The 115,343-nt window shown below is 58.3% G+C and carries 92 protein-coding genes, 1 tRNA gene and 7 pseudogenes (2 of these 100 only partly in view); 44 read left to right on the plus strand and 56 right to left on the minus strand.

Annotated elements, in window-relative coordinates; translation table 11 throughout:
- The 10 genes from ABIA48_RS00660 to ABIA48_RS00705 all read left to right on the plus strand — a co-directional run.
- Nucleotides 1-1,351: the 3' portion of an amino acid permease gene (locus ABIA48_RS00660; protein ID WP_204931466.1), read on the plus strand. The gene continues 86 nt to the left of window position 1, outside the view; only the last 1,351 of its 1,437 coding nucleotides appear in the window; the start codon falls outside the window, past its left edge; the stop codon is at nucleotides 1,349-1,351.
- 51 nt (nucleotides 1,352-1,402) lie between these two features.
- Nucleotides 1,403-2,293 carry a LysR substrate-binding domain-containing protein gene (locus ABIA48_RS00665; RefSeq protein ID WP_429486482.1) on the plus strand — a complete coding sequence of 297 codons (891 nt, stop codon included), beginning with the start codon at nucleotides 1,403-1,405 and terminating at the stop codon, nucleotides 2,291-2,293.
- A gap of 18 nt (nucleotides 2,294-2,311) precedes the next feature.
- Nucleotides 2,312-3,700 carry a threonine synthase gene (gene thrC, locus ABIA48_RS00670; RefSeq protein ID WP_429486483.1) on the plus strand — a complete coding sequence of 463 codons (1,389 nt, stop codon included), beginning with the start codon at nucleotides 2,312-2,314 and terminating at the stop codon, nucleotides 3,698-3,700.
- Nucleotides 3,697-4,134: an Lrp/AsnC family transcriptional regulator gene (locus ABIA48_RS00675; RefSeq protein WP_104448105.1), complete on the plus strand. Its 438-nt coding sequence runs from the start codon at nucleotides 3,697-3,699 to the stop codon at nucleotides 4,132-4,134. The genes thrC and ABIA48_RS00675 overlap by 4 nt, the downstream gene beginning before the upstream one ends.
- Nucleotides 4,135-4,249: 115 nt before the next feature.
- Nucleotides 4,250-5,290, plus strand: a complete 1,041-nt coding sequence (locus tag ABIA48_RS00680) for a homoserine dehydrogenase (protein WP_429486485.1) — start codon at nucleotides 4,250-4,252, stop codon at nucleotides 5,288-5,290.
- Between the two features lie 12 nt (nucleotides 5,291-5,302).
- A complete protein-coding gene (locus tag ABIA48_RS00685; RefSeq protein WP_429486487.1) occupies nucleotides 5,303-6,721 on the plus strand; it encodes an aldehyde dehydrogenase family protein in 1,419 nt (472 codons plus the stop codon).
- 354 nt (nucleotides 6,722-7,075) lie between these two features.
- Entirely contained in the window at nucleotides 7,076-7,897 is an 822-nt protein-coding gene (locus tag ABIA48_RS00690; RefSeq protein WP_429486489.1) for an ABC transporter substrate-binding protein, read from the plus strand.
- Nucleotides 7,894-8,739 carry an amino acid ABC transporter permease gene (locus tag ABIA48_RS00695; protein ID WP_429486491.1) on the plus strand — a complete coding sequence of 282 codons (846 nt, stop codon included), beginning with the start codon at nucleotides 7,894-7,896 and terminating at the stop codon, nucleotides 8,737-8,739. Before ABIA48_RS00690 ends, ABIA48_RS00695 begins: the two co-directional genes overlap by 4 nt.
- Nucleotides 8,740-8,776: 37 nt before the next feature.
- A complete protein-coding gene (locus tag ABIA48_RS00700) occupies nucleotides 8,777-10,159 on the plus strand; it encodes an LLM class flavin-dependent oxidoreductase (protein ID WP_429486493.1) in 1,383 nt (460 codons plus the stop codon).
- 248 nt (nucleotides 10,160-10,407) lie between these two features.
- Entirely contained in the window at nucleotides 10,408-11,058 is a 651-nt protein-coding gene (locus ABIA48_RS00705) for a dTMP kinase (RefSeq protein WP_429486495.1), read from the plus strand.
- Nucleotides 11,059-11,227: 169 nt separating this feature from the next.
- On the opposite strand, the gene ABIA48_RS00710 is transcribed toward ABIA48_RS00705, so the two are convergent.
- From ABIA48_RS00710 to ABIA48_RS00735, 6 genes are all read right to left on the minus strand, one after another.
- Nucleotides 11,228-12,220 carry a LacI family DNA-binding transcriptional regulator gene (locus tag ABIA48_RS00710; RefSeq protein ID WP_429486496.1) on the minus strand — a complete coding sequence of 331 codons (993 nt, stop codon included), beginning with the start codon at nucleotides 12,218-12,220 and terminating at the stop codon, nucleotides 11,228-11,230.
- A 92-nt stretch (nucleotides 12,221-12,312) separates the two neighbouring features.
- The gene (locus ABIA48_RS00715) at nucleotides 12,313-13,815 is read right to left on the minus strand and encodes a glycoside hydrolase family 32 protein (protein ID WP_429486498.1); all 1,503 of its coding nucleotides are present in this window, start codon (nucleotides 13,813-13,815) and stop codon (nucleotides 12,313-12,315) included.
- Nucleotides 13,812-14,957 (minus strand): ABC transporter ATP-binding protein, encoded by a 1,146-nt coding sequence (locus tag ABIA48_RS00720; RefSeq protein ID WP_429486500.1) that lies wholly within the window; start codon nucleotides 14,955-14,957, stop codon nucleotides 13,812-13,814. Before ABIA48_RS00720 ends, ABIA48_RS00715 begins: the two co-directional genes overlap by 4 nt.
- 27 nt (nucleotides 14,958-14,984) lie before the next feature.
- Nucleotides 14,985-15,827 (minus strand): carbohydrate ABC transporter permease, encoded by an 843-nt coding sequence (locus tag ABIA48_RS00725; RefSeq protein ID WP_108228924.1) that lies wholly within the window; start codon nucleotides 15,825-15,827, stop codon nucleotides 14,985-14,987.
- Complete coding sequence (locus ABIA48_RS00730) at nucleotides 15,824-16,786, minus strand: carbohydrate ABC transporter permease (RefSeq protein ID WP_429486503.1); 963 nt, start codon at nucleotides 16,784-16,786, stop codon at nucleotides 15,824-15,826. Before ABIA48_RS00730 ends, ABIA48_RS00725 begins: the two co-directional genes overlap by 4 nt.
- 21 nt (nucleotides 16,787-16,807) lie before the next feature.
- Nucleotides 16,808-18,082 (minus strand): ABC transporter substrate-binding protein, encoded by a 1,275-nt coding sequence (locus tag ABIA48_RS00735; RefSeq protein WP_429486505.1) that lies wholly within the window; start codon nucleotides 18,080-18,082, stop codon nucleotides 16,808-16,810.
- Nucleotides 18,083-18,249: 167 nt separating this feature from the next.
- Between ABIA48_RS00735 and ABIA48_RS00740 the strand changes: the two genes are divergently transcribed.
- Both ABIA48_RS00740 and ABIA48_RS00745 read left to right on the plus strand, forming a co-directional pair.
- A complete protein-coding gene (locus ABIA48_RS00740) occupies nucleotides 18,250-19,815 on the plus strand; it encodes a carbohydrate porin (protein WP_429486506.1) in 1,566 nt (521 codons plus the stop codon).
- Between the two features lie 160 nt (nucleotides 19,816-19,975).
- Nucleotides 19,976-20,884 (plus strand): carbohydrate kinase family protein, encoded by a 909-nt coding sequence (locus tag ABIA48_RS00745; RefSeq protein WP_429486508.1) that lies wholly within the window; start codon nucleotides 19,976-19,978, stop codon nucleotides 20,882-20,884.
- 275 nt (nucleotides 20,885-21,159) lie between these two features.
- Here the strand turns inward: ABIA48_RS00745 and ABIA48_RS00750 are convergent, their stop codons facing one another.
- Together ABIA48_RS00750 and ABIA48_RS00755 are read right to left on the minus strand one after the other, a co-directional pair.
- Nucleotides 21,160-21,339 (minus strand): hypothetical protein, encoded by a 180-nt coding sequence (locus tag ABIA48_RS00750; RefSeq protein ID WP_429486510.1) that lies wholly within the window; start codon nucleotides 21,337-21,339, stop codon nucleotides 21,160-21,162.
- A gap of 197 nt (nucleotides 21,340-21,536) precedes the next feature.
- Nucleotides 21,537-21,707 (minus strand): annotated as a pseudogene (locus tag ABIA48_RS00755) (LysE family translocator); the annotation flags it as partial.
- Between the two features lie 133 nt (nucleotides 21,708-21,840).
- Here ABIA48_RS00755 and ABIA48_RS00760 point away from each other — a divergent pair.
- The 3 genes and pseudogenes from ABIA48_RS00760 to ABIA48_RS00770 form a co-directional block, all read left to right on the plus strand.
- Nucleotides 21,841-22,266 (plus strand): annotated as a pseudogene (locus tag ABIA48_RS00760) (IS66 family transposase); the annotation flags it as partial.
- Between the two features lie 69 nt (nucleotides 22,267-22,335).
- Nucleotides 22,336-22,743, plus strand: a complete 408-nt coding sequence (locus ABIA48_RS00765) for a DUF3224 domain-containing protein (RefSeq protein ID WP_030131260.1) — start codon at nucleotides 22,336-22,338, stop codon at nucleotides 22,741-22,743.
- A 132-nt stretch (nucleotides 22,744-22,875) separates the two neighbouring features.
- The gene (locus ABIA48_RS00770) at nucleotides 22,876-23,280 is read left to right on the plus strand and encodes an acyl-CoA thioesterase (RefSeq protein ID WP_429486512.1); all 405 of its coding nucleotides are present in this window, start codon (nucleotides 22,876-22,878) and stop codon (nucleotides 23,278-23,280) included.
- Nucleotides 23,281-23,441: 161 nt separating this feature from the next.
- On the opposite strand, the gene ABIA48_RS00775 is transcribed toward ABIA48_RS00770, so the two are convergent.
- On the minus strand, nucleotides 23,442-24,269 hold the full coding sequence (locus ABIA48_RS00775) for a helix-turn-helix domain-containing protein (RefSeq protein WP_429486514.1): 828 nt from the start codon (nucleotides 24,267-24,269) through the stop codon (nucleotides 23,442-23,444).
- Nucleotides 24,270-24,385: 116 nt separating this feature from the next.
- On the opposite strand from ABIA48_RS00775, the gene ABIA48_RS00780 reads away from it, so the two are divergent.
- Nucleotides 24,386-25,267: an EamA family transporter gene (locus ABIA48_RS00780; protein WP_429486516.1), complete on the plus strand. Its 882-nt coding sequence runs from the start codon at nucleotides 24,386-24,388 to the stop codon at nucleotides 25,265-25,267.
- A gap of 622 nt (nucleotides 25,268-25,889) precedes the next feature.
- Here the strand turns inward: ABIA48_RS00780 and ABIA48_RS00785 are convergent.
- The 6 genes and pseudogenes from ABIA48_RS00785 to ABIA48_RS00810 all read right to left on the minus strand — a co-directional run bounded on the left by ABIA48_RS00785 (nucleotide 25,890) and on the right by ABIA48_RS00810 (nucleotide 30,136).
- Nucleotides 25,890-26,378 carry a GNAT family N-acetyltransferase gene (locus ABIA48_RS00785; protein ID WP_429486518.1) on the minus strand — a complete coding sequence of 163 codons (489 nt, stop codon included), beginning with the start codon at nucleotides 26,376-26,378 and terminating at the stop codon, nucleotides 25,890-25,892.
- 37 nt (nucleotides 26,379-26,415) lie between these two features.
- Nucleotides 26,416-26,657: pseudogene (locus ABIA48_RS00790) on the minus strand (transposase domain-containing protein); the annotation flags it as partial.
- 13 nt (nucleotides 26,658-26,670) lie between these two features.
- Complete coding sequence (locus tag ABIA48_RS00795; RefSeq protein WP_429486520.1) at nucleotides 26,671-27,504, minus strand: glutamate racemase; 834 nt, start codon at nucleotides 27,502-27,504, stop codon at nucleotides 26,671-26,673.
- 751 nt (nucleotides 27,505-28,255) lie between these two features.
- The gene (locus ABIA48_RS00800) at nucleotides 28,256-28,561 is read right to left on the minus strand and encodes a DUF7693 family protein (protein WP_429486522.1); all 306 of its coding nucleotides are present in this window, start codon (nucleotides 28,559-28,561) and stop codon (nucleotides 28,256-28,258) included.
- Between the two features lie 119 nt (nucleotides 28,562-28,680).
- A pseudogene (locus ABIA48_RS00805) lies at nucleotides 28,681-28,903 on the minus strand (hypothetical protein).
- A 261-nt stretch (nucleotides 28,904-29,164) separates the two neighbouring features.
- On the minus strand, nucleotides 29,165-30,136 hold the full coding sequence (locus ABIA48_RS00810) for a LysR family transcriptional regulator (protein WP_429492761.1): 972 nt from the start codon (nucleotides 30,134-30,136) through the stop codon (nucleotides 29,165-29,167).
- A gap of 124 nt (nucleotides 30,137-30,260) precedes the next feature.
- Between ABIA48_RS00810 and ABIA48_RS00815 the strand changes: the two genes are divergently transcribed.
- Nucleotides 30,261-30,536 carry a DUF2798 domain-containing protein gene (locus ABIA48_RS00815; protein ID WP_429486524.1) on the plus strand — a complete coding sequence of 92 codons (276 nt, stop codon included), beginning with the start codon at nucleotides 30,261-30,263 and terminating at the stop codon, nucleotides 30,534-30,536.
- A gap of 198 nt (nucleotides 30,537-30,734) precedes the next feature.
- On the opposite strand, the gene ABIA48_RS00820 is transcribed toward ABIA48_RS00815, so the two are convergent.
- The 9 genes from ABIA48_RS00820 to ABIA48_RS00860 form a co-directional block, all read right to left on the minus strand.
- Complete coding sequence (locus tag ABIA48_RS00820; RefSeq protein ID WP_429486526.1) at nucleotides 30,735-31,349, minus strand: trimeric intracellular cation channel family protein; 615 nt, start codon at nucleotides 31,347-31,349, stop codon at nucleotides 30,735-30,737.
- Between the two features lie 432 nt (nucleotides 31,350-31,781).
- Nucleotides 31,782-32,381, minus strand: coding sequence for a histidine phosphatase family protein (locus ABIA48_RS00825; protein ID WP_429492763.1), 600 nt, complete (start codon nucleotides 32,379-32,381; stop codon nucleotides 31,782-31,784).
- Nucleotides 32,382-32,403: 22 nt separating this feature from the next.
- The gene (locus tag ABIA48_RS00830; RefSeq protein ID WP_429486527.1) at nucleotides 32,404-33,003 is read right to left on the minus strand and encodes a hypothetical protein; all 600 of its coding nucleotides are present in this window, start codon (nucleotides 33,001-33,003) and stop codon (nucleotides 32,404-32,406) included.
- Nucleotides 33,004-33,340: 337 nt separating this feature from the next.
- Entirely contained in the window at nucleotides 33,341-34,279 is a 939-nt protein-coding gene (gene ctlX, locus ABIA48_RS00835) for a citrulline utilization hydrolase CtlX (protein WP_429486529.1), read from the minus strand.
- A gap of 237 nt (nucleotides 34,280-34,516) precedes the next feature.
- Nucleotides 34,517-34,996, minus strand: a complete 480-nt coding sequence (locus tag ABIA48_RS00840) for an Lrp/AsnC family transcriptional regulator (RefSeq protein ID WP_007974731.1) — start codon at nucleotides 34,994-34,996, stop codon at nucleotides 34,517-34,519.
- Between the two features lie 12 nt (nucleotides 34,997-35,008).
- Nucleotides 35,009-35,770 carry an ABC transporter ATP-binding protein gene (locus tag ABIA48_RS00845; protein ID WP_429486531.1) on the minus strand — a complete coding sequence of 254 codons (762 nt, stop codon included), beginning with the start codon at nucleotides 35,768-35,770 and terminating at the stop codon, nucleotides 35,009-35,011.
- A 57-nt stretch (nucleotides 35,771-35,827) separates the two neighbouring features.
- Entirely contained in the window at nucleotides 35,828-36,538 is a 711-nt protein-coding gene (locus ABIA48_RS00850) for an ABC transporter permease (protein ID WP_429486532.1), read from the minus strand.
- Nucleotides 36,535-37,302: an ABC transporter permease gene (locus ABIA48_RS00855; protein WP_429486534.1), complete on the minus strand. Its 768-nt coding sequence runs from the start codon at nucleotides 37,300-37,302 to the stop codon at nucleotides 36,535-36,537. Before ABIA48_RS00855 ends, ABIA48_RS00850 begins: the two co-directional genes overlap by 4 nt.
- 17 nt (nucleotides 37,303-37,319) lie before the next feature.
- Nucleotides 37,320-38,099 carry a transporter substrate-binding domain-containing protein gene (locus tag ABIA48_RS00860; protein WP_007997301.1) on the minus strand — a complete coding sequence of 260 codons (780 nt, stop codon included), beginning with the start codon at nucleotides 38,097-38,099 and terminating at the stop codon, nucleotides 37,320-37,322.
- Nucleotides 38,100-38,730: 631 nt separating this feature from the next.
- Between ABIA48_RS00860 and ABIA48_RS00865 the strand changes: the two genes are divergently transcribed.
- The gene (locus ABIA48_RS00865; RefSeq protein ID WP_429486536.1) at nucleotides 38,731-39,777 is read left to right on the plus strand and encodes an ornithine cyclodeaminase; all 1,047 of its coding nucleotides are present in this window, start codon (nucleotides 38,731-38,733) and stop codon (nucleotides 39,775-39,777) included.
- Nucleotides 39,778-39,907: 130 nt separating this feature from the next.
- On the opposite strand, the gene ABIA48_RS00870 is transcribed toward ABIA48_RS00865, so the two are convergent.
- Both ABIA48_RS00870 and ABIA48_RS00875 read right to left on the minus strand, forming a co-directional pair.
- Entirely contained in the window at nucleotides 39,908-41,020 is a 1,113-nt protein-coding gene (locus ABIA48_RS00870; protein WP_429486537.1) for a CapA family protein, read from the minus strand.
- An 89-nt stretch (nucleotides 41,021-41,109) separates the two neighbouring features.
- Nucleotides 41,110-41,211, minus strand: a pseudogene (locus ABIA48_RS00875) (ornithine cyclodeaminase family protein); the annotation flags it as partial.
- Between the two features lie 211 nt (nucleotides 41,212-41,422).
- On the opposite strand from ABIA48_RS00875, the gene ABIA48_RS00880 reads away from it, so the two are divergent.
- Nucleotides 41,423-42,244: a DeoR/GlpR family DNA-binding transcription regulator gene (locus tag ABIA48_RS00880; RefSeq protein WP_429486539.1), complete on the plus strand. Its 822-nt coding sequence runs from the start codon at nucleotides 41,423-41,425 to the stop codon at nucleotides 42,242-42,244.
- A gap of 281 nt (nucleotides 42,245-42,525) precedes the next feature.
- On the opposite strand, the gene otnI is transcribed toward ABIA48_RS00880, so the two are convergent.
- The 6 genes from otnI to ABIA48_RS00910 form a co-directional block, all read right to left on the minus strand.
- Nucleotides 42,526-43,308 carry a 2-oxo-tetronate isomerase gene (gene otnI, locus ABIA48_RS00885; RefSeq protein ID WP_429486541.1) on the minus strand — a complete coding sequence of 261 codons (783 nt, stop codon included), beginning with the start codon at nucleotides 43,306-43,308 and terminating at the stop codon, nucleotides 42,526-42,528.
- 21 nt (nucleotides 43,309-43,329) lie between these two features.
- On the minus strand, nucleotides 43,330-44,790 hold the full coding sequence (locus ABIA48_RS00890) for an SLC13 family permease (RefSeq protein ID WP_429486543.1): 1,461 nt from the start codon (nucleotides 44,788-44,790) through the stop codon (nucleotides 43,330-43,332).
- 189 nt (nucleotides 44,791-44,979) lie between these two features.
- Nucleotides 44,980-45,618, minus strand: a complete 639-nt coding sequence (locus ABIA48_RS00895) for an aldolase (protein ID WP_007983819.1) — start codon at nucleotides 45,616-45,618, stop codon at nucleotides 44,980-44,982.
- Complete coding sequence (gene otnK, locus ABIA48_RS00900) at nucleotides 45,615-46,913, minus strand: 3-oxo-tetronate kinase (protein WP_429486545.1); 1,299 nt, start codon at nucleotides 46,911-46,913, stop codon at nucleotides 45,615-45,617. Before otnK ends, ABIA48_RS00895 begins: the two co-directional genes overlap by 4 nt.
- Nucleotides 46,914-46,923: 10 nt before the next feature.
- A complete protein-coding gene (gene ltnD, locus ABIA48_RS00905; RefSeq protein ID WP_429486547.1) occupies nucleotides 46,924-47,829 on the minus strand; it encodes an L-threonate dehydrogenase in 906 nt (301 codons plus the stop codon).
- Entirely contained in the window at nucleotides 47,822-47,989 is a 168-nt protein-coding gene (locus ABIA48_RS00910) for a hypothetical protein (RefSeq protein WP_007983813.1), read from the minus strand. Before ABIA48_RS00910 ends, ltnD begins: the two co-directional genes overlap by 8 nt.
- A gap of 371 nt (nucleotides 47,990-48,360) precedes the next feature.
- On the opposite strand from ABIA48_RS00910, the gene ABIA48_RS00915 reads away from it, so the two are divergent.
- From ABIA48_RS00915 to ABIA48_RS00935, 5 genes and pseudogenes are all read left to right on the plus strand, one after another.
- Nucleotides 48,361-49,428, plus strand: a complete 1,068-nt coding sequence (locus ABIA48_RS00915; RefSeq protein WP_429486548.1) for an alpha/beta fold hydrolase — start codon at nucleotides 48,361-48,363, stop codon at nucleotides 49,426-49,428.
- 238 nt (nucleotides 49,429-49,666) lie between these two features.
- Complete coding sequence (locus ABIA48_RS00920; RefSeq protein WP_310058426.1) at nucleotides 49,667-50,320, plus strand: hydrolase; 654 nt, start codon at nucleotides 49,667-49,669, stop codon at nucleotides 50,318-50,320.
- Between the two features lie 171 nt (nucleotides 50,321-50,491).
- Nucleotides 50,492-51,811: an OprD family porin gene (locus ABIA48_RS00925; RefSeq protein ID WP_429486551.1), complete on the plus strand. Its 1,320-nt coding sequence runs from the start codon at nucleotides 50,492-50,494 to the stop codon at nucleotides 51,809-51,811.
- Between the two features lie 170 nt (nucleotides 51,812-51,981).
- Nucleotides 51,982-52,227 carry a type II toxin-antitoxin system ParD family antitoxin gene (locus ABIA48_RS00930; protein WP_007983798.1) on the plus strand — a complete coding sequence of 82 codons (246 nt, stop codon included), beginning with the start codon at nucleotides 51,982-51,984 and terminating at the stop codon, nucleotides 52,225-52,227.
- A pseudogene (locus ABIA48_RS00935) lies at nucleotides 52,220-52,396 on the plus strand (type II toxin-antitoxin system RelE/ParE family toxin); the annotation flags it as partial. The gene ABIA48_RS00930 and the pseudogene ABIA48_RS00935, both read left to right, overlap by 8 nt.
- Before the next feature lie 119 nt (nucleotides 52,397-52,515).
- Here the strand turns inward: ABIA48_RS00935 and ABIA48_RS00940 are convergent.
- The 7 genes from ABIA48_RS00940 to fdnG form a co-directional block, all read right to left on the minus strand.
- Nucleotides 52,516-52,611, minus strand: a tRNA-Sec gene (locus ABIA48_RS00940).
- Nucleotides 52,612-52,668: 57 nt separating this feature from the next.
- Nucleotides 52,669-54,576 carry a selenocysteine-specific translation elongation factor gene (selB, locus tag ABIA48_RS00945; protein WP_429486553.1) on the minus strand — a complete coding sequence of 636 codons (1,908 nt, stop codon included), beginning with the start codon at nucleotides 54,574-54,576 and terminating at the stop codon, nucleotides 52,669-52,671.
- A complete protein-coding gene (gene selA / locus ABIA48_RS00950) occupies nucleotides 54,573-56,003 on the minus strand; it encodes an L-seryl-tRNA(Sec) selenium transferase (RefSeq protein ID WP_429486555.1) in 1,431 nt (476 codons plus the stop codon). Before selA ends, selB begins: the two co-directional genes overlap by 4 nt.
- A 51-nt stretch (nucleotides 56,004-56,054) precedes the next feature.
- On the minus strand, nucleotides 56,055-56,981 hold the full coding sequence (gene fdhE, locus ABIA48_RS00955) for a formate dehydrogenase accessory protein FdhE (RefSeq protein WP_429486557.1): 927 nt from the start codon (nucleotides 56,979-56,981) through the stop codon (nucleotides 56,055-56,057).
- 3 nt (nucleotides 56,982-56,984) lie between these two features.
- Nucleotides 56,985-57,650 (minus strand): formate dehydrogenase subunit gamma, encoded by a 666-nt coding sequence (locus tag ABIA48_RS00960; protein ID WP_310058441.1) that lies wholly within the window; start codon nucleotides 57,648-57,650, stop codon nucleotides 56,985-56,987.
- Complete coding sequence (gene fdxH, locus ABIA48_RS00965; RefSeq protein WP_429486559.1) at nucleotides 57,647-58,582, minus strand: formate dehydrogenase subunit beta; 936 nt, start codon at nucleotides 58,580-58,582, stop codon at nucleotides 57,647-57,649. Before fdxH ends, ABIA48_RS00960 begins: the two co-directional genes overlap by 4 nt.
- Entirely contained in the window at nucleotides 58,583-61,648 is a 3,066-nt protein-coding gene (fdnG, locus tag ABIA48_RS00970) for a formate dehydrogenase-N subunit alpha (RefSeq protein WP_429486561.1), read from the minus strand.
- Nucleotides 61,649-61,990: 342 nt separating this feature from the next.
- Between fdnG and ABIA48_RS00975 the strand changes: the two genes are divergently transcribed.
- A complete protein-coding gene (locus tag ABIA48_RS00975) occupies nucleotides 61,991-63,145 on the plus strand; it encodes a MalY/PatB family protein (protein WP_429486562.1) in 1,155 nt (384 codons plus the stop codon).
- 173 nt (nucleotides 63,146-63,318) lie between these two features.
- On the opposite strand, the gene ABIA48_RS00980 is transcribed toward ABIA48_RS00975, so the two are convergent.
- The 3 genes from ABIA48_RS00980 to ABIA48_RS00990 all read right to left on the minus strand — a co-directional run bounded on the left by ABIA48_RS00980 (nucleotide 63,319) and on the right by ABIA48_RS00990 (nucleotide 68,292).
- Nucleotides 63,319-64,218 (minus strand): zeta toxin family protein, encoded by a 900-nt coding sequence (locus ABIA48_RS00980; protein WP_429486563.1) that lies wholly within the window; start codon nucleotides 64,216-64,218, stop codon nucleotides 63,319-63,321.
- A 127-nt stretch (nucleotides 64,219-64,345) separates the two neighbouring features.
- Nucleotides 64,346-66,625 (minus strand): ATP-dependent DNA helicase, encoded by a 2,280-nt coding sequence (locus tag ABIA48_RS00985; protein ID WP_429486564.1) that lies wholly within the window; start codon nucleotides 66,623-66,625, stop codon nucleotides 64,346-64,348.
- Nucleotides 66,622-68,292 carry a VRR-NUC domain-containing protein gene (locus tag ABIA48_RS00990; RefSeq protein ID WP_429486565.1) on the minus strand — a complete coding sequence of 557 codons (1,671 nt, stop codon included), beginning with the start codon at nucleotides 68,290-68,292 and terminating at the stop codon, nucleotides 66,622-66,624. The genes ABIA48_RS00985 and ABIA48_RS00990 overlap by 4 nt, the downstream gene beginning before the upstream one ends.
- Before the next feature lie 195 nt (nucleotides 68,293-68,487).
- Between ABIA48_RS00990 and ABIA48_RS00995 the strand changes: the two genes are divergently transcribed.
- Nucleotides 68,488-68,712, plus strand: coding sequence for a YgdI/YgdR family lipoprotein (locus tag ABIA48_RS00995; protein WP_429486567.1), 225 nt, complete (start codon nucleotides 68,488-68,490; stop codon nucleotides 68,710-68,712).
- Nucleotides 68,713-68,850: 138 nt separating this feature from the next.
- The gene (locus ABIA48_RS01000; RefSeq protein ID WP_429486569.1) at nucleotides 68,851-69,528 is read left to right on the plus strand and encodes an MliC family protein; all 678 of its coding nucleotides are present in this window, start codon (nucleotides 68,851-68,853) and stop codon (nucleotides 69,526-69,528) included.
- Nucleotides 69,529-69,589: 61 nt separating this feature from the next.
- Here ABIA48_RS01000 and ABIA48_RS01005 read toward each other — a convergent pair whose 3' ends face one another.
- From ABIA48_RS01005 to ABIA48_RS01020, 4 genes are all read right to left on the minus strand, one after another.
- The gene (locus ABIA48_RS01005) at nucleotides 69,590-70,675 is read right to left on the minus strand and encodes a polyamine ABC transporter substrate-binding protein (RefSeq protein ID WP_429486571.1); all 1,086 of its coding nucleotides are present in this window, start codon (nucleotides 70,673-70,675) and stop codon (nucleotides 69,590-69,592) included.
- A 72-nt stretch (nucleotides 70,676-70,747) separates the two neighbouring features.
- Entirely contained in the window at nucleotides 70,748-71,089 is a 342-nt protein-coding gene (locus ABIA48_RS01010; protein ID WP_007983773.1) for a cupin domain-containing protein, read from the minus strand.
- Nucleotides 71,090-71,132: 43 nt separating this feature from the next.
- Nucleotides 71,133-72,539: an NAD(P)/FAD-dependent oxidoreductase gene (locus tag ABIA48_RS01015; protein ID WP_429486573.1), complete on the minus strand. Its 1,407-nt coding sequence runs from the start codon at nucleotides 72,537-72,539 to the stop codon at nucleotides 71,133-71,135.
- A 50-nt stretch (nucleotides 72,540-72,589) separates the two neighbouring features.
- The gene (locus ABIA48_RS01020) at nucleotides 72,590-73,405 is read right to left on the minus strand and encodes a helix-turn-helix transcriptional regulator (protein ID WP_007983770.1); all 816 of its coding nucleotides are present in this window, start codon (nucleotides 73,403-73,405) and stop codon (nucleotides 72,590-72,592) included.
- Nucleotides 73,406-73,668: 263 nt separating this feature from the next.
- On the opposite strand from ABIA48_RS01020, the gene ABIA48_RS01025 reads away from it, so the two are divergent.
- Entirely contained in the window at nucleotides 73,669-73,941 is a 273-nt protein-coding gene (locus ABIA48_RS01025; protein WP_108228803.1) for a DUF1652 domain-containing protein, read from the plus strand.
- A 63-nt stretch (nucleotides 73,942-74,004) separates the two neighbouring features.
- On the opposite strand, the gene ABIA48_RS01030 is transcribed toward ABIA48_RS01025, so the two are convergent.
- On the minus strand, nucleotides 74,005-76,479 hold the full coding sequence (locus ABIA48_RS01030) for a UvrD-helicase domain-containing protein (protein WP_429486575.1): 2,475 nt from the start codon (nucleotides 76,477-76,479) through the stop codon (nucleotides 74,005-74,007).
- Nucleotides 76,480-76,758: 279 nt separating this feature from the next.
- Here ABIA48_RS01030 and ABIA48_RS01035 point away from each other — a divergent pair, with 279 nt between their 5' ends.
- On the plus strand, nucleotides 76,759-77,454 hold the full coding sequence (locus tag ABIA48_RS01035; RefSeq protein WP_429486577.1) for a pirin family protein: 696 nt from the start codon (nucleotides 76,759-76,761) through the stop codon (nucleotides 77,452-77,454).
- Nucleotides 77,455-77,627: 173 nt separating this feature from the next.
- Here ABIA48_RS01035 and pgm read toward each other — a convergent pair whose 3' ends face one another.
- From pgm to ABIA48_RS01055, 4 genes are all read right to left on the minus strand, one after another.
- Nucleotides 77,628-79,274, minus strand: a complete 1,647-nt coding sequence (gene pgm / locus ABIA48_RS01040) for a phosphoglucomutase (alpha-D-glucose-1,6-bisphosphate-dependent) (protein ID WP_429486578.1) — start codon at nucleotides 79,272-79,274, stop codon at nucleotides 77,628-77,630.
- Nucleotides 79,275-79,387: 113 nt separating this feature from the next.
- Nucleotides 79,388-80,788 (minus strand): PLP-dependent aminotransferase family protein, encoded by a 1,401-nt coding sequence (locus ABIA48_RS01045; protein ID WP_429486580.1) that lies wholly within the window; start codon nucleotides 80,786-80,788, stop codon nucleotides 79,388-79,390.
- A 40-nt stretch (nucleotides 80,789-80,828) separates the two neighbouring features.
- Nucleotides 80,829-82,319 (minus strand): hypothetical protein, encoded by a 1,491-nt coding sequence (locus ABIA48_RS01050; protein WP_429486582.1) that lies wholly within the window; start codon nucleotides 82,317-82,319, stop codon nucleotides 80,829-80,831.
- A 551-nt stretch (nucleotides 82,320-82,870) separates the two neighbouring features.
- On the minus strand, nucleotides 82,871-83,893 hold the full coding sequence (locus tag ABIA48_RS01055) for a zinc-dependent alcohol dehydrogenase family protein (protein ID WP_429486584.1): 1,023 nt from the start codon (nucleotides 83,891-83,893) through the stop codon (nucleotides 82,871-82,873).
- Nucleotides 83,894-84,162: 269 nt separating this feature from the next.
- Between ABIA48_RS01055 and ABIA48_RS01060 the strand changes: the two genes are divergently transcribed.
- Nucleotides 84,163-85,077: a LysR family transcriptional regulator gene (locus ABIA48_RS01060; RefSeq protein ID WP_429486586.1), complete on the plus strand. Its 915-nt coding sequence runs from the start codon at nucleotides 84,163-84,165 to the stop codon at nucleotides 85,075-85,077.
- Between the two features lie 57 nt (nucleotides 85,078-85,134).
- Here ABIA48_RS01060 and ABIA48_RS01065 read toward each other — a convergent pair whose 3' ends face one another.
- Nucleotides 85,135-86,421: a type II toxin-antitoxin system HipA family toxin gene (locus ABIA48_RS01065; protein ID WP_429486588.1), complete on the minus strand. Its 1,287-nt coding sequence runs from the start codon at nucleotides 86,419-86,421 to the stop codon at nucleotides 85,135-85,137.
- Nucleotides 86,414-86,731: a helix-turn-helix domain-containing protein gene (locus ABIA48_RS01070; RefSeq protein WP_008053646.1), complete on the minus strand. Its 318-nt coding sequence runs from the start codon at nucleotides 86,729-86,731 to the stop codon at nucleotides 86,414-86,416. The genes ABIA48_RS01065 and ABIA48_RS01070 overlap by 8 nt, the downstream gene beginning before the upstream one ends.
- Nucleotides 86,732-87,023: 292 nt before the next feature.
- Between ABIA48_RS01070 and ABIA48_RS01075 the strand changes: the two genes are divergently transcribed.
- The 13 genes and pseudogenes from ABIA48_RS01075 (at nucleotide 87,024) to ABIA48_RS01135 (ending at nucleotide 110,426) form a co-directional block, all read left to right on the plus strand.
- Nucleotides 87,024-88,400, plus strand: coding sequence for an NfeD family protein (locus tag ABIA48_RS01075; RefSeq protein WP_429486589.1), 1,377 nt, complete (start codon nucleotides 87,024-87,026; stop codon nucleotides 88,398-88,400).
- Between the two features lie 963 nt (nucleotides 88,401-89,363).
- Nucleotides 89,364-90,524 carry a cellulose biosynthesis protein BcsQ gene (gene bcsQ, locus ABIA48_RS01080; RefSeq protein WP_429486591.1) on the plus strand — a complete coding sequence of 387 codons (1,161 nt, stop codon included), beginning with the start codon at nucleotides 89,364-89,366 and terminating at the stop codon, nucleotides 90,522-90,524.
- Complete coding sequence (bcsA, locus tag ABIA48_RS01085; protein WP_429486592.1) at nucleotides 90,521-92,752, plus strand: UDP-forming cellulose synthase catalytic subunit; 2,232 nt, start codon at nucleotides 90,521-90,523, stop codon at nucleotides 92,750-92,752. The genes bcsQ and bcsA overlap by 4 nt, the downstream gene beginning before the upstream one ends.
- Before the next feature lie 41 nt (nucleotides 92,753-92,793).
- Nucleotides 92,794-95,052 (plus strand): cellulose biosynthesis cyclic di-GMP-binding regulatory protein BcsB, encoded by a 2,259-nt coding sequence (gene bcsB, locus ABIA48_RS01090; RefSeq protein ID WP_429486594.1) that lies wholly within the window; start codon nucleotides 92,794-92,796, stop codon nucleotides 95,050-95,052.
- Between the two features lie 7 nt (nucleotides 95,053-95,059).
- Nucleotides 95,060-96,301: a cellulose synthase complex periplasmic endoglucanase BcsZ gene (gene bcsZ, locus ABIA48_RS01095; protein ID WP_429486596.1), complete on the plus strand. Its 1,242-nt coding sequence runs from the start codon at nucleotides 95,060-95,062 to the stop codon at nucleotides 96,299-96,301.
- Nucleotides 96,277-100,137: a cellulose synthase subunit BcsC-related outer membrane protein gene (locus ABIA48_RS01100; protein ID WP_429486598.1), complete on the plus strand. Its 3,861-nt coding sequence runs from the start codon at nucleotides 96,277-96,279 to the stop codon at nucleotides 100,135-100,137. Before bcsZ ends, ABIA48_RS01100 begins: the two co-directional genes overlap by 25 nt.
- A 17-nt stretch (nucleotides 100,138-100,154) precedes the next feature.
- Nucleotides 100,155-100,823 carry an SGNH/GDSL hydrolase family protein gene (locus ABIA48_RS01105; protein ID WP_429486600.1) on the plus strand — a complete coding sequence of 223 codons (669 nt, stop codon included), beginning with the start codon at nucleotides 100,155-100,157 and terminating at the stop codon, nucleotides 100,821-100,823.
- The gene (locus ABIA48_RS01110) at nucleotides 100,820-101,494 is read left to right on the plus strand and encodes an alginate O-acetyltransferase AlgF (protein WP_429486602.1); all 675 of its coding nucleotides are present in this window, start codon (nucleotides 100,820-100,822) and stop codon (nucleotides 101,492-101,494) included. The genes ABIA48_RS01105 and ABIA48_RS01110 overlap by 4 nt, the downstream gene beginning before the upstream one ends.
- A 19-nt stretch (nucleotides 101,495-101,513) precedes the next feature.
- Complete coding sequence (locus tag ABIA48_RS01115; RefSeq protein ID WP_429486604.1) at nucleotides 101,514-102,923, plus strand: MBOAT family O-acyltransferase; 1,410 nt, start codon at nucleotides 101,514-101,516, stop codon at nucleotides 102,921-102,923.
- A 216-nt stretch (nucleotides 102,924-103,139) separates the two neighbouring features.
- Nucleotides 103,140-104,270: an alginate O-acetyltransferase AlgX-related protein gene (locus tag ABIA48_RS01120; RefSeq protein ID WP_429486606.1), complete on the plus strand. Its 1,131-nt coding sequence runs from the start codon at nucleotides 103,140-103,142 to the stop codon at nucleotides 104,268-104,270.
- Nucleotides 104,271-104,549: 279 nt separating this feature from the next.
- Nucleotides 104,550-105,804 (plus strand): annotated as a pseudogene (gene mexE, locus ABIA48_RS01125) (multidrug efflux RND transporter periplasmic adaptor subunit MexE).
- Between the two features lie 12 nt (nucleotides 105,805-105,816).
- Complete coding sequence (locus tag ABIA48_RS01130; protein ID WP_429486608.1) at nucleotides 105,817-109,008, plus strand: efflux RND transporter permease subunit; 3,192 nt, start codon at nucleotides 105,817-105,819, stop codon at nucleotides 109,006-109,008.
- The gene (locus ABIA48_RS01135) at nucleotides 109,005-110,426 is read left to right on the plus strand and encodes an efflux transporter outer membrane subunit (RefSeq protein WP_429486610.1); all 1,422 of its coding nucleotides are present in this window, start codon (nucleotides 109,005-109,007) and stop codon (nucleotides 110,424-110,426) included. Before ABIA48_RS01130 ends, ABIA48_RS01135 begins: the two co-directional genes overlap by 4 nt.
- Before the next feature lie 422 nt (nucleotides 110,427-110,848).
- Here the strand turns inward: ABIA48_RS01135 and ABIA48_RS01140 are convergent, their stop codons facing one another.
- Genes ABIA48_RS01140 through ABIA48_RS01150 form a run of 3 tightly spaced genes read right to left on the minus strand, consistent with a single transcriptional unit; the run spans nucleotide 110,849 to nucleotide 114,144 of the window.
- Nucleotides 110,849-111,814: an HlyD family secretion protein gene (locus tag ABIA48_RS01140; RefSeq protein WP_429486611.1), complete on the minus strand. Its 966-nt coding sequence runs from the start codon at nucleotides 111,812-111,814 to the stop codon at nucleotides 110,849-110,851.
- 4 nt (nucleotides 111,815-111,818) lie between these two features.
- Complete coding sequence (locus ABIA48_RS01145) at nucleotides 111,819-112,019, minus strand: DUF1656 domain-containing protein (RefSeq protein ID WP_032829912.1); 201 nt, start codon at nucleotides 112,017-112,019, stop codon at nucleotides 111,819-111,821.
- Nucleotides 112,009-114,144: an FUSC family protein gene (locus ABIA48_RS01150; RefSeq protein ID WP_429486613.1), complete on the minus strand. Its 2,136-nt coding sequence runs from the start codon at nucleotides 114,142-114,144 to the stop codon at nucleotides 112,009-112,011. The genes ABIA48_RS01145 and ABIA48_RS01150 overlap by 11 nt, the downstream gene beginning before the upstream one ends.
- Before the next feature lie 215 nt (nucleotides 114,145-114,359).
- On the opposite strand from ABIA48_RS01150, the gene ABIA48_RS01155 reads away from it, so the two are divergent.
- A protein-coding gene (locus tag ABIA48_RS01155; RefSeq protein ID WP_429486615.1) for a tetratricopeptide repeat protein crosses the window boundary here: on the plus strand, nucleotides 114,360-115,343 show its 5' portion. Its footprint extends 72 nt past the window's final position; the window shows 984 of its 1,056 coding nt (coding positions 1-984); it begins with the start codon at nucleotides 114,360-114,362; its stop codon lies beyond the right edge, outside the window.

Genomic DNA, 115,343 nt, shown 5'->3' on the forward strand with positions numbered 1-115,343 from the left:
ACTGGGCGGTGTGATCGGTACGGGATTATTCCTTACCTCCGGTTACACGGTTAATCAGGCAGGGCCACTCGGCGCAGTGATCGCTTACATCATCGGCGCAGTGATGGTGTATTTAGTCATGGTCTGTCTCGGTGAGTTGGCTGTACAGATGCCAGAAACCGGATCGTTCAGTAGCTACGCAACGCGATACCTGGGCCCAGGCACCGGCTATACAGTGGCCTGGCTTTACTGGCTCACTTGGGCAGTGGCTATCGGTTCAGAATTTACAGCGGCGGGCATACTGATGGTTCGGTGGTTTCCTGACACACCGGTCTGGATTTGGAGTGCGCTGTTTGCCATTGCAGTCTTCTTAAGCAATGTTGTCTCTGTCCGGCTGTTTGCGGAGACTGAATTTTGGCTTTCGCTGATTAAGGTTCTGACCGTTATCACGTTCATTGTGATCGGCGGAGCGGCAATTTTCGGTCTTTTTCAAGTACAGAGTTTGCAGGGGGCGGGACTTTCCAACTTCACACGTGAAGGGCTGTTCCCCACCGGGTTCTTACCCATTGCCATGACTCTCCTGGCGGTATCCTTCGCATTTTCCGGAACCGAGTTGATCGGAATTGCGGCAGGTGAAGCGCAAGATCCACAAACCAGCGTGCCCAAGGCAATTCGCACGACAGTGGTACGTTTGGCGCTGTTCTTCGTGGGCACAATTTTCGTCCTCGCGACGTTACTGCCACGAGAGCAAGCGGGGCTCGTAGAAAGTCCGTTCGTCATGGTGTTTGAGCTGATTGGCATTCCATACTCCGCCGACATTATGAACTTCGTCATTCTCACGGCATTGATTTCCGCCGCTAACTCGGGGCTGTATGCAGCATCGCGCATGCTGTGGACATTGAGCGATCAAGGACATATGCCTAAGCGCTACGCCAGGCTTTCCAGTCGAGGCACACCGGTGAATGCCATCGTTCTTAGTATGGCGGGTGCAGTGGCTTCTCTGCTCAGCAGTGTGTTTGCCCCTGATACGGTTTACTTGGCCTTGGTGTCCATTTCCGGTCTGGCGGTCGTGGTCGTGTGGATGAGCATTGCTGCCAGCCAGATCGCGTTCCGCCGTCAATACGTCGCTAATGGCGGACGAGTTGAAGACCTGCATTTCCGCGTACGTGGCTATCCATGGGTGCCTATCGGTGCACTGCTGTGTTGTCTGCTGGCCTGTGTGGGTATCGCTTTCGATCCTGAGCAGCGAGTGGCGCTTTACTTCGGTCTGCCCTTTATCGCGTGGTGTTATTTCGTTTACTGGATCACTCGAAACAAGAGAGCAGAGCGGTTGGCTTTAGCTGCAGCTGTTCATTCCTCTGGCACCGCGTGAATTTCTCAGGCAATGATTGAGCATAAATAAAGCCCTGATGAGGTTGCGCCGATGAGTCAAAAGTCACTACCACCCTTGAATTGGTTGAGGGCATTCGAAGTATCGGCGCGTTATTTAAACTTTACCCATGCGGCGCAAGAGCTCCATCTGACTCAAGGGGCTGTGAGTCAGCAGATCCGTCAGTTAGAAAGTCACCTCGGGGTGGCGCTGTTCAAGCGCCTGCCTCGAGGGCTTGGCTTGACCGAGGAAGGGCAGTCGTACCTGCCTGTCGTACAAGACGCGATCAGTCGTCTTGCAGTCGGCACAAACGAGATTTTCGGCCAGCACAATCGAAGGCATTTGAAGGTGCGTGGCAGCCTTTCCTTTCTTCACTATTGGTTGGCCCCCCGGCTCGCAGATTTTTGTCGGGAGTACCCCCAGATTGATATTCGATATATCAGCAATATTTGGGTGAAAGAACCGGACGGCGAGGATGACCTGGAGATTCGCTGGGGATGCGGTTCGTGGTCAGGCTTGCACGCTCAGCGATTGACTTGGGACATCCTTCAGCCTGTTTGCTCCCCACAGCTCATGGCCAGCTCACCCATACATGAGCCTCGCGACTTGATGAACCATTCTCTGCTGCATGTTTTGGGGTACGAAGAAGGTTGGGGTTACTGGTTGAAGCGAGTTGGAGCAGACGACGTCGACTTTTCCCGTGGCCTTCAGTTTGACACGCTGATTTCCACGATCCGCATGGCCGAATTGGGGCAGGGCGTTGCGCTGGCACGGTCTTCCGTGGTCGAGGATTTGCTCAAGAGTGGGCAATTGGTTGCGCCATTCAATCACCGAATCGAGGCCAGCGAATCCTTTTATCTGGTGCACGAACAGACCGAAGCGCTATCGCCTGATGCCGCAAATTTTTCTACATGGCTGGTGGCTCAAGCCCATCGCCTTTTGTAATACCGATTGGGAGTGGTCATGGATTACGTAAGCACACGCGGCGGTGACATGCGGGTGGATTTTCGCAGTGTGGTTCTGTCGGGGCTCGCCGAAAATGGTGGTCTCTATGTCCCGGCCAGTTTGCCTGTCTTCACCGAGAAACAGATTGCCAGCTGGTCGTGGCTGCCGTTTGATGAGTTGGTCTGGCGAGTGATTTCGCCTTTTGTTGGGTCTTCCATAGACGAAAACACCCTGCGTGGCTTGCTCAGTGACAGCTATCAACAATTCAAGCACCGCGCCATTACGCCACTTGAGCAGATCGGGCATAACGAGTGGATACTCCAGCTGTTTCATGGCCCGACCGGTTCCTCCAAGGATTTCGCCGCGCAATTGCAGTCGCGCCTGGTCGAGCATTTTCTGGAGGAGGTCGGTAAAGAAGCGTTGGTGGTTGGTGCAACTAACGGTGATACCGGCCTCGCGGCGCTTGAAGCCTTTACCAACTGCCCGGCCGCCCGCATGGCGATACTGTATCCGCGCGATGGGCTTGCGCCTGAGCAACTCAGTGCCTTGCAGGCAGCCGACCCGCAGCGGGTCCAGCTGTTTGCGGTTGACGGTAATTTCGATGATTGCCAGATGCTGGTCTCCCGACTCTTGCGTGAGTGGCCATTGGACGCAGTGATGCCGATCTGTTTCAACTCGACCAATTGGATCGGCGTCCTGGCTCAGATCGTTTTTTACTTCCACGCGGCCTTGCAACTGGGCGGTGGCTCGCGTCCCGTTGGCTTTAGCGTACCAGCTGCCAGCTCGGCCGAGATCTACGCCGGCTACATTGCGCAGAAAATGGGATTACCCATCAATCAGGTGATCATTTCGACCAACAGCAATGATGCCCTGCACCAGTTTTTTCATTGCAATCGCTACTCCACCCGGATGACTAATCGAACAGTGTCGCCGGCGATGGACTTCTCGTTGTTTTCCAACCTGGAGCGGTTTATCTGGGAGATTTACGAGCACGATGGCTGCTCAACAAAAGCTCTGATGGAGCATTTTGAACGTTGCGGAGAAATGAGCATCGGCAACCAGCAATGGCTACGTGCCCGAGTACTCTTCGACTCCTATGCGGTAGACGAATCCCAGGTGCGCGATGAGGTCGTCGAGCTGTTCCGCGAGACAGGCTCGGCCATCGATCCTCACACGGCTGTCGGTGTACTGGCTGGCCGGCTTCACCGACGCAGCCTGGGGGCGCCAATGGTCACCTTCGGGCAAATTGCGCCGGCCAAGTCGGCGGCGCTGTTGGCCGAGCTGGGCGTCTGGCAAGCAAGCGTTCCGAGCACTGCCGAGGTGCGCGCACAACCACCGTACCTGGCAAAGCACGATCTGGACGGTCTGTGCCAGGCTCTTCGTCTGGCGCAGCGGAGGCTCGCATGAAGCGCATTCTGGATCCCTTGGACGAACGCATACTGGCCGAACTTACCGCCAATGCGCGAATAGCCCATATCGAACTGGGTGCCAAGATCAACTTGTCGCGTAATGCGGTGCGCCAGCGCATCGAGCGTCTTGAGCGCGACGGTGCGATCCAGGGCTATACGGTACTTCTCGGTGAGTCGCGGCGGCCTGCGTCGCTTATCAGCGCGGTGATCTTCGTCTACCGCTACGACCGCATGCGTGGCGAAGCAGTACTGGCTGCGCTGCGCTCCATTCCCGAAGTCGTGCAATGTGAAGTACTCAGCGGTGAGTTCGATTTAATGCTGCGCGTGAATGCCGCCACACCTGAACGTGTCCATCTCGTGTGGAAGGAAATCGCGGCCATGCCAGGGGTGGAAAACACCGTCACATCGTTCGTCCTTTCTGCAGTGTTTTAAAAAAAACGTGCTTGGGCAAAACGCCCAACTAATACAGCAGACTGCCATATTCAACTGCCACAGCCCGGCTCTTAGGATGTTCCTGTCGAACAACATCAATAAAGGAACAGCTTTCATGACTGAGTACAAAATTGCCTTGGTAGGGTTTGGTGGCGTGAACCGTGGCTTTGCCCAATTGGTCGCCGAGCGTAATGCCGAGTGGAAAGAGTCCCTTGGCTTCACCGTTAAAATTGTCGGTGTCACCGATCTGTTCCTCGGCTCCATCGTTGCTAAAGACGGTCTGGATGCAAAGCAGTTGGTCGCGCTACCGATTGAGAAAGGCGCACTCGCTCAACTGCCCGGCGGCAATGCTGAGGCCTTCAACGAAACCGTGATCAAGCATTCCGGTGCAGACATCATCGCTGAGGCCACTTTCACCAATCCGGTGGATGGCGAGCCCGCCACTACCTTTTGCCGCTGGGCCTTGGAAAGTGGCATTCATGTAGTAACCACCAATAAAGGGCCTATAGCGCTGCACGGTGCCGAACTCAAGGCGTTGGCCCGTCGCAACCAGGTCGCTTTCGAGTACGAGGGGGCGGTGATGAGTGGCACCCCCGTGATTCGTCTGGCCAAGCAGGCCTTGGCGGGTGCCAACGTACAAGGCTTCGAAGGCATCCTGAACGGCACTTCCAACTACGTGCTCACCCAGATGAAAGACGGCCTGGCGTTCAACGATGCCGTCGCACAAGCGCAACAGCTCGGCTACGCCGAGGCAGATCCGACCGCCGACGTGGAAGGGTTTGACGTACGCCTCAAGGTGGTGATCCTGGCCAACGAATTGCTCAATGCACGACTGAATGTCAGTGATGTAGCGTGTTCGGGTATCAGCAATATCAGCGCGCAAGATATTGCCCAGGCAAGTGCCAATGGCGCGAGCTGGAAACTGATTGGCTCAGCCGATCGTGAAGCCGATGGCTCGGTTCGAGCGAGTGTCGAGGCCCGGCTGCTGCCGAACTCACATCCTCTTGCAGGTATTGCCGGCGCCACGAATGCAGTGTCGTTCAATACCGAGTTGCTGGGAGCTGTCACGGTGTCCGGGCCTGGGGCAGGGCGTATCGAGACGGCCTTCGCATTGCTGTCGGACATCGTCGCCATCCACACCTCCCACGGCAAATAACAGGAGAGAGTCATGAGCGTATCCAGCATGGCCAGTATCCAGCTTGTTGAAGCCAAACAGATTGATGTGTTCAGTCCATTCGATGGTCGCTTGGTAGGAAGTGTCCCTTGCCTTGATGCAGCCGCCGTTCCTGGCTTGCTGGAACGCGCGCGAATCGGCGTTCGCGAGAGTGCGGCAATGCCTCGTCACCTGCGTGCGCGCATTCTTGAGGATGCCGCCCGCAGTGTGGAACTTGAGTCTGATGCATTCGCCAGGCTGATCGTTGCAGAGGCGGGAAAAACGCTGCGACAAGCAGAGAAGGAAGTGAAGCGTTGCGTGAACACGTTGAAGTTATCGGCGGAGGAGGCGCGTCGTAACGCCGGGGAAGTAATTCCATTCGGGGCTTATGAAGGATCGGAATCGCGTCAAGGTTGGTTCACCCGGGAACCCTTGGGACTTATCGTCGCAATCACGCCCTATAACGATCCGCTGAATCTGGTCGCCCATAAACTCGGCCCGGCAATCGCCGGTGGCAATGCCGTGATTTTGAAACCCTCGGAGCTCGCGCCGCTGTCTGCTCTCAAGCTCGTTGAGTGCTTGGTGAAAGCGGGTCTTCCACCCTCTGTAATTACCCCGGCTACGGGTGGCGTCGACCTGGGCAAAGCATTGGTGGAGGTTCGCGAAGTTCGGATGATTTCCTTTACGGGTGGTTTTGCCACAGGAGAGGCCATCGCTCGTAGTGCCGGGTTGAAGAAGTTGGCAATGGACCTGGGAGGAAATGCCCCGGTTCTCGTGCTTGAAGATTGTGATATCGAACCGACCGTGGAGTCCTGTGTGTCTGGTGCCTTTTGGGCAGCAGGGCAGAATTGCATCGGCACTCAACGCATCCTGATACACAGTTCAATTTATGAGGATTTCCGTGAGCGTTTTGTCAGCCAAACGCGCGCCCTAGTAGTGGGTGATCCTCACCAGCGAGCAACGGATGTGGGCCCGATGATTACCGAGCAGGCGGCGCGTCGTACCGAACAATTGGTAAATGAAGCGCTGGCCGAGGGGGCGGTTCTGCTGTGTGGGCACCATCGCCAAGCGGGAAGCTATGCGCCGACCGTGCTTGAACATGTGAGGCATAGCAGTACGATTTGGCAGCAGGAAGTCTTCGCGCCGGTGGTTATCCTGGAGCCTTTTGACCACCTGGAAGACGCCATCGCTCTGGCCAACGCAACAGAGTACAGCTTGCACGCAGGTCTTTTCACACGTGACATTTCCAAAGCTTTGAAACTGGCGCGTCAGATTGAAGCGGGTGGCGTGATGATCAATGACTCTTCCGATTATCGTTTCGATGCCATGCCTTTCGGTGGTTTCAAGTACGGAAGTTTAGGGCGCGAAGGTGTTCGATTTGCGTATGAGGACATGACACAGCCTAAAGTGGTCTGCATCAGTGAGCTGGATTAAACCTGGGAAGTAAATTGCCATCGACTCACATCGGGCGGACGCTTTTTTCTGACGCCCGATGCTTGCGGGACATTATTCGCGAAGTCTCAAGGCACTCGCTTATCTGCCGCCTGTTGTTTTGTGGTGGGTGCCTTGCCGCAACAGATATGGCTATGGCTTTCAGCGCTAAAAACGAGCAGAACCTATCACCTGTTTGGGGTGTCGCCTGCGTTCTACTTCGGCGCGTGTGGTCGGTTTTCTCCAATGATTTGATATAGCTCGAAAGGAGTTTTATATTCCATAAAAATATTATTACGTAATTTAATATTGCGTTTTAATCTAATCAGGCTTTTTTATCTGATTGGGGGATTGTCTTTGAAAAATAAGGATTTTTTAATCTTTGGCTTGGCGTTATTGGCTTCCTGCTCAAACGCTTTCGCAGGTACCACCCTGGATCGCGTGGAGAAAAAAGGCGAGTTGACCGGCGTCTTGATGGAGAACTACCCGCCGTTCTCTTTTCTCAATGAGCAGAACCAGCTGGATGGCTTTGATGTGGATGTGGCCAAGGCTGTTGCACAACGCCTGGGCGTTAAACTGAAATTGGAAACACCGTCCTGGGATGTGATTGCCGCTGGCCGCTGGAGTGGGCGCTATGACATCTGCGTCTGCTCGATGACCCCGAGCAAGGCCCGAGCAGAGGTGTTTGATTTTCCGGTCGAGTATTACCAGTCGCCAGCGGTGATCGTGGTGAATGCCAAGGACAAAGGCATCACGTCGGGCAAAGACTTGTCCGGCAAAAAAGTGGGTGTGATCAGCGCGTCCACTTACGAAGCCTATTTGAACAAGGATCTGGTAATCGAGGGCGCCGAGGACAAGCCATTGAGCTATCCATTCGAAAATGTCCAGGTGGCTCCCTACGATAATGAAACAGTGGCATTCCAGGATCTGGCACTGGGCACAGGCGTTCGTCTGGATGCGATGGTCACCAATCTCATCACCGCCCGCGAGCGCATTGCCCAGGATCCTCGCTTCAAAATAGCCGGCGACACGCTGTATGCCGAACCAAACGTAGTGGCAATTGAAAAAGGTGATCCGCAATGGGATGCCAAAGTCACCGAGGTCATTACTCAACTCAAGACTGACGGTACGTTGAGCAAGATTTCGCAGAAGTGGATCGGTGCCGACATCAGCCAATGACAGCCCTCAACCCACACCCAGCGAAGGCGACTGTCCCCCCCGAAATCTCGACGCGCCGCTTTAGTCAATTATTTGGATTTCGCACTCGCCTGTATCTGACGTGGGCGGCGTTGTCTGGATTGTGCGTCATGTTCTTCATGAACTTCGATTTAAAGTTCTCGATCATTCTGGAGAAATGGCCAAATCTGGTCGGTCTACATCTGGGGCCAAACGGTTTCCTGCAAGGTGCCGCGCTGACGCTATTTCTATGCTTCTGTTCGATCTGGCTTTCATTGCTCCTTGGCTTTGTGACGGCGCTAGCGCGTCTGTCACGCAGCGCAGTGGCGTTCGGCATTGCCAGTTTCTATGCATCTTTTTTTCGCGGTACACCGCTGCTGATCCAGATCCTGCTGATCTATTTGGGCTTGCCGCAGTTGGGCGTCGTGCCAGGTGCAATCAGCGCCGGGATCATTGCTCTTTCGCTTAATTATGGTGCCTACCTGAGCGAGATTTTTCGCGCCGGCATCCTGGCTGTGGCACCTGGGCAGCGCGAAGCGGCGATGGCGCTGGGCCTCAGGCCGACGGCGACGTTTCTGCACATCGTTTTACCGCAAGCCATGCGCACGATCATTCCACCAACGACCAGTCAGTTCATTTCAATGCTCAAAGACTCGTCACTGATTTCCGTGATGGGCGTGTGGGAAGTCATGTTTCTGGCGCAGTCCTATGGGCGATCTTCTTATCGATACATAGAAATGCTAACCACCGCAGCCGTCATCTATTGGTTGCTATCCATCGGGCTTGAATTGATACAGCACCGCCTTGAGCGCCACTACGGCAAAGGTTTCAAGAATCAGCGGTGATCCGCCGCATTTAATGACTTTAATGACGGGAACCACGATGTCCAATCCAAAACCTCTTTTGTTTGCGCTCTATGAGCAAGCCAGTGTGGGCTGCGGCGGTGCGCCAAGTCTCTGGACGCACCCGGCTGACGAACGCCTGGCCATCAACTCGCTGGGCTATTGGTCGAACCTGGCGCGCATTGCCGACCAGGCGCACCTCGACATGCTGTTTTTTGGTGATGTCCTGGGTTTCTACGACGTGTTTGGCGGCAACGCCGATGCGGCGATGAAATGGGCTGTGGAAGCGCCGGCCAATGACCCGCTGATGATCATCCCGGCATTGGCGGCCGTGACGCAAAACCTGGCCTTTGGCGTCACCGTGACCACCAGCTACGAACATCCTTTTACCCATGCCCGACGCTTCAGTACGCTGGATCACCTCACCAACGGCCGGGTCGGCTGGAACATCGTCACTTCATACCTGTCCAGCGCCGCCCGCAACTTCGGCCTGGAGCAGATGATCAAGCACGATGATCGTTATGAGCGCGCCGAAGAGTTTCTTGATGTCGTCTACAAGCTCTGGGAGGGCAGTTGGGCCGACGACGCCGTGGTCGCGGACAAGACGCGCCAGCTCTACGCTCGGGGTGAGCGTGTGCGACCGATCAATCATGCGGGTGAGCATTACCGGGTGGCCGGGCCGCACTTGACCTCCCCATCGCCACAACGAACGCCTTTGTTGATTCAGGCTGGCTGGTCGGGGCGCGGTCGTGATTTTGCGGCCAAGCACGCCGAACTGATCTTCATCGCCAAGTCCAACCCGCAGGAGATTCGTCTGGGGCTAGAGGAAATCTGGGCCAAGGCCCAAGCACGTGGTCGTCAGCGTGAGGACGTGAAGTCGCTGACGGTATTACGTATCGTCACTGCGAAAACAGAAATTGAAGCTCAGCGTAAATTTGACGAACTGCAAAGCAACTATCACTTGCAGGCACAACTGGTCAGCTACGCGGGCGACACCGGTATTGATATCGGACGCTATGCGGACAGTGAGGCACTGTCGACTCACACCGAGGGCATGACCTCCTATGTGATGCATCCCGATGGCAGTGGCAAGCCCTTGACGGCCGGTGACGTCAAACAGCGTTTCGCCAATGTCACCCGAGGCAGCGATTTGATTCTGGTGGGAACGCCGCAACAGGTGGCAGAACGCATTGAGGAGCATGCACGAATATCCGGCACCAGCGGCTACATGATCAATCCGCTGATCAGCCCGGGCAGTCTTGAGGATTTCGTCGAACTGGTGATCCCTGAATTGCAAAAACGTGGGCTATACCGCACCCAACCGCAAAGCGGTACTTTCCGTTCGCGGTTACGGGCCGACGGTTCGAGCCATTTACCAACGTCGGCTTATGGTGCCTCGTTTCGTTTCGATAACGATCTGTAGTGCCTGGTACACTCGGTAGGCCGTGGTAGATCACGTTCAATGATTGACTGCTGTTTTGTGTCATGGTTTGTCATATGTTCATAAGCGGTTGTAACCCTGTATTTTTGAGGCCCGTTAACCAGAAATCAGGTTAGAGTGTTCATCAATTTCTGTTCATAAAGTCCCTCCATTCGATTCGCATAGTCGCGCCAAGCGTTTCCTGTGAACGAACCGGGTAAAAAAACCGTATATCAATCGTTATGTGAAGAATGAATCGTCCGTTGTTTGTTTCTCTAGATGGGCCCAAGGGAACCGGCAAAACCACACTGTTGGAGGCCGTTACGAAAGTACTGAGGGCAGACAACAAAAAGGTGATCCGACTTTGCGAGAAAAAAAGCGACCCCTATAGGGGTGAAACAATGACCCTCGTTAACAAACTCGTCAGAAATCCCACCCGGGAATTGGAGTTGGGGGTTTGTGAGCGCTTTGCTGATAGCCGTACCTGGATTTCCCGGCACGTGCTGGCTAAACAGCCACCAGGCAGCATCATCTTGATCGATCGCTGGTACCCGTCTGATGCCGCGTTTCGCCGGATAGTCCCGTTTGCAGAGATTCTACAGTTGAACATTGATCGAAACGTGCGAGTGCCAGACCTGCATGTCGGGGTTGTCACCGCCCCTGATATTTCATGGACGAGGGCAGCGGCACGACGGCGTGGGCTGAGCAGTACTGTGATCCATAAGCTGGAAGAACAGGTCGCTTGTACCAAGGCGTTCGAGCGAGCGATTGCAGATCACGGCTGGGTGTTATGCCGTAATGAAGGAACGATCGAAGAGGCAACGATGCAGGTGATTTCTGAGATATATAGAGTTCTTCGATGCCCCGTAGGCGAAGTTCGCTGCGCCGGCCTTAAGGGCTAGCGGGTTCAGTGCACATAGAACGGTAGGTAGTACGTCGAAAGTCAGAGGAAAAGCGGAAGGGAAGGCTTGGAGTGCGGGAATGCAGCACACTTCGGGCCATAAGCGGTCGATGACAGGCTAGTGGCAAATCGAAGGCAAGTGGGCGCGCTATCACCGAATCAACTAATTCTTATAGCGATGCCCTGACCACCAATGGACAATCAACTGGCTGGGCTCCCGATACGTCGAGGGTCTCGATCAGATGCCGGGCAGCCTTGCGACCGATCTCGTAGTACGGCAGTTGCACTGTGGTCAGCGGCGGGATGAACAGCTCAGCAATACCGATCATGTTGTCGTAGCCGAGCACGGCGACATCGTCGGGAATTTTCAGGCCACGGCCCAACAACAGCTGATAGGCACAAAAGGCAATGCGGTCGTTGCCACAGATCAGAATGTCAAATTGGGGACGACCATCAATGACGTGCCTGTCGAGGATGGCTGCTGTTTCACCATAGGCATCATGATCGGAAAGGTCGTATTGCAGGAGCGCGTCAGGCGCCACTCCGAATGCCTGACAGGCACGCTGCAGGCCTTTTTGCCGCAGCCCCCAGGCCAGACTCTGTTTTGGCAGATTGATGCACAGAGGGCGTCGATAGCCCTGACTCAACGCATGATGTACGGCCCGATACTGCCCCATTTCGTCGTCCGGCACATAACTGACCAGGTGACTGTCATCGGCCAGACAATTGGCGAGTACCAGTGGTTTGCTCTTCAAGCGCTCGGGAATATTCACGTGGCGAAACCCCATGGCGCTGAAGATCAATCCGTCGGGACGGTGCGATAGCATCAGGTCGATATTCTGGTCGGTGGGCGGGTTGCTCAACAGGTTGAGGATAAAGACATTCCAGCCGGCTTGCTGTGCGGTCTGTTCGATGGACAGCAACAGTTCGACCGCGAACGGTGTGGTCGCGGTGTCCAGCGCGAACACTCCGATGGTTCGCGACTGGAGGTTGTCGCCGCGCATCTTGCGCGCCGACAGGCTCGGTACGAACTGCAGTTCATCAATGGCGCGACGCACCCGCTGAAGGGTTTCGGGGCTCAGTTTTTCCGGATTATTGAGCGCTCGAGAAACCGTCATCAGGGACACGCCGGCCAGCTGTGCAACGTCTTTCACTGAAGTCATGCGAGGTGAGACCGGTCAGGTTGACGCAGAATCATGACACAGGGCCTGCGCTTCTCGCGACTCCAATGACGTTGTTCATAGCCATCCGCCGCTCACAGCCATCCAGAGCCGAGAGGCCATGCCTTGGGAATCGAGACTCGCCCGCCACTCCCGCTCGCAATGAGCTTCACACCCAGACTGCCAGGCTGTGGGTAGAGGCGACTGCTGAGGCTGAAGCGCCCGTTCTCGTCGAACACTTCGATGGACGAGCGATCGAGAAACACACGCAGGTTCAGTCGCTCTTGTCTCGGGTCTATCGCCACGCTGCGTTGACCGGTGACTTGTGCACCCGAGCGGTTGCGGTCAAGCACCAGACGCTGCAGTGCTGCATCGTAATAGAGCAGGGTTTCTTCATGACCATCATCGCTGCAGCGCAACGCGACTCCCAGGTGGCCGTCGGTGCAGCCGAGCAAATCCAGATGCACATGGATTTCGAGCCTGTCGCCATTCACTTCCCGCACCCATCGGGCTCCCGAACCCTCCCACCAGGACGTGCCCGGCAATGGCGCCTTGCGCAGTGCGGTGAGCTCCCGTGCCGGATACACGCAAAGACGATCGGCATGCAGTTCAAGTTCGCGCGGCAACCCGAGCATGCCGCACCAGTGATGGGCCTGGCTCGGCATCGGGCTTTCCCACATGTCGAGCCACGCCCACACAAGGCGCCGACCGTCGGCGGCCAGTAGCGTTTGCGCGGCATAGAAATCGTGGCCGTTATCCAGCTCGATAAAAGGCCCGCCGGTGAAGTGCCATTCGCTGTCGAGTCGTCCCACTCGATAACCGGTCTGGTACTTGTTGAGCCGTTCGTAACCCTCGGGTTGCATGCCCTGGGGGGAGTACAGCAGCACATCGCGTCCGTTGAGTCGGAACAGATCCGGGCACTCCCACATATAGCCATCGCCCTCGCTGCCGCTGGACACATAATCGAGGAACTCCCAGGCGTGCAGGTCCGTGGAACGGTATAGCGGCAGTAGCGGTTTATCACCCAGGCGTGCGCCGGCAATCAGGTACCAATAGTCATCCTCCTGCCATACCTTGGGGTCACGAAAGTGCATGATCGTATCTTGCGGCGCGTTCTCGATGACGGCGCCATGCTTGACGAACCGAATGCCGTCAGTGCTGGTGGCCAGGCACTGGACTTGGCGGATCGAGCGTTCGTCACCCACTTCCCCCAGCCAGGTGTGTCCGGTGTAGATCAGTGCCAAGGTATCTCCGCACACCACGGCGCTACCGGAAAAACAACCGTCACGATCGAAGTCGTCGCCGGGTGCTAGCGCAATGGGTAGGTGCTGCCAATGAACCAGATCGGCACTCTTGGCATGCCCCCAGTACATCGGGCCCCATTTCGCTTCGAAAGGGTGGTGTTGATAGAACACATGGTATTCGCCACGAAAGTACACCACTCCGTTGGGGTCATTCATCCAGCCCACGGGGGGAGCAAGATGATAATCGGGTCGATAATCGTGGATGATACGAGACAGGCCATCACTCAGCGCATGCTGCGCAATCTCAAGGGCAGCGGACATTGGAACACTCATGGAATTCAAAGACACAGTCATAGGGCACCTGCTCGTGCCGAGCGTAGAGGGACGCCATCCGGCAGGGTTTCAATAGCTTGTGGGTGGCGACTCAAGGCAGTGCCATCGGCGTCGAACAGGTGCAGATTGTCGAACTCCAGCTGCAGCTCGACCCGATCGCCCGCCTGCCATCCGGCGTTGACCTCGCAACGACAGATCAGTGGCTCGTCCTGACCTGTATCGAGGTGCACATAGGTTTCACTGCCCAGGTATTCAACCCCGGTCACGACGACGCCGGCAGTTCCCTGCGCCGCTTTGAGAGACACGTGTTCCGGGCGAATCCCCAGGCTCAGTGGAGCGTCCGCCGCCAGGTTCGAGCTGTTGAAGGGCAGGGAGGTCATACCCAGAACGGGAGTATCGACCAGGCTGGTTTCACCCGGGACATGCAGGCGTGCCGCCAGAAAGTTCATTCTGGGCGAACCGAGAAAACCGGCGACAAAGCGGCTCGCCGGGCGCTCATAGAGTTCGCGCGGTGAGCCGACCTGCTCTACGCGACCGCCATTGAGCACGACAATTTTGTCGGCCAGGGTCATCGCTTCCACTTGATCGTGAGTGACGTAGATCATGGTCGAGCCCAGTCGATCATGCAGCCGGGCGATTTCGTTGCGCATCTGCACCCGCAAGGATGCATCCAGATTGGAGAGCGGCTCATCGAACAGCAAAATGTCCGGCTCACGCGCCATGGCTCTGCCCATTGCCACACGCTGACGCTGCCCTCCAGACAGTTCCTTTGGCTTGCGTTGCAGCAGTTTGTCCAATTGCAGGATTTGCGCCGTTTTCAGCACCCGCTCGCGCAGGCTGCTCTTTTCAGTCTTGGCCAGTTTGAGACCAAAGCTGATGTTGTCGTAGACGCTCATGTGCGGGTACAGCGCATAAGACTGAAACACCATGCCGACGCCACGCTCGCGCGGCTCCAGGTCGTTGACCCGACGCCCGTCGATCAACAGGTCGCCGCCGCAGATCGAGTCCAGTCCGGCGATCAGTCGCAGCAGAGTCGACTTGCCGCAGCCCGAAGGGCCGACGAACACCACGAACTCACCCGCAGCGATCTGCAGGCTGACGTCGCGAAGAATCCGCGCGCCGCCCAATTGTTTGTTCACGTTGTCCAGTTTCAATTTGATCACGATGCTGTTCCTTGTCTTTGTTGGGCATCAACCCTTTAACGCGCCGGCAGTGAGGCCGGAAACGATTCGGCGCTGGAAGATCAGCACCAGAATCACCAGTGGGACGGTGACCAGCACCGATGCAGCCATCAACAACCCCCAAGGCAACTCATGGGGGCTGCCGCCGGAAATCAAGGCGATGGCGACCGGCACCGTGCGTTGGGTGTCAGTGAGGGTGAAGGTCAGGGCAAACAGGAACTCGTTCCATGCGGCGATGAAGGCCAACAAACCGGTGGTGACCAGTGCGGGCCAGAGCAGCGGCAACAGCACGCGGGTCAGCGTGACCCATGGGGACGCGCCATCCATGATTGCCGCTTCTTCCAGTTCATGTGGCAGTTGCCCCATGAACGTGGTCAGCACCCAGACGGTGAAGGGCAGGGTGAAAATCGTGTAGCTCAGAATCAACGCCCAGGAGGTGTTGTATAGGCCCAGGGCGCGGATCACTTCGAACAGCCCCGACAGCACCGCGACCTGGGGAAACATCGACACCCCAAGGACCATCATCAAGACCGTGCCACGCCCACGGAACTTCACCCTGCCCAAGGCATAGGCGGCGGTCACACTGAGGAACAGCGCCAGCGTTACCACACACAGCGCAACCACCAGCGAATTACCAATAGCCCGCAGGAATGAGGCTTGATGGAGTACCGCCGCGTAATTGGAGAAGTCGGGGTTATCGATCCAGTAGCTCACCTCGAACAAGGCGCTGGATGGCTTCAGCGACGTCACGATGGCGTAGTAGAAAGGGAAGACCGCATACAGCAGCAACACCCCGATCAGACACCAGAACCCGAGGCGCAACAGCGCTTTTTTCAGCAGGCGCGGGCTCATGAGCGGACCTCCAGTTGACGGCGTCCGAGGTAGAGATAAAGCATGGCGATGACCGCAACCACCAGAAACAGCAGCGTCGAGGCCGCGCTGCCATAGCCAACGTCCTGGAACTCCACCAGGTGCTGACGGGCATAGACCGACATACTCATGGTGCTCGAAGAGTTCGAGGTCAGCACATAGATGACGTCGAATACCCGCAGGGAATCGAGGATGCGGAAGATCGCCGCCACCAGCAATGCGGGCATCAGCAGGGGAAGCGTGACACGCCAGAACACCTTCAGCGGATGAATGCCATCGACCCTGGCGGCTTCGTAGCAATCACTCGGCAACATCTGCAAAGCCGCCAGCATCAGCAGCGTGACAAACGGGACGGTCTTCCAGACATCGACGATGATCACCGCCCACATCGACAGGTCTGCATCGGCCGTCCAGGCCAGGGGCGCGTCAATCAGGCCGAGGCTCAGCATCAGGTGATTGATGATGCCGAACTGGTCGTTAAGCATCCATGACCAGATCTTCGCCGAGACAATGGTGGGAATCGCCCAGGGAATCAGAATCAATGCGCGCACCAGAGAGCGGCCGGTGAACTTGATGTTCAGCAGCAACGCCACCAGCAGCCCCAATACGACTTCCAGGCCCACTGACACCACGGTGAAATGCAAGGTGTTGCGTACCGCGTTCCACCATTGCGGATCGACCAGGATGCCCGACCAGCTGGAGCCGTTGTGGAACAGATAATTGCTCAAGCCAACGAAGGATCCGCCACTGGTATCCGACAGGCTGGCGTCGGTCAGGCTGAACCAGAATGTGCGCAGCAGCGGCCAGGCCGCCACCAGGGCCAGACACAGCAACATCGGCGTCAGAAACAGCCAGGCGGCGCGTACCCGGCGACGTTGTACGGGCGTTTCCCTGGTGAGCAGAAGCTCGTCACAGGGATCATGGGTAGTAGAGACAGACATGGTGATTTCCTTCCTTGTGGCTTACCAGTTCCGGCGTTTGATGCGCGTGAGTTCGCTTTCCAGTTCGGCCAGCGCCTGATCGACAGGCAACTCGCCCGCCAGCACGCCATGCACTCGATCGAAGAACGCATTGGAGACTCGTGGATAGCGATCGGCGGTTATTGCGGCGGGGCGCATCACCCCATCGTTGAGAATGCTGTGCAACTGAGCGTAATAAGGCATTGCCGCGAGCAGTTCGGGATCCTGATACAGCGACTCGATCACCGGGTTATAGGCGGCAGTCAGAGCACGATGTTTTTGCTGTTGGGCACTGGTCAGGTAGCTCACCAGTTCTGCGGCAAGTTTTGGATGGGCGCTGTATCGCGACACCGCCAGGCCCCACCCACCGAGGGTGGAGGCATGGGTACCGGTCTTGCCGCCACGGGGCAGGGGAGCGACCCCGACCTTGTCTTTTACGGCACTGTCCTGGCTTTGTACCAAGGCCCAGACATAAGGCCAGTTACGCATGAACAGCGCATTTCCCGACTGGAATACGCCACGACCTTCCTCCTCGGTGTAGTTGAGTACGCCACGCGGGGAGATGTCACCCACCCAGCTTTTCGCCAGGGTCAAAGCCGTTCTTGAGGCTTGACTGTTGACCACGATGTCGCCTCGTGGGTTGACCATTGCGCCTTCCGGTTGGCTGCTGATCCATTCCAGCGCATTACACGTCAGACCCTCGTAGGCGCGCCCCTGAAAGATGTAACCCCACGCATTGGGGTTCCCGGCATCGCGCTCAGCCTGTTGAATACTCCTGGCGGTAGCAGTCATCTCCTCCCAGGTCTGGGGAACCTGCTGGTTGTACTTCTCGAGCAAGTCCTTACGGTAATACAGCAGGCCCGAGTCGGTGAACCACGGCATCGTCACCAGTCGCCCGTTCACCGTGGCGTTATCCACCTGTGCCTGGAAGTAGCCTTGGGTCGCGTTGGCAGGAAGCACCTCGCGCAGATCCATCAAGTGTTTGGCCAGCATCCCTGGCCACACCATATCGATTTGAATGATGTCGATGTCGCTGGATTGCGCACTGAGGATCTGTTGATAGAACGACAACCTCTCGGTCGCCGAGTTAGGGGTGGAAACCACCTCGACGTTGTTGCCGGTCTGTTTCGACCACGCCTCGACAGCCTCCTTGCAGAGCTGCAACTCCGCACCCACCGCACCACACGAGATCGTTAAATCGGCTGCGCTCGAGAGGCATGGAAATCCGGCACAGAGGGTGAGTAGTGCGGCTGGAAGAAGAGATTTTAGCTGTTTCATAAAGCCCTCTTTATTTTTGTTTTTAGAAAAGTTAACGTTAACATCGCCAAATGTAGCAGCGTATTTGCGATGAGGCATCCTTTTTTTCGTCAATTTTGACAATTCACAATTGACGGGAAAAGGCCGCTCGCGGGAACGGAAAAATAAAAACAAAACAGGAAATTCACATGCAGAAAGCATCAAGCTGGCTACTCGCAGGCGTGCTCGGCACCTCGGCGGTAACCTCTCAGGCCGCGACTCTGGAAGAACGCATGGCCGCGTTTGAAGCCCGTGCCAGCGCGGCGGAAAAGCGTGCGGCCGCAGCCGAACAGCAAACCCAGGCACTCGCCAGGGAATTGCAGCAGATCAAACTTGCCACTCCTCCCTTGCAGCCCGCCGCATCTACTGCGGCAGCAATTTCAGCGCCCGCTTTGGATACCCGACTGGCAAAACTCGAGGCCCGTCAGCAAAGCCTGGAGAAAGAGGCCAGTACCGGACACCTCACTGACGGGTTCAGCTTCAACGGCTACGCTCGCTCCGGATTGCTGATCAACGATGAGTTGGGTGGTGGTCGTGGCGGCCCTTATGCAACGCCTGCCGGTTCAGTCGGTGGTGCAGTCGGGCGACTCGGTAACGAAGACGACACCTACATGCGTATAGACCTGTCGAAAGAAATCTATGCGCAAAACGGCACCCGTTCCAAATTCACGGTCTCCATCGCCGACGGTGTGGAAAGCTCCAATGACTGGACGGCCGACGAAAGCAAACTGAACGTGCGCCAGGTATTCACAGCGCTTGACCATCTCGCTGCGTTCGAGGGCAATTCAGTGTTCGAGAACGCCACCCTGTGGGCAGGCAAGCGATTCGATAGAGATAATTTCGATATCCACTGGCTGGACTCGGACGTTGTCTATCTGGCCGGCACCGGGGGTGGAATCTACGATATGCAGATGAACAAAAATTGGCGTTCGAACTACTCTTTGATCGGGCGTAACTACGGGGATTTCAGTCAAGGCGGTATTAATGCCGATGTGGAAAGCTACATCCTGACCTCCAACCAGTTCTTCGAGGATGGTCAGTGGCAGTGGATGTTCAATGCCATCGGCGCAAAGAAAAACGATTTTGCTACCCGCACCAATGCAGCGGGTTTGACGCCTGCGGATTCCGGCTTGCACAGCATGCTGGCCAATCACCAGAAAAACTTTTTCGGCAGGGAAGGCTTCTTCAAAACGGCGCTGCTCTATGGGCAAGGTCTGGGGGCAGAGGTCAAGAACATCGGCTCAGATGGCGAACTCATAGACGATGCCCGCGCTCTGCGTCTGGCACTTTACGGTGAGACACCCCTTGCGCCCGACTGGCGTATCGGCCCCAGCTTGCTGGCCGAACAGAGCAAGGATAGATACGTCAAGGGTGACGACTACCGCTGGCTGACCCTGAATGTGCGCTTGGCCAATAAAATCAACAGCAATTTCGAGATGGCCTACGAAATAAGCTGGCAAACCATGAACCTCGACCCGAAGGACTATCTACAACGTAATGCGGTCGACGGTAACTTTTGGAAATTCACTGTCGCCCCGACATTCAAACCTGAGGTTGGAGATCTTCTTACACGTCCCGAATTGCGAGTGTTCGCAAGCTTCATGAACTGGTCTTCGGATCTGGACAGATTCAGTACCACAGACTCCTTTGGCATGACGGACTTCAAAGCCGGAGGTGTATGGCAATACGGTATACAAATGGAAACCTGGTTTTAATATTTGAACGCGTGCGGCCAACATCTGCTTTGAGGTTGGCTATGAAAACTTCACTAACTTCAACAAACCCTGCCTTTCATCAAAGCGCATTGAGTAAGTGATTACCGGTCGAATCTGATCAGCCAGCAGTTCCCTACGACAAAAAATTGAGGAAATGACGATGGTATTGCCTCGCGCAGTAGTGTTTGGCGAAGCCCTGACCGATCTTGTCCAAGGCACTCCTGGACAATGGATGGGCTACCCGGGTGGTGCTCCCTGGAACGTTGCACGAGCGCTAAGTCGCTTGGGTGTCAGCAGCGCTTTTGCTGGGTCGGTGAGCTTGGATTCACTGGGTGACGAGATCGTTTCGCAGTCGGAAGCGGCAGCATTGGATATGAGGTTTATCCAACGGGTAGACCGAGATCCTTTGGTCGCCATCGTTCCATCGAGCCGTCCTCCAAGGTACTTTTTTGCTGGAGATGCCGATCTGTTTTTTGATCCGGATCTGATGCCAGAAGGATGGATCAACCAAGCAGAGCTGTGTCATTTCAGTTGCATCAGTTTGGCTCGACAGCCACTCGCAGACAGGCTGGTTAAAATTGCTCAGCAGGCCAAAGAAGCCGGTAAACGGATTAGCTATGATCCGAACTGGCGCAATTTAATGGATAGTCATTATCGGGAGCAGACCTTCCCTACGATGATCACTCTTGCTGACATGATTAAGCTTTCCGACGAAGACCTTCGGCAAATTTATCCAGGGCTGACAGAACACCAGGCAATGGATGAGCTTCGCGCTCTTAATCCTCAGGCGCAGATCCTTTTTACTCGAGGGGAACACGGGATGATTCTCCACACCCCGGACAGCCAACTCGATCAGCCGGCGATTGCCGTGAAGGTGGAAGACACGGTTGGGGCAGGAGACGCTTGTATGGCTGGTTGGCTGGCTGCGGAGTTGCTGGGGATCGCGGACTTGAGAGAACGCCTGCAATTTTCAGCGGCTTGCGCATCCATATCTTGCCGCCATGCCGGAGCCCATGCTCCAGCGCTAGCTGATGTGAAAGGTTTGCTGCAACTGCTAAAACATACTTGACCATGATTGCCGGCGCCGAGGAGTCGTCTAAGTAAAAAGACGCGGCGCCGCCCCTGACCATAAGCGTTACAAGTGTAATCGCCCCCTCAGGGGGCGTCCCTCCAGCTAGTGTCGAACCAGCCAGAGCCGGTGATTCAAAACCAGCCCGTGCAGCTGAAACACTGACAAAACATTCCGGCCATCACTTAAAGCCAGTCCACCTGAGCCACACTTCGGATGGCGCGATGACTGAGCCCTCCATGGCTTACAGCCAAAGCTGCTGCCAGGCAGAACGTTTACATTTGCTCGGAATCTGTTGTTCCTTGAGCGAATGAACTGGATGCGGCTTCAATCCGTTCCTGCAACTGAGTCACGTATGTCTTCGCTTCCTCCTGGTTCTGGAACGACACTGCATTGTTGTCGAGCCAGACCGTGCATCCACTGCCTTCCTCATGCGATTCAATTCTGACGTTCATCTGCAATCCCTATGCGTTTTGGTGCGGTAGATCGTAGCGTACTTTTCAGACGTATAGAAATGAAACAAATGCTCTAGATCAATGCTTTGCGAAGCATCCGGTTCAGGCCGCTTTGCAAAAAACAGTAGGAATATTGCCTCGGTAGGCATCACCCCAATCACTGATGGAAATGTGAAAGCAGGGGGGAGATGTCGTTCTCAACGCTTGCTAAACGCCAGCCGAGTGGCAAACAGAACAAAGACCATACCGGTGGTGCGATCCATCCACTTGGTTACATTTTCACACCGCAAAATGCCAGCCAGTGGTTGAGTGGCGCCAATCAACATTGACGACCACAGTAAACCGAGCGCCACGTGGATGCTGACCAAGCTACACGCATCGAGCCGTGGATATTGAGTTAGGCGGATGCCGAATCATTTCGAATTCCCGTGGTTACCCAAGGAAAGAGACGGGATTTACTCCCGATTTGACCATCGAAATCTGATCGTTAATGAGGGGGAGATGACCGACGAAGATCGCTGGCGAATACGCCAGGGAAAAGCGGCACCCCTTATCGACGCACTGCATACCTGGATGTTGGCCCAGCGCGATCTTGTGCCCGAAGGGTCGGCTATCGCCAATGCGCTGGATTACAGCCTCAAACGCTGGACGGCACTGACTCGATATCTCGAAGACTGGGCTATGCCCATAGAGAACAACGCGGTCGAAAATCAGATAAGGCCGTGGGCACTTGGACGCTCGAACTGGTTGTTCGCGGGGGCGCTACGCGGCGGTAAGCGGGCAGCTGCGATCATGAGTTTGATCCAGTCAGCCCGCATGAATGGGCATGATCCTTATGCGTATCTCAAAGATGTGCTGACGCGCCTGCCGACGCAGCGAGCGAGTAAGATCGACCAACTGCTGCCACAGCATTGGGTCTCGGTCTGACGTTCTCAACGTGAGGGGGCTCTTGCATTAGAATGACCGCTCAACTCATATGGAACAGGACTGATCCGAATGGAAGCGCGAGCCACTTTTTCCTCCAAGAATTTCAAACCAACTGACCTGACTCCCACGCCCGAAATTACAACAGGCTTACCAGTGTCGATCAGCTCCATGGAAAAGTCCTATACAGGAGCTATCGATGGTATTTCTTCAACAGCCTTTACTGCGGCGTTCGACCAAGCGTCAAGAAGGGGCAGCTACATCGCGATGGAGAGCTTCAAGGGCACGGTGAATGGGGTAGAGGGTTCCTTTAACTTCATTCATTCTGCCTCCACGACCGGAATTGATCGTGCAGATGAGTTTTTCTGCATAGTTGGAGGCAGTGGTACGGATGGTTTGAAAGGGATATCAGGGTCAGGAGGAATCACAATTGACATCGATGGAACGCACCATATTTGGTTGAATTACCACCTCGAGTAATTTAACAAGCCGTAAAGGGCACCGCCCCTGACGCATCAGGGAGGAGTCTTCGCTAGGTGCTTACCGTGGCTTTGCCGGACGCTTACAAAGTACCAATGGCTTGGATAATTAATAATCACAGGGAGTAGATTGATGCCTGATGCGGTTTTTGTAAGTAGAACTGTTTTGTTCGGAGATTGTGATCCCGCAGGAGTGGTTTACACACCACGATTTTCATATTTTGCTGTGGAAGCTATTTATGTAGCGCTTGATAAATGGGTGGGTGTTCCGGGGCTTAGAACTTTGATGGGTTTTAATATATTGCCGTCGGTGCGCGCGATGTCAATAGAGTTGCTGGCTCCGGCGACGTGGGATGACGAAATGATTATTAAGGTTGGCGTGGCTAAGTTAGGGAGGCACTCTTTCACCTTTTTGGTCGAGGGATTTGTAGGTGACGGGATATTATCTTTTGTGGCGAATATCACACATGTATGTATCTCGCCAGAAACCAAAGAAGTTGTCCCCATTCCAGCGCCGTTGAGAGCGCTTCTTTCATAAAAGAATCGGGAAGTGCTGGCGGAACGATTCTTCAAAACTTTGTAACTCTGCCTCGGTTGACGGTCATATCACCTCTCATGCTTGGAGTAAACCCTCGGATTCGTCCTCCGCCGACCGATACTGGGTAAGCGTCCGACCAACACACCTCCCAGATGCCAGCACTAAGGTGATGGTGGTGCGCTGTATTTCTGGTCGAATTTGGATGCCGACACCTTTTGTTCTAAGACATATCGACTGGGCACTTCACCCAGTACGCGCTTGAATACCGTTGCGAATGCACTTGAACTGCTATACCCCAACTCTATTGCGACCTGCGTAACTGACTGGCCGTTTCCAAGTCGAACAACAGCCGCGAGGAGGCAGGCTTGTTGTCTCCATTCGATATAGCTGATGCCAGCTTGCAGTCGAAAGTGGCGGGTAAAGGTGCGGCGGCTCATTCCGGTGCGCTGCGCCATGTCGTCGATGCCGATCTCCAGCGAAGGGTGTGCCAAGAAATCGCGGCACACTCGAGCAAGACGAGGTTCAGTCGGTAATGGTGCATTGAGCGACAGCGCAGGCATCCCGGCAATCTCGTGCAGCAACAAACCCATCAGATATCCATCGCGTCCATTTTTGTCATAGCGCGCGGGTATATCTATGGCTTTCTCCAGCAATTGCCGCAGTAGCGGCGATACATCGAAAACCTGGCAATGAGCCGGTAGTCCCAAGCGCTGTGCAGCCTGTTTGCGGATATAGGTGTTGAGCATCGTGACAGGGCCACGCATTTGCATAGCGTGAGGTCGCTGGGACGGTACCCATATGCCGCGCAGGGGCGGAACGACCCAGTTGCCTTCGTCGGTGAATATAGTGATGACACCGCGTGCGGCATAAGCGAATTGTCCACGCTGATGGATGTGCGACGGGAACATCTCACCGTCTGCATAGTCGCTTGCGGTCACGACAGCATCACGCGGTATGTTCTGGTAGGGATCTAGCGCTGTTATTTGCATGGCCTGATTTTAATGATATTTGGCCCTCGCCTGAAAGCGGGCCATCCCGATTTCTTGCATATTCCCAGAGGTGCAGAGCATTTAAAACTCACTATTTAGGGAAAGACACGCGAACCATGCAGAAAAAACACTTGTTGCTTGTCGTCTTGGTGACGGCCGTTTGGGGATTGAACTTCCCCATTACAAAACTCGGTCTTACCGATATTGACCCCCTGCTGTTGACTGCGATTCGCTTCACGCTGGCCGCCTTACCCTGGGTGTTTTTTGTGAAGCGTCCGCAAGTTGCCTTCCGCTGGCATGCGGCCTATGGATTGATCTTTGGCGTAGCGATGTGGGCTTTGATCAACCTGGGTATCGCATTGGGTGTGCCACCCGGTAGTGCCTCGCTGCTAATCCAGTTCAGCGCATTCTTCACGCTCGGTTGGGGTGTGCTGTTGTTCCGTGAAAGCCTATCAATACCTCAATTGTTCGGCATCGTGCTGGCTGCGATAGGGCTGGTTGGCATTCTGCTGAGCAGTCCCGGTGAGGCCACCATGATCGGTTTTGCATTAGTGATCGTTAGCGCTGTGGCATGGAGCATTGGCAATGTCGTGATCAAAGTATCGAAGGTGCACCAGATTTTCGCTTTCGTGGTGTGGGCCAGCTTGTTTCCACCAATTCCGCTATTTCTGATGACTTGGCTGTTGCATGGCCCGGCTCCATTTATAGCATTGCCTTCGCATTTGAATGCGGTTACGACATTTTCACTGGCTTTCCAGGTCTACGGCGCCACGCTCTTCTGCTACTGGGGATGGAACCTGCTATTGCGTGAGTACCCGGCATCGCGGGTGGCGCCGCTGTCGCTGCTGATTCCCGTGTTTGGCACCGTCAGCTCCATTCTCATCCTCGGCCAACGCCCCAGCGCCTCAGGTTGGGTCTCCATCGCATTGATTCTTTTTGCGCTTGCTGTTGGTTCAAGGCCAGGACGTGTCCTGCTGGTACGCCATCGTGGCCTCTGACACGCGATACATGCGACGACGTTGATGTGGTACGACCGCCCATCTACAAGATTAAAAATAGATGCGGGCTGGTGCGGTAACTCTGTCCCCGCTTGACGCAACAAATTCGTCCTTGTCTGAGGCCAATCCAGCGAGAATGGGTGGGAACTGCATTCGATGCAAGTGCGGGTCATTTCCTTTGAGACCAAGAAAACGGATTGCTATTCGCGGTGGCATGCAGAGACTGGAGTTACAAGCGTCAGAGAGGTTAGTCATCAATCGTGTTTAGAAATTACTCCACGCACTCAATTACTCCTCAGGCACGTTGTGGATGTGCTGTGCGCGCATGTGAAAAACGAAGTGTGAGAGCCCGCCTTGCAGAGTTGGGTGCAGAGCTGTTGGGAAAGGTTGGCTGAATTTTCCAGGATATGAACAGGCTATCGCCGATGAGGTAGAAATCTCGGGTTAGCCCTCTCTGGTCAGCTCGCTGCGCAGACTCGCTCACAGAATTTAAGCGTCCGGTAATCCCACCCCTTGATCCTAGGTTGCACAGTGCTGCCCATTCAGCACTGACACACCAGAACCAAAGCAGCGAACTGAATACCTGAAAGCAGCTGCATTAAGCGGGCTTTCAAGGTGAGTATTATGGTCGGGCCGCTCTGCTGCGGGTCATATGGATGAGTGCCGATCTACGACTATCCAAGGAAATTCGCTCTTCGACAGCAAAGGGCAAAAAGCCCAATTTTGCATAAAGCAGCAAGCCTGCTGTATTTTCATTGAAGCACGAGATCTGCACCTCTGTGGCGTCATAGCGGTCGAACGCCAGAGCTGTCATCGTCTCCACGATGAAGGTCGCCACACCTTTACCTCGTGCCTCTTGGGCAACGATGACATTGCCGATACAGCAAACCCCACCCGTTTCAGCCCGATAAAAGTTAGCAAAGCCGACGACGCTGTTCCGGGTCTCGACAACCGTCGAGTCGAATCGTTGAGTAATAGCGTTAGACAGCTGAGCTTCAGTCAGAGGGTATTGAGCTTTCGGGAACATATAAAACAGTTCCCGAGTGTTCAGGGGAAAGCTACAGATAGTTTTAATGTCATCAGCCTTCACTGGCCTGTGTTGCAATATCATCGTGCGTCCTTGAGGTCTGTGCATCCGGCATTCTAGCTCACCTAGATTTGCTCAAGCACCTTGCCTGGTTACTGGGGCCCCATTGATGCGGCAGCAGGTTTGCAATATCACACGCCCGCTGCGTCGGCAGCCGCGTGAGAACGTCCTTCAGATAAGCATATGGATCATGCCCATTGAGCCGTGCCGATTGGATCAAGCTCATGATCGCAGCCGCTCGTTTTCCGCTGCGTAGCGAGCCCGCGAAAAGCCAGTTCTAGCGTCGAGTGCCCACGGCCGGATTCAAGACAATGCATTAAACTGCATGCTGGCGTCGCCCAAAAATCGCCACGCGAGCTTTGTTATATGTTCCGGATTGGTCGATGTACAGAATGTGGCGCCTGGCTCGTGACCACATGCGAATTCGGGATGACGTGCTAGGTAACCAGCAAGACTGTTTGCCGTCACTTTTGGTTGAGAGAAAATCTCGACATCGTTTGGGATGGCCTCCGCAAACAGATCTTCGATCAACGGATAATGGGTGCAGCCGAGCAATAAATACCCCGTCTAAGCGTTCATCGCCTAATCGCCGCATTAACAGTGTCACGTAACGTCGGACGGCGCGCCTGAGATCCCGCACCGGGGCATTTGCCTCAATGAGTCTAACGAGACTAGGGCAAGCTTGCTGCACGAGGTTAACATTCGGCGCTCGCTTCGCTGTCTCTTCGACAAATACTCGACTTTCAACGGTATAGCGAGTTGCAAAGACGGCCACGGTCTTCTTTCCGTGGTTTTGCAAGCCACTATCGGATTCGGCTGACCAAGGAACACCAGTCATCGCTTCCACCATTGGGACGATAACGCCGATCACTCGTTTGTCCGGGTAACGAGTTGGAAGCCATGTTTGCTGAAGACGACGGAGGCCGGTTGCGGCTGCCGTGTTACAGGCGACGACGATCAGCGAGCACCCCAACTCAAAGAGTCGCTCCAACGAAGATACTGTGAACTCATAGATCGTGTCGGCATCTCGATTGCCATAAGGTGCGTTGCCGTGGTCGCCGTAGTAGACGAAACGCTGATTAGGAAAGGCCTCCCGAAGCGCTCTGAAGACCGTCAGTCCACCGCTACCAGAATCAAATACCCCGATCATTTGTCCTCGCTCCGTCGATTCGATAGTTTATCACCCACATGGGTGGCAAACAGTGCATCTCTCTTCGTTCGCTCCTAGCGTGGGTCACGATTTTCAACGATTTGCGCGCAGTTGTCGAACGGCAGGTTCGGCCGTTCGGCGCCCCCCCTGATGAACGATCAAAGCGTCCTTCCAACACACCTTGAGTGGCTAAGCGAGCGCCCACTTGTGCGGCGGCAGCTCGGTAGTCTTACTCGCCCGCTGCGTCGGCAGGCGTGTGGAGCGAATCACACTCGGACTGGATTGTTGAGCGCTACGTCTCGAGTAGGACCATTCCAAGCGATGGGTGACAGTAGGAATACAATGATAAGGAATGCTGCCTGGGACAAGTAGAACGGCTCCAGCCACTGTTGCTTCAATGCGACGTAAAAAGTGTTATGGGCTACGTCGACCAAAATAATCGCTGCCGTAAGCACGATTCCGGCTCTTGGTTTGATAAAAAGTAGCAGTGCTGCAAGCGGGTCAAAAAACGTAAGCGCCCCCCAGAAAATACGGCTGGCCAAGTAAGTGCTAGGCCCGTATCCGTAGTCCCAGAGCAATCCATGTGAAACGTCTGCACTGATGTGATTAGCGGTTGCGATTAAAAGACAGCATGCGAACAAAATTCTGACGGCGAATGACAATCTTGGCATAGCGTTATCTACATTCGTGATCTACGCCCTGCATGATAGCGGGATCGACCAACGACGCTAAATGATAGGTCAGAGCGCATTCAGCAGGCGCTCAAGCTGCTCACGTTCCCAGCCACCAATAGGTCGACAGGATCAGTGCCATAACGCTGCCAGGTTTCAAGAGACCCGACACGGCCGTCAGACGACCAGCACTCCTCGCAGTAATCCAGGCTGTCGCAATCATTGAAAAGCGTGAGCCGCCAGCCATCGATCTCAACAGGCATGTGGTCGTTATAGATTTCGTTCCAGGACTGGATGGAACTTCGCATCATGATGCGTTTGCCGAGCGCGACGTCCATCAGTACCTGGCAGACCTCGCTGGTGGTGAGAGGAGAAGTTGTGTTCAAATCATTCTACGCTCGAGTCATCGCCTCCCCGTAGCTAAGTTACGGTAAGGAGTAGCGTCAATGGGAAGTCGCCTCTTCGGGCCAATGGGCCAGGCTAGCTTAACAAACTCGAAATCTACTCACTCAGGCGTCATAAGCACCGCAAGCGTCATATTGATGAACTCTTCGTTTCTGTTGATTGCAATCAGTGCACCGCGAACGTTTCCAGCGACCACCGCCGATCCTCGTTGCTCGACCCAGACTGTGAACTCCCATGATTGCGGCTTCGAGAGCCAATTGATTCTGATTGATCTTGAAGAGTAGGGAAGGGAGTAGTCTGCGTCCGACATCGTGGTTCCTCAGTGGAAGATGTCAGGGTAGCAATCCGAGATCGGATTGTACGGCCGGTCACTGTCGAGTCCTGGCTGATCAAGTGATTTTGATTTGAGTACAAAAGGGCCCTGAGAGGGCCTTTTTTTGTAAGGAAAGACGGACTGGGGCTGTTAACACTTAAAGTTGCGTTTTTAAGCGTAGGCCATCTGACGTGCCGTCGTGCGGCACGTCGACTTAAAGTGTTACGATGCTAAGTCCTTGCTGCTCTAGATCTAGAAAGGAATGATCAGATCATTCACAACGCTCGATCGGGCCTCGATTGGTTTGCGCGCTGAAAGAATTATCTGGAGACCAGCGATCTTCCAGTTGCTCAACCAAGTAATCCATAAGAGCTTTGACCTTTGGTGTGAACGCGGCGCGCTCTTGGACGCAGGCGTAAATATCCAAGGGTTCAGCGTAGGGGTAACTGGATGTTGAATTATGTTCAAACAGCGGTACCAGGTGGCCGCATTCGATATAGGGCGCCGCCACGAACTCAGCCAAGCGGACGATCCCCGCCCCGTTGATTGCCATTTGTGCTAAGGCATCGACATCGTTACTTATAGTGGTTGCATTGATTGCCGCGTCGTACTGGTGCCCATCCTTGATAAAACTCCAACGCAAAAAACGTCCATCTAGTGGGTAGCGAAATGCAAGGCAGGCATGCTGCTGGAGATCATCGGGGGAAGAGGGCCTACCAGCACGTTTCAGGTAGTCGGCTGAGGCGCAAACGATGAATGGAACAGAGGCAATCTTACGGGCGACGATGCCTTCTTCCAGCTGCGGTTTTATGCGCAGACTCAGATCAATGCCGTCTTGGATATGATTTATTTTGCGGTCTGTCGTTGAGAATTCAAGGATAAGGCGTGGGTAGCGTACGGCGAAACCAGCGATGAGCGGTGCAAGCACGTGCCGGCCGAACGCTGAGGTCGACGCAATGGCCAGCCGTCCCTGGAGCTCGGTTTTTGCACTACTTATCGAACTCTGTGCCGACTCCAGATCAATTGCGATACGTTTGACCTTTTCGTAGTACACCGCGCCGCTCTCGGTTAGCGCCATGCTACGGGTGGTGCGCTGGAGAAGGCGGGTGTTCAGGTGAGTTTCCAGGCGACTGAGGGTTTGGCTAACAGCTGCCGCACTGACTCCCAGCGATTTGGCGGCCCCCACAATTGAGCCTATTTCGACCACTTTGATAAAGCTCTCAATCGCCCCTAACAGATTCATCTTTGCTCGCCAAACAGGGTTATTCATAAGTAATCGTTTATAAAGTAACCACGAATGATCGTCTAGTTGACGTTTTTTGATCTTGCTAAGGTAGCTGTCCTCAGTACCCCGAAGAGAAAAAACAATGCACCGCAAAAAAACCTCCAGCCCACTGGCCTTCAGCCTTCGTAAGTTTCCGTCTCGTGCGACGCCCTATGTGTTCGCCTTTTACATGGCGACGATTATGGCGTTCCTTATGTCGCTAGTGATTACAGCGGCCAATACCGGCATTGATAAGGGGTTTTTAAGTAATACGTTACGCGCCTACCAATTAGCTATGCCTGCGGCATTCCTGTGCATCCTCGTCGTCAGACCCATTGTGCTTAAACTGGTGTCGTTGACAGTGCACCCCCATGTCTGAAGTACCTTCAAGGGATAAGCCGCGCGCAGACAGGCCCATGAGCGGGGCGTGAATTCGAATCGCGCCGTCACCATCCCATTCTTCGATGATGATTTTCATAGGTGGCTTTTTCACGTGTGGTCTCCATTGCTTCTGATTCGGCAATGGTAACGTGATTTTTCGTAGAAGCTCCCTCGTCGCAGCTAAGGAAAATCAGCGTCAAATTAACCTCTGCTTGGTGGAGAAAATCGCTGGCATTTGGAGCCCCTTATAAATGGCGAGAAACCTGAATCCAGAGGTGAGAATCAATGCGATCCAACCGGCGACCCGGATTGACGGGAATATATCGCGCAGCAAGACATATAGGATGCAACCCAGCAGGATTGGCGTGGCGTAGATCTCACGTGACATCAATAACGAGGTCCTGCCGACTAGCACATCACGCGCTATGCCGCCCCCAATACTTGTCAGCACGCCCATCATCACTGCCAAAGGTGCACCAAGTTGTAATGCCATCACTTTCTCAGTAGCGACTAATCCGAACAGTGCGGCCGCAAAACCATCGAGATACAGCAATAGCTGATAGCGTTTGTGCAATCTATTGGTGAGAAAAAATGCCAGTAGTGAGGTAACCAATGCGACCCAGATGTAGTTGAAGTCTGCAATCCAGAAAATCGGTTGATCGAGCAGTAGGTCTCGAATGGTGCCACCACCAATAGCAGTGATGATGCCCAGCACTACGGCCCCGAACAGATCGACACCTACCTTTTGGATAGCCAACAATCCGGTAATGGCAAACACGGCGGTGCCTAACATTTGCTGAAAATAAAGCATCCATTACTCCGTTCTCAGGGTACCCATCTGTAAGGCATCGTTGTTGGCCTAGCAGTGCGGGTTGTAAATTTAGCTGGTGCGGGCTCCACCGGAAGTCTAGTGGGTTTGTGCCCTTTCCACATCGGAGACTGAATTGAGGAGGAGGAGGGGTAATCGCCCATTCGGGCCACGCCCGGCTTGACTTAGGTCTTTCGGAAGGGCAGCCCTCATATTGAGGTGCCAGTGAGCCAGTTACGCAGTGGGGTTTGAATGACAGTTTTGAGTTCTTGACGCTGTATTTATTGGCTTGTAACGCACTTTTCTGGTTGTAACCCTACGACTGTTACGATGCATAAAATCACGTTACACCGAAGCTACCGGGCTTGCTGGCGAAAGGTTAAAACTCACGAAGTTGGAGAACGATCCTTGGCTGAAATCGTGGCTCCGAGAGCGCTATTTTGTGCAGAACTCGTCGATAAAACTCTCTTGGCCAGACGAGTCGATTTGGCATTTGACTGTCCATCTGCCGTCACCGAACACGAGCTGATAACTCCAGCAATTTCTGAACGGTTCCCGTACATCGAAGGCTCGGAATTCACGCATGTGTTCGTATGAACGAGCGTGGCTTCCGTGCTTGATCAGCCATGCAGCGGATCTGATGAATTGCCCATGGCTGTACACCAGGATGTTCTGCGCATTGCTATTCGCAAGCTTGCTCAGCATCGCATCTGCGCGCCCGAGTAAATGATCGAACGACTCGGCGCCAGGGCCATCAGTAAACTCCGCGTCACCGTTTTCCCAAAAACTTTCTGCATGTGGCTTTCGATCTGCTTGTGTAGTGCCGGCAAAGCGATTTGGGCTCAAATACGTAAACTCTTCAACGGGCCACGTTTCGAATGGAACGTGAGGGAAGCGCTCTGTGGTTGGTAGTGCGGTTGCGATGGCGCGTTCAAAAGGGGACGAGATGATCAGGTCGGGCGAAGGAGTTCGGTGAAAGCTGAGAACGAGATCGGTGATCGTAGAAAATCTCCAATTGTGGGGCTCTGTCTCAATACACGATTTAACATAATATACATTATGCGAACCTTTCTATAGCTTGTTGCGGACAGTGACAGGACAGATTTGAAGCCAGGCCCAGGCCTCGATCACTCTCCTGTACCTCAGCGATGTAATCCAGGACGAATGGATCCTGCGAACCTTGCTCCTTGTAATAGCCAACCACGTTGGCCAGCGTCCACCGCAGCAATCTCATCAGTACCGGATCGGAAAATTTCCAGCTGCTCGACTCATACGGATATCGGCTGTTGGTGAATACGTCGCGGTATCTCTCTAAGGAATCTTCCTGACTGTCCAGGGCCAAGCTGCGACGAATCGCTTCGGGCATCGCATCGAACAACGTCAACAAATCATACCTATCAGGGTTTTTACGGCTGGTTTTGTTAGCGCTTTGCCGATGCTGGTGAGCTGCGGCCAACGCTACGGCGTCGAGTTTGTAGGTTTCGCCGGATGTACCTTGATGCTGGTCAGGCACAGAAATAAAGCTCTTGAGCAGGATTTCCATACCAATCGCCGCATTGACCTGGGCAACGTGCGGCAGGTTCTGCGCGTCCAAAACTTCAGCAGCTTTCAGGTAATTGTGAGCGCTTTGAAGCATCCAGCTTGGAAAATGACCCATTGCATACTCCTTTGAATGGGCGTCGAAAATGGCTGGAGCCCTTGATTTACGGGGCTTGTTACCGATTACACATTCCGATTAGCGTGCCCTTGAAAGATACCGTACAAATTTGGAAGATAGTGAACAAGGATGAGCTAACCCTAGCTCATCAGGTGAGCTCCCCTCTCCTCTTGATAACCAAAAATTATAACTATTCTAAATGACTGTTTAGTTTAGTTATATTGAGCGCTATACAATTAATTTGGTAACTGCACTACCTCAATGATTCATCGATCATGGGTTTCGGCCAAACTCCGCGCCTTACCATCTCGCCCGGCGGTCGTTGCCGGGCGGACGATCATCGCACTTGTTCTTCGGTGGACGAATGCCTGTGCAGGAACACCTCGGCCAGCATGCAACGTGCGCTACCGCCACCGATGCGTTCGATGGTGTCGATGTTCACCGGCAACGGCGTGGTGTGAGTTTCGATCAAGCGACGCTGATCGGCGTCCAGGGATTGCCAGGCGGTGCGCGACATCACCAGCAGCGGTTCGCCCGCTGCGTTGTGCACTTGCAGCATGTTGCCGGCAAAGGACTCCAGTTGCGCCCAGTTCAAGGCGATGACCTGTTTGCCGCTGGTTTCGAGTCGGTTACGCAGCGCCGCACGTTCGCCCGGTTGGGGCACGGACGCCAGGCAAACCACCGCCAGACTGGTCCCGACACTCATCATCACATTGGTGTGATAAATCGCCACGCCTTGGCGGTCCACCGCGTTGAACGCGCACAGTTCATAGCCCAATTGGGTGACTAACTGGTCCAGGGCCCGGGCGTGGGTGCGCGTGGAATACCCGGCGTAGCAAATCCGCTGTTGCCGATCCAGGACCATGCTACCGGTGCCCTCCAGGAAAACCCCCTGCTCTTCAAGGCTGGACAGGTCCAGCACCTGCTCGACCCGATATTCATCCAGCAACCCGTCGAGCACACCTTTGTCCCGTTCCAGGCGCCGGTTGTGGCCCTGCATCGGGTACAGCACCAAGGTGCCATCCGGGTGGCTGCTCCACCAGTTGTTGGGGAAGATCGAATCCGGGGTGTGCGGCGCTTCGCGATCGTTATGTACCAGGACTTCGACGCCGTGCCGACGCAACGCGTCGACATAGCCATCGAACTCGGCAAGGGCCTTGAGTTGTACGTCTTCCGCAACGGTTGCCGGACGCTGGAAGCGGTTGTTCGCCGCCGTGTCCTGATTGAAGGAGAAGCGTGTCGGACGAATCATTAAAACCGTATTGGTGGTTTGCATGGGCACAGACTCAATGAGGGACGAGAGAGGCTCATTGTCTGTTTCAAAGGGGGAAAAACCCGGTTGATAACGGTTTTTTCGGTGATCAAAACGGTTGAAGATACTGACCCTTTCAGCCGATTCGGTGAACAACACAAATCAAATGTGGGAGCGGGCTTGCTCGCGAAGGCGTCGTGTCAGTCGACATTGATGCTGGATGACACACCGCCTTCGCGAGCAAGCCCGCTCCCACAGTGCCTATTCCATCGTGGTCTTGACCATCGCCAGCTCCGGGTGGCTGACCAGTTTGTCGATGTGCAAATCCGGGTCGTCAAACCAGACTTCGGTCAACACCCGGTAATGCTCCATGTCACGGCAGCGCATGCGCAGGCTGTAGTCGAACGCCCCGCTGATCAGGCGACATTCCAGCACCTGCGGGCAGGCACGGACCTTGGCCTCGAAGGCCTTTTGCGCCGCGCGTCCGCTCTGGTTCGACAACGCCACCAGCACCAGCAACGACAACCCCGGCGTCAGTTTCTTCTCGTCGAGAATCGCGCCATAGCCGCGAATGACCCCAAGTTGTTCCAGCTTGCGCACCCGTTCCAGACAAGGCCTGGGGGTCAGGTGCACGCGCTCGGACAGCTTTTGATAAGTGATGCGCCCTTCGTGGCGCAACACTTCAATGATTGCCTGATCGATACGATCAAGCACGATCGACAGATCGCGGATATCCGCCATGTACGCCTTGCCTCACTTCAAACGACCCGATAGAAATTGCTGCAAACGTTCACTGTTCGGCCGGTCGAGTATCGTAGCATCCCCCTGCTCCTCAACCCGGCCCTGATGCAAGAACAACACCTGGCTGGAGACCTGCCGGGCAAAGCCCATTTCGTGGGTCACCATCAACATGGTCCGGCCTTCTTCGGCCAGCGCCTGAATCACCTTCAGCACTTCACCTACCAGTTCCGGGTCGAGTGCCGAGGTGGGCTCGTCGAACAACAGAATTTCCGGTTCCACCGCCAGGGCACGGGCAATCGCTACCCGTTGTTGCTGCCCGCCCGACAGAAACGCCGGGTACTGATCGGCCACCCGTTGCGGCAAGCCGACCTTGTCCAGATACGCCCGCGCGCTCTCTTCGGCGGCCTTGCGACTCATGCCCAGGACTCGACACGGCGCCAGCACGATGTTCTCCAGCACGGTCAGGTGACTCCACAGGTTGAAATGCTGGAACACCATCGCCAGGCGCGTGCGTAAACGCTGCAACTGCTTCGGGTTGGCAACGCGCATGCCGCCCACGCCCTGACGGGTGAGAACTCGCTCGCCATCCAGAGCAATGGCGCCTTCGTCCGCACGCTCCAGAAAGTTGATGCAGCGCAGCATAGTGCTTTTACCCGATCCGCTCGCGCCGATCATGCTCACCACGTCCCCTGCCCGCGCATTCAACGAAACACCCTTGAGCACTTCATTGTCAGCAAAACGTTTATACAGATTTTCAACCGTGAGTTTGTACATGCGAATACTCCTGGAGCCGCGCTCTCATCGAGCGCCGCTCTGGGTAGAAATGGAATTTTAGTGGGCTGGGCCGAGAAAACTCAGCCAGCGCTTCTCTGCCAGGCGGAACGCAGCGACCAGCCCGAACGACAGCACGAGGTACAGCAGACCGGCAATGCCAAATGCCTGGAATGTCATGAAGGTCGCCGCATTGGCGTCTCGGGCGATTTTCAGGATGTCCGGAATCGTTGCGGTAAATGCCACCGATGTCGCGTGCAACATCAGGATCACTTCGTTGCTGTAGTACGGCAGCGCGCGGCGCAGCGCCGAAGGCAGGATCAGTTGCAGATACAGGCGCCAGCCACTCAGGCCATAGGCATGTGCTGCTTCGATTTCACCGTAGGGAATGCTGCGGATCGCTCCGGCGAAAATTTCCACGGTGTAGGCGCAGGTGTTGAGGGTGAACGCCAGCAAGGTGCAATTCATGGCGTCGCGGAAAAACGCTTCGAGCAAAGGCTGCGAACGTACCACGGCGATGCCGTAGATCCCGCTGTAGCAAATCAGCAACTGGATATACAACGGCGTGCCGCGAAAGATGTAGGTAAACAGCTGAACCGGCCAACGCAAAACACCCCTGCGCGAGACACGCAAGATCGCCAGGGGCAACGACAGGAAAAAACCCATGGCAATACTCGCCACCAACAACCACAGGGTCATCGCCAATCCGGTGAGGCTTTCACCGTCGCTGAACAGAAAGGGTTTCCAGTATTCGGCAATCAACTCGATCATCGCGCCATCCCCCGTACACCCTGGTTGTAGCGCCGTTCCAGCACGCGCAATACGTAGTTCGAAGCGCTGGTGATCAGCAGGTAAAGCGCGGCGGCCAGCAGCAGGAAATCAAGCATGTTGAACGTGCTTTTGCCGGCCTCTTGCGCGACTTTGACCAGGTCCGACAAACCGATGATCGACACCAGCGCCGTGGCCTTGAGCAGCACCAGCCAGTTGTTGCCAAGGCTCGGCAAGGCGAAACGCATCATTTGCGGGAACACCACGAAACGAAAGCGCTGCCAGCGGCTCAGGCCAAAGCACGCCGCGGCTTCCTGCTGCCCACGCGGCACACTCAGAATTGCCCCGCGAAAGGTCTCGGTGAAATACGCCCCGTAGATAAAGCCGAGGGTGATGATGCCGGCCACAAACGGGTCGATTTCCATGTAGGGCCAGCCAATGGCCTCGGTCAGGGCGCTGAGCCAGCCTTGCAGGCTGTAGAAAATCAGCAACATCAACACCAGGTCGGGCACGCCACGGATCAGCGTTGTGTAAAAGGTTGCCGGTATATTCAGCAGTTTCAGGGGCGACAGTTTGGCCGCCGCGCCAAGCAGCCCCAGCGCCATGCTCACCAGCAGCGCGAGCGCTGACAGTTTGAGGGTGACCCAGGTGCCATGCAGCAACAATGGGCCATAGCCTTGCAGGGCCGAAAGATCGGCCCCGATCAGATTCAGGAAGGAGTTCACGCCAGTCACCTGTCTTGAGGCGCCCCGGTCGCTGCAATACATCGACCGGGGCGCAGGGATCAGTTGTTGTAGAGGTCCAGATCGCCGAAGTGTTTCTGCTGGATCTGCGCGTAGATGCCCTTGTCGTGCAGGGCCTTGATGGCGGCATTGAGCATGCCTTTGAGCTCTTCGTTGTCTTTGCGCACACCAATGGCGATTTCTGACGGCACCAACGGGTCACTGATGCCTTCGCTGTTTTGGAACTCGGCCCCTTGTGGCGAGGTCAGGAAGCTCATCTGTGCTTGCAGCTTGTCCTGGATCGACGCATCGAGACGGCCAAAAACCAGGTCGGCATAGACCTGATCCTGATTCTGATAGGCCCGCAGTTTCACCCCGCCCGGCGCCAGTTTGGCCTTGGCGTAGGTTTCCTGAATCGTGCCCTGCATGTAACCGATGGTTTTGCCGCGCAGCGATTCGGCGGTCGGCAGCAGTCCGGAGTCTTTGCGGGTGACGATGGCGGTCGGTCCGGCGTACAGGCGATCAGTAAAGTCGATCTGTTTTTTGCGCGCATCGGTAACGGTCATCGAAGATTCGATGGCATCGAACTTACCGGCCTTGAGTCCTGGAATCAGCCCGTCGAAGTCATTGCTGACCCACACGCAGGTGAGCTTCAGCTCGGCACATATTGCATTGCCCAAATCCACGCCAAAGCCCTGAACCCCGCCATCGGCCGTGGTGGATTCAAAAGGTGGGTAGCTTGGGTTGACGCCAAATCGCAGCTCCTTCCATTCCTTGGCGCTGGCGCCCGTGGTGCAGCACAGCAACGCGAGTGCCGGCAAAGTCAGCCATTTGATGTTCATCTTCTTGAGTCCCGGATTATTTGGATTTATCGCGATCCGGCGCCTGCGTCGGACCACACTTTTTGACAGGAGCAGAGAGTCGATGCGGTCTTCACCGCAGCCGTTTTTGTTGTTGTTTTCGACTGGAAGCAGCCAGTCGTCGGAGTTGCACCCCATCTCAGGCAGCGATCAACAAGCGCTTGAAATGGACCGCCAGAATGCCAATTGCCGGGATGGTGCTGGTGTCGTATCCCTACGCCCAAACAGCGTGCCTGTGCTGAACGACGGACTTTTACAGCCGATTCTGTCGCCTGCTCCAAGTCTCTGTTTCTCCACTTAATGGGAGCGGCACAGGAAATGCGATTGTCTTTGCGGCGTTCTCTATTTGCATAACGATGCTTCGTGAAGCACATGGCGATTCAGCCGGGCGAACGAGGTGCGAGTCGTCACTGTCACTTGGCCGATTCGGCTGTGCGTGATCTGTTTTTCGACTTCTCTCGCTGTGCCCAGGGTCAGTATTGGCCGAAATCTTCTCGCCATTGCCTCGACAATAGGTCCGTTGCAAACACATGGACCGCCTCCTGAGTCTCAGCCGCCAAAGCGCAAGGTAGCCCAAGTCCGGCACACCCAAAAACGCCCAAAGGAACCCAATATGACCCGTTACATTGACGTAAATGATCTGAGCCGTCTCGTCCAGGAAAAAGGCTTGCCTCGTTGCCTGACCGAAATGGCCGAGTACATCCGTCAAGACTACGTACGCTGGCCGGATTTCGAAAAATGCGCGCGCCTGGCGAACCACTCGCCGGAGGGTGTCATCGAGCTGATGCCTGTGTCTGATGCAACGCTGTACGCCTTCAAGTATGTCAATGGACATCCGAAGAACACCCACAATGGCATGCTGACGGTCATGGCGTTTGGTGCGTTGGGAGACGTCGATACTGGCAAGCCGGTTTTACTGAGTGAAATGACGCTGACTACCGCCATTCGCACCGCTGCCACTTCTGCGCTCGCGGCCCGCTACCTCGCCCGACCGGACAGTCGCCGAATGGCACTCATCGGCAACGGCTCACAGAGCGAGTTCCAGGCCCTGGCATTTCATACATTGTTGGGCATAACTGAAATCAGTCTCTACGACATCGATCCTGCGGCAACGGCGAAGCTGGTAGCCAACCTGCGGGCCTACCCCGCCTTACAGGTGACGGTTGCCAATAGCGTCGCGCAAGCGGTACGTGGTGCCGATATCGTGACCACGGTCACGGCCGACAAGGCCTACGCAACGATTTTAACGCCTGAGATGATCGAGCCCGGGATGCACCTTAACGCAGTGGGCGGCGATTGCCCCGGCAAGACCGAATTGCACCGGGATATCGTGGAGCGTGCGCGGGTCATGGTTGAGTACGAGCCGCAAAGCCGAATTGAAGGGGAAATTCAGCAGATGCCCGCCGACTCTCCGGTTATCGAATTCTGGAAAGTCATCACTGGTCAGACCCCAGGTCGCCAGCATGCCGAGGAAGTCACCTTGTTCGACTCGGTCGGCTTCGCCATCGAGGACTACTCGGCCTTGCGCTATGTGCTGGATGTTGCAAGAACGCTCAACATTGGCAGCGACATCCAGCTGGTGCCAGAGCTGCAGGATCCCAAGAACCTGTTCTCGCTGCTACAGCCTTCGGCAACTGACGATGCAAGGCTGCGGGCTTGATTCCACTCGACACTTCGAAGCGTATACCTGGCGGCCCCTTCGGCTGCCAGGAGTTCTTTGGCTCTCCCGAAGCATGCTCCCCGCGTGCCAAGGACTTCCTCTCGAAGATCCTGCAACATTGATCGGGGGCTCACCAACGCAACTCAAAAGCGTTTTGCGCACCCGGCTGGATGCTGCTGCCCAAGCGTGCGCACTCGCGAGAAAGGGTGTCGTGCAGCCATTGACGGTCATCCCCTTCGGCGCGACAGATGCGAAAGCGACACAGCCGGGTGGGTATCAAATCCAGCGACTGCAGGTGCCCGCCCGGGTCCAGCGAGGCAAAGTATAGAAGCCCCAGGTCGCCGCGAAAGGCTGTGTAGCCCTCGATGCCTTCGTAATCGTTCAGAAGATCACCGCAGCCATAGAGAATCAGGTGTTCGCGGTACACCTCGATGCCTTTGACGTGGTGCGAGGAATGCCCGTGCACCACGTCAACTCCGGCCTCGTCGATCAAGGCATGGGCGAACCGGACTTGCTCGCGTGGGATATCGAACCCCCAGTTGCCGCCCCAGTGAATAGAGGCGACCACCAGATCCTGCGGTTTTTTGCCCTCGAGAATCCGTTTGGCCACATTGCGCAGGCTTTGCATCGACAGATCCTCCAGCCGCGCGACGCCCGCGCCCTTATCCGTGGCGGCCCAGTCCGACGCAATGCCGCTGTCGGGTGCGCCGAGGCCAAACACCAGCAAGCGCCGCCCGCCAGGCTGCAGCAACACGGCGGGCGCCTCGGCAGATTGCCGGTTGTGCCCGGCGCCGGCGCTGCACATACCATTGCTCGCCAGGGTCTCCAGCGTATCGGCCAGGCCGACAGTCCCCCAGTCCAGCACATGGTTGTTGGCCAGCACGCAGCAGTCGATGCCGGCTGCGCTGATGGCCGGGAAGTTCTCCGGGCTCATGCGGTAATTGATGCCCTTTGGCTCCGGTCGTCCGCGGCGGGACACCGCAGTTTCCAGATTGATGATGCGTGCGTGTGGCTGGCGAAGTTCGAACTCATCCAGCGCAGCGCCCCAGACATAGGTGAAATCAACCGGGCGGGGAATCGAGCCATTGACTCGTTCTGCCAGCCGGACGTAATCGCCAGCATTCTTGACGTAAGCTTCGTAAAGCCGCGGATCGCCAGGATGCGGCAGTACAGCGTCAATGCCGCGGGCAGTCATGACGTCTCCGCAGAGAAACAGCTTGAGCGTATCGGTAACAGCTGCCATGGCACCCTCCCGAATATAAACCGGGAGATGTTTCCATCCCCCGGCTTATTATTACGCTGAAACAGGCAGAACGACTTCTGAACCTCTACTCAGTTGTTCATCAGATGCAACTGATAAAGCTCATTGGCAATGGCGATATCCTCCAGCCCCAGTCCGATTGAGCGGAAGAAGGTATGGCGCTCTTGAGCAGGGGCTGAGTAGCGGGAGGGAAATCACCGTTCTCTGCCGGTCACGGCCTCGAAGCGTGCTGGTCAAATCCGATACAAATGACTAGCCAAGTCGAATGCAAATAGGTGGGCAACAACGGGCTCGACACCTCATTACGCTACTGATCCAGCTGCAGATTCGCTAATATGATTCCCCGCCCTCCTTGTCTGCGGATTTCTTCATTCTGGAGCCCGAATGCCTAGTCAAAAGGACATCGCCGCCGACAGCGGCGCACCGATGATTCCTGAACAGCGCCGTGAATTGATGCTGCGACAGTTACGCAAGCATCAGGTGCTGAGCGTTCATCAGTTGATGGAAATGTTCGACTGTTCGCACATGACCATACGCCGCGACATTGCGTTGCTGGAGCAGGAAGGTCGTGCTTACTCGGTAACGGGTGGGGTGCGGATCGCCAGTCAGCTGCACAGCGAGCCCAGCCATCAGCTCAAGGCGGTGGTCGAGTTGCCGCAGAAGCAGGCCATGGCCAGGCTCGCCGCCCGGCTTTTGCATGCCGACATGACGATTTACCTGGATGCAGGAACCAGCACGCTGGAAATCGTCCCCTACATCAAGGCGCTGTCCGGCATGACCGTGGTGACCAACGACTTCGGCATTGTCCAGGCACTGATCGATGCCCCCCATGTCACCGTGATTCACACCGGCGGGCAGCTGGATCACTCCAATCAATCGTGTGTGGGCGGCCTGGCGGTGGCCACCTTGCGTCAGGTCGTCACCGATGTCGCATTCATATCGACCAGTTCATGGGATTTGCGTCGCGGCCTCACCACGCCTTCGGCGCTGAAAGTGGAGGTCAAGCAAGCTGCCATGCAGTCGGCTTCGCAAGTGGTGCTGGTGGCCAGCAGTTCGAAGTACGGCACGTTCAGCATGTACCGGATCGCCGGACTCGAGCAATTTGACGTCATCATCAGCGATGACGCATTGACCTCTGCCGCGGCCGATGGCATCCGCAAGCAGGGTGTCGAATTGTTACTGCCGGCTGACAATACCCCGGCCTGAAACGACGGGCTCCTGGCCTAATGCCAGTCAGTTAAGCGGTAATGCGATCCGTAGCAGCTGCCGAGCCCGCGAGGCTGCGTTCGGCTGCGCAGCAGTCGTGAGTCCAGCTGACGCGGCCTGCCTGACGTACCGCAATGACTGATTTTACGACTGCTTCGCAGCCGAACGCAGCCTCGCGGGCTCGGCAGCTGCTACAAAGATGTCGCGGCTAAAATTGCTTAACTGACTGGCATTAGGCTGCTGGCATGATTTGTAGGAGCAAGCTCGCTCCTACAAGTTTCTTAACGCGCTTTCCAGTCGCGCAGCCACTGCAAGCCGGCAGAGGTGTTACCTCGTGGCCGGTATTCACACCCTACCCAGCCGTCATATCCCAACTGGTCGATCAGCTCGAACAGATAGGGATAGTTGATTTCTCCCAGGTCGGGTTCATGTCGGTCTGGCACACCAGCGATCTGGATATGGCCAATTCCGTCGAAGTCCCGACGCAGTTTGGTGGCCAGATCGCCCTCGACGATTTGGCAGTGATAACAGTCGAACTGCACCTTCAGGTTACTGGCGCCTACTTCCTTGCAGATGGCCTGGGCCTGATCCTGCCGGTTGAGGAAAAATCCCGGCATGTCCCGCGTATTGATCGGTTCCAGTAGCACCGTGACACCGACTTTGGCCGCCCGGGCAGCGGCGTAGGCGAGGTTCTCCAGGTACACGCCGTGATGCCGTGGGCGGTCGCTTTCCGACGGCAACAGCCCGGCCATCACGTGAATGCGCGAGTTGCCCAGCACGCTGGCGTATTCCAGGGCACGATCAAAACCGCTACGGAACTCACTCTCCCGACCAGGCAACGACACCGTGCCCCGCTCGCCCTTTGCCCAATCACCGGGCGGCGCGTTGAACAGAGCCTGCACCAGGCCGTTGTCGCTCAAGCGTTGCTTGAGTTCTTCAGCGCGGTAGTCGTAGGGGAACAGATACTCCACCGCGTCGAAACCGTCGGCAGCCGCGGCCGCAAAGCGATCCAGAAACTCATGTTCCGGGTAAAGCATGCTGAGGTTGGCAGCAAAACGAGGCATGGTAGCTCCTGAGATAATGGGTTAGACAAAGGGCCAGATCAGCAGGGTAATACAGAAACCCAGGGTGCCGAGCAAAGTGGTCAGCACCGTCCAGGTGCGCAAGCCATCGGCCACGTTCAGTCCGGACAACTTGGTGAAGATCCAGTAACCGGCATCATTGATATGGGACATGGCCAACCCGCCACCGCCCATGGCCAGGCACAGCAGGGCCATGTGGTTCGGGGTGAGGCTGAGGGTCGCAATCAGCGGGCTGATGATACCGGCAGTGGTCACCAGTGCCACCGTGGTCGAGCCCTGCACCGCGCGCAACAGCATGGTCAGCAGAAAGCCCAGGGCCAGAACCGGCAGACCGGTGGTGCGCAGCATATCCGAAACCACGGCACCGATTCCGGTGTCCACCAGCACCTTGCCGAATACACCGCCGGCACCGGCAATCAGGATCACCATGGCCACACCGGGCAAGGCCGAACCGATCACGTCAGACACTTGAGTGCGGCTCCAGCCCCGACGCGAACCCAGCAGCCAGGCACACAGCAGGGTGTCGATCAGCAGCGCTACCAGTGGCGCGCCGAGCACGGTCATGACGCCGCGCAGGGTCGAATCGACTGGCAGCAACGAGGTAGACAGAGTCCCCAGCAAAATCAGAATGATGGGCAGCACGATCAGGCTGACGATCAGACCAAAACCCGGCGCAGGTGCCGGCGGCAATTTCGAAACGATGCTGCTGATGGACTCTTCCAGGCCCATGTGCGACACGGCCACAGCCGCTCGCTCAGCGCTCTTGTCGTTGCCATTGGACCAGGCGGCCAGATCCTCGTTGGTGACATGCGGGCCATAGACCTCGGCACGAATATCGTCGGTCATTGGGTATACCCGACGGGTCATGCGCCCGGCCACGCGGTAGCCGACATAGCAAAGCAGAGCGGTGATCGGCAAACCGAACATCAGCACGCGGCCCAGGTCCGCGCCCAATTGGCTGGCAGCGGCCACTGCGCCGGGGTGTGGCGGTAGAAAGGCGTGTACGGTCAACAACGCCGCGCACATCGGCAACGCGAACACCAACAGCGGCTTACGCGCACTGCGGGCAACACCATAGGCCAGCGGCATCAGGATAATCACGCCGACCTCGAAGAACACCGGCACCCCGACCATGAAGCCGGCAATCGTCAACGCCAGGGGCGTACGCCGATTGCCGAAACGGGTAATCAGCGTCTTGGCCAGCGCCTCGGCACCACCGGAGAGCTCGATGATCCGCCCGATCATCGCACCCAGGGCAATGATGATCGCGATATGGCCCAAGGTCTTGCCCATGCCGCCTTCAATGGTGGCGACCAGATCGGCCGGTTTCACGCCGGCTACCAGCGCCACCAGAATGCTCACCAGCATCAAGGCCACGAAGGGCTGGAATTTGTACTTGAGCACCAGGAACAACAACAGCGCGATGCCCACCCCGGCGGTCATCATCAGGATTAACGGGCTCATTGCAGAACCCCTCCACGCCGGGTAACTGAAACGGTACTGCCACTGGTTCTGAACATGCCGCAGTGAAGGTGAGTCATGCTTGGATTTCCTGTTGTTATTGTTTTTTCAGGCAAGCCGGGGCCGTCGAAAGTCGCTGGGCGTCTCCCGGGCAGGGCCTGCGTTATCGATCTGTCGTGTCAAGCCAGCGCGTTACCAGTGCGCACCAAAGGTGTCTCGCAATTCGTCCAGCGCCGCCTGATCGAGCGGTTCCGGCTTGGGATTGCTCATCAGCCAAAGCTGTGCGGTTTCCTCAAGCTCTTCCAGGGCGTAGCTGGCCCTGGATACCGAACTCTCCCAGACCACCGGGCCCAGTCGTTCGAGCATCACGCCGCGAACACTGTTGGCCAGCCGGGCGACTTGCTCGGCAACCTTTGGCGAACCGGGTCGCTGGTAGCCGATCAGCGGGATATGCCCGACTTTCATGACCTGATACGGCGTCAGCGGCGGCAGGATGTCGTCCGCCTGCCAGACCCCGGCCAGCGTCAATGCCACCAAATGGGTGGAGTGGGTATGCACCACGCCGCCGACACCCGGATTACGGTCGTAGACCTGACGATGCAACGCCAGGGTCTTTGACGGTTTGTCACCGGACACCCATTCGCCAGCCAGATTGACCTTGGCGATGGTCGCCGGATCAAGACGCCCGAGGCAGACATCCGTGGGCGTGATCAACCAGCCATCGTCCAGGCGCGCGCTGATATTACCGGCGCTGCCGACGGTGTATCGGCGCTGGTAAAGGCTGTGGCCAACCTCACAGATTTCTTCGCGCAAGGCGTTCTCGTTGCTCATTGCACGTCTCCGGCCTGGGCGAGTTGGTTCAAGGCTTTGCTAAAGAAATCCCGGCCACCGAAGTTGCCCGACTTGAGTGCCAGCGCCAAAGGTTCGTCAGTGCTGCTGACGGTCGCCGGCACACCCGGATCGATCTGCGCGCCGATCTGCAACAGCTGTACACCCAGCGCCTGAACCACCGCGCCCGAGGTTTCGCCACCGGCGATCACGAAGCGGCGTACACCGCTCTGGCGCAAACCTTGGGCAATTTCGCCAAAGGCGTTTTCCACCAGGCTACCGGCCTGTTCGACGCCCAGTTGCTGTTGCACCGACTTGACGTCTTCCGGTGAGCTGGTGGCGTAGATCAATACGGTTTGTTGGTTGTCGCGGGCAAAGGCCAAGGCTTGCGCCACCACCGGTTCACCCGCCGCCAGGGCCAACGGATCAATTCGCAAGGCTGGGCGGCCGGCTTCGAGCCAGGCGGCTACTTGCCCATTGGTGGCAATCGAAGCACTGCCGGCCAACACCACCTCCCCGCCGGACACGGCCGGAAGTTTCGATGCATCGAGGTCACGCAGTTTGCCGGCGCGGCGGAAATTTTCCGGTAATCCCAGGGCCAGTCCCGACCCACCTGTCAACAACGGCAGATCAGCGCAAGCGGTACCGAGGGTATACAGATCGCTGTCCGACAAGGCATCCGCGATGGCCATGCCGACACCTTGTGCCCGCAGCTCAGCGATTCGCGTCCGCACCTGTTCAGCACCACGGGCAATCGTGTCGTAGCGCAACAGACCGACATTCAGACGGGTCTGCGATTGCAGGACCCGAACCAGATTGGCATCGGTCATCGGCGTCAACGGGTGATGCTGCATGCCAGACTCGCTGAGCAGTTGATCCTGCACGAACAAGTGGCCGCGAAAGATCGTTCGGCCATTCTCCGGGAACGCCGGGCACGCAAGGGTAAAGTCGCTGCCCAGTGCAGCCAGCAGTGCTTCGCTGACCTGGCCGATATTGCCAGCCGCGGTGGAGTCGAACGTCGAGCAATACTTGAAGAAGATTTGCTCGCAACCTTGTTCACGCAGCCAGGCCAGCGCGGCGAGGGACTGTTCGACCGCTTCGGTGACCGGCGTGGTGCGCGATTTCAGGGCAATGACGATCGCATCGGCATCAAGCCCGGCAGCAACTTCCGCGCTCGGGATGCCGATGCTTTGCACGGTACGCATACCGCCGCGCACCAGCATGTTGGCAAGGTCCGTGGCGCCGGTGAAATCGTCGGCGATGCAGCCCAGCAGCGGGCGTGCGGTAGAGGTAGTCATGGGGTGTTCCTCAAACAGGCTCAGGCTTGGCAGTCGGCAATTCGATGCCCGGGAAAATCTTGATCACCGCCGAGTCGTCCTCGCGGCCGAAACCGGCACTGGACGCCTGCATGAACATCTGGTGAGCGGTGGCCGACAGCGGCAGCGGGAATTTGCTGGCCCGGGCGGTATCCAGCACCAGGCCCAGGTCCTTGACGAAAATATCCACCGCGGACAACGGCGTGTAATCAGCCTTGAGAATGTGCGGTACGCGGTTTTCGAACATCCAGGAGTTACCGGCGCTATGGGTGATCACTTCATACAGCGCATCGGCATCGACCCCTTCACGCAGGCCCAGCGCCATGGCTTCAGCGGAGGCGGCAATATGTACCCCGGCGAGGAGCTGATTGATGATCTTGACCTTCGAACCCAGGCCATGGACGTCACCCAGGCGATAAACCTTGCCGGCCATGCCAGCCAGAATCGACTCGGCCTTGGCATAAGCGTCGGCCGGGCCCGAGGTCATCATGGTCATCTCGCCAGCGGCAGCCTTGGCGGCGCCGCCGGAAATCGGTGCGTCCAGATACAGCAGGCCCAGCGCGGCCAGGCGCTGGCCCAGGTCCACGGCGTACGTCGGGGCGACTGTGGCGCAGCCGATTACCAGACTGCCCGGCCGCAGTGCGGCCACGGCACCACCCTCACCAAACAATACGGTCTCGGTCTGCTCGGCGTTGACCACCACGGTAATGATCACGTCACACTCAGCGGCCATGTGTGACGGTGACGGACAGGCCACACCGCCCTCCCCGGCGAACTGTTCTGTCACGGCAGAACGCACATCACAGGCATGCACATTAAAACCGCTGCGCAACAACGAGCGGGCAATGCCCAGCCCCATCGCGCCCAGACCGACCACACCGACATTCTTGTTATTCATGGGGTACTCCAGAGGAAAGCAGCGACGGCTTCCACGCCTGCAAGGCGCAGACGTTGGCCGCGTTGTAGATAAGGCCACGGCAGACAGGATCAGCACCGAGCGGATAAACCCGCTGAGGGGCGCTGTCATTCAGGACGGGAGTCGGGTTCTGATTGAACATCAAGGCCATCCTGTTTTTATCGTGTTATCAGGTTGTCATACCGGCTGGCGTAAATCATCTACCAGTGATCAGATTATGTGAAGTATTTTTTCATGATTCACATTTTTTAACATGCCTTTGGAAAACCTGGCGACTTCGTCACCCCTCAGTCTCAGCTAAGTTTCGATCCGTATCGTTTCGATCGAGTTGAAAAGAGGCTCAGACTAAATCCGCCATGTATCACAGTGTGTCAACGCCAACGCCCGATACACTGACTTTCATCCGGCCGGCGATTCGACACAGGCCAGATACGTTGCCGCGTTTCAATGCAAGCAAGGTTTGAAGGGGCACAGACCGGACCCCTGACCCATGGCTAGTAATGGAGGCATCCCATGAAGATGGCACTGCGCAACAGCAACCCCCGCAACACTCGCCGCCACCTGGTGGGCCCTTCGATCCTCGCGCTCACCCTGTTCGGCGTTTTCGGCGCAGCCCACGCACAAACGGCCGCCACCGCGCAGCCAGTGTCGGCCCCTGCCGGTTTCACTCAGGCGGCGTCCTCGCCCTTCGGCCCGCTCAAGCATGTCAACGCCGGACTGCTGGACGTGGCGTACGCCGAAACTGGCCCGGCCAACGGGCCGGTGGTGATCCTGCTGCACGGCTGGCCGTACGACATTCACAGTTATGACGAGGTCGCGCCGTTGTTGGCCGCCAAGGGCTATCGGGTGCTGATGCCTTATGCGCGCGGCTATGGCGATACGCGTTTCCTCTCCGTAGAAACCGAACGCAACGGCCAGCCGGCTGCGCTGGCCAGCGATGTCATCGACTTCATGGATGCCCTGAAGATCAAACAAGCGGTGCTCGGTGGCTATGACTGGGGTGCGCGTTCGGCCGATATTGTCTCGGCGCTGTGGCCGGAGCGTGTCAAGGCACTGGTCTCGGTCAGCGGTTATCTGATCGGCAACCAGGCAGCCGGCAAGAACCCGCTGCCACCCAAGGCTGAATTGCAGTGGTGGTATCAGTTCTACTTCGCCACTGACCGCGGACGCGCCGGTTACGAGAGAAACACCCACGACTTCGCCAAGCTGATCTGGCAACTGGCTTCACCGAAATGGGCGTTCGACGACGCCACCTTCGACCGCAGCGCCAAGGCGCTGGATAACCCCGACCATGTCGACATCACCGTGTTCAACTACCGCTGGCGCCTGGGCCTGGTCCAGGGCGAGAGCCGCTACGAAGCGCTGGAGCAGAAACTGGCCACAGCGCCATCCATCAGCGTGCCGACCATAACCCTGGAAGGCGATGCCAACGGCGCACCGCACCCGGCCCCCGAGGATTATGCCAAGCGCTTCACCGGCAAATACGAGTTCCGGCTGATCAACGGCGGCATCGGCCACAACCTGCCGCAGGAGGCTCCGCAGGCGTTCGCCAAGGCGGTGATTGATGCCGATCATCTTTGAGGTCGATCTGACATCCGCACACCAGCGCCATGAACGTGGAGAATGTCGGCGCCAAACTTGCGCAAGCACTAACGCGTGATGCCGTGAATGGCACACACAAAACCTGTGGGAGCGAGCTCGTTCCCACAGGTTTTGTGCCGTTTGATCGCGATGAGTCAAAGACAGCACACCGATTCAATATTCCCGACCCGATCTACGCAACCATGACGTCCTCACTCCCCCCCATAAGGACAGAGTCATGGCCATTGCAAAAGCAGTTCCCGGTAAAACCCTGCTGACCCCAACCGACCACACCCTGATCATGATCGACCACCAGTCGCAGATGTCCTTCGCGACCAAGTCGATCGATGCCGTCACCCTGCGCAACAACGCCGCACTGGTGGCCAAGGCGGCGCGTGGTTTCAAGGTCTCGACGATTCTCACCACCGTCGCCGAGAAGAGTTTTTCCGGGCCGATCTTCGAGGAAATCAAAGCCGTGTTCCCGGAACACAACGTGATCGATCGCACCAGCATGAACACCTGGGAAGACGAGCGCATTGCCGTGGAGGTCAATGCCATCGGCAAGCAGAAGATTGTCCTCGCCGGACTGTGGACCTCCGTTTGCATCGTTGGCCCGGCATTGTCGGCGATTGACCAGGGTTTCGAGGTGTATGTGATTGCCGACGCCTGCGGCGACGTCAGCACCGAGGCCCACGAAATGGCCATGCAGCGCATGATCCAGATCGGCGCCCGGCCGATGACCTCGCTGCAATACCTGCTGGAACTGCAACGTGACTGGGCTCGCAGCGAAACTTACGACGAAACCGTGAAAACCTCGATTGCCAACGGCGGCGCCTACGGTCTGGGCCTGATCTACGCCAAGACCATGTTTGGTGCCTCGGAAGGCCACTAAGAAAAACAAGCGACTGCAGGCGAACTCCTGTAGGAGCGAGCTTGCTCGCGATGGTCTCGAGAGCGCCGCGTTTACCCGGTAAACAGGCGTTATCGTTAACGACCATCGCGAGCAAGCTCGCTCCTACAGTGAATCATCACCCGCAGTCGCTGCCCCTGTGGTGAACCATTGATGACCCTTTCCCTGCAAGACTTCAGGGCGGCCCTTGCCCTGTGCTTCTGCCTGTTGACCACCCACGCACTGGCCGATGAATCGTCGAAAGACGCGGAAGGTTTCCTGAACGGCGCGACGCTTGGCGTACTCAGCCGAAACTTTTATCTGAACAGCGACTATCGATCCCCCTCGCCGACCGGAAAAAGCTACAAAGCCGAATGGGCTCAAGGCTTTATCAGCACTTTCGAATCTGGTTTCACACCGGGCGCCGTTGGTTTTGGCCTCGATGCCCATGCATTTCTGGGATTGAAACTCGATGGCGGCAAGGGACATTCCGGGACCGGACTACTGCCGGTGGGCAGTGACGGCCGCAGCGAAAGCGACTACTCCAGCGGTGGCGGCGCGATCAAGCTCAAGGCATCGAAGACCACCCTGGCGTATGGCGAGATGGAGGTCGAAACCCCGGTATTCGACACCGCGGACAAACGCCTGCAACCGGAGTACGCCACTGGTTTTCTGCTCGACAGCCGTGAGATCGACGGCATGAACCTGCAAGCCGGGCACTTCACGGCATTCAAGAATCAGGACAGTGCTTCAGGCAAGGGCAACTTTTTCGGCTATGGCGCCAACACCGAGGCCGGTGGCATTTCGTTTGTCGGTGCCGACCTGTTTACCCGGAACCCTGTCGGTGGCGCCCTGTATGCCTCGGAGCTGACAGACACCTGGCATCAGTACTACGGCAATCTGCATTACAAGCAATCCGATGTGTTCCTTGACGCCAACCTCTATCACACCCGGGACACCGGCCAGGCACTGGCCGGTGCCATCGACAACACCGCGTACAGTCTGTCGGGCAGATACACGATCGGCGCCCATGGTTTCACCGTGGCCTATCAGAAGATCGACGGTGATACGCCATTCGATTTCGTCGGTGGCGATTCCATCTACCTGGCCAACTCAATCAAGTACGCCGACTTCAACGGTGCCCATGAACGTTCCTGGCAGGCACGCTACGACTTGGACCTGGCGGCCTACGGGATTCCCGGGTTGAAATTCATGACGCGTTACGTCACCGGCGACCAGATCGACGGCACCCATGCACCGCAAGGCGGGGCCTATAACCCGTTCGACGCGGCGTCCGGCACCTTCGTGCCGCAACAGGGTGATGGGGGCAAACACTGGGAGCGCGACATTGATTTGAAGTACATCGTCCAAACGGGGGCAGCGAAGGACCTGTCGGTGCAGATGTCGCACGTTTCGCACCGGGCCAATAAGGCGCAGGCGGGTGATGACATAGACCGGATATATGTAGTGATTCAGTACCCGCTGGTGTTCTGAGGAAAGCTTTCGGCAATGTTTGGAATGCATTCATTTGTTGGAGCGGGCTTGCCGAAAAGCTGCAAATTCTGTTCGGACTGGATGGATCGCAATAGAGGCACGACTGTTCGATACCGCACCAATAGTATGATAGGTTTCATGCAGTCGACTATCTCCGTGGAGGCCCAATCATGGGAACCGTACGAAAAACCATCACCGTGACCGACCAGCAAGACAACTGGATCAAAGCGCAGATAGAAGCGGGCCATTACACCAACGACAGCGAATACATTCGTGATCTGATCCGTCGTGAACAGGAGCGCAGCGCTGAACTCGAAACGATCCGTGCCGCCCTTCGGGAAGGTGAATCCAGCGGAGAACCTCGTCCATTCGATCCAGCTGCATTCAAACAGAGAATGTTAACCGCGCATGGCTGAATATCGTCTAACGCCTGCCGCAGAGGGTGACCTTGAGGCAATCTGGAGTTATACCGCTCGCCAGTGGGGCATGGATCAGGCCAATCGCTACATTGACATCCTTACCTCAGCATTTGCGCAATTGGCCGAGCGCCCGAAAAAGGCGCCGGCCTGCGACGCTATCCGTCCTGCTGATCCATTTCGCACCCCCGTGTAAAAACTGGGCGAAAGTGTTGCTTCGACCAACCGCCATCGCGAGCAGGCTCCCCCCACAGGGGATTCGGTTGAGTCAGGAAGTTTGGAGGTGATTGGCGGAAGGCAGCCGGAGTCGAACCTGCCCGGGAACGGATGCCGTCCCCAACCGGGTTTGAAGCCCGGCCGCGCCACCGGGCGCGATTGCCTTCCTTGAAGTCTTTCCTTGAAGTCTTTCCTTGAAGTCTTTCCTTGAATCCTGCCCTTGTATCAGTGCTCTGTGCGCTGGGCCAACGCACTGTCCGCACGAATCTGCCGTCGATCACCAAAACGCCGCGTCAGGCCGATACGGTCAAAGTATTCCAGTATCTGAATGCTGCGCTTGCGCCCCAAACCGATTGCATCGCGGAACGCCGCCACCTGAATCACCGGGTTAGCGTCCGCCAGTTGCAACAGCATAGCCGCCAATCGACGGATCATGCTGTCGGTGTAAAACAGATCGTGGACGACTTGATGGAGCAGGCCCAGCCGGGCCATTTTGCGCAGCAAGGCGCGAACGGTTGCCTCGTCATGCCCCAGGTTGCGCACCCAGGGCGGGTCGAAACCGGCTTGTTCGAACAACGGCTGCAAGCGTTGCCACAAGGCTTCGTCTTCTTCACTCAAGCGCACCTGATGTTCGGGCAAATGCAACCATGGTCCGCTGCTGACGATAGCGCCGCTGGCCAGCAATTCATCGAGCAGGCAGATAAACGTCGGACGTTCCAGAGTGCTGCCCGCAAATCGGCGCAGGCGATCCCGGTCCGGGCCCATTTGATCCGGTTCGAGTTGATGGAAATGCGCGAGTTGTTCCACTAAAGGCGCTTTCAAGGCTTGCCAGCGACTGGCGCTGAACAGCAACGGACCTTGACGGGTATCGATCAGGCGCACGTTGTCAGGCAACGTCCAGGAATTGCGTGGACGATTGAACTGACGTTCCAGGCGTTGCGGGTCGAGCCCGGTGTCGCTATGGGCCAGCAATGCCGGCAAAACATCTTCCAGCGTTGCACTGTTGGCCAGTGCGTCCAGTTGCGCCAAACGTTCGGGGCTGCGGCGTTGTCGAGCGGGTGCAAACGGATCGAGCACCCGACCGCCGCCAAGGGTGCGTTGGGCACTCTGGTCGCGCAGGATCAGCGGATCGCCCTTCACCGCATGCACCGGTGTATTGAGCAGCAGTTGCGCAAACATCCGCCCACCGGGCGCCAGGCTTGTGCCTTCCAGCAGGGCGACTCGCCCGGTGACGTCCTGGGTGCCGAGGTGCACGTGTACCGGTTGAAAGTGCTCGAAGGCCCTGGGTTCGCCGGCAAGCAACTGCATGTTGATGTCCAGGCGTTGGGTGGGCGCGTACAAGCCCTCGGCCAGCAACCAGTGGCCGCGATGGATATGCTCCAGGGCCAGCCGTTCGGCATTCAGGTTCAACGCCACACGCTGGCCGGCAATGGCGCTGTCGGCGGTCCGGTTTTGCGCGTGCAGGCCTCGAATGCGCACCGGTTTGCCTTGTGGCCCCAGCAGCAAGGTATCGCCCACCGCGACCCGACCGGACAGCGCCGTGCCGGTCACGACGATGCCGGCCCCGGCAACGCTGAAGGCGCGATCGATCGCCAGTCGAAAGCCATCTTCGCTGCTGCGTTGCAACACTTCCCGCTGTGCTTCGAGCAAAGCCTGTCGCAAGCTTTCGATGCCCTCGCCGGTCACGCTCGACAGCGCAATCAGCGGCGCATCGGCATAAGGCCCGGGCGCCAGCAATGTGCGGACCTGATTGCATACCACCTGCACCCGGGCGCCATCGACCCGGTCGCACTTACTGATCGCCACCAGAGCCCGAGGGATACCCAGCAACTGGACGATGGCCAGATGCTCACGCGTCTGCGGCATCACACCATCATCGGCGGCCACTACCAGCAACACCAGATCGATACCCTGCGCGCCGGCGAGCATGTTATGGGTAAAGCGTTCATGGCCGGGCACATCGATGAAGCCGGTCAGGCCCGCTCCCGGCTCCAGCTCGGCATACAGGTAGCCGAGGTCGATGGTCATGCCGCGCTCACGCTCTTCCCGGCGCCGGTCGCCCGCCTGGCCGGTGAGCGCCTGGAGCAGTGCGGTTTTGCCATGGTCGATGTGCCCTGCGGTGCCGACAATCACCCTGCCCGGCCCTCCACCTGCAATTGATCAAGCTGCGCCAGCCATGCCGGCTCGTCGTCCAGTTGCCGCAGGTCCAGCCACAGGGCGTCATCGTCAATGCGCCCGAGTACGGCAATCGGCAAGGCGCGAAAGGCTTCTTCAAGATTCAACAGGGAGCGCCCGCGCAAGCGCTTGGAGGTCAGCGGACGCAGACACAGCGCTGCGCTGGCCAGCCGTGCCACCGGTTGGCTGCCGCTGCCGATCATGCCCAGTGCCGGCATGGCACTGACGCTCCAGCCGCCACCCAACACCCGGGCCAGCGATGGCCGCAAACGCTCGGCCTGGGCGAGAATATCGGTCTGTGGGCGGGTCAGCAGGCGCAGGCTGGGCAAGCGCTCGGCCAGTCGGTCCGGGTTGCGGTACAAGCCCAACACCGCTTCCAGGGCCGCCAGGGTCATTTTGTCGACCCGCAGCGCACGCTTGAGCGGGTTTTTCTTGATCCTGGCGATCAGTTCCTTGCGGCCGACAATCAGCCCCGCCTGTGGCCCGCCGAGCAGTTTGTCGCCACTGAAGGTGACGATGTCCGCGCCATCCAGCAGGGCCTGACGCACTGTCGGTTCGGCGGGCAAACCCCAGCGGGTCAAGTCCAGCAGGCTGCCACTGCCGAGGTCTTCGAGCAGTGGCAAGCCGTGCCGGTGCGCCAGTTGCGCCAGCTCCGCCGTTGGCACGCTCGTGGTGAAGCCTTGAATGCTGTAGTTGCTCGCGTGCACCCGCATGATCAAACCACTGCGCGAACTGATGGCGGCCTCGTAGTCGCGGGCATGGGTGCGGTTGGTGGTGCCAACCTCAAGGAGCTTCACCCCGGCACGGGCCATGATGTCGGGAATGCGGAAGGCACCGCCGATTTCAATCAGTTCGCCCCGGGAAATAATCCCATCCTTGCGTGCGCCCAGGCTGTTGAGGCTCAGCAATACCGCAGCGGCATTGTTATTGACCACGGTCACCGCTTCGGCGCCGGTCAGTTCACGGATCAAGCCTTCGATCAGGTCGTCGCGATCACCGCGCTTGCCGCTGCGCAGGTCGAATTCGAGGTTGAGCGGATAGCGGGCAACCATTTGCACCGCTTCGATGGCTTCCTCGGGCAACAGCGCCCGCCCCAGGTTGGTGTGCAGGACCGTGCCGGTGAGGTTGAATACCCGGCGCACATGGCTGCGGTGTTGCGCAGACAATCGCTCGCCCACCCGGCCCGCCAGTACTTCAGGGCTGACTTCTACTGATTCGAGCAAACCCTGCTGCACCCCTTCGCGCAGTTCATCGAGCAATATTCGCAACGCGGCCAGCAAGGCGTCGCGCCCATAGCGCTCGGCCAACGGCCGGCACACCGGGTGACGCAACAAACTGTCGATGGAGGGCAGGCGCAGGGGTTGGCAAGTACTGCGAGCTGACATCTGGCGCTCCTGAAAACGAATGACCGTCGCGCCTGAGTGTAGACGCTGCAGTTATTCGTCTCCCGGAGCCAGCAACAGATTCGGTGCCAAACGCTGATAACCGTCCTGCGCCAGGCGCATGTCCAGCATCAGGCTGGACAGGTCCGCCGACAGCGCTTCGGCGTCTGCATCGTTCTCCAGATAGAGCAACTTCAGATAGCTGTTACAACCGGGGCAGACTTCTGCGCGCAATGGCGCCTGGTTGGCGGCATGGCGATCATCTTCAAGGCTGAGGTATTCCAGGCCCTTGCTCTGCTCGCAATACACGCACTTGACCCGCACCACATGCCACTCGCAGGCGCACAGCGAACAGACCAGATAACGCAAGCCGTTGTGCTTGCCGCGATGGCGGATCACTCCAGCCATGGCCGGCGAGCCACAGGCCGGGCATTGACTGAGGCTGTCGCCGGGCGTCAGCGCCAGGTTCGGCGTGCTCAACAGCCAGTGGCTCCAGGCCGTTTGCAGCGCTGCACCGAGAAACGGCACCACCGCGGCCGGCACCAGTGAATACTGGCCGCTGAGCAACGCCACCGCCCAGACGCGGCGTTGCCCGGCGCCGGCCAGACGCAAGGTTTCCACGGCATCGGCCACGGCGGATTGCGCCGGTGCGTCGTAGCGCTGTAACAAGGCATCGAGGTAAAGCTGCCAATCGTCTTCGCGCGCCAGGCTGTCGGCCGCGAACGGCGGCAAGCCGTGTTGCTGGCACAACTCAATGCGTTGCCGGTCAAGGGGTTCGCTCAGCGGTGGGTCGTCCAGCACCTGTTGCTGCACCCGGCACAACCCGGCAATCAGGCGCAGGTAATCGGCCAGCGGGTGCCCTTCGGCCAGCGTTTCCAGGCGCAGGGCGCGCAGACTGAACAGGTTATGCGGTGGCATGTACAGAAACGGCGGCGAACTGGCCGCCGCTTCGATTTCTCCGGGTTCGAGGATGGTTGGCAAATGTCAGCCCTTTTTGGTGATCGGTCGCGTAGGAGCTTCGTCGCGGGTCTCATCTTGAGTCACTTGGCGATACCAGAGCTCATGGTGTTTCTTCGCCCAGCCGCGGCTGACCCAGCCATGCAACATGGCGCTGACCGAGCCCTTGATCCAGATGCCGGCATAGATGTGCACGATGATGCTGAGGATCAGCACAAAAGCGGCCAACGCATGCAGCAACATCGCCCAGCGGATAACAGTGATGCCGAAGTAATCGCTGAAATACGCACGCCAGATCACCAGCCCGGTGAACAACAGCCCAAGCATGCACAGCAGTAAAGTCCAGAACAGCAGCTTCTGCCCGGGGTTGTACTTGCCGATGGGCGGGACGCCCTCCTCTTTGTTCAGCATCACCCGGTCGATGCGCTTGAGCCACAGGCGGTCATTGGCGATGAAGTAGTTGGCGCGCCAGAAGCGAAATACCAGGCCGAGGAACAGCAGGAACATCAGCACGCCCATGAACGGGTGCAGGATGCGCGTCCATGGCCCGCCGCCGAACAGGTTGCTGAGCCAGAACAACGCCGGGTGAAACAGCGCCAGACCGGACAGCCCGGCCATGAAGAACAGGATCGCCACCAGCCAGTGATTGGTGCGCTGGCTGCTGGTGTAGCGCAGGATCGTCTTGTTGCTCATGGCTTGCCCTCCCCACGGGGATCGTAGGTATGCACCGCCGGGTCGACTTCGTGCACCGAGGTATCCGGCGGGCTCGGGTGTTCATCCTCTTCGACCACTTGCGGGCCGACCCGCACGTAGTGGAAGAACCCGGCCAGCACTGCCGCGCCCATGGCCAGCAGCGCCAGGGGTTTGCTCACGCCTTTCCACAGGCTCACCAAGGGGCTGATGATCGGATCGGCCGGCAAACCGGCGTACAGTCTTGGCGTATCGGCGTGGTGCAACACGTACATCACGTGGGTACCGCCAACGCCTTCAGGGTCATATAGACCGGCGTTCTCAAAGCCCCGGCTCTTGAGGTCGACGATGCGCTCGGCCGCGTGTTCCTTCATGTCGTCCTTGGAGCCGAACACGATGGCACCGGTCGGGCAGGTTTTCACGCAGGCCGGTTCCAGCCCTACCGCCACCCGGTCCGAACACAAGGTGCACTTGTAGGCCTTGTGATCCTTCTGCGAGATCCGTGGAATGTTGAACGGACAACCGGTGATGCAGTAGCCGCAGCCAATGCAGTGGTCTTGATCGAAATCGACGATGCCGTTGGCGTGCTTGATGATTGCCCCCGGGCTGGGGCATGCCGCCAGGCAACCGGGCTCGGCGCAGTGCATGCAGCCGTCCTTGCGGATCAGCCATTCCAGGTTGCCGGCGTCGGTTTCATGCTCGGTGAAACGCATCAAGGTCCAGGTTTCTGCGGTGAGGTCCTGCGGGTTGTTGTAGGTGCCATGGTTGTGACCGACCTCATCACGCAACTCGTTCCATTCCGAGCAGGCGACCTGGCAGGCCTTGCAGCCGATGCATTTGGTGGTGTCGATCAGCTTGGCGACTTCTTCCACGCCGCGTATCGACGGCGCGGGGGTAGTGGTGGCCGAGCGGGCAATGATGTCTTGGCTGGCCATTTAGACTTTCTCCACGTTGACCAGGAATGACTTGGATTCCGGGGTCTGGGTGTTGCCATCGCCGAGGAACGGCACCAGGGTGTTGGTCAGGTAGCCGTGACGGGTGGCGCCGGTGAACCCCCAGTGCAAGGGGATACCGATCTGGTGAACGACCTGATTGTTGACCTGCAGCGGACGAATCCGCTTGGTCACCACCGCCACCGCTTCGATATGCCCGCGTTTGGAGCTGACCCTTACTCGGTCACCCGCAGCAATGCCCTTCTCCTTGGCCAGCACCTCGCCGATTTCGACGAATTGTTCGGGTTGGGTAACGGCGTTGATCGGGCAATGCTTGGTCCAGAAGTGGAAGTGTTCGGTCAGCCGGTAGCTGGTCGCCGCATACGGGAAGTCCTTGGCCTGCCCGAGGGTGTCCCAGACTGAATCGAAGATCCGCCCGGCCGGGTTGCTGGTCGCCTGCTTGTTGTTGGGGTGCATCGGGTTGATACCGATGGGCGTCTCGAACGGCTCATAGTGTTCCGGGAACGGCCCTTCGTTCATCTTGTCGAGGGCGAAGAAACGCGCCACGCCTTCGGGGTTCATGATGAACGGGTTGATGCCCGCTTCCGGTGCGGCGTCGACTTTGTAGTCGGGCACGTCGGTGCCGGTCCAGACCTTGCCGTTCCACCACACCAGCCGTTTGTTCGCGTCCCATGGTTTGCCTTCCGGGTCGCACGAGGCGCGGTTATAGAGGATCCGTCGATTGGCCGGCCAGGCCCAGGCCCAGCCGAGGTTCTGCTTCATCCCGAAAGGGTCGCTGTTATCACGCCGGGCCATGTTGTTGCCCTGCTCGGTCCAGCTGCCGCAGAAAATCCAGCAACCGGATGCCGTGCTGCCATCGTCCTTGAGCTGGCCGAAGCCGGACAACTGCTGACCGGCCTTGACCACCGCGCCCGAGGCGTCGGTGACATCGGCGACGGCGTAGCCGTTGAATTCCCGGGCCAGCTCTTCCGGCGTCGGGTCATCCGGTACTTTGTAGGGCCAGTCGAGCTTGAGGATCGGCTCGGCCCAGGCACCGCCGTTGGCCTGGTAACGCTTGCGCAGGCGCAAGAACAGCTCGGCCATGATCTTAACGTCCGTGCGTGCCTGCCCCGGGCCATCGGCACCCTTCCAGTGCCATTGCAGCCAGCGGCCGCTGTTGACCAGCGAACCGTTTTCTTCGGCGAAACAGGTGGTGGGCAGGCGGATGACCTCGGTCTGGATGTTGGCCGTCTCCACATCATTGTAAGGCCCGACGTTGCGCCAGAACTCCGAGGTTTCGGTAGCCAGTGGGTCCATCACCACCAGCCACTTGAGTTTGGCCAGCGCCTTCATCACCCGGTTTTTGTCCGGCAAGGCGGCGATCGGGTTGAAGCCCTGGCACATGTAGCCATTGACCTCGCCCTTGCTCATCATGTCGAACATTTTCAGGATGTCGTAGCCGGGAATGTCCAGCTTGGGCAGCCAGTCGTAACCCCAGTGATTCTCGGCGGTGGCATTGGCGCCGTACCAGGCCTTCATCAGGCTGACATGGAACTTGCCGTAGTTCTGCCAGTAGGATATCTGCCCGGGACGCAGCGGCTTGAGTGCACGTTTGGCAATGTAGGCGTTGTAATCCTGTTCGGCGTCGGCCGGCAAGGTCAGGTAACCAGGCAACAGGTTGGACAGCAAACCCAGGTCGGTCAGGCCCTGAATATTGGAGTGCCCGCGCAGGGCATTGACGCCCCCGCCCGGCATGCCGACGTTGCCCAGTAGCAATTGCACCATGGCCGCGCTACGGATCATCTGCGAGCCGGTTGAGTGCTGGGTCCAGCCCAACGCGTAGAGAATCGTCATGGTTTTGCCCGGTTGCGAGCAGGTGGCGATCTCTTCCCAGATTTTCTGCATCGCCTGCGTGGGCATGCCGCAGACCTGACTGGTCAGCTCCAGGGTGTAGCGGCTGTAATGTTGCTTCATCAATTGGTAGACGCAGCGAGGGTCTTGCAAGGTCGGGTCGACTTTGGCGAAGCCGTCCTCGCCGATTTCATAGCCCCAACCGGACTTGTCGGTGTAGATGCGCTTGCTCGCGTCGTAACCGCTGAACAACCCGTCCTCGAAACCGTAGCTGGCCTTGACGATGAACGACACGTCCGTATAGGCCCGCACGTACTCGTGCTGGATCTTGTCTTCGGTCAGCAGGTAATTGATCAGCCCGCCCATGAAGGCAATGTCGGTCCCGGTGCGGATCGGCGCGTAATAGTCGGCCACCGAGGCCGTACGGGTGAAACGCGGGTCGACCACAATCAGCCGCGCCTTGTTGTGGGCTTTGGCTTCGGTGACCCATTTGAAACCACATGGGTGCGCTTCGGCGGCATTGCCACCCATCACCAGAACCAGATTCGCGTTGGCGATATCGGTCCAGTGGTTGGTCATGGCACCACGGCCATACGTCGGGGCAAGACTTGCCACCGTCGGACCGTGTCAGACACGCGCCTGGTTATCGAACCCCAGCATGCCGAGACTGCGAATCACCTTGTGGGTGATGTAACCCGCTTCGTTGGACGATGCCGACGCCGCGAGAAAACCGGTGCTCAGCCAGCGGTTCACTGTTTGCCCCTTGGTGTTCTTCTCGATGAAGTTGGCGTCGCGGTCGGCCTTCATCAGGTCGGCGATGCGATCGAGCGCTTCATCCCAGGAGATTCGCGTCCACTCCGTGGTGCCAGGCTTGCGCACCTGCGGGTACTGGAGACGACTGGGGCTGTGAATGAAGTCCAGCAGGCCTGCGCCTTTGGGGCAAAGGGTTCCGCGGTTGACCGGGTGGTCGGCATCACCTTCGATATGGATAATGTTTTGCGCGACATTCTTCGCCGTATCGCCCTGGCTGTACATGATCACGCCGCAACCGACCGAGCAATACGGGCAGGTGTTGCGGGTTTCATGGGTGTGGGCAAGCTTGAAGTGACGCACCTGTTCGGCAAAGGCAAGTGTCGGGGCCATGCCCAACGCGCCCAGGCTAGAGCCTGCAAGGCCGATGCCGGCGACCTTGAAGAACTGACGACGGCTGAGATCCATCGTGCACTCCTGATCAGGTGGAGCCCGGTACATGGCCGGGCTTTTTGAACAACCACGGTCGGGGCAGTCTGGCTGCCGACAGTTGAATTTTAGACAGGGCTGTCGAATTCGCCACGAGAGCCGACCGTCGGGCAATGTATTGACGGACACAGTCCCTGTGGGAGCGGGCTTGCTCGCGAAGGGGCCGGCAAATCCAGCATGAGTGTTGGCTGACACCACGCCTTCGCGGGCAAGCCCGCTCCCACAGGGATTGTGGTGTCAGTCATCGCGAGCAAGCTCGCTCCCACAGGGCTTGGCGATTATCATGGTCAGCATTCCAACTCAGCTTTCATGAGACTACGCATGACTTTCGATTTTGATCAGGTGTTCGACCGCCACAACACCGGCAGTACCAAATGGAGCCGCTACCCGGCCGATGTGTTGCCGATGTGGGTCGCTGACATGGATTTCGCCGCGCCGCCGGTCATCATCCAGGCCCTGCAAAAACGACTGGAACACCCGATGGTCGGTTACAGTGTGGCCCAGGATGACCTGCGCGAGGCCATCGTCGCCGACCTCTGGAACAAGTACGCCTGGCGCGTCGAACCCCAGGAGCTGATCTTCCTGCCGGGTGTCGAGTCGGGCTTCAACATGGCATTGAAGGCCCTGGTACAGCCGCAACAGAACGTCGTTGTCCAGGTCCCCAACTATCCGCCATTGCGTCATGCGCCGGGCCATTGGGGCCTGAATAAGGTCGAGCTGAATTTCGATGCGCAAGCCGATGGCACCTACACCACGCCGCTGGATACCCTGAGCCAGTCGTTGCAAGGTGGCGGCGCCTTGCTGCTGAGCAACCCGCATAACCCGCTCGGCAAGGCCTTCCCCCGCGCCGAGCTGCAAGCCATTGCCGACATTTGCCTTGAGCATGATGCCTGGATCATTTCCGACGAGATCCACGCCGAACTGTGCTACGACGGCCGCCAGCACATTCCGATGGCGACCCTGAGCCCGCAAGTCGCCCAGCGCACCATCACGTTGATGTCGGCGAGCAAGGCCTACAACATCGCCGGCCTGAAAACTTCGTTCATGATCATCCAGGACCGACATCTGCGCGAGACGGTCAACCACGCCCGTTGCGGCATGGTCGACAGCGTCAATCCGCTGGGCATGGAAGCGACCCGCGTTGCCTACAGCGAAGCCGCGCCATGGCTGGCCGAGCTGAAGGACTACCTGCAAGGCAACCGTGATTTCCTGGCCGAGGCCGTGCGCACCCGCCTGCCGGGTATCACCATGAACCTGCCGCAAAGCACCTACCTGGCATGGCTCGATTGCACGGCGCTGGGGCTGGAAAACCCGCAGCAGTTCTTCCTTGAACAGGCCAAGGTCGGTTTGAGCGCCGGCCTGGACTTTGGCGATGACTGCAAACAGTTCGTACGCCTGAACTTCGGCTGCCCACGGTCGTTGCTGGAAGAAGGCATTGCGCGAATGGAACGCAGCTTGCGCCATCTAAAGGCCTGACCCGCTCATCAACAACGAAGATCCCTGTGGGAGCGAGCTTGCTCGCGATGGCGGCGTGTCAGACAACATTGATGTCGATTGACACGCCCTTTTCGCGAGCAAGCCCGCTCCCACAGATAGCAAGTAGCGACAAACCGTCGATTTGGGAAGCCGCAAGAAAACTGTGCCGGAGTTTATCGGTACACGTACTTCACGATATAGGCATACAGGTCGTTATAGACAAAATCAGGAACCTCTTTGGCATGGTTTGCAGTCTTGAGCAGAGCGAGGTGGCACTCCTTGGTCATCTCATCACGTTCAACCATGGTGTAGACGTGATTGTTGATGATTTTGTTGTAGTCGTTGTATGAATAAGACGTTCTGGTCAGGGGGGTGTCGACATCGCCGTTGGTGAACCTGCTATGTGCCCGCAAGGTCCGTTCTTTCAACGCACCCAATCCACGTTCGTACAGGAAGATCTGTGAGCCGCTTACGGCTTTGGCGACGGTCTCGAACGCCAGAAGGATGGCTCGGGCATTGCTCATGCTCGACTCCAGCGCCGAGTAGCTGACAAACCGTTCCAGTTCCTTTTGCTCCAGGCTTTTCAGTGCTCGCTTGATGCTGGAAACGTGCGCAAATGCCTGGTTGCAGCCCACGATGTGCGCCTCCAGCTGGTAGCCGGCAGGAACGGCATACGATGCAATCCCGGCAAAGTCGATGCTATCGAATGCACACTCCATGATGATGTTGTATTTGCGTGTGAACACCTCGGTAAATATTCGCGTCCCGAGCTCCCGGACAAAAGCCTCCGTGTGCTCGTAAGCATGCAGCACCCCCAGCTTGATCATGTCGGCATATTGCGGGTGTTTTTCCCGGTATTCGGGCAGGTACAGGCGAACATAATTGGCGTAAACACCCGACGGCAGCAGTGTTTTTTCCAGCAGATAGGTTTTACCTGAGCCTTGTAAGCCAGCGGTAATCAGCAGTTTGGGGATGGTTTCGGCGGTTTTACCGGCCAATAGCGTTGCGGTGATCTCATCAAATGCTTTGGTTACGTCCGCTGTTGCATAGGTGTATTTCGGTGCGTCTGACATACCTTGATTTCCTTATCAAAGAGGCTTTGAAATTTTCATCCTGCCCTTTGAATAAAGTGTGCAATCGCCGATTGTTCAAATCTGTGTTTGCATCAACATATGTCTATGTTTTTTAAAGTATAAATTCCTACTCGCGAGGAAGAAAAAACCTCGGAGCAATGGCCCACCAACGTGGCAGCAACTGCTTGACCCTGCTCTCGCCAAAACGGTCGTCGATCAACATCACCACCCCTTGATCCTGTTGCGTACGGATCACCCGTCCAGCGGCCTGCACCACTTTCTGCACACCGGGAAACAGGTAGGTGTAGTCATAACCGGCACCGAAAATGGCGGCCATGCGCCGCTTCATTTGTTCGTTCACCGGGTTGAGCTGCGCCAGCCCCAGGGTGGCAATAAATGCGCCGATCAACCGGGCACCGGGCAAATCGATCCCTTCACCGAAAGCCCCGCCCAGCACGGCAAATCCGACACCCTGGCCGTCGGCGTGGAACTGATCGAGAAACTGCTGGCGTTGCGCTTCGTCCATACCCCGCGACTGCGACCAGCGTTTGATGTGCGGATGTTTCTCGGCCAGTAACTGCGCCACCTGCTGCAAATAATCGAAGCTGCTGAAAAATGCCAGGTAATTGCCGGGACGTTCGCAGAACTGTCTGGCGATCAAGTCCACGATCGGTTCGAGAGAGGCCTGGCGATGCACGAACCGGGTGGAGATCTGGTTGACGATGTGCACTTGCAGTTGATCGGCGTGAAACGGTGACTCGACGTCGATGCACACCGTGTCTGCCGGTGTTCCCAGCAAATCGGCGTAATAGTGCCGGGGGCTGAGGGTCGCGGAAAACAGCACCGTGCTGCGCGCAGCGCTCAGGCGCGGACGAATGAACCCGGCGGGTACCACATTGCGCAGGCACAGCTGCGAGAGGTTGCGCTTGCGCTCGAGGTCGCGCTTGCTGATGTCGAACAGGAACTGTTCATCGAACAGTTCGGCCACCCGACAAAAATGCAACATGTCGAAGTAAAAACCCTGCAGTGCACTGTCCAGTCCTTGAGGATGATCGTTCAGGTAGTCACCGATGCTGGCGCTGCACGATGACAGCGCCTGAAGCAACTTTTCCGGCGCCTGGTCATAGGCCTGATAGGCACCGGTTTGCGGACTGTGTACCGCGTTCCACTCGCGATTCACGCGCTGCATGGGCTTTTTCAGCGCCTCAGGTGCAGTTTTGCGCACGCCGTTGAAGGTCGCCTGATCGAGGCTGGCGCTGTACATCTGCCGCCCCCGTTCCACCAGGTTATGGGCTTCGTCGACCAACACCGCGACTTTCCAGTGGTTGGCCTGGGCCAGACCGAACAGCAACGCGCTGAAATCGAAATAATAGTTGTAGTCGGCAACCACCACGTCGGCCCAACGCGCCATTTCCTGGCTCAGGTAGTAAGGGCAGACATCGTGCGCCAGGGCAACCTCGCGCAAGGCGCTCTGGTTCAACAGGCTCAGTTGACTGGCCGCCTGCCGTGCGGCGGGCAGGCGATCGTAGAAACCCCGGGCCAGCGGGCACGACTCGCCGTGGCAGGCTTTGTCCGGATGTTCACAGGCCTTGTCCCGGGCGATCATCTCCAGCACTCGCAACGGCGGCGCATTGGCGCTGGCAAGAATCACTTGCGCGGCATCCAGTGCCAGTTTGCGTCCCGGGGTTTTCGCCGTAAGGAAGAACACTTTGTCCAGTTGCTGTGGCGCCAGGGCCTTGAGCATGGGGAACAAGGTGCCCAGGGTCTTGCCGATTCCCGTTGGCGCCTGGGCCATCAGGCAGCGCCCCGTGCTCACGGCCTTGAACACCGACTCGGCCAGATGGCGCTGCCCCGGACGAAATTCGGTGTGGGGGAAGACCAGGCGTTGCGCCGCCAGATTGCGCCCTTCACGATGGGCGACTTCCTGCTCGGCCCATTGCAGGAACCGCGCGCAATGCCGTTCGAAGAATTGTTGCAGCTCGGTAGCGTCGAAAGGCTCGACCAGGCAGGTTTCCTTTTCGCTGACGATGTCGAAATACACCAATGCCAGATTGATCTGTGCCAGTTCCAGTTTCCGGCACATCAACCAGCCGTAAATTTTGGCCTGGGCCCAATGCAACTGGCGGTGGTTGGGCGGTTGCTTGCTCAAATCACCGCGGTAGGTCTTGACCTCTTCCAGACAGTTTTGCCCGGGGTCATAGCCATCCGCCCTGCCCTTGACCGTCAATGTTTGATACTGGCCTTCCAGGGCAACTTCGCTTTGGTAGCCTTCACTACGCCGCGAGGCCACCGTACGGTGCCCGACAATACCCTCCAGCGCGGTCGGCGACGGCGTGAAACGCAGGTCGAGGTCGCCGACCTTGGCGGTGAACTCACACAGCGCCCGAACCGCAATGCTGTAGCTCAAACCTCCTGCTCCGCCCATTGCACGTAGCACACAGCGATCGGCATCTGGTGCTCATGGCAGAATTCCAGCCAGCGCAACTGGTTGTCCTGCAGGCGATCCCCCGGACCTTTGACTTCGATCATGCGGTAGGTCTTTTGCCGGGGCCAGAACTGGATCAGGTCCGGCATGCCGGCGCGATTGGCCTTGATGTCGAGCAAAAGGCGGTTGAACCAGTGTTTGAGGTGCTCGGCCGGGAGACAGTCCAGGGCCTGCTCCAGCAACTCTTCGCTGAGCACGCTCCAGAACACGAACGGTGACTGCACGCCCCACTTGGCGGCATAACGTTCGCGGATGGTCTGTCGGTAGCGCCCGTCGTCAAGTTCGGCCAGGCAAGCCTGGAACAGTTCGGCCCGGCGTCCATGGAAGTCTTCGCTGAGCAAATCCACCGGTCCGCGCTGGAACGGGTGAAAAAAAGCACCCGGTAAAGGTGCGAAAATCGCTGGCCAACACAGCAGGCCAAACAGTGAATTGACCAGGCTGTTTTCGACGTAGTGCACCGGTGCCGAATCCTCAGCCAGATGTGCCTGGACGTAAGATTCCACCGATAACGTCGGGTCTGTCCTCGGCAATTGCAGGTCCAGACGCTGCATTTCCCGAGGCGCTGCCCGCTTGATGGGCGGCCCGCCGAGTTTGCGCCGCAGTCGAGGCAGCACACGGAGCAGTTGCTGGTGTTCGGCGGCGCTCTCCGGTGCTTGTTCAGCCCGCACGGCCAGGTCCAGGGCCAGTTCAAACTGACCGCTGCGTTCCAGCACGCGAATCAGCCGCGAACGCGCGCCGGGATAAGCGCATTCGCGGTAGAGGTCGAGGGCCATGGAGAAATCCGCGATGCGTTCGCAGTACTGGGCCATCTGGAACAGCAGCTTGCCGCGCCGCCGTTGCAACCACGGATTATCCAGCGCCAGCCCCTTGATCCGCTCCGCCACCTCTTCCAGCGCTTCACCGGCCTCGAATTGTTGCTGGTACGCGTGCAGGAGGACACAGGCATCCACGTCTTCGCGACTGCGCAAGCCACGGGACTCGGCGCAGAACTCGACTTTTTCGTAGGTGTAGATACCCAGGTCGGCCAGCACAAACTCCGACCAGTCCTGATACAGGTTGCCGAAGAACATCAGGCGCAGGCGATCGCACAATTGCATGATGGTCAGGCTGAACAGGCGGTCGTCCAGCGACGGGCACCAGTCGTTGAAGCTTTGTGCCTGGGGGAACTGCTCGCACAGCGCAGGCAACCAATCGACTTTCTTGCCTTTGGGTTGATCGATGGCAGGGCCAAAGGTCTGGAGGATTTCGCCCTTGAGTAGCAGTTCGAACAGCGCGTCGACCGCCACGAACGGCATTCGCTCATCGACCCAGCCGAGCTGTAACAGCGGGCTGGCGGCGCTGCCGATATCGCCGATTTCGTCGTAATGCAGTTTGCTCGCCCTGAAATGAACGCCTTTGCGCATGACCATTCTGACCAGCAGTGCCTTTGATTCACGGGGCAACAGCTTGAAGTCATGAATGAAACGCTGCTCGTCGACGCTCAGCACATCGGCAGAGCGCTGTTCAAGCCAATCAAGCACTTGCACGAAGTTGTTCAGGTAATAGAACGGATCGTCGAGGGGATTTGCAGTCACAGGGAAATGGGCCATGGCGAGCGAGTACTGGTTATGCGTACAGATACCAGTTCCGCCCTGCCCGGTGCAATGGGAAAAGGATAAATGGCGCTGTAGGGAATTTTTTCCGGGCAGTAGAACTTTTTGCCCCCCGGCGGCACCAACCGCCATGGAAATGCAGCAATAGCCATCGAACTGATGGCGCTGCTTCAGAACGTACGGGAGGTGATTATGGACATCAAGACTTTAGGCTTGCCCATGGCGGTAGCGGCCCTGCTCACACTGGCCGGTTGCTCGACGCCAACGGTGGTGACGCTGCAGAACGGCACTCAATACCTGACCAAAGACATGCCGAAAACCAAAACCAGCGACGGCTTCTTTGAGTTTGAGGACATTGCGGGTGCGAAGGTCAAAGTCAGGGCCGATGACGTGGCGACGATTCGTGAGGAAGACTAACGTTTCTCCTGGCACGATGTGGCAGGTTTCGAGCACTGCTTTACACTCGATAGACCCCGTGCGACCGAATGACTGTGCAACGCTTCGACACGATGCGTTGCAATACGGGCATCACGTAAAGGTTCAGGTGACGCCGAAATGAAAATGGCCACGCCACTTCTTGCCTCTCTGCTCGCCGTCAGCGCGTGCATGACTGCGAACGTGTGTGACGCCGCCACAAAGGCAAAGGCAAAACCAAAGCCCTTGCCAACTTACAAAACCAGTTTCGATTGCGCCTCGCCCCAGGCATCCGCCGAAAAGCTCATCTGTCATGACGCCCAACTGGCGCAGATGGACCTCGAACTCAATCGCCTTTATTTGCTGGCGCTCACGGATGAACATTCGGTGCCGCGCCCGGATAAAGTCGAGATTGATCAACAGTTCTGGGTCGACACCCGCAACCAGTGTGACAGCGGCCCGCAAGCCAAACCCTGCGTCATTCGCAGTTATGCCGAGCGTGCGCATCAACTGCGCCAGGGATCGGCCATTGCCAGAACCAAGGACCCGAGCCGGCTCACTGAAGGCCCGGTGACCTTTCGTTGTGCGGGGTTGAATGCGCCGGTTGCAGCCACCTTCTTTATGACCGAACCGGGTGTCGTGTACCTGAAGTGGTCAAAGACTTCGATCACCCTTGACCAGGTACCCGACACTGCGGGAACCCTGTATAGGGGCAAGGACGTCAGGGGCAGTTATAGCTTCTGGCAAACCGGCTACGAGACAATTTTTCAGGCGCCCGGAACGGGTTCGATGAGTTGCACGGCCGAACCGGTCGGCTGAGCGTGCAAGGAATGGTAGCCACGGCAACGGGACGTCCTGTCCCGTAGGCCTGGTCAAGTCTTCAACTGCCGGTGCGAATTTTGTTCCACACGCGCGTGCGAATCCGGTCGATGTTCAATGGCATGGCTTCCAGGGCAAACAGCTTGCCCATCATTTCCGGACTCGGGTAAACCTTGGTGTCGTTCTTGATCGCCGGGTCGATCAGATTGTCGGCCTGCTCGTTGCCATTGGCGTAATGCACGTAGTTGCTGACACTGGCCATGACGTCCGGGCGCAGCAGGTAGTCCATGAAGGCGTAACCGGCCTTCTCATCCGGGGCATCGGCTGGCATCGCGACCATGTCGAACCAGATCGCTGCACCTTCCTTTGGAATCGAGTAGCCGATGTCGATGCCGTTGTTGGCTTCCCTGGCACGGTTTTCCGCTTGCAGGATGTCACCGGAGAAGCCGACTGCGACGCAGATATCGCCGTTGGCCAGGTCACTGGTGTACTTGGACGAATGGAAGTAGCTGACATACGGCCGCACTTTCAACAGCAGGGCTTCGGCCTTTTTGTAGTCTTCCGGGTTCTTGCTGTGAGGCGGCAAACCGAGGTAGTTCAACGCGGCCGGTAGCAGTTCGGGGCCGTTGTCGAGGATGGCCACCCCGCACTTCTGCAACTTCTGCATGTTCTCGGGTTTGAAGATCAGGTCCCAGGAATCCACCGGCGCGCTGTCGCCCAGTACCGCTTTGACCTTGGCAATGTTGTAGCCGATGCCTGTGCTGCCCCACAGGTACGGGAAGCCGTGCTCGTTGCCCGGGTCGTTGGTCTGCAATGCCTTGAGCAGTACCGGGTTGAGGTTCTTCCAGTTTGGTAGCTGACTCTTGTCGAGTTTCTTCAGCGCGCCGCCTTCGATTTGCCGGGCCATGAAGTGGTTGGACGGGAACACGACGTCGTAACCGGATTTGCCGGTCATCAACTTGCCATCGAGGGTCTCGTTGCTGTCATAGACGTCGTAGGTGAAGGCGATGCCGGTTTCTTTCTGGAAGTTTTTCGTGGTGTCCGGCGCGATGTAATCCGACCAGTTGTAGATTTTGACGGTTTCGGCCGCCTGACTGATCGATGCCACGAGCATCAGCGGGGCCAGAGTCAGTGTCTTTCGGAGCATGAGTCGATTCCTGTATGGGTTATTTTTGTTGGCAGGCAATCAAAGGGATCAGCTTTTATTTTTTTTAATCGTTCAAAAAATCAACACGTAGGTCTTGCGCACGGTTTCCTGGATATCCCAGATGCCGAGGCTGTTGGCCGGCAACATCAGTGCGTCGCCGGCTTCAATGTGCAGGGGCTCACCGCCGTCCGGGGTGAAGGTGCAGCGGCCCTGAATGAAGTGACAGAACTCCTGGGCGACGATCTGCCGCCGCCAGCGCCCGGGTGTGCATTCCCAGACGCCGGTCTCGACGCCGTCGTCGCGTTCGACACTGGTGGTCGAAGCCACGGCCACGGGTGTGCCCAACGGCACGGCGACCGGATTGGACTCTTCCAGTTTCAGGGTTGCAGTGTTCTTGAATTGCGTGATGCTCATGGGAATACCTGTCGATGTAGCCTGTAGATGAAGAACGCGCCGTTCAGTGCATGAAACCTTCCATGAAACCGGCGACCCCGCTGGCCAGCTTGCGCCGCCAGGGCGCGGTTGCCGGGTTGGCCAGGGTCTGGTCTTCATGGACAAAGCTGCGGATGATCGCGTTGTAGCCGAGCCAGCGGATGGGTTCCGGCTCCCAGGCCCTGAGCGCGTCGAGACCACGCTCGGGGATGACCCACGGCTGGCGTACCAGGTCGGTGTCGCGCCCCAGGATCAGGTCGGCCAGCGTCCGCCCCCCCAGGTTGCTGGCGCCAACGCCCTCCCCGCCATAACCGCCAGACAAGGCAATACCGTTGGCCCGATCGCAGAGCATGTGCGGCTTGAAATGCCGGGACATGCCCAGGTTGCCGCCCCAGGAATGAGTGATCTGCACGTTTTTCAATTGCGGGAACAACTCGCCAAACAGATAGCGCCGAAGCTCCTTTTCGTCAGTGGTCAGGTCGAAGTCGTGGCGTAGCTTGCCGGCGAACCGGTACCCGCCACGGGCGCCAAAGATCAAGCGGTTGTCAGCGGTGCGCTGACCGTAAGTGACCTGGCGACTGGCCTCGCTGAACGCCTGGCCGCGACTCAGGCCAATTTCGTCCCAGGTGGCGGCAGACAATGGCTCGGTCGCGACGATCAGGCTCTGCACCGGCATCTGATACCGCCCCAACGGCGGCAAGGTGACGGAGTAGCCTTCGACCGCCGGCACCACCCAGCGACTGCGCACTGACGCTTGCGCCGTGCGCAGGTTGCCGGACTGCCAATGGGTGACCGGGCTGTTTTCGTAGATTTTCACCCCCAGGCGCTCCACCGCCCGGGCCAGCCCGCGTACCAGCTTGGCCGGATGGATGGTCGCCACGTGCGGCGCGTAGATACCGCCATAGGGTTTGGCGACCCGGATCTGTTGCGCCAGTTGTTCCGGGTTCAGCCAGCGATAGTGGCTGTCGTTGAGGCCCTGGCGGTGGAGATCGTCCAGATAGTGACGCAGGCTCGTCTCCTGCTCCGGATAGCGTGCGGCGCAATACAGCACCCCGCCTTTGCGGTAATCGCAGTCGATTCCCTCACGTTCGAGGACAATTTCCACTTCTTCCGGAATGCTGTGCAACAAATCGTAGGAGGCGCGGCGCTCTTCCACTGGCAGATTGGCCAGCAGACGATCTTCACCCAGCAAGTTGCCCATCAGCCAGCCGCCGTTGCGACCCGATGCGCCGAAACCGGCGGTTTGTGCTTCGATAATCGCGATGTTGAGGTCAGGTTTGTGCTGCTTGAGGTAATACGCGGTCCAGAGACCGGTGTAGCCCGCGCCGATGATCGCCACGTCGACATCCAGGTCCCTTTCCAGCGCCGGACGCGCCAACAAAGGCTCGTCGAGCTGGTCCATCCACAAACTGATAGTGCGCCACGCCGGCATGCAAGACTCCGCCACTCAAACTTCGATGACGTCGATCCTAGTGCGTGGGCTCAGGGGCTGTCTTGCGCGCGTGCACGCAAAGAAATTTGTTTGACGTAGGCCTTGGGTGACTGGCCGGTGTGCTGACGGAAACAGCTGTAGAACGCCGACAGCGAATTGAATCCGGCAGCGAACGCCAGCTCATCGATGCGCAGTGGCGGTGTGGCGGCATCCAGCGCGGCGAGCAAATGCTGCAAGCGCGCCTGGTTGACGTAGCGGTAGAAGCTTTGCCCCAACACCTGGTTCAACAGATAGGAAATCTGATTACGGCTGTAGCCGCACTCCTTCGCCACCCGTTGCAGGTCGAGTTCCGGGTCAAGATAAGGCTGTTGACCCTGGAAATACTGTTGCAGGTCATCGGCCATGAAGCTCAATTGGCGTGGTGACAATCCGAGCCGGCTGACCGCCGGGCGCTGGTTGCCGGAGGCTTTGCTGGCGGGTTGCTCATGCACCAATGACGCGTATTCGTTGACCCGCCAGATCAGCCCGTCCTTGACGGTAATCGCTTCGCTGGCACGGAACGACACCAGTCCTTCACCGCCACGCAGTGTGATACGGTACTGAATGAACGCCGTGTTGCCGTCCAGTCGAATGCGGTCGGAGTGCTCCAGCGCTTCATCCGGATCCCGAGGCATGCTGCTGCGCACGTAGTCGCGCAATTCGGCCAGGCCCATGACCCGGTTCTGGAAAAAGTCGTTGTACTGGACTTCAGGGTGATAGAGCGCCATGACGCCATCCAGATCCCGGTGCTTCCAGCGCAAGTGATAGCGCATGACCGTCTCGCCCGTGGCCTGGGTCTGCAGCGGGCCATCATCATCGGCGTGCATTGAAAATCTCGACGGAAAAAACCGAGCTTGCCCAACTTCCGCTTTGTCTTCAACGACTAAACAGATGATGGCTTTGCCCGCAAATTGCGGATAAGAGTGAGCTGAATCAAAACAATGCCGGCAATCGCCAAACGGCCTGAAAAATCCACACTCTTTTCACATCCGGCTGCTACTTTTAAACACTGTCACTGGTTGAATCAATGAAGGTTCTTCCCTCCTACCATGAGCTAAAGGAAGCGCTCGAAGATGAAGGCGGGCAACACATGAATATAGGGTTCAGTAAGGTCACGTTTCCAAACGCCTGCCAGCTGATGCGCTGGCATTTTCATCCCATGGGGTTCGAGGCGAGCATGGACGCGCCGGGCAGCATGATTGCCCGTCTGTTTGATCGTGCCACTGGCGAGACCATGATCGCCATTGCCGGTATTCCGTGCGCCACCGTCATGAATGCCGCGGATGTAGAACGAATAATCGAAGCGGTGGAAGATGAACTTGAAGCTTTCATTCCACCGGAGGTCATCAAGAGTTATGCCTGAAGGCTGAACAACGCAAAAAAGGTCCACATTTCGTGGGCCTTTTTGTTGGCAGCGAGTAAACGTTCAGGCAGAGGCGTTGCCTTGTCGATGATCGACAAAAAACGCCTTGCCCTTGGCGATCCGGTCGGAGGCCTTGGGCATATTCGCAGCCTGGGTGTCTTGCGCGTCGACGTACCAGTAGCAATGGCTGACGGCACGGGTAATACCCACGTACGCCAGCCGCAGGATCTCGTCCTTCTGGGCATTGTCGTAGGGTTCGCTGTCACCTGCCTTGCCCAGGCCCGCCATCCGGTAAACCTGATTCTTGTAAGGCGAACTGGTCAGGTGCTGGCAATCGCCCAGCAGAAACACTGCATCGGCCTGCAGGCCCTTGGCACTGTGATACGTCAGTTGCTTCAGCCTGCGAGCTTCATACGGCAAGCTCGAATCAACATTAACTACAGACTGAATATGCTCTTCTATCAATAACTTATCGCTACTTTTTCGATACAACATCAAGATTGAATCACCCTTTCGATAATGCTCCATCAGGCGCTGGGCCATGCCTTGGTCATCACGATCGAGGACGTTAACCGGCAGCAATGCCTTGGGTTCACCGCTGGCCCTGGCTTTCTTCCCGGCAATTGCCGGTGCGGCCCGCACGATGTGTTCGGCAGCATCAATGATGTGCTGGTGGCTGCGATAGTTGTCACTGAGCATGACCTTGGTGGTGCTCGGCGACGGGAACTCTTTGTTGAACTCCATGAAGTAGGTCGGTGAACTGCCGCGCCAGCCATAGATGGACTGCCAGTCATCGCCCACGCACAACAGCGAGGAACGCTGGGCCCCGCGCCCGATGTGCATGGCCGGCCCGCGACTGCGGATCTCGGCCAGGCTGGCCCTGATCCACGAGACGATCTGCGGCGAGACATCCTGGAATTCGTCGATCATCAGGTGTGACAGCGGCCGCAGCAGCTCATCACTGAGCAGCTTGAGGTTCTCCGGCGAATGCTCGCTGAACAAAGCGAACATCCGGTTGTAGGTCATGATCGGCGGTTTCTGATCGAGCAAATGATCTTCCAGCGCCCGCCAGTAAAGGCTCAGGGCCTCGAAGAAGAACCGGTCGGGATCGTCCTTGGCGAAACTCATCTGTCCCACGGCACTCGGCACATCCAGCCCGAGGTTTTCGATAAACCCGGCGGCGGCGACAAAACAATCGAGCAATGGCGCGGAGGCGAGTTCGCCCTTGACCTTGTAATCGAAGCCCGGCCCGGCGCTGGCATCGCCGGCAAGCGAGGCCAAAACACGCCTGGATGATTCGTAACTATCAAGCCATATCAACGGCTTACGACAGAAAGCTTGAAACAGGGTGCGCTTTACTGCCCACTCTGCGCGCACTGTCAGTTTGGCGTTTGGACGTGCCACCTGCGGGTTTTCCCGAGGATCGAAGCCCAGCACCACCCAGGTGTCCAGGGACGGAATATAGCCGTGACAATGGAATTTAGAACCGTTGATATCAAACGACTGGCGATTTGGCTCGATACCCTTGATAGGCCAGGCACCGGCGCGAATCCACAGGTCTTCTATGGCGTCGCACAATTCTTCATCGCGCTTGGCGGCCAGTTCGGTAACGCCGATGCGTTTCTGCACATCCGGGTGATCCCGCTCCAGCTCCTTGAGTTGCAAGGCATGGCGGGACAATGGCTTGATCAGCTCGCGAAAACGCTCATCGTCACGGTGCAGACGGTGATAGCAGGCATTGAGTTGTTGGCGTTGAGCGTCGTTGATCCGCAGATCGAATGGATTGCTGTCGACCTCCTCATCACCCTGTGCAGCCCGCAGGCTGAGGTTTTCGAAAGCCTGTAAACGCTCGAAACCCGGAAGACTGCGCACCATCGGCAGGATCCGCGAGTGAAAGGTGCGCACCAGATCCCGCGCCTCCTTGAAGCTGATAACGCGCCCCCAGAGCGCAAACAGTTCGATCAGCTTATTGATGAAGTCCTTGCGCGACTCACGGGTGAAGGTCACCACCGTCATCGAACTCAGCTCGAAGCCCAGGTAATGGGTCAGCAGCAAGATACGCAGCACCAGCGTGGTCGATTTGCCTGCACCCGCCCCCGCAATCACCGAGGTGGACGGCGTATCGCTGAAGATCATTTTCCACTGTGCGGCGCTGGGTTGGGCATGGGCCGGCAGCAACCGGGCGACATCGGCCTTCATGCGCTTCTTCAACTCGGCGCTCAATGGCAGGCGCCAATCGTCGAACAACAGGTCATCGACATTCGGTGGCCGGTGTTCAGTGGAGCGCGAGTCGCGGATCAGCAGGACCTGTCGACCTTCCTCCAGCCCTTCGAGCTTACCTTCCTTGTAGCCGTAATCGACCCCGGCGCTGTGACCGCTGCGAAAACCGTCGGCCTGACCATGCAACCACGACGCACGATGCTGGGCATGCAGGCGGGTCAGGCTGTAACCGAAGAATCGGGCGAGCAGCCGCTTGATCAACGGCATCTCGGCCAGGGGGCGAAGTTCAGGAGGAAGATCGGGGGTGTGTTGCGGCACGCGGACTGACTCCAGGGTGTGAGGCTGTTGAGCACTATGGTGTCTGCATTTGCCGTCGAGTTCTAGTGAATTGCTTATGACTCATTGGCTTATGCGATGAAGTGAAGGTTGGATGAGAAAATTTCGAGGTGGTTTTATATCAATCCATTCGATTGGAATGCTGCATTTTTTACGCTTTTTATCGATTGTTGCCTGCTGGATGATGGCCGTCATCACTCACCGGTCTCGCTTCGTGGCCCAGGCGCCTCGCCCCATGACGAACCTTTTCTGGAGACGATCATGCTTGAACTCAGACCTTTCAACTCGCTCGGTGGCGCTCACCACGGCTGGCTGGATGCTCATCACCATTTTTCGTTCGCCGAATACTACGATCCCCAGCGTATGAACTGGGGCAACCTGCGGGTCTGGAATGACGACGTGATCGCTCCCGGCAGCGGTTTTCCGCAACACCCGCACCGGGACATGGAAATTATTACCTATGTCCGCGAAGGCGCCATTACCCACCAGGACAACCTTGGCAACAAGGGCCGGACCGAAGCGGGTGACGTCCAGGTCATGAGCGCCGGTACCGGGATCGCCCACAGCGAGTACAACCTGGAAGCGGCACCGACCAAAATTTTCCAGATATGGATCATCCCGAATGAATCCGGTCTGGCCCCGTCCTGGGGCGCCAGGCCGTTCCCGAAAGGCGAGCGCGAAGGTTTTGTCACCCTGGCCAGCGGCAAGGAAGGCGACGACCAGAGCCTGCGTATTCGCGCCGATGCCAGGCTGGTAGCGGCCAATCTGAAGGCCGGCGAGTCTGCCGAATACCATTTGGACAACGGCCGTCGTGCGTATCTGGTTCCGGCCACCGGGGCCATTGAAGTCAATGGTTTGCGTGCACAAGCCCGAGACGGCGTCGCGGTTGCCGATGAGCAGGCTCTACGCGTGACTGCCATCGAGGACAGCGAGATCGTGTTGGTGGACCTGGCGTGATCCACTGAGCGCCATTGCAAAAAAGGGGCGACCGTATTGGTCGCCCCTTTTTTATTGCTGCACCGAACCCATTGTGGGAGCGGGCTTGCTCGCGAAAGCGGTATCAGCGTCAACATCAATGTTGACTGAAACATCGCCTTCGCGAGCAAGCCCGCTCCCACAGGGTTGTGTGTTTACTTCGCGGAAATAGCGCCATCGACCAGCGTTTGCGCCTCGGCCACCAGTTGCTTGAGGTGGTCGTCGCTGACGAAGCTTTCGGCGTAGATCTTGTAGATGTCTTCCGTGCCCGACGGACGCGCCGCGAACCAGCCATTTCCAGTCATGACTTTGAGACCGCCAATGGCCTGGTCGTTGCCCGGTGCATGGCTGAGGATGCTCTGGATCGGCTCGCCGGCCAGTTGGGTCGAAGTGACCTGTTGCGGCGACAGCTTGCTCAACAGTGCTTTCTGTTCCGGGTTGGCCTTGGCGTCGACCCGTACCGAGAACGGCTCACCCAGTTCATCGGTCAAGGCACGATACGCCTGGCTCGGGTCGCGACCGGTACGGGCAGTCATCTCAGCGGCCAGCAGGGCCGGAATCAAACCGTCCTTGTCGGTGCACCAGACACCGCCGTCCTTGCGCAGGAACGACGCACCAGCGCTTTCTTCACCGCCGAAACCCAGCGAACCATCGAACAGACCATCGGCAAACCACTTGAAGCCAACCGGCACTTCGTACAGACGACGACCCAGGCGCTTGGCCACGCGATCGATCAAGCCGCTGCTGACCACGGTTTTACCCACGGCGGCATCGGCGCGCCATTGCGGACGATTCTGGAACAGGTAGTCGATGGCAACGGCAAGGTAGTTGTTCGGCGCCAGCAAGCCGCCGGACGGTGTGACGATGCCATGGCGATCGTGATCGGGGTCGCAGGCAAACGCCACGTCGAAACGCTGTTTCAGGCCGATCAGGCCTTGCATGGCGTGGCTGGACGATGGGTCCATGCGGATCTGGCCGTCCCAGTCGACGGTCATGAAGCGGAAGGTCGAGTCGACCTCTTTGTTCACCACATCCAGGTCCAGGCGGTAATGCTCGGCAATCGCCGACCAGTAGCGCACCCCTGCTCCACCCAGTGGGTCAACACCCAGACGCAACTTGGCCTCGCGGATGGCATCGAAGTCGATCACGTTGATCAGGTCGGCGACATAGGTGTTGAGGAAGTCGTGGCGATGGGTGGTGCTGGCCTTCAGTGCCTGCTCATAGCTGATACGCTTGACGCCAGCGAGCTTGTTGGCCAGCAGTTCGTTGGCCTTGGCCTCGATCCACTTGGTGATGTGGGTATCGGCCGGACCACCGTTAGTTGGGTTGTACTTGTAGCCACCACTTTGCGGCGGGTTGTGGGACGGCGTGATGACGATGCCATCCGCCAGGCCCGTGGTACGCCCGCGGTTGTAGCAGAGAATCGCATGGGAAATGGCCGGTGTCGGCGTGTACTCGTCACCTTCGGCGATCATCACGGTCACGCCATTGGCCGCCAGTACTTCGAGGGCACTGGCACCGGCCGGGGTAGACAGCGCGTGAGTGTCGATACCGACAAACAGCGGGCCGTCAATGCCTTGAGCTTCGCGATACAGGCAGATGGCCTGGCTGATCGCCAGCACATGCCATTCGTTGAAACTCAAGTCGAACGAGCTGCCCCGGTGCCCGGACGTGCCAAAGGCAACGCGCTGGGTCGAAATGGCGGCATCAGGCTGGCCGGTGTAATAGGCCGTTACCAGTCGCGGGATGTCGACCAACAATTCTGCCGGTGCCGGTTTGCCCGCAAAAGGACTGAGTGTCATGCAAAACCTCTGGAATAGAGTGGTTCAGGAATTGGGTCGCAGTTTACTGGCAGTTTGACCGCAAGGCGACGGGATCGATCCAACAGATTGCAGGATGTTATTTTTTGCCTGAGTCACTCGATTGATTCCAGGCGCAGCGCATCCCCCAACAAGCCCAGTGCGGCGGCCAGGTTGTGATCGCCGCCGAACGTATGACTCAGGCGCAAATGCTGCCCGTGCAGGCCGTGGAGGCTGAACAGTTCTCCTGGTGCGATAACCACTTGATGCGCCAGCAGGCGCTGGAATACACGACGTACATTGACCCGACGCAAGGAGCGCACCCAGACCGTTGCGCCGCCTTCAGGCTCGACGAAATGCAAGGCATCGCCCAATCGCTCCTGCAACAACAGGATCATTTGACTCTTGCGTTCCTTGAGTAACCGACGCAGCACCAGCAGGTGCTGATCGATGCGACCGCTGCTGTACAACCGGGCGATGGCTTTCTGGCGAATCGGCGAGAGACGGAATGAGCGCAGCAGAAAGTGCCGTTGCAGCTCAGCGCTCAAGTGCCTTGAAAGCAGATAACCATAGGGCGCTTCCGCACCGATGGCTTTCTCGAACGTGGAAAACACCATCAGCCGTTCCGGGTCCAGCAAGTCCCGAAACCGCACGCTGCCCAAATCGAATACGAGTTCGCCATAACAGTCGTTTTCCAGCACCCAACTCTCGTGCGTAGCCAAAAGCCGGGCAATGGCTTGCCGGTTTTCATCGGGCGCCAGACTGCCACGGGGCATGTTCAGGGCTGATGAAAGCATCACCAGCCGCACCGGTTCGGTATCCAGCAGCACTTTGAGCCGTTCCGGATCCAGGCAGCCATCGGCTTGCACCGGTAGTTCAATCACCCGCACGCAGGCGGTTTGTAACAAACGCAGGATCGTCCAGTCGCACGGTGATTCAACCACCACGGTGGCGTCTTTCAAGCCCAGCACGGCAATCAGGATTTCCAGTACACCGCGAAGGTCGGCGCCGATGTAGACATCATCGGCATGCCAGTAACGCAGCGGAGAGGTGGTATAGCGTGCTGCCAGGGCGGCGCGCAGTTCGAGTTCGCCGCAAGGTTGCGAAGGCGCCTGCGGCTGGCGGGGATACTGGCGCAGCAACTCCCGCTCCAGCAGCAACAAAGGACTGTCGAGCGGTTGTAACAAGGCCGGTTCATCGGCGCTCAAGACCAGCATCCCCGGACGCCTGGCATTGACGTAGACCGCTTCCAGCAAATCACTGCCGCTGTCCTGCAGGCTGATTGAGGACACGGGCAATGCGTAATAACCGGACTTGGCCACCGAATAGACGCGCCCTTCCTTCTCCAGCAGCGAATAGGCGTACTGGATGGTCGAGATCGACACATTGAGTCGCTCCGCCAGATGCCGCAACGACGGCAGGCGGATGCGCGAATCACCTGCAGACTCGTTGATCAGGCTGGCCAGGTATCGGTAAACCGCCTGATACGCGAAATCCGTTTCTCGTGGACCTTTCATGGGTGAAGACCGACTGCACTGCCTGCAAATCCACCCACGTTCAGTGACCCGCCGACCATTCATCCACCCACGTGATGCCAGTGTCAGGGTCGCCCACACCGTTTTGCAACGCAGCCTTTTGGATCACTGCTTCAGGCGCCCCGCTATCGCTTCCGGGCACCCGCTCCATGCGATAGAGCTGGCCAACCAGACTCGCAGGCAATCCGCTGACATCCATCATCCATTGCATGATCTGTTCGGCGACCGGATGCCCCTGCATGGCACGGTGCAGTTCGGGCATGGCCACCAGCATGCCCGGATGGCACTGACGCAGAAAACGCTCAAGCCCCGCGCCCTGTTCGATAAATGGCGAAAAAAGCAGGCACACCAGTTGTGCCTCGCTCAGGCCCAGGTTCTTTTGCGCTTCGGCCGCCGCGCGGACGCGCTGTTCGGCCAGTGTCGCCGGGTTGCCAAATACCTCGATGGCCTGCTCGCACAAGCGCTCAGGCAAACATTTGCGGCGCATCATCACCAAGGCGCGTTGCAGGTATTGCGCAACGCCGGCCTCGTAGCTGCGGCCCTGCACGAAGCACGCTTGCAACCCCCTGACGTGCGCCGAGACCGATGGGCTGACAAATTCGTTGTCACTGATCTGCGCGGACAGTTCGTCAGGCTGGAACCCGAGAAACTCAGTCAGCAATGGCCAGCGCTCCTCCAGGTTGCTGACCAGCAGGTCGTGAATGTCGATGCAGGTCGCGCGGCGACAGGCCTCAAAGCGTTCTTGCGGACGCCATTGGGCCTTGCCGTAATCCGTGTAGAACGCCTGATAACAATCGCTGCCCAGTTCATCGAGCAACGCAAACAGCCCTGCAAAACCGGCTTCGCCCGCAGGCGAAGGTTTGAGCCCGGCCTTGGTCGCGGCACGCTTCAAACCGTCGATGAACTGCTTCTGCTGACGCGGCGTGTCGCTGATCAGCAATGCGTCGACACCTCCGTCCCAACGGGCAATTTGTCCGTAGAACTCCCCCGTGGCCAGATAACCGTCATCCCACAGGTCAAACCCGCCGCGCCACTCCCGGCGATGGCCGATCAGCAGCAGGTTCAGGCGGCTGGACTCGCGGCCGGCGTCGGAGATCGGCGTCAGGTGGTTGAACGGCAAGACTTGCCGATCATCGACCATCAACACCTCGACCCGGGGATCGTCATAGACAAACAAGGCGCTGTTGGTCCGGTGCATGTTTTCTACGGCCGCGCAGCTTGCCCCGTTCAGCCGCAACGAGGCTATGCGCAACTGGAATGTCGCCGGCGCCCGAGTGGCGATGGTCAACTGCGCAGCACGCAACAATGCCAGGGTGTAGCAGTTGTCACGGGCACCGGACTGAATCGCCAACACCTTGTAATCGCCAATGTGCTCCATCCCCCCCGCCGCTACCGCCAGACGCTGAATCAACAATTGCAATGCGGTGCGTTCGGCACGCGAGAAAAAACCCAGCAATCGCTGCAGCACTTGTTGATAGACATAGTTCATCGCTTGGTCATGGATGCTGGTCATCTTTATTTACCTGATACTCGTAAGTTCAATATCGCGCAGACAGCAAATCCCGTTGGACTATCTGCACGAATGGAGTCATGGACTTTATTGCCAAATGCTAGCACTTGAATTTTCTGGCAATCATTTGAAACGATCGCAGCGGCCCCTCGTTCGAATGACGAAATCCAGGCTGTGATGCCCGGCTGGCAAGGGTTTGCTCGATTGCAATCGGCGTCTTAGGAAACGTCCGACAAAGTCCCACAGACTCTTAATACAAGAAATAAAGAAGAAAGTTGTCGCTGAGTTTTTGGCAACTACACAACAACGAACTAATTTTGAGAGGTGCACCGACGGCGCACATTGAAAAGTTCCAGCCTGACACCCAGCCATGACTCATTCCTTGAGATGAAAGTAATCATTCAATTATCAGGGCTTAGTGGCTGATTAGAAGCTACAGATTACGAGCAAAAACCAGTTCAGTTGCTGGACTGGCCTGAGAGTCGCCGGGTTTCGAGGGCGTAAACGAAGAGTCCGTGCGGGCACGGACTCTTGGGGGAGCTTTTCGGTAAGCCTTACGCCGGTTCGACCTGCAGCGCGACCCTTTCCCGACACGGGCATTCACCCATGTAACGGTGCGCTTCGACAAACTCGGCAAACGGGAAGACCCGAGTCTTAAGTGGCAGCAATACGCGATCAGCGGTCAACTGGTTGATATCGCGCAAGGCCCGTTGCAACGCCGCCTGGTCCTGGACGATACCCAGCTCCGGCTTGCCGGTGAAGTTGCCGATGCAGTGCACGAAGAACTGAATGTTCTTCTGGAACGCTGCGCAGGCCGGGAATGGTGTCTGGTTGCCACCTTGCAGGCCGTAAAGCACCAGGCTGCCACGAGGCGCCAGCACGTCGCCGAGCAGCGACATCTGCGGACCGCCCAAGCCATCGAACACCACGTCCACACCGCGGTTGTCGGTGATTTTGTTGATCCGCATGAGCAGATCTTCTTCCTCGGTGACGATCACCTTCTCGGCACCCAGCGACAGCAGGTATTCACGTTCCTCCGCGGACTTGGTCGCGGCGATCACTCGAACACCCAAGGCCTTGCCCAGTTGTACGAACGAAGGTCCGGCGCAATGACTGGCGTCAGTCACCAGGGCGAATTGCCCGGGCTTGACCCGTGCCAGGTCGGTATAAGCGAAATAGGCGACCAGCAACGGCGTGTAGTGCACGCTGGCTTCAATCGGGGTGAGTACGTCCGGGTAACGGGTCAGTGCCGAGCGCGGCAAGACGATCTGCTCGCCGTAGACCGGGTAATCGTTCGGGCTTTCGGCCGGAAAACTGGCAACCTTGTCACCGACGGCCAGGTCTTCCACGCCATCGCCGACGGCAGTGACGATACCGGCCATTTCATGGCCAAGGCCTGAAGGCAGGCGAGCATGGGATGAGGCCAGGTTCTGGCGCCAAAGAATGTCATACCAACTGATGCCAATCGCTTCGACGCGCACCTGCACTTCGCCCGGTGCAGGCAGAGCCGCCGCATGCTCTTCGCATTTGAGCACCTCGGCTGGACCAAACTTGTGAAAACGGATCGTGCGGGACATCGCAAACCTCGCCAAATAAACCTCTAATGCCATGAACTCTAGCTGGGCTTTCAACCCAACACTATCAGTGGCTATTAATAGTCGACATGCCTGTCATTGATTCCGCAGCGGCGGCAACATCGTCAAATGTCGTAAGAAACTGAAGCCGCTTTTGTAGGAAAACTGAATTACTCGGTGCAGAGTACCAGCCTTTCCCCGTAATATTCCTGCTGGCCATTGTTCTCATATGGCCGCCCACGTCAAGTTTGCTGATTCTGCCAGGACTCCAGATGAATCGTAATGACCTGCGTCGTGTCGACCTGAACCTGTTGATCGTTTTCGAAACATTGATGCACGAACGCAGCGTGACCCGTGCTGCGGAAAAACTGTTCCTCGGCCAGCCAGCCATCAGTGCGGCGCTCTCGCGCCTGCGCGGGTTGTTCGATGATCCTTTGTTTGTGCGTACCGGCCGCAGCATGGAGCCGTCCGCCCGGGCGATCGAGATTTTCGCCCTGCTCTCTCCGGCACTGGATTCGATTTCAACTGCGGTCAGCCGCGCGGCCGATTTCGACCCGGCCACCAGTACCGCAGTGTTTCGTATCGGGCTGTCGGACGACGTCGAGTTCGCCTTGCTGCCGATGCTGCTCAAGCGTCTGCGCGCCGAATCGCCGGGGATTGTGCTGGTGGTGCGCAGGGTCAACTACATCCTGATGCCCGGGTTGCTGGCATCCGGCGAAATATCCATCGGCGTCAGTTACACCACCGACCTGCCGGCCAATGCCAAGCGCAAGGTACTGCGCCGCAGCAAGCCGAAGCTGTTGCGCGCCGACACCGTGCCGGGGCCGTTGAGCCTGGATGACTACTGCGCACGCCCCCATGCACTGGTGTCGTTCGCCGGTGACCTCAGCGGCTTCATAGATGAAGAACTGGAAAAACTCGGGCGCAAACGTCATGTGGTACTCGCGGTGCCGCAGTTCAATGGCTTGAGTACCTTGCTGGCCGGCACTGACATCGTCGCAACCGTGCCGGACTACACCGCCGATGCACTGACTGCTGCGGGCGGCGTACGGGCTGAAGACCCGCCGTTGCCGGTGCGCAGCTTCGAACTGCACATGGCGTGGCGAGGGTCGCAGGATAATGATCCGGGTGAGCGCTGGTTGCGGTCGCGGATTCAGATGTTCTTCGGTGACCCTGAGAGTCTCTAGGGGGCGTCGGGCAGGCTATTTATCTGATCCGGCGCGAGCGCCCGCTCCTCCCGATCTTCAACGGCGACCGCTGCCCGCATGACCGCGGTGTAACCGAGCTACGTTCTGATCGATGCGGCCTTGGATCGTGCGCAAGGTGTCTCGAGTAATAACCTGTGGGTATAGGTTCTCGGCGATGCTTGCAAACTGGCTAGCCACATCACAAATGCCGTCAATCATTCTGCCTGCAACGTCCGGGGGCACCTCGGCTTCCTCGGCAAGCCGAAGCATTTGCGTGCGGGAAATCGACAGGGCTTCCCCCATCACATCCATCTGGTGATATCCACTTGGCCCCTCGCAGAAGGTCACGTCGTAAGCCGGCGACAGTCTCCACTGACCGTCTTGCGACATGATGTAGGCAAAGTTCTTGGGATGATCGTCTCTGTTGTTGAACGCAACATTGAAGACGGCACGTTCGAAGGCCACCGCCATCTCTCGCACGTCGTTGGTACACATCTGTGTTGCCCGCAAGAAGTTGACGTAGTCCAACACCCCTGGAGACTGGTAATTTGCCCCCGTGAACGCCGCGAGGCTTTGCATGGGGACGCGCAGACCATCCCGACGGTCAAATCGCTTACTGGCAAACGCCGCCAACCCATTAGGCAGACTGAAGTACTGCGTGTCAGGGGTCTCGATACCGCACATGCGCAGGCATTCGGCGTAGACCATTTCGACAGCGCACACCTCGGCATGTTCTTCTTTGGCCGGGAACTTAATCAACCATGCTTCAAAGCCCGCCGTCACGGCAGTGGTAAACCGGCCAGTTTCGGGATCGCGATAGACGAGGGCCTTAGGCCTTGCACCTTGAGGCGAGCCGCCCACCAGCAGCAACGTCTGCAGGAACTCGCCACCGTCTCCATGGAGCACTTCCTGCACTTGGGCGGCAAGCTGCTCCAGCGGGATGTGGACTTCAGACTCCTGTCCTTCGGGTGCCACGGGCTCAAACGTCATGGCCCCCATTGCATTGCTACCGATGTAGGCCAGCCGTTCCAGTGAGCCGATGCGCGCCGTGGTGAGCCCGCGGCGCCTGAACATACGGTCCATAAGCAACATGCCCCACCCATCCGGCAAGGAGTCGTAAACAGGCCCTGGCAAGTACAGTTGGTGGTCTGGAAAATCTCGGCGCAAGTGAGCCCCCTCCAATGGCAGCGTGTAGGAGGACAGTTCCAAGCCCCTTTGCCTGGCTTCATTGCTGTACTCGAACACGATCAGCGGGCGACCGGTCAGGGCAGTCGTGGAGACCAGTGTGCCCCATTGCCATCGCTCACCCCATCCCTCGTAGAAGACATTCACCTGCTCAAGCATTGCCGGACTTCCTCTTTGTACGGAGACGATTGGCGCTGTTTTCGTAGCGCCGAATATCCTCAATGCTGTCCAGCTTTGGCAGGAACAGGCCTTCCAGTTCCTTGGTTCGGCCAAGAGCCATCGCCACCCGAACGACGTTCTCGAATCCGACATTGCGCCCGGCTTCAAGGTTGGACACTGTATTTGTGCCGATGCCGGCACGCCCGGCCAAGTCGGCTTGTGTCATATCCAGCGCCAAGCGCTCTGTGCGCAAACGATCGCAGAGGCGCTTGACGACCTCGCTCGGCTTGCTGAAGCTTAAATCCAACATAGCGTATACCTAGCCCATTCTGTGCCAGTTAGTTCCCAAAATTATAGAATTAAGGTTTAGCCCTATCAAGCGACTTAATTCCCTAAACCTGTGTCTTATCGCTTAATTTCTAGTTTTAGCCACAATTTAATGGATTTATATATCATAAAGTCAAAGGACAGGGACAACTATTGGGAGCCGTTCAGAACCGTACTCTGGGTGAAGGCTTGCCTTCCACCCCATCGCCCATGACTGACTCAACTACGCTTTAAGTGAGTGTTGCAGGCTGTCATACCCGCAACCGGGAGATTCCGTGAACAGTCACTGGTGGTGCCGCCTGCTCCTGCTAGTAATACTGATCGGGTTACCGACGGGTTCGACGACGGCTGCAGGCAGTGTCGTGGTACTCACCGTCAACGATGCTATTGGTCCGGCCAGTGCCGACTACGTGGAGCGCGGCCTGGCGCGTGCGGTGACCGAGGGTGCGCAGTTGGTGATCATCAGCCTCGACACCCCCGGCGGGCTGGACACCTCAATGCGTTTAATTATTAAGGCGATTCTGGCCAGTCCCTTGCCAGTGGTCAGTTTCGTTGCCCCTAGTGGCGCACGCGCGGCCAGCGCCGGAACCTATATTTTGTATGCCAGCCACATTGCCGCCATGACCCCGGGTACCAACCTGGGCGCCGCTACGCCGGTGCAGATCGGCGGCCTGCCCGGGACCGCGCCCGAACCGCCGAGCCCACCCACCACCGACAAGAGTTCTGCGCGTGAGTTGCAGGACACCTTGACTCGAAAACAGATCAACGATGCGGCGGCTTACATCCGTGGTCTTGCGCAATTGCGCGGACGCAATGCCGACTGGGCCGAACAAGCAGTACGTGAATCGCTCAGCCTGTCGGCCCACGAAGCGCTCAAACTCAAGGTGGTCGATTATGTGGCCAATGACGTGGCAGACCTGCTCAAGCAATTGGACGGCAAGAGCCTGAATGTCGCCGGTCAAACGTTGAGGCTGAGCACCGCCGGGGTTGCGCTCATCGACCATGCGCCTGATTGGCGCACACAACTCCTGGCGGTGATCACCAACCCCAGCGTGGCGTTGCTGCTGATTATGCTCGGGGTCTATGGCTTGATATTCGAGTTCATGAACCCTGGGTCGGGTGTTGGTGGGGTGCTAGGTGGCATCTGCCTGTTGCTGGGGCTGTATGCCCTGCAACTGTTGCCCGTGAATTACGCCGGGGTCGGACTGATTCTGCTGGGGATCGCCTTCATGATCGCCGAGGCGTTTCTACCGAGTTTCGGTGTAATCGGCTTCGGTGGGGTGGTTGCTTTTGTAGTTGGCGCAGTGATTTTGATGGACACCGATGTACCGGGCTTTGGCATTCCGTTGACGCTGATCATTGGCATGGCACTAATCAGCGCCCTGTTGCTTATGACTCTGGTCGGCATGGCGCTCAAGGCCAGACGCCGTGCCTTGGTCAGCGGCGATGCGGGCTTGGTCGGCAGCCTGGCCACGGTGACGGGGCTGCTGCCGGGTCTGCCTATGAGCGGCTGGGTGCAACTGCAGGGCGAAAAATGGCAAGTTCAGAGCTGCTCGCCCCTGCACCTGGGCCAACAGGTCCGGGTGGTGAGGCGCACGGGCGTGATGCTGGACGTCATTGCGCTGGATGAAACGTCACCGTCAGGACGTTGATCCATGTTCGTCGAATTGAGTTTTGGCCAACTGCTACGACAGCGCAATCCTATATTCATGAACCCGCGGATTGCTCCTTTCTGACGAGTACCTATTGTGTCGAGCCTCCCCTTTTGGTTGCTGCATCAATCGGCGTATTCATTGCCTAAAATGACGAACATTGTGTCAGTCCAACTCTCTTCGCTCTGACCTCTCGCAACAGTTCTTCACGGCTCGTGAAGTGGCTCAGGCGATAAGCTTTAATGGCACCGCTCACTCCGCCTGATCGACAACGCGCATCCGCATTTCAATCACCGGTTCAAGAACTTCAAGCGTCTTGGTCGCGCTCGTGACGCTCAACTCATCCATCAAATCGGGCAATCATTGAGGCTGCTGGGCTCTCTTTTTTTTGGATTAGCCCTAACCCACTCCGTCGGCGCAACCAACTGTGCGTCGAAAATACTCAATGAACTCTTGCCCAGCGTCTGGATAAACTTTTTCAATATAGAAAAGGAAAACCATAAGAGCGTTTTTTCTCCCGAGTTGCCTTGCTCCCGATTGCCTTCATTTCCAAAACAGCACATAGCACGGCGAACAAAGACGAAAAATGCAGGATCCGACTTTCCATACTATTTTTCTATAGGCCAGAGCTGTGTAAAAGGAGCTATTGCCTGAGCGCGGGGGTTATCCGTGAAGAATCTCTGTCCCGGTGTTTGTGGAATGAGGCTCCAAGTGCGCGTGGAATCTGCAAGTAGAGTAACTAATGGGCGCATTCTAACATTCACACTTTCCACGGATAACACAGTGCCTTAATAACGCTCCGGCGAGTACAAACAAGTATCAATGACTTTTTATAACAATCGTTGACACCCAGACGCAGCCCCCCTAAAGTGCTGGCACTCTGCCAACACCAAGACGACACATCAACTTTGTCAAGTTAATGGAATGCTGAGTTTCTGAGTTATTTCATTCCTGGTACAACGCATGAAATATGTAGACGATATTACGAAACTCTTTACACGTTTTGGCGCCAACGCGGAGAGTTACCAGGAAATACAACCGAATTATAAAGATTTCAAAGACGACCCGGTTACACCAGCTGCGGCTGAGCCAGAGTCGTCGGCGGCATTGTCTTCCCCAACACCCCCTGTGTTTCCGCTGAACGAGCCACAGCCTTCCTTATTGATTGGCGTGCCGGTCGAGCCGGTGAAGAATGTTGTCCTCTCGCGACCTTCGCCCAAATCCCCTTCCCCGACCGAGCCACCTGCGGGTTCTGCTACGGGTGACCGTCAGCGATTGAGCGACCTGTTGCGTGAACTCAGCCAGGTTCGTCGAGACGCTCTGTCAGAAACGACTCGCAAGCGGACCAGGGCGAAGGTCATTGCTATCGTTTCGGCGAATGGTGGCGTGGGTAGAAGCACCATCGTTGCGGGTCTCGCGAAAACACTTCGGCGCCCCGGCGGGCGAACCATCGCGATTGATCTGGACCCTCAGAACGCGCTGTCCAGCCACTTGGGCATCACCAGCCAGGCTCCCGGGCTGATTCAGCTCAAGGATCAGGACGCAGACTGGGGCGCTCATCGCCTGCCAGGCTTTAGCGATAGCGAATGCCTGCCCTTCGGCACTGGCGAGGTGAACGATCGCCGATTGCTCAAGCAGATGATGCTTGAGGATTCTGACTGGTTGAATCAGCACCTTGCGTCAATGAACCTCAGCGAAAACGATACCGTGATCCTGGACACTCCTTCGGGTGAGACCGTCTATTCGCAACAGGCACTCGACGCCGCCGATCTGGTGCTGGTGATGACGGTGGCCGACGCGGCCTCCTACCTGGCTCTGGACAGCATGACCCAGTGGCTGGAAACCAGCCGACGACGCGCGCAGCGGCAACGGTATGTACTCAACCAACGGGATGACTCGCGTTCGTTCAGCAGGGACATGGGCGTGCTGTTTCTGCGGCGGCTCGGCGCCAACCTGATTGGGACGATTCGCCTCGATCACCAGTTCAACGAGTCGCTGGCCCATGGTCGGGACTTACTGCAATACGCACCTGAGAGCATTGGCTGTCAGGACATTCTTTCGCTGTCAGGCGCGGTCCATGCCCTGCTTTTCGCGGAGAATTCCAGCCAGCAGGACACGCCATGACCGTCCAGCTGAATCAGCTGCCTGCAAAGACTTGGTGGTTGCAGGGGCTACTGGATACTTTCCAGGCTCGCGTCAGTCGATGGCCCCTGATTTGGCGCCAGGGCCTGAAGATCTCAGGCGGGCTGATCGCAGCATTATTGGTGCTGGGTATCCTCACTGCGCCGCAGAATCTGTATTCCCAGGCCGTGTTTGCCGCTGTCTGTTTTGCCGCCAGCCTGATCATTCGCAAGCAAGCCGGGCGACTGGCGATCCTGACCCTGATCACCCTCTCGCTGATCGCTTCGTTGCGTTATATGTACTGGCGCCTGTCCGACACCCTGGGCTTCGACAACTGGCAAGATGCCGTATTTGGCTACGGGCTGGTGCTGGCCGAACTGTATGCCTTGCTCGTCCTGGTCTTCGGCTATGTACAGACCGCCTGGCCGCTGCACCGCAAACCGCAGTTTCTGCAACAGCCACCCGCTGAATGGCCGACCGTAGATGTCTTCATTCCCACCTATAACGAAGCATTGGGTATCGTCAAACTGGTGGTGCTCGCCGCTCAGGCCATCGACTGGCCCGAGGGCAAACTGCGGGTGCACGTGCTCGATGACGGACGCCGGGAGGAATTCAAGGTTTTCTGTCAGCAGATTGGTGTCAACTACATCACTCGCGACAACAATCAACATGCCAAGGCCGGCAACCTCAACGAGGCGCTCAAAGTCACCGATGGCGAGTTCATTGCCATATTCGACGCCGACCACGTGCCTACCCGCTCCTTCCTGCAGATCACGATGGGCTGGTTTTTCAAGGACCCGAACCTGGCGTTGCTGCAAACGCCGCACTTCTTCTATTCACCCGATCCGTTCGAAAAAAACCTCGAGACCTTTCGCTCGGTGCCCAATGAAGGTGAGCTGTTCTACGGTCTGGTGCAGGATGGCAACGACCTGTGGAACGCGGCATTCTTCTGTGGGTCTTGCGCGGTCATCCGGCGGACTCACTTGCTGGAAGTCGGAGGCATCGCCACCGAAACCGTGACGGAAGATGCGCACACGGCACTCAAGCTCAACCGCCGTGGTTTCAATACTGCTTACCTCGCCATTCCACAAGCGGCGGGACTGGCCACCGAAAGCCTTTCCCGGCACATCAGCCAGCGCATACGCTGGGCACGGGGCATGGCGCAGATTTTTCGGACCGACAATCCGTTGTTTGGCAAAGGACTGAACCTGGGGCAGCGCATCTGCTACCTCAACGCCATGATGCACTTTTTCTACAGCCTGCCTCGCCTGGTGTTCTTGACCGCACCCTTGGCCTACCTGCTTTTCGACGCGCAGATTTTCCATGCGTCGGCGCTGATGGTCACGGTCTATGTGCTGCCGCATATTCTCCATTCCAGCCTGACCAACTCCGCTATCCAGGGGCGCTTCCGCCATTCCTTCTGGAACGAAGTGTATGAGTCGGTGTTGGCCTGGTACATCATGCGACCGGTACTGTTGGCCCTGATCAACCCTTCGCTGGGTAAGTTCAACGTGACCGACAAGGGCGGCACCATCGAGGATAACTATTTCAACTGGAAGCTCGCGCGGCCTTACATCGTCCTGCTGACCTTGAACATGATCGGCCTGGTGATTGGCGTGGTGAAACTGATCGGAAGTGATTCGGCCCAGGCCACTACCCTGCTGATCAACCTGGCCTGGACTGTGTACAACATCATCATTGTCAGCACCGCCGTGGCGGTGGCCACTGAGTCCTCTCAGGTACGCAACGAACCCAGGGTGCCGGCGGATCTGCCTGTGCGGGTCTATCGCGAAGACGGCACCTCGTTTGATTGCATCACCCGGGACTTCTCACAAAACGGCGTGGGTCTGGCACTGCCACCGCCGGTTCAGCTCAGCATCAATGAGACGCTGCGGCTGTGCATTCTGCGCACACCTCCCTCAAGCCTCTTTCCCGCAAAAACGATCTTCAGCAACGACAACGTAGCGGGTGTGCAATTCGAGGGTTTGACCTTGCGCCAGCAAAGTGAACTGGTGCGACTGACCTTTTCACGGGCCGACACCTGGGCCAACACCTGGGGTAATGGCCGCCTCGATGCGCCCATGTCAGCGTTGCGCGAGGTCAGCGGCATTGGCTTTCGCGCCATCCTGCGCTTGTTCGTTGCGACGCTAAAGGACAGCCAGGCCCTGATGCGCAAACGCCCGGACGCTCCATCACCTATAGACTCCACCGCGGACACGCAACGATCTTGAATCTTTCCACTCGCCGGACCTTTCTTCCTCGTCACTCACTCATGCTGATCGCCTGCTCGCTAGCGGGCTGGAGCGGCTGGGCGTTGAGTGCTGCCGCCCAAATCAGCGCCACGGAGCCGGCGGTGATGCCGGCCGCGTCCTTGCCCGGGACCGATGCCCCGGGCAACAGCTATACCCGCAGCCTCAAGGAGCTGGGTAAAAGCTATTCGATGACCCTTAAAGGCGTGGAGGCGACCGACAGTGTGAATTTCGATGTGCGCGCCGATGAAGTCGTCACGGCTGCGCAGGTCACACTGCAGTACAGCTACTCACCGGCGCTGCTGGCCGATCTTTCGCAAATCAACGTGCTGATCAACGATCAAGTGGCCGCCAGCCTGCCCCTCCCGAAGGAAGAGGCCGGAAAACTGCAGACCCGGACCGTGCAGATTCCACCGCAGACCATTACCGAGTTCAACCGGCTCAGCCTGCAGTTCATCGGTCACTACACGATGCAATGTGAAGATCCGTTGCACTCAAGCCTTTGGGCCAGGATCGGCAACGAGAGCCAGCTGAGCCTCCAGGTGTCCTCGATTCAACAGCCCAACGACCTGTCCGCGCTGCCGCGTCCCTTGTTCGATCGTCGAGACGCCTCGCCCCTGAAGCTGCCCTTCGTGTTCGCCGGGCGCCCGGGCGGCCCTGAGCTTGAGGCAGCCGGTATTCTGTCGTCCTGGTTTGGCGCCTTGGCCAGCTACCGCGGCGCAACCTTCCCCGCCAGCCTCACCAGCCTGCCGGCCAAAGGCAATGCCGTGGTGTTTGTCAGCGGCAGCGAATCGACGACCCTGAGTGGCTTACCGATCAAAGAGGCCACGGGGCCGACATTGACCCTCATGAGCAACCCGAATGATGCTCAGGGCAAACTGTTGATCGTCTCCGGGCGCGATGGCGCCGATCTCAAGGTCGCCGCGACCGCGTTGGCCCTCGGTGGCTCGGCCTTTTCCGGGCAGAGCGTGGTGATTGACCGGATCGACTCGCTCAAGCCACGCCGACCGTACGACGCGCCTAACTGGCTGCCCTCCGATCGCCCGGTTCGTCTGGGTGAACTGGCCAAGTCCGCTGAACTCAATGTGTCGGGTTATAACCCGGGACAAATGACGGTTGCGCTGCGCTTGCCACCCGACCTGTTCAACTGGCGTGAACCCGGCGCGCAACTCGACCTTAAATACCGTTATACGCCGCAACCGGTCTCCACCAATTCCTCGTTGCTGATCAGTTTCAACGATACCTTTATCAAGTCGATCGACCTGCCTTCGATCGAGAAGCTCGGCAACAGCGACAGCCTGCTGTCGATGCTCAAAACCGACGACAGTCTGGCCCGCACGTCGCGCATGCTGTTGCCGCTCAATTCAGTTGCGCTGCAATCGCGCCTGCAATTTCGTTTCATGTATGACTACATCAAACAGGGCGAATGCCGCGACATCATCATCGACAACATGCGCGGTGTGATCGATCCGGACTCGACCCTGGACCTCAGCCAATACGAACATTTCATGGCCATGCCCAACCTCGGGGTGTTCAAGGACAGTGGCTTTCCGTTCACCCGCATGGCCGACCTTTCTGAAACATCGGTGATCCTGCCCAACGAGTCAGGCCCGGCCGAACTGAGCGCCTATCTGACCCTGCTGGGCCGCTTCGGCGACTCCACCGGTTATCCGGCCACCGGCGTGAAGGTGGTCCACGCCGACCAGGTGGCCGAGCAACGCGACCGGGATTTGCTGGTGCTTGCTTCGGGCAACAATCAGCCGTTGCTGGAGCAATGGCAAAGCCACCTGCCGGCCAAGGACGAGGATGCCGCGCAGTACTTTGAACTGTCTGACCTGCCCTTGCGTCTGCGCAACTGGGTCAGCCCGGATACGAAAGTCAATCTGCGCGAAGCGCGCAGCAGCTTCAGGTTTACCGCTGACGACGGCAGCGCTTATCTGACGGGATTCGAATCGCCACTCAAGAGCGGGCGCAGCGTGGTGTTTATCGCCAGCGCAAGGCCCAACGGCTTGGCCGATGTGACCAACGCCCTGCTGCGCAACGAAGAAAACGCCCACGAGTTGCAGGGCAGTCTGGTGGTGGTCAGGGGCAAGCATGTCGAATCGCTGGTCGCCGAGCAGGATTACTACGTCGGGAGCCTGGGCCCATTGCGCTATCTGCAGTGGTACCTCTCGCAAAACGTAATAGCGTTCATGCTGTTCACTCTCCTCGGGGTCCTGCTGCTTGCTTCAATGGCCTATCTGACCCTGCGCTTACGGGCTAAACGTCGACTTGGCCAATGAACCGCGCATGCCTGTGACGTCCATGAGCAGCCGGGGTGTTTCACTTCGCCAGTGCCTGCGCGGTAATGTGCGCAGGTTGAGCGCTGTGCTTGCGCTCGCCCTGCTGGCGCCGGCGATAGCGGCCGCACAATCCTGCGAGCCGCCGGTCTGGCCGCTGTGGCAAACCTATGCAACGCGCTTCGTCCAGGCCGACGGCCGGGTTCTGGAATCGAGCCTCGAGAACAATCACAGCACTTCTGAAGGGCAGTCCTACGGCATGCTCTTCGCACTGATCGGCAACGATCAGCCGCGCTTTGACAAACTCTGGCGCTGGACATCAGCCAACCTCGCAGGCTCCGCCACCGCCACACGCCTGCCGGGCTGGTTATGGGGGCAAGGCAAAGACGGTCAGTGGCGTCTGCAAGACGCCAATTCGGCCGCCGACGCCGACCTGTGGATCGCCTACGCCCTGCTCGAAGCCGCACGCCTGTGGCATCGGCCGGACTATCACCAGGACGCCCTGCACCTGATGGCGACGATCGAAGCGCAATTGGTCGTCAAGCTGCCCGGACTGGGCCCGATGGTATTGCCCGGACCACAAGGTTTCGTCCAGCCGGACGCTCTCTGGCGCCTGAACCCCAGCTACCTGCCGCTGCCACTCTTACGGCGGCTGGCCAAGGAAGCCCCCGCCGGGCCCTGGCAAGCGATTGCCAACAACACCGCGACGATGATTGCCCAATCAAGCCACCACGGTTTTGTCGCTGACTGGGTCGGTTATCAAGGCACTTCAGCGCAATCGGGAGTCTTCGTCAGCGACCCGATCAACGGTGACACGGGCAGCTACGATGCCATTCGCGTGTACCTCTGGCTGGGCATGAGTGATATCTCCGAACCGCTGGCAGCGCTCCTGCTCAAACGGCTGGACGGCATGGCCCGCAGCACTGTCGCGACAGGCTCCCCCCCGGAAACGGTTCAGGTTCTGCACGGCAGTGTTCAGGGGCAGAGCCCTTTCGGATTCCGGGCTGCGCTGATTCCGTACCTCCAGGCCAAGGGGCACCCGCGTTTGGCCGATCAGCAACGGCACCGCGTGGAAATCGCCTTGCGCGAGGCGCTGGCCAGGCCTGATGCCGACGCAGGTCCGCCGCGTTACTACAACTTCATGCTCAGCCTTTTCGCGCTCGGCTGGGCAGATAACCATTATCGATTCCGGGAAGACGGAACGCTGAAACTCTCCTGGGAGACCGCATGCACGCGCACCACCGCACGCTAGCCATCGCCGTCATGAGCGCATGGACGGCTGCTGCCCACGCTCAAAGTCCGACGCCACAGACATTGCTCGTCGAACAAGGCCAGTACTGGCAGTCGCGCAAGAACCCTCAACGCGCTGCGGAGGTCTGGCAAAAAGTCCTGCTGCTGGACCCGGTCCAGGTTGACGCACTGTATGGCCTGGGCTTGATTGGCGTGCAACAGGGCAACTCACAACAGGCGCAGCAAAATCTCGCCCGCTTGCAGGCCATCCAGCCTGCGCCTCGGCAGGCACTGCAATTGGCACAGGACATCGCCCTGGCCCAGCCGCAGAACCAGCAGCGTCTGGAGGAGGCTCGGCGCCTGGTCGATGCCGGTGAGCGCGACAAGGCGACCACGGTGTTTCGTTCGCTGTTCGATGGCCGTTCACCTCAAGGTACGATTGGCCGCGAGTATTACAACAACCTCGCCTTCAATCAGGCTGACTGGGCTGAAGCACGCAGCGGCTTTCAGCGGCTGCAACGTGAAATGCCCAACGATTCGATCGTCGCGCTGTTTTACGCCAAGCACCTGATCCGCCGTGAAGACAGCCGTGCCGAGGGCATCCGCGCTTTGGCCGCGCTGACCCAGCGTACCGACATTGCCGGTGATGCCGATGAAAGCTGGCGCCTGGCGCTGACCTGGATCGGCCCACCCAATCCCGCACAAGTGCCGTTGTTCGAGACGTACCTCAAGACGCATCCGGATGATGGCGAAATCCGGGCGCAGATGAACAAGGGCAAGCAACGGGCAGCAACGACGGCCGGCAAGGAATGGCAACCACCCGCCGACGTCGCGCGCGGCCTGAAGGCGCTCAAAGAAGGTGATCAGGTCACCGCCGAACAGTCGTTTCAAGCGCGTTTGAACACCCGGCCCGATGATGCTGACGCGCTGGGTGGCCTTGGTGTTATCCGCCAGCAACAACACCGATTGGCCGAAGCGGAAAAGCTCCTGGGTCAGGCCACGCGACAACGCGACGGCAGCCATTGGCAAGCCGCGCTGAACGAAGTGCGCTACTGGTCGGCATTGCAACAGGCCCGCGACGCCCAGGCCAAAGGCCAGGCAGGCCAGGCACAGGTCTTGGTAAACCAGGCGCTGCAGCTCAATCCAAACGGGGCGGACGCCCGCCTCGCCCTGGCGGATATTCAGGCTGGCGCGGGGCAGTTCGGTGACGCTCAGCGTAACTATCGCCAAACGTTGAACCTGCGCCGCGACGACCCTCAAGCACTGGAAGGGCTGGTCAATGTGCTGCTCAAGAGCGGCAAGAACGATGAAGCCCTGCAACTGATCAACAGCCTGCCAGCCACCGGACAGACCAAGATCGGCCAGTCCGCACGCCTGCAAGCCTTGCGTGCGACGCAACTGGCCGCCCTCGCCGAACAACGCAACGACCTGCCCGCCGCGCGCAGCGCCTTGCAAGACGCACTGCGCTACGAACCGGACAACATCTGGACGCGTTTCGCCCTGGCCCGCCTGAACCTGGCGATGGGCGAACCGCAAAAGGCGCGGGACCTGATCAACGCCATGCTCCAGGCCCACCCCGACAATGCCGATGCGCTTTACGTCAGCGCTTTGTTATCGGTGCAGATGGGTGAGTGGAAAGCAGCCCAGACAACGTTAGGACGCTTGCGCCCCGACCAGCGCACCCCGGACATGGAAGCGCTGGCCGCCGACGTCAGCTTCAACCTGCAACTCAGCCAGGTAATCGAATTGGGCAAGCGCGGACAGCGCCAGGAAGCCCTGACCTTGCTCGAGCGCATTCAACCGATGACCAACAACAGTCCAGACCGCACGGCGAGCCTGGCCTCGGCCTATGTCGACATCGGCGAACCGACCCGTGCGCTGGCCCTCATGCGCGGCCAGTTGCAAAACACCGCTGCGCCCTCGGCGGACTTCATCCTGCAATACGCCGCTGTGTTGCTTAAATCCGGAGAAGACGCACAGGTCAACGAGATTCTGCGCGACCTTCAGAACAGGCCCTTGAACGCGCCGGCTCGCAAGCGTTTCGACGACCTGCTCTATCTCTATCGCATCCGCCAGGCTGATCAGTTGCGTGAGCGAGGCGATCTGGCCAACGCCTACGACACGCTTGCGCCCGCACTGGCGCAACGTCCCGGTGACAGTGCTGCCGTCGCGGCCCTGGCGCGGATGTACTCGGCCAACCGCGACACGGCAAAAGCCCTCGAACTCTACAAACCGCTGTTACAACGTCAGCCAAACGACCCGCAACTGCTGTTGGGTGCCGCCGACGCGGCGGTGTTGGCACATGACGCGGCCTTCGCCGAACAGGCATTGCAACAGCTGCTCAAGACCGAATCCGGCAATCCTCAAACGCTGACAGAGGCTGCCCGCCTCTACCAGAACATGGGCAAGACCGGCACGGCGGCCGATCTGCTGCGCAAAGCCGTGGCCATTGAACAGAGCGAGAAACGCAGAAGCCAGGGCGCCCAACTGGCAGGTTCGACAGTGGCGCCCAACCCTTTTGCCGGGGTGTCGGGCTCACGTAACGAAGTCAGTCGCGACACCTTGCTGGCAGCCATTCCGCCACCGGTACAAGAGATGCCAGATCGCATGACGTCCCACACGTCTTTTGTCATCGGCGCTTCGCCAAAACCGCAGCAAGCGAGCAATCCATTCGAGTCGCAACAGCCGCGCGCAGCGCTGGTGAGCGAGGACATCAGCCCCGCGCAACTGGCGCTGAATAAAATCCTTCAAGAGCGCAGTGCCTACGTCACCCAGGGCGTGAGCATTCGCAGCAACAACAGTGAGTCGGGGTTGAGCAAACTGACCGATATCGAAACACCGCTGGAAATCAATATTCCGTTGGATGAAAGCCGCATCGCGCTGCGCGTGACGCCCGTCTCGCTGAACGCCGGCAGCGTCAGCAGCGAAGCGCTGTCGCGTTTCGGTAACGGTGCGCAGAGCGGCAATGCCGGTTCGCAAAAAGCCGAGGGTGTTGGCCTTTCCGTTGCCATTCAACGGCCTGCTGACGGGCTCAAAGCCGATCTTGGCACCACCCCGCTCGGCTTCAAGTACTCCACCGCGACGGGCGGCATCAGCATTGATCGCCCCGTGAGCGACACCTCCAATGTCCGCTACGGCGTGAGCGTTTCCCGGCGCCCGGTGACGGACAGCGTCACCTCGTTTGCCGGCACCACGGACAAGCGCAGCGGGCAGTCCTGGGGGGGGGTGACCGCCAACGGCGGACGTGGCCAGTTGAGCTTTGACGACAACGAAGTCGGCGCCTATGGCTACGCCTCCTGGCACCAGCTATTGGGCAACCATGTCGAGTCCAACAGCCGCAGTGAGCTGGGCAGCGGTGTGTACTGGTACCTGCAAAATGCAACGGACAGCAAGCTGACCGTCGGCCTGAGCATGACCGGCATCAGCTACGCCAACAACCAGGACTTTTTCACCTATGGCCACGGTGGCTATTTCAGCCCGCAGACATTCTTCGCCCTCGGCGTGCCAGTGACCTGGGCGCAACGCTCCGGACGCTTGACGTACCAAGTCAAGGGCTCGGTCGGCGTACAGCATTTTGAACAGGACAGCGCCGACTATTTCCCGACCGACAAAGCCCTGCAGATGGCCTCGGGCCTGCGCTACGCCGGGCAAAACAAAACCGGGATCGGCTACAGCGTCGCCGCGGCGGCTGAATACAAGTTCGCGTCGAACTTCCTGTTGGGCGCCAATCTGGGCCTGGACAACGCCCGCGACTACCAACAACTCAGCGGTGCCCTGTCTTTGCGCTACCAGTACGAGGAGATCAGCGGCCCCATGAGCCTGCCGGTCAGCCCGTACACCTCGCCTTATTCCAACTGATCATTCTGGAGCTTTCGATGCCCACTTCTGCCCTTGCCGGCCTGACTCTTCTTGTTCTTGGGGAGAGCCACATGAGCCTCGCGGACCATTTGCTGGAGCCGCTGCACGACAACCTGACGCGCCAGGGCGCCCAGGTCCACTCCATCGGTGCCTGCGGCGCCAGCGCCGGCGACTGGCTGATCAGTAAAAAAGTCGACTGCGGCGCCGAGCGCAAAGGCAACGACAAGATCGTGATCAAGGGGCGCGAGGCAACCACCACACCGATCCAGGACCTGATCGCCGCTGACAAGCCCGACCTGGTGGTGCTGGTCATCGGCGACACCATGGCGTCCTATGACAAGCCAGTGTTTCCAAAGGCTTGGGCATGGCAAAGCGTCACCGGCCTGGCCAAGGCCATTGCGGCCACCGGGACCCGTTGCGCCTGGGTAGGCCCGGCCTGGGGTAAAGCCGGTGGCATGTACCAGAAAAATGATGCCCGCACCCAATTGATGTCGCAGTTTTTGGCCGCGAACGTGGCGCCTTGTGCCTACATCGATTCGCTGGCGTTCTCCAAACCCGGGCAGTGGATCACCACCGATGGGCAGCACTTCACCGTCGCCGGTTATCAATCCTGGGGCAATGCGATTGGTGGCGCGTTGGCCAAACTGCCCGCCGACACCGTCAGCAGCACAGGAGCCGGCAAATGAGCCGATCAAGATGTGGCTGGGTCCTGTTCGCGCCCTTGATGCTGAGCCTGCACGCCCAGGCCGCCGACATTGCCCTGTACCCGACGGGCCCGGATCAGGACTCGGCCTTCCTGCGCTTTATCAACGCCGCCGACCGCCCCTTGCAGCTGCTGGCCGAAGGCTCGCGGGCCAGCCTCAGGCTCGAAGGTTCGAATGCCGTGTCCGACTACCTGCCCGTGCCCGCCAACCAGCCGATCAAGGGCACCCTGGAACTCAACGGTAAAAGCCAGCCGCTGGACGTGCAGGTGGCGGCAGGCGAATTCGCCAGCGTGATCGCATTGCCGGACAGCGCTCAAGGTATCCGCCAGGTCGTCATCCGTGAGCAACCCGACGACTTCAATAGCCTGAGAGCCTCGCTGGCGTTTTTCAGCGCCGATCCAGCATGCACCCAGGCCGGTTTGCGCGCTGCGGGAAAAAATGCCGACCTGTTCAAGGAAGTGGCAGACGGCAGCGTACAACGCCGAGCGATCAACCCGGTCAGCCTGTCGGTTCAATTGGTCTGCGCCCAAACCAACGTCGGTGCCCCGCTTGACCTGGGCCGGCTCAAGGCCGGCGAGCGCTACAGCGTTGTGCTGCTGCCGGGCGCAAATGGCCCGTACCTGCTGCTAGCGACTGACGTCCTGGCCCACTGATCCGGATCGCGCCACCACCATGGTTTTTGCCTCTCTCGAGTTTCTGACGTTGTTCCTGCCGCTGTTCCTGTGCGCCTATGCAGTGTGCCCAGCGGCGTGGCGCAACGTCACGTTACTGATCGGCAGCTGGCTGTTCTATGGCTGGTTGAGCCCACGGTTCCTCGCGGTGCATGTAATCCTGACGATCACGGCGTGGACCGGTGGGCTGCTGATAGACGCCTTGCGGGAAGAAGGCAAGGGCCGCGTGCGGCTACTCGCGACGCTGATCGTGCTCAACACGGCGGTGCTGTGCTGGTACAAGTACGCCAACATCGTTGCCGGCACGTTGATCGATACCATCACCGGGTACGGCGTCCTGCCCCCGGACTGGCAGCGGGTCATCATGCCGGCCGGGCTGTCGTTTATCGTCTTGCAGGCGATTTCCTATCTGGTGGATGTGCATCGCCGTACCGTGCCGGTTGAACGCAGCTTCATTGACTACGCCACTTACATTTCGATGTTCGGCCATTCGGTCGCAGGCCCCATCATTCGCTATGACTGGGTTCGGCGTGAGCTGAATCAACGTTACTTCAACCTGCAGAACTTCTCGCTGGGCGCACGCCGGTTCATGGTCGGGATGTGCATGAAGGTCCTGGTGGCCGACACCCTTTCGCCGGTGGTTGACGTGGCATTCAACGTGCAGAACCCAAGTTTCTCTGATGCCTGGATCGGCTGCCTTGCCTACTCCCTGCAACTGTTCTTCGACTTCGCCGGCTACAGCGCAATGGCCATTGGTCTGGGCTTGATGCTGGGTTTTCACTTTCCCGAGAACTTCGACCGTCCGTATCTGGCCAACAGCATCCAGGACTTCTGGCGCCGCTGGCATCTGTCGCTGTCCAGTTGGTTACGTGACTATCTGTACATTTCGCTGGGTGGCAATCGCAACGGCACCTGGAAAACCTACCGCAACCTGTTCCTGATCATGGCCATCGCCGGCCTCTGGCACGGCGGCGATAGCTGGAATTATCTGCTGTGGGGCAGCGCCCATGGCATTGCGTTGTGTGTGAACCGTGCCTGGAACAGCTCCACCCTGCCCCCGGTACCGCCGGTGCTGTCCCATGGGCTGACACTGCTGTTCGTCTGCCTGGCCTGGACACTGTTCCGCGCCCCCGACTTTCATAGCGCGCTGAACCTGTATGCCGGACAGTTCGGCCTGCAGGGCATCGCTCTCGGTGACGAACTGTCCGTGACCCTGCGCCCGGTACACGGCCTTGCGGGTTTACTGGGTGTGTTCGGTGTCGTCGCACCGCTAATGCGCCCTTACTGTGAGAAACAACTGGGCGGCATTGCGTTTTACACCGCCGCCCTTTGGCCCATCGCCGGTTTCGTGCTGTCGTTCGCACTGATCGCCAGTCGCGAAACCGTACCCTTCCTGTACTTCCAATTCTGATGACGACGCCAAAGCACACCCCGCCCCCCGTAGCAGCTGACGAGCCCGCGCGGCTGCGTTCGAGGACCAAGTCCTCGCAAATCCTGCGCACACTGTTTGCATGGAAGAACTCGTTGCTTGATTTAACGACTGCTTCGCAGTCGAACGCAGCCTCGCGGGCTCGGCAGCTGCTACAGACACGGTGCTGCGCCGTATTTCAATGTTGTGGAGATACCTATGCCCACTCAGTCTGATGATCTGGCGACACGCAGCAGTCGGTTGGCAGGCTTGGCGCTGCTGATATTTCTGTTCGTCGGACTGCTGTCCTCTGGCCGTCTGATCGTTTCAGGGCAGATCTCGCTGTTACCCGATAAAGTGCTGACCCCGCAGTTTTTTGACGGCGATATCACTCACCGGATTGCCAAGGAATTGTCGAACGCTCAACTGCCCACGACCTTCGCCGAGCTGGAGCGCGGTGTCAGCTGGCTGCTCCTCGGTGACACCGGGCCGAGGGTTCGCTCGGGTTGTCCGGACTGGTTGTTTTTGGCTGATGAGCTCAAGGTCAATCATCAAGCACAGCGCAATGCCGATGCCAAAGTCCAGGCAGTGATTGATCTGAAGCAGCAGCTCTCGCAACGAGACATCAGCCTGCTGGTGGTCATCGTTCCAGACAAGAGCCGCATCGCTTACGAGCAGCGTTGCGCACTGCAGCGCCCAGCCGCTCTCGAAGGGCGCATCCAGGCCTGGACCTCGAAGTTGGGCGTGGGGGGCGTGTCGAATCTGGACCTCACCGGTGCGCTGACGCCACTGGGAGCCAGTGCCTGGTTGCGCACCGATACGCACTGGAGCGAATCCGGCGCGAAGGTGGCGGCCAATGCCATCTCACAGCGCCTGAAGACCCTGGGCATCAGCGCAACGCCAGGCAGGTCGTTCAACGAAAGTCATGCCCCGCTCGCGGTGCGGCCTGGCGATCTGGTCCATCTGGCGGGCATCGACTGGCTGCCGCTCAAATGGCAGCCCACCCCCGAAATGCTCGCCCAAACCAGCACCCACGAACTTCCCATTGCGTCAGTCGCCAGCCCTGACACTGAGGCAGACCTCTTTGGCGATGCCGACCTCCCCAACACCGCGCTCATCGGCACTTCATTCTCGCGCAACTCCAACTTCGCAGGATTTCTGCAGCAGGCACTGGGCGCCCCCGTGGGTAACTTCGCCAAAGACGGCGGAGCGTTCTCTGGCGCTGCAAACAGCTACCTCAACAACCCGGCCTTCAAAGAAACGCCGCCAAAGCAAATCATCTGGGAGATCCCGGAGCGGGACCTGCAATCGGCTTACATCGACCCCATTGTCTTTCGCCCGTTGCGCTAGGCCATGCTCTGCCGTGTAGCAAACGACGACGTGATCGAGATCGTCAGAATCCTTCATGACGCCAAGGCGTCACTCGGTTTCGAGTCGAACTATTGCACCCAATGCAACACACAATTGTCATCAATCCAGTTGATGGCGACCAAACACAAGGCGCAGTCTAGAGGGCTGGCTTGGGCCTTATATCATTCCGAATGATAGTTACCTTTGCCCCATTCGATTCGTGAGATACAAACCCGCCGCGCATCATTCGCCAATCTCAACACATTGGCGGATGCATCCATGGAACAGTCATTCAAACATTTGCGCTTCCCGTTGGCTTTGTTGGCCGTAGTGGTGATCAGCGCTTGCGGCAAGGCCCCGGAAACCGCCGCCACGATGCCGGCAGCCAAGGTCAGCGTGGCCAAGGTGCTGGAACAACCGGTCAACGAGTGGGACGAATTCACCGGGCGCCTGGAAGCCCCGGAAACTGTCGAGATTCGTCCACGGGTCTCCGGCCAGATCGATGAAGTGGCGTTCACTGAAGGCGCGCTGGTCAAGAAAGGCGACCTGCTGTTCCAGATCGACCCGCGTCCGTTCCAGGCTGAGGTCCGCCGCCTCGAAGCACTGGTTGCACAATCGCGAGCCAATGCCACCCGCAGCGAAAACGAAGCCCAGCGTGGTGAACGCCTGCGCACCAGCAATGCCATTTCCGCCGAACTGGCCGATTCGCGTACCAGCCGCCGCTCAGGAAGCCCGTGCTGCCGTCGGTGCCCTGCAAGCGCAACTGGACCTGGCCAAGCTGAACCTGAGCTTCACCCGCGTCACCGCCCCCATCAGCGGCCGCGTCAGCCGTGCGGAGATCACCGCCGGCAACCTGGTGACCGCCGACACCACCCCGCTCACCAGCGTGGTCTCCACCGACAAGGTGTACGCCTACTTCGATGCTGACGAGCGTGTGTTCCTCAAGTACACGCAACTTGCTCGCCAGGGCAAACGCGGCGACACCACTCCGGTGTACATGGGCCTGTCCAACGAAGACGGCAACCCGCACCAGGGCCAGATGAACTTCATCGACAACCAGGTCAACCCGAAAACCGGCACCATCCGTGGTCGCGCGGTGTTCGACAACAGCGATGGCAGCTACACCCCGGGCCTGTATGCACGCCTGAAACTGGTGGGCAGCGGCACCTACAACGCCATGCTGATCAACGATGAAGCCGTCGGCACTGACCTGGGCAAGAAGTTCGTGCTGGTGATGGATGCCGACAACAAGACCGCCTACCGCGCCGTGGAGCTGGGTCCGAAGATTGAAGGCTTGCGCATCGTGCGCAACGGCCTGAACAAGGACGACACCATTATCGTCAAGGGCCTGCAACGGGTACGTCCTGGTTCACCGGTCACGCCTGAAGTGATTCCGATGGCCAGCGAACAAACCCTCGCGGCACTCGCACAACAACGCCAAGCGCTGGAAGCCAGCAACCTGCCCCAAGTCGCGCCTGTCAAGGTTGCACCGGGTACGGCTGTGAAACTGGCCGCCACGACCCCACGCGGTTAAGGGATTTCCAAGATGAATTTTTCCCAGTTCTTCATTTCGCGGCCGATCTTCGCAGCGGTTCTATCGCTGCTGATCCTGATCGCCGGTGCGATCTCGCTGTTCCAGTTGCCGATCAGCGAATACCCGGAAGTGGTGCCGCCGACCGTGGTGGTGCGCGCCAACTTCCCGGGTGCCAACCCTAAAGTCATCGGTGAAACCGTGGCCGCTCCGCTGGAGCAAGCCATCACCGGCGTCGAGAACATGCTGTACATGTCCTCGCAATCCACCGCCGATGGCAAGATCACCCTGACCATCACCTTTGCCCTGGGTACCGACCTGGATAACGCCCAGGTGCAGGTGCAAAACCGCGTGACCCGGACCGAGCCGAAACTTCCCGAGGAAGTAACGCGCATCGGCATCACCGTGGACAAGGCATCGCCCGACCTGACGATGGTTGTGCACTTGACCTCGCCGGACAAGCGCTACGACATGCTGTACCTGTCCAACTACGCCCTGCTCAACATCAAGGATGAGCTGGCGCGCCTGGGCGGTGTCGGCGATGTGCAGTTGTTCGGCATGGGCGATTACTCGCTGCGTGTGTGGCTCGACCCGAACAAAACCGCTTCACGCAACCTGACTGCAACCGACGTCGTGACCGCGATTCGCGAGCAAAACCGTCAAGTAGCGGCCGGTGCATTGGGTGCGCCTCCTGCACCGAATGCCACTGCATTCCAGCTGTCGGTCAACACCCAGGGGCGTCTGGTTTCCGAGGAAGAGTTCGAGAACATCATCATTCGCTCTGGCGACGACGGTGAAATCACTCGCCTCAAGGACATTGCCCGCGTTGAGCTGGGCTCCAGCCAGTACGCCCTGCGTTCGCTGTTGAACAACCAACCGGCGGTGGCGATCCCGATCTTCCAGCGCCCGGGTTCCAACGCCATCGAGATCTCCAACGAAGTGCGGTCGAAAATGGCCGAGCTGAAGAAGAGCTTCCCCGAAGGCATGGACTTCAGCATCGTCTATGACCCGACGATCTTCGTGCGCGGCTCCATCGAGGCGGTGGTTCACACCCTCTTCGAAGCACTGATCCTCGTGGTACTGGTGGTGATTCTGTTTCTGCAAACCTGGCGCGCCTCGATCATTCCGTTGGTGGCGGTACCGGTATCGCTGATCGGTACCTTTGCCGTGATGCACCTGTTCGGTTTCTCGCTCAACGCCCTGTCGCTGTTCGGCCTGGTATTGGCCATCGGTATCGTGGTGGACGATGCCATCGTGGTGGTGGAGAACGTCGAGCGGAACATCGAGCTCGGACTGACGCCAGTCGAAGCCACCAAACGCGCCATGCGTGAAGTGACCGGCCCCATCATTGCGACGGCGCTGGTGCTGTGCGCGGTGTTCGTCCCTGCGGCATTTATCTCCGGCCTGACGGGTCAGTTCTACAAGCAATTCGCCCTGACCATTGCCATCTCGACGGTGATCTCGGCCTTTAACTCGCTGACCCTTTCGCCAGCACTGGCCGCGGTATTGCTCAAAGGGCATGACGCGCCGAAAGACCGATTCTCCAAGGTACTGGACAAGATTTTCGGTGGCTGGCTGTTCCGTCCGTTCAACCGCTTCTTCGAGAAGGCCAGCCACGGTTATGTCGGCACGGTTGCCCGTGTGATCCGCTCAAGCGGTATCGCCCTGCTGCTGTACGCCGGCCTGATGGTCCTGACTTTCTTCGGTTTCTCCAGCACCCCGACCGGTTTCGTACCCGGCCAGGACAAGCAATACCTGGTGGCTTTTGCGCAACTGCCGGATGCATCGAGCCTGGACCGCACCGAAGACGTGATCAAGCGCATGTCCGAGCTGGCCCTGAAACAGCCTGGCGTGGAAAGTGCCGTGGCCTTCCCTGGCCTGTCGATCAACGGCTTCACCAACAGCCCGAACGCCGGCATCGTGTTCGTGACCCTGAAACCGTTCGACGAGCGTAAAGACCCGAGCATGTCCGCCGGTGCGATTGCCGGCGCCTTGAACGGCCAATACGCGAACATTCAGGAAGCCTACATGGCGATCTTCCCGCCGCCGCCGGTACAAGGCCTGGGCACCATCGGTGGTTTCCGCCTGCAAATCGAAGACCGGGGCAACCTGGGCTACGAAGAGCTGTACAAGGAAACCATGAACATCATCGCCAAGAGCCACAGCGTGCCGGAACTGGCCGGCCTGTTCACCAGCTACACGGTGAACGTGCCACAGGTCGATGCCGCCATCGACCGGGAAAAAGCCAAGACCCACGGCGTGGCTGTCAGCGACATCTTCGACACCTTGCAGATCTACCTGGGCTCGCTGTATGCCAACGACTTCAACCGCTTTGGCCGCACCTATCAGGTCAACGTTCAGGCCGAACAGCAGTTCCGCCTCGAATCCGACCAGATCGGCCAGCTGAAGGTGCGTAACAACAAAGGCGAGATGATCCCGCTGGCGACCTTCATCAAGGTCAGCGACACCTCAGGTCCCGACCGCGTGATGCACTACAACGGCTTCATCACTGCTGAAATCAACGGTGCGGCAGCCCCCGGCTACAGCTCCGGCCAGGCCGAAAAAGCCATCGAGAAACTGCTCAAGGAAGAACTGCCGAACGGCATGACCTATGAATGGACCGACCTGACGTACCAGCAGATTCTGTCCGGCAACACCGCGCTGTTCGTGTTCCCGCTCTGCGTGCTGCTGGCGTTCCTGGTACTGGCGGCTCAGTACGAAAGCTGGAGCCTGCCGCTGGCGGTGATTCTGATCGTACCGATGACCCTGCTGTCGGCCATTACCGGGGTGATTGCCTCCGGTGGTGACAACAACATCTTCACCCAGATCGGCCTGATCGTACTGGTGGGCCTGGCGTGCAAGAACGCGATCCTGATCGTCGAGTTCGCCAAGGACAAGCAACTGGAAGGCCTCAACCCGCTGGCGGCGGTTCTGGAAGCCTGCCGTCTGCGTCTGCGGCCGATCCTGATGACCTCCTTCGCGTTCATCATGGGTGTTGTGCCGCTGGTGTTCTCCAGCGGTGCCGGTGCCGAAATGCGCCACGCCATGGGTGTAGCGGTGTTCTCCGGGATGCTCGGCGTGACCTTCTTCGGTCTGTTGCTGACGCCAGTGTTCTACGTACTGATTCGTAACTTTGTCGAGCGCGGTGAAGCGCGCAAAGCCGCCAAGGCCTTGAAAGTGCAGTCGCAACTGGAGTCGCATCAATGAGTCTGAAAGCCTTCCTGCCGAGCCTGCTGGCACTGGCACTCAGCGCCTGTGCCGTCGGCCCGGACTACAAGACCCCAGCCACGGAACCGGCGAACATCACCACCGCCACCGATGGCGCGGCCGGTCAGAAAAACTTTGACCGTTCTCGTTTCGAAGGCATCTGGTGGCAGCAGTTCGAAGACCCGACGCTCAACCAGTTGGTGACGCAATCGCTCAAGGGCAACCGTGATCTGCGCGTCGCTTTTGCCCGCTGGAAAGCGGCCCGTGCCATCCGCGATGACATCAGTAATGACAACCTGCCGGTCGTCACCAGCCGTGTCAGCAGTGACCTGGGCAAGGGGCAGATTCCCGGCCAGACCACCGACCGGGTCAATAGCGAACGCTACGACCTGGGCCTGGACATGGCCTGGGAGATCGACCTGTTTGGTCGTATCCAGCGCAACCTGGAATCAGCGAATGCCGAGCAACAGTCGCTTGAAGCCGATCTGTATCAGCTGCAAGTGACCATGATTGCCGAACTGGTGGATGCCTACGGTCAACTGCGCGGTGCGCAACTGCGGGAAAAGATCGCCCTGGCCAACCTGGAGAACCAGCAGGAGTCGCGCAAGATCACCATCAACCTGCGTGATGCCGGCGTCGGCGATCAGCTCGATGTGGAACGTGCCGATGCCCGCCTGGCGTCGGTCGAAGCCAGCGTGCCGCAATTGCAGGCCGAGCAGGTTCGGGAGAAGAACCGTATCGCCACGCTGCTGGGCGAGCGTCCGGACAAGTTGACCGTGGACCTGAGCCCGAAAGACTTGCCGGCGATTGCCAAGGCCTTGCCGATCGGTAATCCGGGTGAACTGCTGCAACGCCGGCCGGACATTCTCAGTGCCGAACGCAAACTGGCGTCGGCCACGGCGCGGATCGGCGTGGCCAAGGCCGACCTGTTCCCGCAAGTCAGCCTCAGCGGCTTCCTTGGCTTCACCGCCGGGCGTGGTTCGCAAATCGGTTCCTCGGCGGCCAACGCCTGGGCGCTGGGTCCGAGCATCACCTGGGCGGCGTTCGACCTGGGCAGCGTGCGCGCCCGTTTGCGCGCCGCCGACGCGGATGCCGAAGGGGCCCTGGCGACCTACGAGCAGCAAGTCTTGCTGGCCCTGGAAGAATCGGAAAACGCGTTCAGCGACTACGGCAAACGCCAACAGCGCCTGATCTCGCTGATTCGTCAGAGCGAATCCAGCCGCTCGGCCGCCGACCTGGCGGAAATCCGCTACCGCGAAGGCACCGCCGATTTCCTCGTGTTGCTCGACGCCCAGCGTGAACGCCTGGCCGCCGAAGACTCCCAGGCCCAGGCTGAAGTCGACCTGTATCGCGGCATCGTCGCAATCTACAAGGCCATCGGCGGTGGCTGGCAGCCGGAGACGGTCGCGAGCAATTAACCCGATGGCTTGAAAAGCCCCTTTGGTTGGCCGCAACCAACCAATTTCCTTTGCCCTGCGTCTCATTCGGTCGCGGGGCTTTTTTTGCCTTTTCAAAGGCAATGTACATCCCTTGTGGGAGCGGGCTTGCTCGCGAAGGCGGTGTGTCAGGCAATACATATGTCTACTGACACACCGCCTTCGCGAGCAAGCCCGCTCCCACAGGGGGGGGGTATTAAGCAATTTCAGCTGCGACACCCTTTGTAGCAGCTGCCGAGCCCGCGAGGCTGCGTTCGGCTGCATAGCAGTCGTGAGTCCAGCTGACGCGGTTTTCCTGACGTACCGCAATGACTGATTTTACGACTGCTTCGCAGCCGAACGCAGCCTCGCGGGCTCGGCAGCTGCTACAGATCGCATTACCGCTTAACTGACTGGTATTAGGGTTAATGCGGGTCTTTGGATTCGTGGTTTTCCTGGACGGTCACGGTGGCTGTGGTCCCCGCCCTGAGCTTGTCTTTACCGGCATAGTCGGCATCGATCTGGATCCGCACCGGCACCCGCTGCGCCAGTTTGATCCAGGTGTAACTGGGGTTGATGTTGGCCAGCAGGCGGCCGCCCGGCAGGTTTTCCCGGTCGGCAATGGCGAAGGCAATGCTCTGCACTTTGCCGCCAAACGTCTCGCCACTCATCAATTCGATTTTGACCCGGTCGCCCTCCCCGATCCGCGGCAACTTGGTTTCTTCAAAGTAGCCACTGACATAGAACGAATCGCTGTCCACCAGCGCCAGTAATGGCCCACCGGCCGAGGCGTAGTCGCCCTCCCGGGTAAGAAGATTGGTGACGTAGCCGGTCACCGGGGATACAACATGGGTACGCTGCAAATCGAGTTCAGACTGGGTCAATGCCGCGATGGCCAGTTGCACGTTGGCCTGGGCCAACACCAGATTTGCCTGATTACGCAGTAAATCAGCCTGGGCAACCGATACATCGGTGTTGGCTTTTTCCCACTCTTCGCCGGAAATCGCCGAACGGTCCTTGAGCGTACGCCGCCGCTGCTCTTCGCTCTGTCGTTGTTTGAGCAATGCTTCGCTGGCGGTAATAGTTGCCTGGGCCTGCCCAAGTGAGGCTTTGGCCACCTCCACCGCGCGTTTGGCATGCTCCACCGCAAGGGTGTAACGCGCCGGGTCGATCTCCAGCAGGGCCTGGCCCTTGTCCACGTGTTGGTTGTCCTGCACGGCCAGGCTGACGATTCGCCCCGAAACATCGGCGGACAAGGTCACCACATCGGCACGCACCCTGGCATCCCGGGTCCAGGGGGCGCGGGTGTAATGCTCCCAGGCGAACCAGCCCAGAATGAAGGCCAGCAGTACCACCGCAACCGTCGAGAGTCGGGAAAGGATGTTCTTCAAGGCATCAGGCTCCCATCACCAGAATCAATGTAGCGCAGACGCAGGCGTACAACGCGCCTTCGAACAATGCCTCGTGCCAGACAAACTGCAGCACTCCGAGGCGGCGCAACGTCCAGTCCAGCAACAGAAAAATCGGCAGGCCCAGCAGCAGCGCCTGGGCAATCGGGGGCAGATAGGCACCACCTACTTCCAGATCAATGGGCAAGGACAGGATCTCCTTCAAGGCCTGAGGCTTCAAAATAACCGCGATAACGTTCGACGAATGACACTACGATTAACAGCGCTACACGCATACGGAACACCGACCACAAATGTTCATGGACATTGGTATGCAAGGCATCCAGTTCGTCGCCCAAGCTGTGGAGGCTGTCCAGCACCTGAGCCACTTCGATCCCGGGCCGACCGGCGACCAGTCTCCCGGTGTCCCGGACCGTCGAAAACAAGCGGTTTTGCACTGATGGGCTCAGCAGTGCGTTGCTCTGCCCTTGTTGCCTGAGCTGGTTCAAGGCGATGCCCAGTGCCATACAGGCCAGGCTGACTTGAAACAGCTCCCGCGATTGTGGCTCCTGGGTCGCCGGCAGCAGCCCCAGCATCATGGTCAGGCGATCAACCATGCGGCTCTCGAAAGCAAACTGCTGTTCATCGGTCGCCGAGGTTTTCAGCAAGGCGTGCACCTGCTCGCAGTTTTCTCTGTAGAGCCGGCGCATGCGCAAATCCGGCCTGAACGGAAAAATCAGCGCATAGACACTTAACGCCAGCACGGTCGCGCAGGTGTAGGCCCCGGCAAACTCAAACCACTGGATGGCGGTGTTTTGACCAATCCCCACGTTCAACGGGCCGAGCAACAGAAAAGTCGTGAGCCCCAGGCCAATGCCGGTACCTGTGGTGGGTGGACTGGCCAGCCCCACCGCGACGGCGTAGAGCAAAGGCGCCAGGAGCAAGGCAAGCATCTCGAAGTTGCTGATCATCGGGACAAACATGAACTCAAGGAGCGCCGAGGCCACCAATGCCAGCCCGAATCCCCTCGCATAGCTTTGAACGGCCAGCAACGGCCGTGGAAACGTCGACATCAGCGAGCAAAGGATTCCCAGCAGCACCATTCCGCCTCGCGCACCGTCCCAGCCGGTTTCGATCCAGATCAGGCCGGCAATCAACAGCGCGGAAAAGGCCCGGACGGCATTCATGGTCGCCAGGGTAAAATCCAGATGCAGCGGGTTTTCCCGCCCGCGAAACACACTGCTGGCGGGTCGCCCGCTCTGGATTGCATCGCTCAATTCCAGAATCTGCTCCAGTTGCTGCAGCAGACGCGCTTGCTCCCAGCGCAGCGACCAGGCCAGTGAACGCAAGGTGGCCGGCAGCGGCTCGGTCAATTGTTCGGCCCTGTACGCCAGCTCATCGAAGCGTTTTTGCAGCGACGTGAAGTGATGGCGTTGTTCACTGGACAGCGAACGCCCCTGCTGCGCCAGTTCATCGAGAAAGGCCAGCTCTTCGGCGCGTAACTGCTGAATCTCTTCAGGCAACTCCCCCTCCCAGCGCTCGGTCAACAACAGCCGCTGATGGCGCAGAGCGGTCAGCCTAGCGGTCAACAACACCAGTTGGTTGCCCAATAGTTGCACCAGGCCGTTGGCATTGCGTAGCCGTGGCGCATCGAAGTACATGTGCCGACGCACGCCCTCCAGGCCGCTGATCTGGCCCAACAGCTGCATTTGCCGGTGCTGGAAATCCGCTTCGCTTTCTTCGGTGCGGATGACGGCGCTGGCATGGGTAGCCAGCAACCGGGTGATTTGATCGATCCTGGCGAAATAATCCCGGGCCACGGCTTCCGGCCTGGCGGTGAGCAGGCTGACCACGCACACGCAGGCGACGGCCAGCAAGGTTTCGGTGAGGCGCGTCACCGCCAGCAAAAAGGTGCCATCCTGATCGGGAATCGCCAGCAACGCGATGACCACCGCGGTGTAGCCACTGAGCACGAATGCCCCGGAACTGGTGTAGCGCAACAGCGTGCCACCGGCGGTGCACAGCGCCAGCCACAGGGCCAGGGTGGTGATGAAAGGCAGCGGTGCCTGCGGAAAAATCGCCATGATAGCCACCGCGACAACCGCGCCCATGGTGGTGCCGATGACCTGGCCAAAACTGCGCGCCAGCACCATGCCACCCAGTGGCTGGCTGATGATGACCACGGCCATGATCGACCATTTGGGCTGGTCCAGATCGAACAGGAACGCCAGGTACAGGGTCAACAGCCCCGCCGCAATGGTTCGCAAGGCAAACAGCAACACCCCGGGCCCGGGGTTGATAATGGCCTTGAAGTATTGCAGCAACGCTTGCATGGGAACGCTCGTCGAGACACCTCCAGCAAGCGTAGTCACTGCAGCGGTGCCAAGAGAGGTTTTGCTGTCGACACAGCCTGTAGGCCCATTCTTTGCCGGCTGAAGGGTTTTTCAATCGTTTGAATCGAGCGTAACCGTCGTCAAGGTTTGACTCAACGCTTTGCCTGACCGAAGCTTGCGCCTTTGCAAAAGCTCGCCAGCTTCCGGATTCCTGCATGCCCAAGTCCCGCCGCTATCTGTTTATCAGCCTCTTCGCCCTGCTCGTCATCGGCCTTGCGTGGTTTTCCCTGCGCGATACCACCCCGGTGGTTCCCGAAGCCATCCAGCATGGCTACAGCGAAGCGCTGGCAGCAGCCCGGGCCGGCAAGCCAGGTGCCGCGCGCGTGCTCTATCAGCAATTGGCCCGTCCGGACCTGTCTCCCAAGCGTCGAGTCTGGCTGCATGCCGAGCTGCCCAACTATCCAAGCTCGGTGGCCCTGAAACTGGCGGATGCCGACTTACAGAACGAATCGCCCGAGGTGCGTATCGCCGCGATCAAGAGCATCAGCGGCCTGGTACCGAACGGCCAGCGCAGTTTATTGCTGGGGCCATTGCTCGATGACAGCGAACAAAGCGTGCGACTGGCCGCGATCAACGCGCTGCTGGGGTTGTCCCCGGATGAACTGGGTTTGTATTTCGGGCCACTGGAGCAAGCCATCGACGCCTGGGAGCAAGTGCTCAAGAACCCACCGCAAAGCGCCGACAACCAATACCAACTGGCCCGGCTGCACCTGCACAATGCTGAGCTCAAGGAAGCGCAACTGGCGCTGGACAACACCCTGCGCCTGGCGCCGGACAACCTGCCGGCGCTGGTGCTGCAAATCGAGGTGCTCGATAAACAGGGCCAGAACGACGCCGCCCGGCAGCTGTTGGCCAGGCAACTCCAGGCACAACCCGATTCAGCCTACCTGCAACATGCCCTGGGGCTCTGGTTGCTGCATCACGACCAAAGCGAATTCGCCCTGCTCGGTCTGTCCAAGGCCGTTGAACTTGAGCCGAACAACCGGGATTACCGCTACGACCTGGCCACCACGTTGCACGGCGAGCAGGAGCTGGAAGCAGCGCAGAAACAATTGCAGGAAGTTGTTCAGCGCCATCCGAACGACCGCAAGGCCCGGGTGTTGCTGATCAAATACTGGAAGGAAAGCGGCCAACTGCAA

This window comes from Pseudomonas sp. S30_BP2TU TE3576 (assembly GCF_050436025.1).
In the GTDB taxonomy this organism is placed as follows: Bacteria; Pseudomonadota; Gammaproteobacteria; order Pseudomonadales; family Pseudomonadaceae; genus Aquipseudomonas.

Coding starts and splice junctions, on each gene's coding strand:
- ABIA48_RS00665 (WP_429486482.1), top strand. CDS start 1,403: ATGAGTCAAAAGTCACTACCACCCTTGAATTGGTTGAGGGCATTCGAA.
- thrC (WP_429486483.1), top strand. CDS start 2,312: ATGGATTACGTAAGCACACGCGGCGGTGACATGCGGGTGGATTTTCGC.
- ABIA48_RS00675 (WP_104448105.1), top strand. CDS start 3,697: ATGAAGCGCATTCTGGATCCCTTGGACGAACGCATACTGGCCGAACTT.
- ABIA48_RS00680 (WP_429486485.1), top strand. CDS start 4,250: ATGACTGAGTACAAAATTGCCTTGGTAGGGTTTGGTGGCGTGAACCGT.
- ABIA48_RS00685 (WP_429486487.1), top strand. CDS start 5,303: ATGAGCGTATCCAGCATGGCCAGTATCCAGCTTGTTGAAGCCAAACAG.
- ABIA48_RS00695 (WP_429486491.1), top strand. CDS start 7,894: ATGACAGCCCTCAACCCACACCCAGCGAAGGCGACTGTCCCCCCCGAA.
- ABIA48_RS00700 (WP_429486493.1), top strand. CDS start 8,777: ATGTCCAATCCAAAACCTCTTTTGTTTGCGCTCTATGAGCAAGCCAGT.
- ABIA48_RS00705 (WP_429486495.1), top strand. CDS start 10,408: ATGAATCGTCCGTTGTTTGTTTCTCTAGATGGGCCCAAGGGAACCGGC.
- ABIA48_RS00710 (WP_429486496.1), bottom strand. CDS start 12,220: ATGACTTCAGTGAAAGACGTTGCACAGCTGGCCGGCGTGTCCCTGATG.
- ABIA48_RS00715 (WP_429486498.1), bottom strand. CDS start 13,815: ATGACTGTGTCTTTGAATTCCATGAGTGTTCCAATGTCCGCTGCCCTT.
- ABIA48_RS00725 (WP_108228924.1), bottom strand. CDS start 15,827: ATGAGCCCGCGCCTGCTGAAAAAAGCGCTGTTGCGCCTCGGGTTCTGG.
- ABIA48_RS00730 (WP_429486503.1), bottom strand. CDS start 16,786: ATGTCTGTCTCTACTACCCATGATCCCTGTGACGAGCTTCTGCTCACC.
- ABIA48_RS00735 (WP_429486505.1), bottom strand. CDS start 18,082: ATGAAACAGCTAAAATCTCTTCTTCCAGCCGCACTACTCACCCTCTGT.
- ABIA48_RS00740 (WP_429486506.1), top strand. CDS start 18,250: ATGCAGAAAGCATCAAGCTGGCTACTCGCAGGCGTGCTCGGCACCTCG.
- ABIA48_RS00745 (WP_429486508.1), top strand. CDS start 19,976: ATGGTATTGCCTCGCGCAGTAGTGTTTGGCGAAGCCCTGACCGATCTT.
- ABIA48_RS00750 (WP_429486510.1), bottom strand. CDS start 21,339: ATGAACGTCAGAATTGAATCGCATGAGGAAGGCAGTGGATGCACGGTC.
- ABIA48_RS00765 (WP_030131260.1), top strand. CDS start 22,336: ATGGAAGCGCGAGCCACTTTTTCCTCCAAGAATTTCAAACCAACTGAC.
- ABIA48_RS00770 (WP_429486512.1), top strand. CDS start 22,876: ATGCCTGATGCGGTTTTTGTAAGTAGAACTGTTTTGTTCGGAGATTGT.
- ABIA48_RS00775 (WP_429486514.1), bottom strand. CDS start 24,269: ATGCAAATAACAGCGCTAGATCCCTACCAGAACATACCGCGTGATGCT.
- ABIA48_RS00780 (WP_429486516.1), top strand. CDS start 24,386: ATGCAGAAAAAACACTTGTTGCTTGTCGTCTTGGTGACGGCCGTTTGG.
- ABIA48_RS00785 (WP_429486518.1), bottom strand. CDS start 26,378: ATGATATTGCAACACAGGCCAGTGAAGGCTGATGACATTAAAACTATC.
- ABIA48_RS00795 (WP_429486520.1), bottom strand. CDS start 27,504: ATGATCGGGGTATTTGATTCTGGTAGCGGTGGACTGACGGTCTTCAGA.
- ABIA48_RS00810 (WP_429492761.1), bottom strand. CDS start 30,136: ATGAATCTGTTAGGGGCGATTGAGAGCTTTATCAAAGTGGTCGAAATA.
- ABIA48_RS00815 (WP_429486524.1), top strand. CDS start 30,261: ATGCACCGCAAAAAAACCTCCAGCCCACTGGCCTTCAGCCTTCGTAAG.
- ABIA48_RS00820 (WP_429486526.1), bottom strand. CDS start 31,349: ATGCTTTATTTTCAGCAAATGTTAGGCACCGCCGTGTTTGCCATTACC.
- ABIA48_RS00830 (WP_429486527.1), bottom strand. CDS start 33,003: ATGGGTCATTTTCCAAGCTGGATGCTTCAAAGCGCTCACAATTACCTG.
- ctlX (WP_429486529.1), bottom strand. CDS start 34,279: ATGCAAACCACCAATACGGTTTTAATGATTCGTCCGACACGCTTCTCC.
- ABIA48_RS00840 (WP_007974731.1), bottom strand. CDS start 34,996: ATGGCGGATATCCGCGATCTGTCGATCGTGCTTGATCGTATCGATCAG.
- ABIA48_RS00845 (WP_429486531.1), bottom strand. CDS start 35,770: ATGTACAAACTCACGGTTGAAAATCTGTATAAACGTTTTGCTGACAAT.
- ABIA48_RS00850 (WP_429486532.1), bottom strand. CDS start 36,538: ATGATCGAGTTGATTGCCGAATACTGGAAACCCTTTCTGTTCAGCGAC.
- ABIA48_RS00855 (WP_429486534.1), bottom strand. CDS start 37,302: ATGTATTGCAGCGACCGGGGCGCCTCAAGACAGGTGACTGGCGTGAAC.
- ABIA48_RS00860 (WP_007997301.1), bottom strand. CDS start 38,099: ATGAACATCAAATGGCTGACTTTGCCGGCACTCGCGTTGCTGTGCTGC.
- ABIA48_RS00865 (WP_429486536.1), top strand. CDS start 38,731: ATGACCCGTTACATTGACGTAAATGATCTGAGCCGTCTCGTCCAGGAA.
- ABIA48_RS00870 (WP_429486537.1), bottom strand. CDS start 41,020: ATGGCAGCTGTTACCGATACGCTCAAGCTGTTTCTCTGCGGAGACGTC.
- ABIA48_RS00880 (WP_429486539.1), top strand. CDS start 41,423: ATGCCTAGTCAAAAGGACATCGCCGCCGACAGCGGCGCACCGATGATT.
- otnI (WP_429486541.1), bottom strand. CDS start 43,308: ATGCCTCGTTTTGCTGCCAACCTCAGCATGCTTTACCCGGAACATGAG.
- ABIA48_RS00890 (WP_429486543.1), bottom strand. CDS start 44,790: ATGAGCCCGTTAATCCTGATGATGACCGCCGGGGTGGGCATCGCGCTG.
- ABIA48_RS00895 (WP_007983819.1), bottom strand. CDS start 45,618: ATGAGCAACGAGAACGCCTTGCGCGAAGAAATCTGTGAGGTTGGCCAC.
- otnK (WP_429486545.1), bottom strand. CDS start 46,913: ATGACTACCTCTACCGCACGCCCGCTGCTGGGCTGCATCGCCGACGAT.
- ltnD (WP_429486547.1), bottom strand. CDS start 47,829: ATGAATAACAAGAATGTCGGTGTGGTCGGTCTGGGCGCGATGGGGCTG.
- ABIA48_RS00910 (WP_007983813.1), bottom strand. CDS start 47,989: ATGTTCAATCAGAACCCGACTCCCGTCCTGAATGACAGCGCCCCTCAG.
- ABIA48_RS00915 (WP_429486548.1), top strand. CDS start 48,361: ATGAAGATGGCACTGCGCAACAGCAACCCCCGCAACACTCGCCGCCAC.
- ABIA48_RS00920 (WP_310058426.1), top strand. CDS start 49,667: ATGGCCATTGCAAAAGCAGTTCCCGGTAAAACCCTGCTGACCCCAACC.
- ABIA48_RS00925 (WP_429486551.1), top strand. CDS start 50,492: ATGACCCTTTCCCTGCAAGACTTCAGGGCGGCCCTTGCCCTGTGCTTC.
- ABIA48_RS00930 (WP_007983798.1), top strand. CDS start 51,982: ATGGGAACCGTACGAAAAACCATCACCGTGACCGACCAGCAAGACAAC.
- selA (WP_429486555.1), bottom strand. CDS start 56,003: ATGTCAGCTCGCAGTACTTGCCAACCCCTGCGCCTGCCCTCCATCGAC.
- ABIA48_RS00960 (WP_310058441.1), bottom strand. CDS start 57,650: ATGAGCAACAAGACGATCCTGCGCTACACCAGCAGCCAGCGCACCAAT.
- fdxH (WP_429486559.1), bottom strand. CDS start 58,582: ATGGCCAGCCAAGACATCATTGCCCGCTCGGCCACCACTACCCCCGCG.
- ABIA48_RS00975 (WP_429486562.1), top strand. CDS start 61,991: ATGACTTTCGATTTTGATCAGGTGTTCGACCGCCACAACACCGGCAGT.
- ABIA48_RS00980 (WP_429486563.1), bottom strand. CDS start 64,218: ATGTCAGACGCACCGAAATACACCTATGCAACAGCGGACGTAACCAAA.
- ABIA48_RS00990 (WP_429486565.1), bottom strand. CDS start 68,292: ATGGCCCATTTCCCTGTGACTGCAAATCCCCTCGACGATCCGTTCTAT.
- ABIA48_RS00995 (WP_429486567.1), top strand. CDS start 68,488: ATGGACATCAAGACTTTAGGCTTGCCCATGGCGGTAGCGGCCCTGCTC.
- ABIA48_RS01000 (WP_429486569.1), top strand. CDS start 68,851: ATGAAAATGGCCACGCCACTTCTTGCCTCTCTGCTCGCCGTCAGCGCG.
- ABIA48_RS01005 (WP_429486571.1), bottom strand. CDS start 70,675: ATGCTCCGAAAGACACTGACTCTGGCCCCGCTGATGCTCGTGGCATCG.
- ABIA48_RS01010 (WP_007983773.1), bottom strand. CDS start 71,089: ATGAGCATCACGCAATTCAAGAACACTGCAACCCTGAAACTGGAAGAG.
- ABIA48_RS01015 (WP_429486573.1), bottom strand. CDS start 72,539: ATGCCGGCGTGGCGCACTATCAGTTTGTGGATGGACCAGCTCGACGAG.
- ABIA48_RS01020 (WP_007983770.1), bottom strand. CDS start 73,405: ATGCACGCCGATGATGATGGCCCGCTGCAGACCCAGGCCACGGGCGAG.
- ABIA48_RS01025 (WP_108228803.1), top strand. CDS start 73,669: ATGAATATAGGGTTCAGTAAGGTCACGTTTCCAAACGCCTGCCAGCTG.
- ABIA48_RS01035 (WP_429486577.1), top strand. CDS start 76,759: ATGCTTGAACTCAGACCTTTCAACTCGCTCGGTGGCGCTCACCACGGC.
- pgm (WP_429486578.1), bottom strand. CDS start 79,274: ATGACACTCAGTCCTTTTGCGGGCAAACCGGCACCGGCAGAATTGTTG.
- ABIA48_RS01045 (WP_429486580.1), bottom strand. CDS start 80,788: ATGAAAGGTCCACGAGAAACGGATTTCGCGTATCAGGCGGTTTACCGA.
- ABIA48_RS01050 (WP_429486582.1), bottom strand. CDS start 82,319: ATGACCAGCATCCATGACCAAGCGATGAACTATGTCTATCAACAAGTG.
- ABIA48_RS01055 (WP_429486584.1), bottom strand. CDS start 83,893: ATGTCCCGCACGATCCGTTTTCACAAGTTTGGTCCAGCCGAGGTGCTC.
- ABIA48_RS01060 (WP_429486586.1), top strand. CDS start 84,163: ATGAATCGTAATGACCTGCGTCGTGTCGACCTGAACCTGTTGATCGTT.
- ABIA48_RS01065 (WP_429486588.1), bottom strand. CDS start 86,421: ATGCTTGAGCAGGTGAATGTCTTCTACGAGGGATGGGGTGAGCGATGG.
- ABIA48_RS01070 (WP_008053646.1), bottom strand. CDS start 86,731: ATGTTGGATTTAAGCTTCAGCAAGCCGAGCGAGGTCGTCAAGCGCCTC.
- bcsQ (WP_429486591.1), top strand. CDS start 89,364: ATGAAATATGTAGACGATATTACGAAACTCTTTACACGTTTTGGCGCC.
- bcsA (WP_429486592.1), top strand. CDS start 90,521: ATGACCGTCCAGCTGAATCAGCTGCCTGCAAAGACTTGGTGGTTGCAG.
- bcsB (WP_429486594.1), top strand. CDS start 92,794: ATGCTGATCGCCTGCTCGCTAGCGGGCTGGAGCGGCTGGGCGTTGAGT.
- bcsZ (WP_429486596.1), top strand. CDS start 95,060: ATGCCTGTGACGTCCATGAGCAGCCGGGGTGTTTCACTTCGCCAGTGC.
- ABIA48_RS01100 (WP_429486598.1), top strand. CDS start 96,277: ATGCACGCGCACCACCGCACGCTAGCCATCGCCGTCATGAGCGCATGG.
- ABIA48_RS01105 (WP_429486600.1), top strand. CDS start 100,155: ATGCCCACTTCTGCCCTTGCCGGCCTGACTCTTCTTGTTCTTGGGGAG.
- ABIA48_RS01110 (WP_429486602.1), top strand. CDS start 100,820: ATGAGCCGATCAAGATGTGGCTGGGTCCTGTTCGCGCCCTTGATGCTG.
- ABIA48_RS01115 (WP_429486604.1), top strand. CDS start 101,514: ATGGTTTTTGCCTCTCTCGAGTTTCTGACGTTGTTCCTGCCGCTGTTC.
- ABIA48_RS01120 (WP_429486606.1), top strand. CDS start 103,140: ATGCCCACTCAGTCTGATGATCTGGCGACACGCAGCAGTCGGTTGGCA.
- ABIA48_RS01130 (WP_429486608.1), top strand. CDS start 105,817: ATGAATTTTTCCCAGTTCTTCATTTCGCGGCCGATCTTCGCAGCGGTT.
- ABIA48_RS01135 (WP_429486610.1), top strand. CDS start 109,005: ATGAGTCTGAAAGCCTTCCTGCCGAGCCTGCTGGCACTGGCACTCAGC.
- ABIA48_RS01150 (WP_429486613.1), bottom strand. CDS start 114,144: ATGCAAGCGTTGCTGCAATACTTCAAGGCCATTATCAACCCCGGGCCC.